The organism is Aminobacterium sp. UBA4987 (genome assembly GCF_002396985.1).
In the GTDB taxonomy this organism is placed as follows: domain Bacteria; phylum Synergistota; class Synergistia; order Synergistales; family Aminobacteriaceae; genus Aminobacterium; species Aminobacterium colombiense.
This window is the reverse complement of sequence record NZ_DGZF01000011.1, coordinates 1-115,343: the sequence shown is the minus strand read 5'-3', so window position 1 is coordinate 115,343 and position 115,343 is coordinate 1. Positions and strand designations below refer to the sequence as shown.

At 46.2% G+C, this 115,343-nt stretch carries 104 protein-coding genes, 1 pseudogene, 1 CRISPR repeat array and 1 riboswitch (1 of these 107 running past the window's edge); of the genes and pseudogenes, 71 read left to right on the top strand and 34 right to left on the bottom strand.

The window, feature by feature from the left end; all coding sequences use genetic code 11:
- On the top strand, window positions 1-189 hold the 3' portion of the coding sequence (locus B2U56_RS08435) for an ABC transporter ATP-binding protein (RefSeq protein ID WP_286953312.1). It extends 567 nt beyond the left edge of the window; only the last 189 of its 756 coding nucleotides appear in the window; its start codon lies off the left edge, out of view; the stop codon is at window positions 187-189.
- Between the two features lies 1 nt (window position 190).
- On the opposite strand, the gene B2U56_RS08430 is transcribed toward B2U56_RS08435, so the two are convergent.
- Window positions 191-802, bottom strand: a complete 612-nt coding sequence (locus tag B2U56_RS08430) for an FmdE family protein (protein ID WP_286953311.1) — start codon at window positions 800-802, stop codon at window positions 191-193.
- A 191-nt stretch (window positions 803-993) separates the two neighbouring features.
- On the opposite strand from B2U56_RS08430, the gene B2U56_RS08425 reads away from it, so the two are divergent.
- The gene (locus B2U56_RS08425; RefSeq protein WP_286953310.1) at window positions 994-2,097 is read left to right on the top strand and encodes an NCS2 family permease; all 1,104 of its coding nucleotides are present in this window, start codon (window positions 994-996) and stop codon (window positions 2,095-2,097) included.
- Between the two features lie 7 nt (window positions 2,098-2,104).
- Window positions 2,105-2,647, top strand: coding sequence for a phosphoribosyltransferase family protein (locus B2U56_RS08420; RefSeq protein WP_213700819.1), 543 nt, complete (start codon window positions 2,105-2,107; stop codon window positions 2,645-2,647).
- A 131-nt stretch (window positions 2,648-2,778) separates the two neighbouring features.
- Here B2U56_RS08420 and B2U56_RS08415 read toward each other — a convergent pair whose 3' ends face one another.
- The 4 genes from B2U56_RS08415 to B2U56_RS08400 form a co-directional block, all read right to left on the bottom strand.
- Window positions 2,779-4,908: a heavy metal translocating P-type ATPase gene (locus B2U56_RS08415; protein ID WP_286953307.1), complete on the bottom strand. Its 2,130-nt coding sequence runs from the start codon at window positions 4,906-4,908 to the stop codon at window positions 2,779-2,781.
- A 38-nt stretch (window positions 4,909-4,946) separates the two neighbouring features.
- Entirely contained in the window at window positions 4,947-6,110 is a 1,164-nt protein-coding gene (locus B2U56_RS08410; protein WP_286953305.1) for a permease, read from the bottom strand.
- Window positions 6,111-6,197: 87 nt separating this feature from the next.
- Window positions 6,198-6,440, bottom strand: a complete 243-nt coding sequence (locus tag B2U56_RS08405; RefSeq protein ID WP_286953303.1) for a thioredoxin family protein — start codon at window positions 6,438-6,440, stop codon at window positions 6,198-6,200.
- Window positions 6,400-6,789, bottom strand: a complete 390-nt coding sequence (locus B2U56_RS08400) for an ArsR/SmtB family transcription factor (protein WP_286953452.1) — start codon at window positions 6,787-6,789, stop codon at window positions 6,400-6,402. The genes B2U56_RS08405 and B2U56_RS08400 overlap by 41 nt, the downstream gene beginning before the upstream one ends.
- 215 nt (window positions 6,790-7,004) lie before the next feature.
- On the opposite strand from B2U56_RS08400, the gene B2U56_RS08395 reads away from it, so the two are divergent.
- Window positions 7,005-7,883: a PhzF family phenazine biosynthesis protein gene (locus B2U56_RS08395; protein WP_286953301.1), complete on the top strand. Its 879-nt coding sequence runs from the start codon at window positions 7,005-7,007 to the stop codon at window positions 7,881-7,883.
- A gap of 51 nt (window positions 7,884-7,934) precedes the next feature.
- On the opposite strand, the gene B2U56_RS08390 is transcribed toward B2U56_RS08395, so the two are convergent.
- Window positions 7,935-9,497 (bottom strand): ABC transporter substrate-binding protein/permease, encoded by a 1,563-nt coding sequence (locus tag B2U56_RS08390; protein WP_013047483.1) that lies wholly within the window; start codon window positions 9,495-9,497, stop codon window positions 7,935-7,937.
- Window positions 9,498-10,283, bottom strand: a complete 786-nt coding sequence (locus B2U56_RS08385; protein ID WP_013047484.1) for an amino acid ABC transporter ATP-binding protein — start codon at window positions 10,281-10,283, stop codon at window positions 9,498-9,500.
- A 206-nt stretch (window positions 10,284-10,489) separates the two neighbouring features.
- Between B2U56_RS08385 and thrC the strand changes: the two genes are divergently transcribed.
- The 3 genes from thrC (at window position 10,490) to B2U56_RS08370 (ending at window position 14,147) form a co-directional block, all read left to right on the top strand.
- Window positions 10,490-11,689, top strand: a complete 1,200-nt coding sequence (gene thrC / locus B2U56_RS08380; protein WP_013047485.1) for a threonine synthase — start codon at window positions 10,490-10,492, stop codon at window positions 11,687-11,689.
- Window positions 11,690-11,712: 23 nt separating this feature from the next.
- Window positions 11,713-12,834, top strand: coding sequence for a pyridoxal-phosphate dependent enzyme (locus tag B2U56_RS08375; RefSeq protein ID WP_213700811.1), 1,122 nt, complete (start codon window positions 11,713-11,715; stop codon window positions 12,832-12,834).
- Window positions 12,835-12,956: 122 nt separating this feature from the next.
- Entirely contained in the window at window positions 12,957-14,147 is a 1,191-nt protein-coding gene (locus B2U56_RS08370; protein ID WP_273015734.1) for a PLP-dependent aminotransferase family protein, read from the top strand.
- Between the two features lie 66 nt (window positions 14,148-14,213).
- Here B2U56_RS08370 and B2U56_RS08365 read toward each other — a convergent pair whose 3' ends face one another.
- Window positions 14,214-15,563 carry a 4Fe-4S binding protein gene (locus B2U56_RS08365; RefSeq protein WP_273312947.1) on the bottom strand — a complete coding sequence of 450 codons (1,350 nt, stop codon included), beginning with the start codon at window positions 15,561-15,563 and terminating at the stop codon, window positions 14,214-14,216.
- 476 nt (window positions 15,564-16,039) lie between these two features.
- On the opposite strand from B2U56_RS08365, the gene B2U56_RS08360 reads away from it, so the two are divergent.
- The 16 genes from B2U56_RS08360 to B2U56_RS08285 all read left to right on the top strand — a co-directional run bounded on the left by B2U56_RS08360 (window position 16,040) and on the right by B2U56_RS08285 (window position 30,430).
- Window positions 16,040-16,603, top strand: coding sequence for a nucleoside deaminase (locus tag B2U56_RS08360; RefSeq protein ID WP_273015732.1), 564 nt, complete (start codon window positions 16,040-16,042; stop codon window positions 16,601-16,603).
- Between the two features lie 18 nt (window positions 16,604-16,621).
- A complete protein-coding gene (sdaAB, locus tag B2U56_RS08355) occupies window positions 16,622-17,308 on the top strand; it encodes an L-serine ammonia-lyase, iron-sulfur-dependent subunit beta (RefSeq protein ID WP_286953297.1) in 687 nt (228 codons plus the stop codon).
- Window positions 17,305-18,174 carry an L-serine ammonia-lyase, iron-sulfur-dependent, subunit alpha gene (gene sdaAA, locus B2U56_RS08350; protein ID WP_286953295.1) on the top strand — a complete coding sequence of 290 codons (870 nt, stop codon included), beginning with the start codon at window positions 17,305-17,307 and terminating at the stop codon, window positions 18,172-18,174. Before sdaAB ends, sdaAA begins: the two co-directional genes overlap by 4 nt.
- Window positions 18,175-18,177: 3 nt before the next feature.
- The gene (locus tag B2U56_RS08345; protein WP_273015729.1) at window positions 18,178-18,357 is read left to right on the top strand and encodes a hypothetical protein; all 180 of its coding nucleotides are present in this window, start codon (window positions 18,178-18,180) and stop codon (window positions 18,355-18,357) included.
- A 50-nt stretch (window positions 18,358-18,407) separates the two neighbouring features.
- On the top strand, window positions 18,408-19,937 hold the full coding sequence (locus B2U56_RS08340) for a YbaK/EbsC family protein (RefSeq protein ID WP_286953293.1): 1,530 nt from the start codon (window positions 18,408-18,410) through the stop codon (window positions 19,935-19,937).
- A 49-nt stretch (window positions 19,938-19,986) separates the two neighbouring features.
- Window positions 19,987-20,838, top strand: a complete 852-nt coding sequence (locus B2U56_RS08335) for a peptidylprolyl isomerase (protein WP_213700256.1) — start codon at window positions 19,987-19,989, stop codon at window positions 20,836-20,838.
- A 124-nt stretch (window positions 20,839-20,962) separates the two neighbouring features.
- Window positions 20,963-21,238 carry a YhdT family protein gene (locus B2U56_RS08330; RefSeq protein ID WP_286677031.1) on the top strand — a complete coding sequence of 92 codons (276 nt, stop codon included), beginning with the start codon at window positions 20,963-20,965 and terminating at the stop codon, window positions 21,236-21,238.
- Window positions 21,238-22,713, top strand: coding sequence for a sodium/pantothenate symporter (gene panF / locus B2U56_RS08325; protein WP_286953289.1), 1,476 nt, complete (start codon window positions 21,238-21,240; stop codon window positions 22,711-22,713). Before B2U56_RS08330 ends, panF begins: the two co-directional genes overlap by 1 nt.
- Window positions 22,714-22,940: 227 nt before the next feature.
- Entirely contained in the window at window positions 22,941-23,720 is a 780-nt protein-coding gene (locus B2U56_RS08320) for an IclR family transcriptional regulator (protein ID WP_213700519.1), read from the top strand.
- Window positions 23,721-23,777: 57 nt separating this feature from the next.
- Window positions 23,778-24,602, top strand: coding sequence for a 3-methyl-2-oxobutanoate hydroxymethyltransferase (panB, locus tag B2U56_RS08315; protein ID WP_213700520.1), 825 nt, complete (start codon window positions 23,778-23,780; stop codon window positions 24,600-24,602).
- Window positions 24,603-24,623: 21 nt separating this feature from the next.
- Window positions 24,624-25,550 carry a ketopantoate reductase family protein gene (locus tag B2U56_RS08310; protein ID WP_213700521.1) on the top strand — a complete coding sequence of 309 codons (927 nt, stop codon included), beginning with the start codon at window positions 24,624-24,626 and terminating at the stop codon, window positions 25,548-25,550.
- Window positions 25,551-25,563: 13 nt separating this feature from the next.
- Window positions 25,564-26,568 carry a TRAP transporter substrate-binding protein gene (locus tag B2U56_RS08305; protein ID WP_273015239.1) on the top strand — a complete coding sequence of 335 codons (1,005 nt, stop codon included), beginning with the start codon at window positions 25,564-25,566 and terminating at the stop codon, window positions 26,566-26,568.
- An 89-nt stretch (window positions 26,569-26,657) separates the two neighbouring features.
- Window positions 26,658-27,137, top strand: coding sequence for a TRAP transporter small permease (locus tag B2U56_RS08300; protein ID WP_286953286.1), 480 nt, complete (start codon window positions 26,658-26,660; stop codon window positions 27,135-27,137).
- Complete coding sequence (locus B2U56_RS08295; protein WP_273015237.1) at window positions 27,134-28,414, top strand: TRAP transporter large permease; 1,281 nt, start codon at window positions 27,134-27,136, stop codon at window positions 28,412-28,414. Before B2U56_RS08300 ends, B2U56_RS08295 begins: the two co-directional genes overlap by 4 nt.
- Before the next feature lie 294 nt (window positions 28,415-28,708).
- Window positions 28,709-28,879, top strand: coding sequence for a hypothetical protein (locus B2U56_RS08290; RefSeq protein ID WP_286953283.1), 171 nt, complete (start codon window positions 28,709-28,711; stop codon window positions 28,877-28,879).
- Window positions 28,880-29,047: 168 nt separating this feature from the next.
- Complete coding sequence (locus B2U56_RS08285; RefSeq protein WP_286953280.1) at window positions 29,048-30,430, top strand: NAD(P)/FAD-dependent oxidoreductase; 1,383 nt, start codon at window positions 29,048-29,050, stop codon at window positions 30,428-30,430.
- Window positions 30,431-30,442: 12 nt separating this feature from the next.
- On the opposite strand, the gene B2U56_RS08280 is transcribed toward B2U56_RS08285, so the two are convergent.
- Window positions 30,443-31,012 (bottom strand): nitroreductase family protein, encoded by a 570-nt coding sequence (locus B2U56_RS08280; protein ID WP_213700918.1) that lies wholly within the window; start codon window positions 31,010-31,012, stop codon window positions 30,443-30,445.
- A 123-nt stretch (window positions 31,013-31,135) separates the two neighbouring features.
- Between B2U56_RS08280 and B2U56_RS08275 the strand changes: the two genes are divergently transcribed.
- Window positions 31,136-32,152, top strand: coding sequence for a dihydroorotate dehydrogenase-like protein (locus B2U56_RS08275; protein WP_273312670.1), 1,017 nt, complete (start codon window positions 31,136-31,138; stop codon window positions 32,150-32,152).
- A gap of 64 nt (window positions 32,153-32,216) precedes the next feature.
- Here the strand turns inward: B2U56_RS08275 and cysK are convergent, their stop codons facing one another.
- The 8 genes from cysK to B2U56_RS08235 form a co-directional block, all read right to left on the bottom strand.
- Complete coding sequence (cysK, locus tag B2U56_RS08270; protein WP_286953276.1) at window positions 32,217-33,143, bottom strand: cysteine synthase A; 927 nt, start codon at window positions 33,141-33,143, stop codon at window positions 32,217-32,219.
- Between the two features lies 1 nt (window position 33,144).
- Window positions 33,145-33,810: a serine O-acetyltransferase gene (gene cysE, locus B2U56_RS08265; protein WP_286953274.1), complete on the bottom strand. Its 666-nt coding sequence runs from the start codon at window positions 33,808-33,810 to the stop codon at window positions 33,145-33,147.
- A 333-nt stretch (window positions 33,811-34,143) separates the two neighbouring features.
- The gene (locus B2U56_RS08260) at window positions 34,144-35,277 is read right to left on the bottom strand and encodes an isocitrate/isopropylmalate dehydrogenase family protein (RefSeq protein ID WP_286953271.1); all 1,134 of its coding nucleotides are present in this window, start codon (window positions 35,275-35,277) and stop codon (window positions 34,144-34,146) included.
- Window positions 35,274-35,789 (bottom strand): 3-isopropylmalate dehydratase small subunit, encoded by a 516-nt coding sequence (locus tag B2U56_RS08255; RefSeq protein WP_286677029.1) that lies wholly within the window; start codon window positions 35,787-35,789, stop codon window positions 35,274-35,276. Before B2U56_RS08255 ends, B2U56_RS08260 begins: the two co-directional genes overlap by 4 nt.
- A gap of 2 nt (window positions 35,790-35,791) precedes the next feature.
- Window positions 35,792-37,081 (bottom strand): 3-isopropylmalate dehydratase large subunit, encoded by a 1,290-nt coding sequence (locus B2U56_RS08250; protein WP_286953268.1) that lies wholly within the window; start codon window positions 37,079-37,081, stop codon window positions 35,792-35,794.
- Window positions 37,062-38,615, bottom strand: a complete 1,554-nt coding sequence (locus B2U56_RS08245) for a 2-isopropylmalate synthase (protein ID WP_286953266.1) — start codon at window positions 38,613-38,615, stop codon at window positions 37,062-37,064. Before B2U56_RS08245 ends, B2U56_RS08250 begins: the two co-directional genes overlap by 20 nt.
- 416 nt (window positions 38,616-39,031) lie before the next feature.
- The gene (locus B2U56_RS08240; RefSeq protein ID WP_286953265.1) at window positions 39,032-40,105 is read right to left on the bottom strand and encodes a class I SAM-dependent rRNA methyltransferase; all 1,074 of its coding nucleotides are present in this window, start codon (window positions 40,103-40,105) and stop codon (window positions 39,032-39,034) included.
- A 76-nt stretch (window positions 40,106-40,181) separates the two neighbouring features.
- Complete coding sequence (locus B2U56_RS08235) at window positions 40,182-40,907, bottom strand: transglycosylase SLT domain-containing protein (protein ID WP_286953263.1); 726 nt, start codon at window positions 40,905-40,907, stop codon at window positions 40,182-40,184.
- Window positions 40,908-41,224: 317 nt separating this feature from the next.
- Here B2U56_RS08235 and rsxC point away from each other — a divergent pair, with 317 nt between their 5' ends.
- Genes rsxC through B2U56_RS08205 form a run of 6 tightly spaced genes read left to right on the top strand, consistent with a single transcriptional unit; the run spans window position 41,225 to window position 46,139 of the window.
- Window positions 41,225-42,547: an electron transport complex subunit RsxC gene (gene rsxC / locus B2U56_RS08230; RefSeq protein ID WP_286953259.1), complete on the top strand. Its 1,323-nt coding sequence runs from the start codon at window positions 41,225-41,227 to the stop codon at window positions 42,545-42,547.
- A gap of 8 nt (window positions 42,548-42,555) precedes the next feature.
- Window positions 42,556-43,491: an RnfABCDGE type electron transport complex subunit D gene (locus B2U56_RS08225; protein WP_286953255.1), complete on the top strand. Its 936-nt coding sequence runs from the start codon at window positions 42,556-42,558 to the stop codon at window positions 43,489-43,491.
- 2 nt (window positions 43,492-43,493) lie between these two features.
- Window positions 43,494-44,063: an RnfABCDGE type electron transport complex subunit G gene (locus B2U56_RS08220; RefSeq protein WP_213700369.1), complete on the top strand. Its 570-nt coding sequence runs from the start codon at window positions 43,494-43,496 to the stop codon at window positions 44,061-44,063.
- Window positions 44,063-44,695 (top strand): electron transport complex subunit RsxE, encoded by a 633-nt coding sequence (rsxE, locus tag B2U56_RS08215; RefSeq protein WP_013047522.1) that lies wholly within the window; start codon window positions 44,063-44,065, stop codon window positions 44,693-44,695. The genes B2U56_RS08220 and rsxE overlap by 1 nt, the downstream gene beginning before the upstream one ends.
- 26 nt (window positions 44,696-44,721) lie before the next feature.
- Window positions 44,722-45,300, top strand: a complete 579-nt coding sequence (locus B2U56_RS08210) for an electron transport complex protein RnfA (protein ID WP_013047523.1) — start codon at window positions 44,722-44,724, stop codon at window positions 45,298-45,300.
- A 14-nt stretch (window positions 45,301-45,314) separates the two neighbouring features.
- Complete coding sequence (locus tag B2U56_RS08205) at window positions 45,315-46,139, top strand: RnfABCDGE type electron transport complex subunit B (RefSeq protein WP_286953250.1); 825 nt, start codon at window positions 45,315-45,317, stop codon at window positions 46,137-46,139.
- Between the two features lie 27 nt (window positions 46,140-46,166).
- Here the strand turns inward: B2U56_RS08205 and B2U56_RS08200 are convergent, their stop codons facing one another.
- Genes B2U56_RS08200 through B2U56_RS08190 form a run of 3 tightly spaced genes read right to left on the bottom strand, consistent with a single transcriptional unit; the run spans window position 46,167 to window position 48,105 of the window.
- Complete coding sequence (locus tag B2U56_RS08200) at window positions 46,167-46,676, bottom strand: Gx transporter family protein (RefSeq protein WP_286953247.1); 510 nt, start codon at window positions 46,674-46,676, stop codon at window positions 46,167-46,169.
- Between the two features lie 15 nt (window positions 46,677-46,691).
- Window positions 46,692-47,075, bottom strand: a complete 384-nt coding sequence (locus B2U56_RS08195; protein WP_286953244.1) for a NusG domain II-containing protein — start codon at window positions 47,073-47,075, stop codon at window positions 46,692-46,694.
- Window positions 47,059-48,105 carry an FAD:protein FMN transferase gene (locus B2U56_RS08190; RefSeq protein WP_286953240.1) on the bottom strand — a complete coding sequence of 349 codons (1,047 nt, stop codon included), beginning with the start codon at window positions 48,103-48,105 and terminating at the stop codon, window positions 47,059-47,061. The genes B2U56_RS08195 and B2U56_RS08190 overlap by 17 nt, the downstream gene beginning before the upstream one ends.
- A 336-nt stretch (window positions 48,106-48,441) precedes the next feature.
- Between B2U56_RS08190 and B2U56_RS08185 the strand changes: the two genes are divergently transcribed.
- On the top strand, window positions 48,442-49,800 hold the full coding sequence (locus B2U56_RS08185; RefSeq protein WP_286953238.1) for an alanine/glycine:cation symporter family protein: 1,359 nt from the start codon (window positions 48,442-48,444) through the stop codon (window positions 49,798-49,800).
- Window positions 49,801-49,896: 96 nt separating this feature from the next.
- On the opposite strand, the gene B2U56_RS08180 is transcribed toward B2U56_RS08185, so the two are convergent.
- Window positions 49,897-52,716, bottom strand: a complete 2,820-nt coding sequence (locus tag B2U56_RS08180; RefSeq protein WP_286953235.1) for a UPF0182 family protein — start codon at window positions 52,714-52,716, stop codon at window positions 49,897-49,899.
- Window positions 52,717-52,813: 97 nt separating this feature from the next.
- On the opposite strand from B2U56_RS08180, the gene tsaA reads away from it, so the two are divergent.
- From tsaA to B2U56_RS08155, 5 genes are all read left to right on the top strand, one after another.
- Entirely contained in the window at window positions 52,814-53,308 is a 495-nt protein-coding gene (gene tsaA / locus B2U56_RS08175) for a tRNA (N6-threonylcarbamoyladenosine(37)-N6)-methyltransferase TrmO (protein WP_013047530.1), read from the top strand.
- A gap of 131 nt (window positions 53,309-53,439) precedes the next feature.
- Window positions 53,440-53,820 carry a RidA family protein gene (locus tag B2U56_RS08170; RefSeq protein ID WP_013047531.1) on the top strand — a complete coding sequence of 127 codons (381 nt, stop codon included), beginning with the start codon at window positions 53,440-53,442 and terminating at the stop codon, window positions 53,818-53,820.
- 70 nt (window positions 53,821-53,890) lie between these two features.
- On the top strand, window positions 53,891-55,279 hold the full coding sequence (fumC, locus tag B2U56_RS08165; RefSeq protein ID WP_286953231.1) for a class II fumarate hydratase: 1,389 nt from the start codon (window positions 53,891-53,893) through the stop codon (window positions 55,277-55,279).
- Between the two features lie 26 nt (window positions 55,280-55,305).
- Window positions 55,306-56,622: a serine dehydratase subunit alpha family protein gene (locus B2U56_RS08160; RefSeq protein ID WP_286953228.1), complete on the top strand. Its 1,317-nt coding sequence runs from the start codon at window positions 55,306-55,308 to the stop codon at window positions 56,620-56,622.
- 4 nt (window positions 56,623-56,626) lie between these two features.
- The gene (locus B2U56_RS08155; protein WP_286953225.1) at window positions 56,627-57,211 is read left to right on the top strand and encodes a DUF1847 domain-containing protein; all 585 of its coding nucleotides are present in this window, start codon (window positions 56,627-56,629) and stop codon (window positions 57,209-57,211) included.
- Between the two features lie 72 nt (window positions 57,212-57,283).
- Here the strand turns inward: B2U56_RS08155 and B2U56_RS08150 are convergent, their stop codons facing one another.
- On the bottom strand, window positions 57,284-58,465 hold the full coding sequence (locus tag B2U56_RS08150; protein ID WP_286953222.1) for a MalY/PatB family protein: 1,182 nt from the start codon (window positions 58,463-58,465) through the stop codon (window positions 57,284-57,286).
- 205 nt (window positions 58,466-58,670) lie between these two features.
- Here B2U56_RS08150 and B2U56_RS08145 point away from each other — a divergent pair, with 205 nt between their 5' ends.
- Window positions 58,671-61,247: an adenosylcobalamin-dependent ribonucleoside-diphosphate reductase gene (locus tag B2U56_RS08145; protein WP_286953220.1), complete on the top strand. Its 2,577-nt coding sequence runs from the start codon at window positions 58,671-58,673 to the stop codon at window positions 61,245-61,247.
- A gap of 55 nt (window positions 61,248-61,302) precedes the next feature.
- On the opposite strand, the gene B2U56_RS08140 is transcribed toward B2U56_RS08145, so the two are convergent.
- The 5 genes from B2U56_RS08140 to B2U56_RS08120 all read right to left on the bottom strand — a co-directional run bounded on the left by B2U56_RS08140 (window position 61,303) and on the right by B2U56_RS08120 (window position 68,978).
- Window positions 61,303-61,614, bottom strand: coding sequence for a hypothetical protein (locus B2U56_RS08140; RefSeq protein ID WP_286953218.1), 312 nt, complete (start codon window positions 61,612-61,614; stop codon window positions 61,303-61,305).
- 124 nt (window positions 61,615-61,738) lie between these two features.
- Window positions 61,739-63,554: a CRISPR direct-repeat array (repeat unit 36 nt; unit sequence GCTGTAATTGACTGATAATCACCGCTTAGGTACACT).
- 50 nt (window positions 63,555-63,604) lie between these two features.
- Entirely contained in the window at window positions 63,605-63,958 is a 354-nt protein-coding gene (gene cas2 / locus B2U56_RS08135) for a CRISPR-associated endonuclease Cas2 (protein ID WP_286953216.1), read from the bottom strand.
- A complete protein-coding gene (gene cas1, locus B2U56_RS08130; protein ID WP_286953214.1) occupies window positions 63,955-64,863 on the bottom strand; it encodes a type II CRISPR-associated endonuclease Cas1 in 909 nt (302 codons plus the stop codon). Before cas1 ends, cas2 begins: the two co-directional genes overlap by 4 nt.
- Window positions 64,856-67,897: a type II CRISPR RNA-guided endonuclease Cas9 gene (cas9, locus tag B2U56_RS08125; RefSeq protein ID WP_286953212.1), complete on the bottom strand. Its 3,042-nt coding sequence runs from the start codon at window positions 67,895-67,897 to the stop codon at window positions 64,856-64,858. The genes cas1 and cas9 overlap by 8 nt, the downstream gene beginning before the upstream one ends.
- A 304-nt stretch (window positions 67,898-68,201) precedes the next feature.
- Complete coding sequence (locus tag B2U56_RS08120; RefSeq protein ID WP_286953210.1) at window positions 68,202-68,978, bottom strand: patatin-like phospholipase family protein; 777 nt, start codon at window positions 68,976-68,978, stop codon at window positions 68,202-68,204.
- A 208-nt stretch (window positions 68,979-69,186) separates the two neighbouring features.
- Here B2U56_RS08120 and B2U56_RS08115 point away from each other — a divergent pair, with 208 nt between their 5' ends.
- From B2U56_RS08115 to metK, 7 genes are all read left to right on the top strand, one after another.
- The gene (locus tag B2U56_RS08115; protein WP_286953209.1) at window positions 69,187-70,053 is read left to right on the top strand and encodes a MurR/RpiR family transcriptional regulator; all 867 of its coding nucleotides are present in this window, start codon (window positions 69,187-69,189) and stop codon (window positions 70,051-70,053) included.
- The gene (locus B2U56_RS08110; RefSeq protein ID WP_286953207.1) at window positions 70,050-71,249 is read left to right on the top strand and encodes a pyridoxal phosphate-dependent aminotransferase; all 1,200 of its coding nucleotides are present in this window, start codon (window positions 70,050-70,052) and stop codon (window positions 71,247-71,249) included. Before B2U56_RS08115 ends, B2U56_RS08110 begins: the two co-directional genes overlap by 4 nt.
- A gap of 70 nt (window positions 71,250-71,319) precedes the next feature.
- Window positions 71,320-72,288 carry a tripartite tricarboxylate transporter substrate binding protein gene (locus B2U56_RS08105; protein WP_286953205.1) on the top strand — a complete coding sequence of 323 codons (969 nt, stop codon included), beginning with the start codon at window positions 71,320-71,322 and terminating at the stop codon, window positions 72,286-72,288.
- 121 nt (window positions 72,289-72,409) lie between these two features.
- Window positions 72,410-72,844, top strand: a complete 435-nt coding sequence (locus B2U56_RS08100) for a tripartite tricarboxylate transporter TctB family protein (RefSeq protein WP_286953204.1) — start codon at window positions 72,410-72,412, stop codon at window positions 72,842-72,844.
- A 16-nt stretch (window positions 72,845-72,860) separates the two neighbouring features.
- Window positions 72,861-74,372, top strand: coding sequence for a tripartite tricarboxylate transporter permease (locus B2U56_RS08095; protein WP_286953203.1), 1,512 nt, complete (start codon window positions 72,861-72,863; stop codon window positions 74,370-74,372).
- A gap of 18 nt (window positions 74,373-74,390) precedes the next feature.
- Window positions 74,391-75,380 (top strand): 4-hydroxy-2-oxovalerate aldolase, encoded by a 990-nt coding sequence (locus B2U56_RS08090; RefSeq protein WP_013047559.1) that lies wholly within the window; start codon window positions 74,391-74,393, stop codon window positions 75,378-75,380.
- 106 nt (window positions 75,381-75,486) lie between these two features.
- A riboswitch (SAM riboswitch) is annotated at window positions 75,487-75,593 on the top strand.
- A gap of 91 nt (window positions 75,594-75,684) precedes the next feature.
- Window positions 75,685-76,893, top strand: coding sequence for a methionine adenosyltransferase (gene metK, locus B2U56_RS08085; RefSeq protein ID WP_013047560.1), 1,209 nt, complete (start codon window positions 75,685-75,687; stop codon window positions 76,891-76,893).
- 54 nt (window positions 76,894-76,947) lie between these two features.
- Here metK and B2U56_RS08080 read toward each other — a convergent pair whose 3' ends face one another.
- Complete coding sequence (locus B2U56_RS08080) at window positions 76,948-77,997, bottom strand: PQQ-binding-like beta-propeller repeat protein (protein ID WP_286953200.1); 1,050 nt, start codon at window positions 77,995-77,997, stop codon at window positions 76,948-76,950.
- Between the two features lie 180 nt (window positions 77,998-78,177).
- On the opposite strand from B2U56_RS08080, the gene yedE reads away from it, so the two are divergent.
- The 6 genes from yedE to B2U56_RS08050 all read left to right on the top strand — a co-directional run bounded on the left by yedE (window position 78,178) and on the right by B2U56_RS08050 (window position 84,803).
- Complete coding sequence (gene yedE / locus B2U56_RS08075) at window positions 78,178-79,272, top strand: YedE family putative selenium transporter (RefSeq protein WP_013047562.1); 1,095 nt, start codon at window positions 78,178-78,180, stop codon at window positions 79,270-79,272.
- Window positions 79,273-79,284: 12 nt separating this feature from the next.
- Window positions 79,285-79,503, top strand: coding sequence for a sulfurtransferase TusA family protein (locus tag B2U56_RS08070; protein WP_013047563.1), 219 nt, complete (start codon window positions 79,285-79,287; stop codon window positions 79,501-79,503).
- Between the two features lie 154 nt (window positions 79,504-79,657).
- Complete coding sequence (locus B2U56_RS08065; protein WP_041459291.1) at window positions 79,658-80,755, top strand: NAD(P)H-dependent flavin oxidoreductase; 1,098 nt, start codon at window positions 79,658-79,660, stop codon at window positions 80,753-80,755.
- A gap of 86 nt (window positions 80,756-80,841) precedes the next feature.
- Window positions 80,842-81,120 (top strand): hypothetical protein, encoded by a 279-nt coding sequence (locus B2U56_RS08060; protein ID WP_286677082.1) that lies wholly within the window; start codon window positions 80,842-80,844, stop codon window positions 81,118-81,120.
- A 303-nt stretch (window positions 81,121-81,423) separates the two neighbouring features.
- Entirely contained in the window at window positions 81,424-83,151 is a 1,728-nt protein-coding gene (locus B2U56_RS08055) for a mechanosensitive ion channel family protein (RefSeq protein ID WP_286953198.1), read from the top strand.
- Complete coding sequence (locus tag B2U56_RS08050; protein ID WP_013047566.1) at window positions 83,148-84,803, top strand: M20/M25/M40 family metallo-hydrolase; 1,656 nt, start codon at window positions 83,148-83,150, stop codon at window positions 84,801-84,803. The genes B2U56_RS08055 and B2U56_RS08050 overlap by 4 nt, the downstream gene beginning before the upstream one ends.
- 140 nt (window positions 84,804-84,943) lie before the next feature.
- Here the strand turns inward: B2U56_RS08050 and B2U56_RS08045 are convergent, their stop codons facing one another.
- Window positions 84,944-86,032 carry a hypothetical protein gene (locus B2U56_RS08045; RefSeq protein WP_013047567.1) on the bottom strand — a complete coding sequence of 363 codons (1,089 nt, stop codon included), beginning with the start codon at window positions 86,030-86,032 and terminating at the stop codon, window positions 84,944-84,946.
- 135 nt (window positions 86,033-86,167) lie between these two features.
- Here B2U56_RS08045 and B2U56_RS08040 point away from each other — a divergent pair, with 135 nt between their 5' ends.
- From B2U56_RS08040 to B2U56_RS08020, 5 genes are all read left to right on the top strand, one after another.
- Window positions 86,168-87,349: an ABC transporter substrate-binding protein gene (locus B2U56_RS08040; RefSeq protein ID WP_013047568.1), complete on the top strand. Its 1,182-nt coding sequence runs from the start codon at window positions 86,168-86,170 to the stop codon at window positions 87,347-87,349.
- 80 nt (window positions 87,350-87,429) lie between these two features.
- Window positions 87,430-88,311, top strand: a complete 882-nt coding sequence (locus B2U56_RS08035) for a branched-chain amino acid ABC transporter permease (protein WP_041459292.1) — start codon at window positions 87,430-87,432, stop codon at window positions 88,309-88,311.
- Window positions 88,312-88,321: 10 nt separating this feature from the next.
- Complete coding sequence (locus B2U56_RS08030; protein WP_013047570.1) at window positions 88,322-89,188, top strand: branched-chain amino acid ABC transporter permease; 867 nt, start codon at window positions 88,322-88,324, stop codon at window positions 89,186-89,188.
- Entirely contained in the window at window positions 89,172-89,945 is a 774-nt protein-coding gene (locus B2U56_RS08025; protein WP_013047571.1) for an ABC transporter ATP-binding protein, read from the top strand. Before B2U56_RS08030 ends, B2U56_RS08025 begins: the two co-directional genes overlap by 17 nt.
- On the top strand, window positions 89,942-90,685 hold the full coding sequence (locus B2U56_RS08020; protein WP_013047572.1) for an ABC transporter ATP-binding protein: 744 nt from the start codon (window positions 89,942-89,944) through the stop codon (window positions 90,683-90,685). Before B2U56_RS08025 ends, B2U56_RS08020 begins: the two co-directional genes overlap by 4 nt.
- Before the next feature lie 94 nt (window positions 90,686-90,779).
- On the opposite strand, the gene B2U56_RS08015 is transcribed toward B2U56_RS08020, so the two are convergent.
- Entirely contained in the window at window positions 90,780-91,901 is a 1,122-nt protein-coding gene (locus B2U56_RS08015) for an aminotransferase class I/II-fold pyridoxal phosphate-dependent enzyme (protein ID WP_286953191.1), read from the bottom strand.
- Window positions 91,902-91,922: 21 nt separating this feature from the next.
- Entirely contained in the window at window positions 91,923-92,204 is a 282-nt protein-coding gene (locus B2U56_RS08010; RefSeq protein ID WP_013047574.1) for a MoaD family protein, read from the bottom strand.
- A 154-nt stretch (window positions 92,205-92,358) separates the two neighbouring features.
- On the opposite strand from B2U56_RS08010, the gene B2U56_RS08005 reads away from it, so the two are divergent.
- Genes B2U56_RS08005 through B2U56_RS07985 form a run of 5 tightly spaced genes read left to right on the top strand, consistent with a single transcriptional unit; the run spans window position 92,359 to window position 95,703 of the window.
- Entirely contained in the window at window positions 92,359-92,775 is a 417-nt protein-coding gene (locus B2U56_RS08005; RefSeq protein WP_213700365.1) for an RrF2 family transcriptional regulator, read from the top strand.
- A 28-nt stretch (window positions 92,776-92,803) separates the two neighbouring features.
- A complete protein-coding gene (nifS, locus tag B2U56_RS08000; RefSeq protein ID WP_273015533.1) occupies window positions 92,804-94,006 on the top strand; it encodes a cysteine desulfurase NifS in 1,203 nt (400 codons plus the stop codon).
- Entirely contained in the window at window positions 93,996-94,439 is a 444-nt protein-coding gene (nifU, locus tag B2U56_RS07995) for a Fe-S cluster assembly scaffold protein NifU (protein ID WP_013047577.1), read from the top strand. The genes nifS and nifU overlap by 11 nt, the downstream gene beginning before the upstream one ends.
- A 2-nt stretch (window positions 94,440-94,441) precedes the next feature.
- Window positions 94,442-95,128 carry a HesA/MoeB/ThiF family protein gene (locus tag B2U56_RS07990; protein ID WP_013047578.1) on the top strand — a complete coding sequence of 229 codons (687 nt, stop codon included), beginning with the start codon at window positions 94,442-94,444 and terminating at the stop codon, window positions 95,126-95,128.
- Window positions 95,125-95,703: a DNA-3-methyladenine glycosylase I gene (locus B2U56_RS07985; protein ID WP_041459293.1), complete on the top strand. Its 579-nt coding sequence runs from the start codon at window positions 95,125-95,127 to the stop codon at window positions 95,701-95,703. The genes B2U56_RS07990 and B2U56_RS07985 overlap by 4 nt, the downstream gene beginning before the upstream one ends.
- Before the next feature lie 3 nt (window positions 95,704-95,706).
- Here the strand turns inward: B2U56_RS07985 and B2U56_RS07980 are convergent, their stop codons facing one another.
- The gene (locus B2U56_RS07980; RefSeq protein WP_286953187.1) at window positions 95,707-97,527 is read right to left on the bottom strand and encodes an aldehyde ferredoxin oxidoreductase family protein; all 1,821 of its coding nucleotides are present in this window, start codon (window positions 97,525-97,527) and stop codon (window positions 95,707-95,709) included.
- A 99-nt stretch (window positions 97,528-97,626) separates the two neighbouring features.
- Between B2U56_RS07980 and B2U56_RS07975 the strand changes: the two genes are divergently transcribed.
- Window positions 97,627-98,574: a cation diffusion facilitator family transporter gene (locus tag B2U56_RS07975; protein ID WP_286677185.1), complete on the top strand. Its 948-nt coding sequence runs from the start codon at window positions 97,627-97,629 to the stop codon at window positions 98,572-98,574.
- Between the two features lie 92 nt (window positions 98,575-98,666).
- Window positions 98,667-99,641 (top strand): DnaJ C-terminal domain-containing protein, encoded by a 975-nt coding sequence (locus B2U56_RS07970; RefSeq protein ID WP_013047582.1) that lies wholly within the window; start codon window positions 98,667-98,669, stop codon window positions 99,639-99,641.
- Here B2U56_RS07970 and pbpC read toward each other — a convergent pair.
- Both pbpC and B2U56_RS07960 read right to left on the bottom strand, forming a co-directional pair.
- Window positions 99,635-101,845: a penicillin-binding protein 1C gene (gene pbpC, locus B2U56_RS07965; RefSeq protein ID WP_286953184.1), complete on the bottom strand. Its 2,211-nt coding sequence runs from the start codon at window positions 101,843-101,845 to the stop codon at window positions 99,635-99,637. The two genes, B2U56_RS07970 and pbpC, sit on opposite strands and share 7 nt — an antisense overlap.
- Window positions 101,820-107,099, bottom strand: a complete 5,280-nt coding sequence (locus B2U56_RS07960; RefSeq protein ID WP_286953182.1) for an Ig-like domain-containing alpha-2-macroglobulin family protein — start codon at window positions 107,097-107,099, stop codon at window positions 101,820-101,822. The genes pbpC and B2U56_RS07960 overlap by 26 nt, the downstream gene beginning before the upstream one ends.
- 268 nt (window positions 107,100-107,367) lie before the next feature.
- Here B2U56_RS07960 and clpB point away from each other — a divergent pair, with 268 nt between their 5' ends.
- The 9 genes and pseudogenes from clpB (at window position 107,368) to B2U56_RS07920 (ending at window position 115,133) form a co-directional block, all read left to right on the top strand.
- The gene (gene clpB, locus B2U56_RS07955) at window positions 107,368-109,992 is read left to right on the top strand and encodes an ATP-dependent chaperone ClpB (protein ID WP_286953181.1); all 2,625 of its coding nucleotides are present in this window, start codon (window positions 107,368-107,370) and stop codon (window positions 109,990-109,992) included.
- Between the two features lie 141 nt (window positions 109,993-110,133).
- The gene (locus tag B2U56_RS07950) at window positions 110,134-110,475 is read left to right on the top strand and encodes a C69 family dipeptidase (RefSeq protein ID WP_286953179.1); all 342 of its coding nucleotides are present in this window, start codon (window positions 110,134-110,136) and stop codon (window positions 110,473-110,475) included.
- Window positions 110,476-110,481: 6 nt separating this feature from the next.
- Entirely contained in the window at window positions 110,482-110,799 is a 318-nt protein-coding gene (locus B2U56_RS07945) for a C69 family dipeptidase (RefSeq protein WP_333593321.1), read from the top strand.
- Entirely contained in the window at window positions 110,789-111,676 is an 888-nt protein-coding gene (locus B2U56_RS07940) for a C69 family dipeptidase (protein ID WP_273015313.1), read from the top strand. Before B2U56_RS07945 ends, B2U56_RS07940 begins: the two co-directional genes overlap by 11 nt.
- Before the next feature lie 2 nt (window positions 111,677-111,678).
- Entirely contained in the window at window positions 111,679-112,692 is a 1,014-nt protein-coding gene (locus tag B2U56_RS07935; protein ID WP_286953177.1) for a transporter substrate-binding domain-containing protein, read from the top strand.
- Window positions 112,673-112,756: pseudogene (locus B2U56_RS09815) on the top strand (hypothetical protein); the annotation flags it as partial. The gene B2U56_RS07935 and the pseudogene B2U56_RS09815, both read left to right, overlap by 20 nt.
- A 6-nt stretch (window positions 112,757-112,762) precedes the next feature.
- Window positions 112,763-113,626, top strand: a complete 864-nt coding sequence (locus B2U56_RS07930) for a sensor histidine kinase (RefSeq protein ID WP_286953176.1) — start codon at window positions 112,763-112,765, stop codon at window positions 113,624-113,626.
- Complete coding sequence (locus B2U56_RS07925; protein ID WP_013047588.1) at window positions 113,619-114,299, top strand: response regulator; 681 nt, start codon at window positions 113,619-113,621, stop codon at window positions 114,297-114,299. Before B2U56_RS07930 ends, B2U56_RS07925 begins: the two co-directional genes overlap by 8 nt.
- A gap of 243 nt (window positions 114,300-114,542) precedes the next feature.
- Window positions 114,543-115,133, top strand: a complete 591-nt coding sequence (locus B2U56_RS07920) for a DUF6305 family protein (RefSeq protein ID WP_286953174.1) — start codon at window positions 114,543-114,545, stop codon at window positions 115,131-115,133.
- Window positions 115,134-115,343 lie beyond the last annotated feature (210 nt).

The following is a 115,343-nucleotide window of genomic DNA, read 5'->3' as shown; positions in this document are numbered from 1 at the left end:
GTTATGTCCCTTCATGACCTTACCATGGCATTGAGATATGGAGATCGTTTCGTTTTTATGAAAAAAGGAGAGATTCGTTATGTTCTAGCCAAAGACGAAATCTCTCCCCAGGTTATTGCCGATATTTATGATATTTCAGTGGATATTGAGTTTGTTCACGGTTCTCCTGTCATTATTCCTGCATGGTGATTCAGGGCCGTGGAACAACCTTTTCAAAACAGGGGGCACAATAGTATTCTCCTTTGAAACACCGGGCTTTTGTCTCCATGACACCTTCCCCGCAAAGGGCGCACGTCAGGCTTTGTGCCATAGGGGCATGAGGAGGAACTGCCTCTCTCACTGTTCCAATTTCAAAAAGCTCTTCCCCAGGCATGGTCATAATAGCATCGCATCGCTCCTGACGAAGGGCAGCGAAACGCCGACGCTCTTCTTCCGTTATGGTATGAGTGTTAACCTTGGCCTGAAGTTCCCGATAATCAGGACTTCCAGTCCCCTTCCCAGATTCTTTTTTTAATACAAGGCGAATGGACTTTCCGTCCTTTCTCCTATAAAAGGAAAAGGCCATTTTCCCGTAGGGACGAATAATAAGGTTTCCCTTTCCAAGTGTACATCCTGTAAGAAACTGGATAGCATCGATTCCGCACATATCTGTTTCACATAGAGCCACCATTTCTTCGTCAGAACTGTGCCCTACTTCAGCAAGAGCTATCTGGGCGGCACGTATGCCAATGGCTAAACCAGGACACCAATGTCCATGGAAATGAATAATTTGTTCAAGGCATTCAGAAGTTATTGACGGCATGGCCACAGCGAACCTCCTCTTCCGTGTTACAAAGTTTTAAAATCATAACACTATTATATATCAAGCAGTGAAAAGAAAAACCCTTTATAGAGTTTTAAACTTTACAAAAAAAGATTTTTAGGTAAAAATGTTTGCGTTCAGGGAAGACCTGAAAAGAAATTAAAAAAACAATTAAGGAGAATGTGACCCCAATGCTTACTAATATCCTCACTGCCTTGGCTGTTGTTGTGAATGGTATCCCTCAGGGATTGCTGGCTCTCAGTTTTGGTTTTGCTGCCTTCCCCACGGCTATCGCTTTTATTATCGGTATTGCTGGTTCTCTTGTATTTAACTCTGTTGCCACTATCTCTTTCCAAGCGGAAACGATTACTTTGGCAGGAACAATGGGACGTAACGTTCGCGAACGTCTTAGCCTCGTTTTCTGGGGCGCGGCTTTTCTTTTTATCCCCTCTGTTTTCGGATTGAATGAAGCCATTGTTGCCTTTATTGGCCCTACCATCGTAACATCTATGATGGCTGGAGTTGGAGTTATGCTTGCCTATGTGGCCATTGAACTTTTCAATTCTGAACGTTGGTCTGGAACTGCTTCTATGGTTTCGGGACTTGCTGTCTGGCTTGTAACGAAAGATCTGGCATGGACGATTATTATATCTGTTCTTGTTTCTACTGCCGTCTATAACTACCTTCGAGTCAGCAAAAAAGTTGCTATTGAGGAAACAAAAATTGACCTTTCCAGAGAGCGCTTTAACTTTGGTGACATTGAGTGGCGTTTCTGGAAAAACCCCCGTATTTTCGTAGGGGCCCTTGCTCTCGCTTGTCTTAACATCGGAGCTAATATCAGTTTTGGAAAGATAACAGGAAGCATTGCGGGGGCTGAGACAAATATCGATCATCTTGCCATTTACTCCAGTCTGGCTGACATGGGGTCTTCTCTTTTTGGCGGCGGCCCTGTAGAGGCCATTATATCTGGAACAGCTACTGCGCCTAATCCTGTTTTGTGCTCAGTGCTCATGATGGGCATTATGGCCGTGATCCTTCTTATGAAGCTTCTTCCCATTATTGGTAGATATGTCCATCGTTCATCTATTGCCGGGTTCCTGTTTATTCTTGGAACTTTTGTTACTTTCGCTACCAACATTCAGGGAGCCATTGCTTCCGCTCCGGAATTTGCCGGCCCTTACGGGTTTGGTCCCTGGGGTATGGTGATTGCGGCGACGACCCTTGTCTCTGCCCGGTGGAACCCATTCTTTGGCCTCTTGGCCGGGTTGGCGATAAAATTTTATTTTGGAGTGTGATGCAAAAATGAACGATACCTACGAACTGCATATTTCTGGATTAACCAGGAATCTAAAAAAGGTGAGAGTCGCAGATGACCTTGTTATAGCATCGTTTGTAATGCTTGGAGATACAGAACTCATTGAACGAACGGCAGAGGACCTTTATCGCAAACTCCCAGATGGCATTGATTATCTAGTCTGTCCTGAGGCAAAAGGCATTCCCCTTACCCATGCTATTGCCAGACGTTTAGGCATTAATTACGTTATTGTCCGTAAGTCTGTAAAAGGGTATATGGAAAATCCCGTGATAGAAAAGGTGCAGTCCATTACTACCCGTGAGCCGCAGATTATAGTTCTCGACGGCCTGGATGCCCAAAAGCTGGAAAACAAGAGGGTGTGTATTGTGGACGACGTGGTCTCCACGGGGGGATCCCTCAAAGCTCTTGAAAGCCTCCTTTCCCATGTCAATTGCACAGTGGTGGCTAAGGTTGCTGTTCTTCTCGAGGAAGGCGGTTACGAAAGTAAGGATCTGGTCTATCTTGCGAGGTTGCCCGTATTCAAAGAATAGTTCCTTTTTAGACAGCATAAAAGCTCAGCTTTTTCGAAAAAGCTGAGCTTTTATGCTGTTCGAACGTTTGTTCGAAACACTCTTTCCAGGAAAATAGGGTGTCGCTCAGAGATAATGCAGAGGGAGGGCACTTATGATTCCGGCTCGAACCGGATCGTACGCATAGAGTTCAAAACAGCAAGCAAGGCAACCCCTACATCGGCGAATACAGCTTCCCACATTCCTGCCATTCCAGCTATTCCAAGGACGATGAAAAAGCCTTTTGTGGCAAGGGCCAAGATTATATTCTGCCAGACGATTTTACGGGTTCGACGAGCCAGAACAAGGGCATCCGCAACCTTGGATGGATTATCGTCGAGGATGACCACGTCAGCTGTTTCTATTGCTGCTTCTGAGCCAAGGCCTCCCATAGCTATGCCGATGTCAGCAGCGGCTAAAGCAGGGGCATCGTTGAGGCCGTCGCCCACAAAGATAGTTGTTTCATTGGTAGACAGCCCTGATTTAAGCCTGGCCAGCTCCGCAACCTTATCCTGGGGCAAAAGGCTGGCGACGTATTGATCTACGCCTATCTCACGAGCTACCCACTCCGCTCCCTTTTCAGTATCGCCTGTCAGCATGATCGTAGTCGCCAATCCGCCCTTCTTGAGGGCTTTCAATGTGCTGTGCGCGTCAGGGCGGATCACATCAGAAACAATAATATAACCGAGGTAGCGACCGCCCTTTGCTATGTGAACTACGGTTCCTCGCTCCGGGTCTGAAAGGTTCTGGAAACCTTCTCCCTCTAAGAATTTTTTATTCCCAGCAAGGATCCGATGACCTTCAACAATGCCTCGTAAGCCCTTTCCGGAGATTTCTTCGAGATCTTTTGGAGGCAAAAGTTCTATTCCTCCCGCCGCCTCAGTAATTGAACGGGCGATAGGGTGATTTGAGCCTTGTTCCAGCGAGGCGGCAAGGGAAAGAATCTCTTCTTCTGAAATATCCTGCTGGGGCACAATCTTTGTTACAGAGAAAACCCCTTGTGTCAGGGTTCCTGTTTTGTCAAAAGCCACCACTTTGGCAGAATTCATAGCATCAAGGACATTTCCACCCTTTATGAGGATGCCATGGCGCGATCCAGCCCCTATTCCTCCAAAATATCCAAGAGGAATACTGATCACCAAAGCGCAGGGGCATGAAATAACGAGAAGGACCAGCGCCCGGTAAATCCAATTCATAAACGAACCATTTCCGAGAAGGAGTGGAATGGCGGCTACTGCTAAAGCTCCCATAACTACTGCAGGAGTGTAGTAGCGGGCAAAGGTTGTAATAAACCGTTCAGTTGGCGATTTCCGCGCTACAGCGAACTCGACCATTTCAAGAATTCGCGCAATAGTTGTTTCTTCAAAGGCAGATGTTACACGAATGGTGAGAGCCCCCCGTAGGTTTATGCTTCCGCCATATACCCTTTTGCCGGGTTCTGCCGTTACAGGTACCGATTCCCCGGTGAGGGGGGATTGATCAATTTGGGAAATTCCCGATTCAATAATTCCATCCAGGGGGATTTTTTCTCCCGGCCGAACCAGGATATGGTCGTTTACGGCAACATCTTCGGGTTTGACATTTCTTTCTTCTCCGTCGCTAAGGAGTCTGGCAAATTGAGGGCGAGCAGCGAGAAGGGCGCGGATAGAGCTGCGGGACCTTGATGCTGATAATTCCTGGAATAGTTCTCCAGTTCTATAAAAAAGCATAACTGCTACAGCCTCTGGAAGTTCCCCAATAAGAATCGCTGCAATAGTGGCGATAGACATTAGGAAGAATTCGTCCATCCCTTTCATGGCCTTTAGATTTTTAACTGTGTTCCAGAGCACTTCTTGTCCACTAAGAAAGTAAGCGGCGAGGAAGATGGAATATTCACCTAGGCTGTAAGGTGTTGCTGCCAGCTGTTCTCTAAAAGCAAGTCCTATGATAAAGAGGATGGCGGCAATTCCAAGGCCCTTTCCTTCTTCCTTAAATCGCTTTATTAAAAAACTCTTGCCTGAAGAGGGCTTTTCTGAAGAAGCATTTTCCACATTATTAACGAGCGTTACTGTTACCCCTGGTTCTATGCGAGTAACAATGGCCCTTATCTTTTCCTCAAGGTCACTTCCATCGTTCTCAACTCTCAATATTTTTGTATCGAAATTGAACAATACCCCACTTACTCCTGGAAGGGCGGATATGTCTGCCTCTATTTGAGAAGCGCAACTCTGACAGTTCAGTTCCTTAATTCTATAGAGCGGCATTGGTACTCACATCCTTTTTAGTCAGCTTTAGGACAATGCTAAAAGAAAGCGCCGTAAATGCCCCCTGCCGCAGTGGATAAAAAAATAACAAGGGAAACATAGGCGACTGTTTTTTTTGTTCCCATAATGCTACGGATCACCAGCATGTTAGGAAGGGAAAGGGCAGGTCCTGCCAGAAGGAGCGCAAGAGCAGGGCCTTTGCCCATACCGGCTCCCATAAGCCCTTGGAGAATGGGGACTTCTGTCAATGTGGCGAAATACATGAAAGCTCCGGCAATGGAGGCAAAAAAGTTCGAAAAGATTGAGTTCCCTCCAACAAGAACCGCAACATAGTGACTTGGGATAAGGGCTTCGTAACCTGGACGTCCCAACAAGAAGCCCGCAAGAAGAACCCCTGAAAAAAGGAGGGGTAATACTTGCAGCCCATATCCCCAGGTAGCGCTGAGCCATTCAGTTTGCTCATCACGGGAAAACCACTTCATTGTTGTCAGAAGAGTAGAACCTAGGGCAGTTCCTGCCAAGATCCACTTTGCATCATATATCGCGGCCCATGTTTCGGACTCTACCTTGGGGGTGGCCCAGTTCGCAAAAATAAGAAAGAAAACCATGCTGGCCATAGCCCATAGGGTTTTCCACAGGGGACGGACTGGTTCTTCAATAGGCAGAGAAGCAAATCCTTCTTGCCGCTTCTTTTCTTCTTCTTTAAAAATGAAAGCCATTGCAAGACCTATAAGTATGCTGAAAGAGATAGCGCCTATGGCACGGGCGAGCCCCATTTCAAAACCAAGAACTCGGGCTGTCAATATAATGGCGAGGATGTTGATGGCCGGGCCTGAATATAGAAAGGCAGACGCAGGGCCAATACCGGCTCCACGGCTGTAAATTCCCGCAAAAAGAGGAAGGACAGTGCATGAACAGACCGCAAGGATAGTGCCTGAAACAGCAGCGACAGAGTATGAAACGATCTTTTGCGCCTGGTTTCCAAGATATTTCATCACTGACTGCTGACTGACGAAAACAGAAATAGCTCCAGCGATAAAAAATGCGGGAACAAGGCAAAGCAGTACATGCTCCCTGGCATATTCATGAAGCATGGCAAAGGCTTCTATAGCGGCGCCGTGTACCCGGGGATTGTCGGCTGGTAAAAAATAAAAGAAAAGGAAAGCTGCAACGATCCATATAAATTTTTTGCGGTCACTCATAACAAAAGACTTCCTTTCACTTATAGGTGGCGGATAGTTCACATAAGGGTCTAAAATAAACCCCGACGGCTAATCGGGGGTATGTTTTTATTTTGCTTCCTCGCGAAGAAGGTCTTTCAGAACTGCTTCTGTTGGAACCCGACCGGATAAAAGAACCTTCCCGTCTACAACAAGGCCGGGAGTTCCCAGCACCCCAAAGGACATAATCTCTTTAATATCTGTTACCTTTTCAATTTCGTAATCGAGGCCTAGCTCCTGAGCCACTTTTTCTGCCATTTCAGCAAGTTTTTTACATTTTGGGCAACCTGTTCCCAATATCTGTATTTTCATCTTCCCTCTCCTTTCTCGCTGCACAATAACACTGTAAGTAATGTTCCTCATAAACTGGGTGCCCCTGGATAACCCGCTCGATACATTGAAGCATTGAAGTGAGGCAACGCATTTTCAGGGAATAGTAGATGTGCAGTCCATCCTTTCTGTCTTCGATAATATCGAGATCTCGAAGAAGTGCTATATGTTTGCTGATTGTCGTTCTGTCAAAATGAAAAAGTTCCGCTATTTCACAGGCGCACATCTCATACTTCGCGAGGGCTTCCACAATAGAAAGACGAACTGGATGGCCCAGGGCTTTGAAAATAGCTGCTTTCTCTTGTTGCAGTTTATCCTTCAATAAAATCACCTCACTATGTGGCAATAATACCACATAGTGAGGTGGGGTTGTCAATACGGAGGATTACATTAAAGAGGGGCAAGGTGGCATGGTTAAATTAGAGTTATAATAAACGTGAAATAAAAGCGCTGCGGTGGCTACGAGTTAAGGTCCTATTGCTGTTTTTCCTGGCCTATGGGGAAAAAGTATATACTGAAAAAGCAATAAAGGAGGGGAGGTTCGTCGTGAAAAAATATGAATTTTATATTGTAGATGTTTTTGCGGAAAAAAAATATTCGGGGAACCAGCTTGCTGTAGTTCTTGGAGCAGGAGATCTTTCGAAAGAGGATATGGAGAGTATTACGAGAGAGATGAACTATTCAGAAACAACCTTTATTTTGAATCATTCTCCAGTAAACGGAGGCTATCCTGCACGGATATTTACTCCAGGGGGGGAAGTCCCTTTTGCAGGCCATCCCACTTTGGGAACAGCTGCTGTTATCGCCAGGGAAATAGCGCCTGGAAACCCTGATTTTATTACTTTAAACCTCCAGGTTGGGCCGATTCCCGTGATGAGAAAGGATCATCTTTATATTATGAAGCAGAACCAGCCAGAGTTCGGCCCTGTCTATCCCCCCGAAGATCTGGCGAGGGTGTTGTCCATTGATGCAAAGGAAATAGAAACAGGTGCCCCTGTCCAATGGGTTTCCACCGGTTTGCCCACAGTTATAGTGCCTCTTAAACGAAGAGAGGTCCTGAGTCGAATCTGCATAAATCGTAATGAATACGAGGATTTCATAGAGAGAATGGGCAAAGTCGCAATTTCAATCTATTGCAAAGAACCTATCCACAGACATAACCATCTTCATGTCAGGGTTCTTACCTCGTGTTTCGGGGTGGAAGAAGATCCCGCAACGGGAAGCTCTGGAGGGTGCCTGGCTGCCTATCTTGTTCGCCATAAGGTCATGGGGGCATCTGTAATAGAGGATGTGAGGGTAGAACAGGGATACTCTCTTCAGCGTCCCTCTCTTCTTTTTCTCTCTGCATCCGACCAGGATGGCGGAAAAATTGATGTACACGTGGGCGGAAGCGTCATTTTTGTAGCAAAGGGCGAGTTGATCTAAAAAGGGCTGTCCTTTTCGTGGACAGCCCTTTTATCTGATTAACTATTTTGATCAATAGGAACCAGGTTTTTTCCCGACTAAAGAGCCGGAGTTTTTTTGTCTCTTCCCGCCTTTTACGGCAACGGCCATTTTCTTTTCAGTCCATCGCGCCAGGCGCACGAAGGGCAACCCAAGCAAAAAATAAATGATGGCAACAATAATGCCAGTGCCGAAATAGTCGTAATAGGTTGTAGCCAGCTGGCCATAGGCCTTTGTCAAATCCACCATGGTAATGACGGAGACCAGTGACGAATCTTTCAAAAGAGAGATAAAGTCATTGGTTACCGGTGGCAAGGCGACTCGCAAGGCCTGAGGCAATACCACGTGTCTCAGAGCCTGCCACCGTGTCATTCCAAGAGCCAAAGCCCCTTCCATTTGTTGGCGAGGCACAGATAGGAGCCCAGCTCTGTAGTTTTCAGCTTCATAGGCGGCGTAATTGAGCCCAAGGCCTAATATTCCGGCAAAGAACGGGCTCAGTTTTATCCCTATGTTGGGGAGACCATAAAATATAAAGAAGAGCTGAATCAGGACAGGCGTTCCCCGAATTGCCTCAATATATCCGATGGCCAGACGAGAGAGCAAAGTAGGCCCAAATATTTTAGTCATGGCCAAAAGCAGGCCGAGGAAAATAGCCAGAACCATAGATGCAATGGATACCTTCATGGTAACGATGGCTGCCTTGCCCAATATAGGCAGGAAGCTTGCGTATCGATTTAACCGTTTGGCTAAAGTAATGTCAGGTTTTTGGTGTTCCGCCCAATGGTTGAACATGGAAGCTTCGATCTTGCTTGGAGAAAAATCCTGAAACATTTCGGCCATCATGGGGCTCCACATGTTCCAGCGGTCATAGATCTCCCGAAGTTTCCCGCTGTCTCGAAGATAGACGATAGCTTCATTTATATCTGAAAGCAGTTGCTTGTCTTCTTTGCGAACAGCAATTCCATACTCCATACGTCCAACGGGAGGGCCCACAAATACTATTTCAGGGTTGAACCCTGCATAGTAGACGCCGATGGGATCGTCAAAGAGTGTTGCGTCAAGACGTCCGTTTTCGAGATCGTTAAAGGCATTGATCTCATCTTCGTAGGTTCGTATGTCCTTAATGCCGGCCTCTACGAGGGTGAAATAAGCATAGGATTGTTTTAGGGTTCCCACAACTTTTCCCTTGCAATCTTCAAGGGTTTCAATGTCTTTTGTCCCCTTCCGGACGGCAATCTGTAGAAAGGTTGCGTAGTAAGGTATGGAGAAATTTACAACCTCTTTATGTTCCGGCGTGATTTCAAGGCCATCAAGGGTGACATCGTATAAATGTCGTTCCAGGCCAGGAATAAGATTATCCCATCCGTTCTGGACAAATTCGGTTTCCATACCAAGATAATCGGCGATGGCATCTATGATCTCCACTTCGTAGCCAATGAGGCGATCCATATCGAAGGGATCGTAGAACATATAGGGTACGCCCCCCTCAGTATCTCCTCCCCATTTGAGCACAGGTTTATCGGTAGCGTAGAGAGGAGACCCACACGCCGCAAAAACAATAAACAGAGCGCAAAGGAATCGTATCAGCCTTTTCATTTATGCTACATCCTCTGAAAAGTGTCTGAGAAATGCTTTCGTTCGTTTGTTTTGAGGTGTTTCAAACAGAACATCGCCGTCAGCCATTTCAACGATCTCCCCGCCGTCCATAAAGACAATATAGTCAGAAGCGTTGCGGGCGAATCGCATTTGATGGGTTACGATGATCTGAGTCATGCCTTCATTATCAAGATCTTTCATGACCTGCAGAACTTCCCCCACTAATTCGGGGTCGAGGGCTGAAGTCGGTTCATCATAGAGCATGACTTTGGGATTCATGGCGAGGGCGCGAGCAATAGCCCCACGTTGAGTTTGTCCGCCAGATAGGGTGGCTGGATATTTGTGGGCGTGTTCGGAAAGGCCAACTTTTTCAAGCAATCTCAACGCTATTTCATGAGCTTCTTCTTCACTGGCCTTTTTAACGACCATAGGGGCCAGCATAACATTTTCGAGAACGGTCCGGTGAGGAAAAAGATTAAAACTTTGAAATACCATTCCAACTTCCTGTCTCATATGATGACAGGCTTCCAGAAAGCTTTTGTCCAGTTCCTTTTCCTTGCCGGTGCGGCTTACCGTAACGCCGGCGATAGTAATGGTTCCGGAATCGATGTACTCGAGACAATTGAGACACCGTAAGAACGTTGACTTGCCGCATCCTGACGGCCCTATGATAGAGACCAGATCCCCCTCATGAATGTCTATGGAGATTCCATTCAAAACTTCTCCATCCTCAAAGCTCTTGTACAGATTTTCAACGTGAATCAAAGGTATAGCCGCACGTGTCAACCCGTCTCAACCTCCTAACTATTTTTTTGTGTGATTTCACTCTCCCCGATTTGGTTTTGAGTCTTCATATTTTGATTACAAGCAGGCATAGTATGACAGAAAAAAAAGCAGATGCAAGATGTAAATTTAAAGGAAAAAACAAAAAATAATGTTTTTCTATACGTTATAATTTCATTATGGATATTAACAGGGAGGGATCTTTTTCGATGTTAGAAAAAAAGCTTATATGCACTGCCTGCGGATCAACGTTTTCTCTTCGAGAGAACCTTGCACGTTGCCAAAAGTGCAGGGAGCCACTTGAGATCGAGGAGTTTATTTCAAAGAATATCGATACGGAAGAACGATCGGACATCTTCAAACGGTATAAGAGCTTTTTCCCCTTTCAGTCCAGTTGCAGCGGCCTTTCCCTTGGCGAAGGAATGACCCCCCTTCTTTCAGCTCCCTCCTTTGCTGAAAAATACGGGGTGAAAGAAATATTTTTAAAGAACGAAACAGTAAACCCCACGTGGTCTTTTAAAGACCGGGGAACAGCCGCGTCCATTCACCATGCCATTGAACTTGGTTTTCGCCGAATCGGAACTGTCTCTACAGGAAATATGGCAGCTTCCGTAGCTGCTTTCGGGGCAAGAGCAGGCCTTGAAACGACAATCCTTGTGAAGGGGGATATCCCTTCTGAAAAACTCAATCCGGTTGCCATCTATAATGCCCGTCTGATCAAGGCTCTGGGCGACTATGACCGACTTTACGAAGAAAGCCTCCGCCTGGGAGAAAGATATGGCATCTACTTTATGAATTCCGACGTTCCCTTCAGGGTCGAAGGGTCTAAGACCATTGCTTTTGAAATATGTGAACAGACAGAGTTTAATGTTCCTGACTTTGTTATTATACCAACAAGTGCCGGCGGCAACATTCGAGGCATAGAAAAAGGGTTTAGAGAGTTTTACAAATCCGGGCTTATTCCTCACATACCAACGATTGTCGCGGCTCAGGCAGAAGGATGTGCACCAATAGCGAGAGCCTACGAAAAGAATTCTCTCACTATTGAGCGGTTCCCCAACCCCCACACTGTCGCCCACGCCATAGAAAACCCTTTCCCCCCAAGCGGCAACCAGGTGTTAAGAATGCTTCACAGGCAAAGGGGGGTAGCTGTGGCAGTTTCAGAAGAGAGCATTTATGAATCTCAGCTAGAACTGGCAGGGATGGGGTTGTTTGTTCAGCCAGCTTCAGCTGTTTCGCTGGCGGCCCTTAAAAAACTGCGGCAAACTGGCTCTATCTCTTCAGAACAGAGAGCGGCATGTATCCTTACAGGGAGCGGGTTGAAATACACAGCTGTTTTCGATGCCTACAATCTCAATGCCGAAGAGTGTCTTATAGATGATCTTGAGAAGCTTCTTGCAGTGAAATGAAAGGCAAAGGGGAGTAAGGGAGAATGCTGCTGTGTGAGCGGTGTCATCAACAACATGAAGAGGACAGTAAGTATTGGAGGTGCCCCTGCGGCGGGGCGCTTCTTCTCCACGTTGACGAAACCCGATTTCCTTCGCAGGAAGCTTTGCAATCCCGCCCTTCATCACTTTGGCGGTATAAAGAGGCTCTTCCTTTAAGGGATGGAACGATTCCTGTTTCTCTTGGTGAAGGTCTTACCCCCCTTGTTCCCTTGCCATGGAAATCCGGCCGGGTTTTCTTTAAGCTTGATTATCTCTGTCCCACCGGTTCCTATAAGGATCGGGGAGTTGCCTATGAGGTAACAAGGCTGAAAGAACTGGGCATCTCTTCCATTGTTGAAGATTCGTCGGGCAATGCAGGGGCAGCTATGGCTGCTTATGCCGCTCGGGCAGGCATTCATTGTCAAATTTTTGTTCCGGAATATACCTCTGCAGGCAAGTGTGTCCAGATTGAAAGTTATGGGGCAGAACTTGTACGGGTTCCGGGAAGTCGGGAAGACACCACTAGAGCTGCAGAGCAGGCGGCATCCCATACTTATTATGCCAGTCATAACTGGAGCCCCTATTTTGTTCATGGAATTAAGACCTATGCTTTTGAAATATGGGAACAACTCCAGTGCACAGCGCCTCATAAGATCATTGTTCCGGCAGGGCAGGGAAGCCTCGTTCTGGGCTGTTATCTTGCCTTCCGACATCTTCTTCAATCAAAGATCATCTCTCGCTTTCCTCAAATCATCGCTGTTCAGGCAAAGAATTGCGCCCCCCTCTATGAGGCTTTTATTCAGGGGAAAGCAGAGCCCGTCCAAATAGAGAAACGGGAAACCATAGCGGAGGGAATTAGTTCCGCCCTGCCTGTACGGGGAAGGGAAGTTCTTGCCGCTATCAGGAAAACAGGGGGGGAAATGCTGGCAGTTGATGAAGAGGAGATAAAAAGAGGTTTTTATGATTTGGCCAAGGCCGGCCTGTATGTAGAACCAACCAGTGCAGTTGTAGCGGCAGCATTGGCTAAACTGGAAGGCCAGGGGAAGCTTTTAACCAGCGAAATAACAGTGGCCTTCCTTTCGGGTTCTGGCTTGAAGGCCACTGATAAGATTTTGCACTTAAAATAAATAACAGAATGAATTTTATAAATACGCATATAATTTGATAATTTAGGAATATCCCTTCCCATAAAGCCCTCTTTCCTGATATAATCCGCCCTAAAATTCTTAACCAACAGGAGGGCTCTACTATGAACAAATACATTTTTGCAGAGCGGATGAAAAATTTTCAGGCATCGGATATCGCCGCCATTCTAAAGGTGACAGCTGATCCTGAGATTATTTCTTTCGCCGGCGGCCTTCCGGCTCCAGAACTATTTCCGATTGATGAGATGAAAGAAGTTGTTGCTCATGTTCTCGAGAAGCATGGTAGAAAAGCCTTGCAATACTCGACAACAGAAGGACATGTTCCTTTGCGGGAAAAGATTGCGAGCCGGATGAACCGGAAATACCAGACCCGTTTGGAGAGCGGCAACATAATGATTACCACGGGATCCCAACAGTCTCTTGACCTGTTGGCTAAGATGTTTATCGACGACGGAGATGTCATCTTATGCGAAAGCCCTACTTATCTCGGTGCTCTCAGTGCCTTTAACGGCTATAACCCGCGGTACGTGGACGTCGAGACAGACGAAGACGGAATGGTACCAGAGGCTCTCGAAAAGGCTCTGAAAAGAGAAAAAAGAGCCAAAGCAGTCTACGTTATTCCAGATTTTCAGAACCCTACAGGCAAAACGTGGACTTTTGAGAGAAGAAGAGCCTTTATGGAAGTTATTAACCGTTACAATATAGTGGTCTTTGAAGATAACCCCTATGGGGAGCTTCGATTTAAAGGGGTCGTACCCCCTTCTCTGAAATCTTTTGACACAAAGGGGCAGGTGGTTCTTCTTGGAACCTTCTCGAAGATCTTTTGTCCGGGAATGAGAATTGCCTGGCTTTGCGCAGAAGGAGAAATATATGAAAAGTTTTCGTACCTTAAGCAGGCTGCTGATCTTCATTCCCCTACGCTGAGTCAGTATGAGATCGACACCTATATGGAAATGTACGATCTTGACGCTCATGTAGCTCGTATCATAGATGTCTATAAGGAACGGTGCGACATTATGATAGAGGCGATGAAGGCGGAGTTGCCGCCTTCAGCTTCATACACCGTGCCGGAAGGCGGGCTTTTTACATGGGTAGTGTTGCCTGAAAATCTCAGTGCCAGAGACTTGCTCATGACCTGTATTGAAAAGAAGGTTGCCTTTGTACCGGGAGGAGCCTTCTTCCCTAACGGCGGCCATGAGAACACCTTGCGCTTGAACTATTCCAACATGCCGCCAGAGAGAATTGTACAGGGAATCAAACTACTTGGAAACGCTATAAAAGAACACCTTTGTTAAAGATAGGGGAGCCTGGCTCAGTAACGAGCCAGGCTCCCCTAATATATTGCCCTGAAGAAAACGTCGCTACTGTTTTAAAAGCTTTTTCACTGCTTCACGAATAACACTTACTTCTGTTTTGTATTCTGCGGCGAGTTCCTTTAAAGGCTTGTCCTTTGGGGCATCCATGGGCCATCCTGCCTCAGCCAGTATCTTTTCAGCTGCGAGTCCATAGGTTTCTGCAATGCTCGACAGCGTCAACGAACCTTTTATTTCTTCCGGGTTTTGAGGGGTTGTTTGGGGGGACGAAGGGATCTCGATTTTTTGTTTTTCCAAATAGGCTTCAAGGAGTGCTCGAAGTTCCTCATCATTAACCCCTTCAATGTTTTTTAGCGATACATCGCGAGGAATGCCAGCCGGAAGATTTGTAATGGCAATAACCTCCTCCTCGGTAAGTTTCACAGTTTCCGCCACCTGGTGAAGGGTCATCCACCCATAGATACCGCCTGCTGCATTCCTTACTCCTTCAGTAGTAGATGGGGCGTAGGTCGTCCATTCCCCAGATAGACGGGCCGCACCGTAAAAACCAAAGAAGAGAAGTAAACCGACTATTCCGACGGCGAGAGAGGAGAAGAACTTCTTTTTCTTTCCGAAAGAGAGAGTTTTCTCCACAGGACACGTGTCAGCACATCGTCCACAGGCAATACATTCCGCGCTGTTTTCTGTTTCTTTTGCTTCAGGGTTGAGATTCACGGGACATGACGTATGACATAAATGACAATGAATACAAGATGAATCATTTCGACGAATCTTTACCAGGCTTAATTTCTGGCCAAGGGCAAGAAGGGCTCCGAGAGGACAAAGATAACGGCACCAGAATCGCTCAATCCATAAACTCGCGGCAATTACAGCACCAAAGAGCACTATATATGCCCAGGGCTTTTCCACTACTTCTTTCCAGCCTGCGCTGAGGTGCATCCATGCTACCCACGGATCATAATTACGCCATGCGAGGGTGCCGAGTTTCCATGTAAAAAAGAGAATGAGGGCGAGAACGGCATACTTTAGATATCGTGCTGGTCGATCAACAGACTCTGGCAGCTCTCTGGGGGTTATGGCCAATTTTCGAGCCGCTTTTGCGGAAAGCTCGCCTATGGTTCCCAAGGGGCAGATCCAGCTGCAAAAAATACGCCCTACGACAACAGTCATTGCTACAACACCAGCAAACAACACAAGAGAGCTTGGTGCCAATCTTCTTAGCCATGTCCCTGTTTTTAAATAAGCATATAATCCCTCTATACCTCCAAATGGGCATAAAGCATCTACTGGCGGCATTCCTTCGGGGCCGCCTCCTAGAAGTTGATGCCGATAGCCTATCCATGATAAGAAGATGAGAAATGCAAGTTGAACGGCCAGACGGATCTTTTGCGATTTCATAGTCGTACCCCCTTCTTTTACTCCTTTGTTTAAAATTATCTTTTAGAAGAGAGGTTTTGGCTATCGGCAAAAAGACGTACTCCACGGAGGTATTTGTAACGAACGCAGAGACGAAGGGCTACGTTTTTCTAATCACCGGTACTTTCATCACTCCGTTTCTTTTTGATAATGAGAACGGCAGCGATTATACCTACGCCAATAACGAGCCAGATCATGGTTAAGGCGTTCATACATATTCACCTCCTCACCTATGCCGTTGGGAGTCCTTGCATTTTTTGAGAGAAGTTGCTTTTTGACACGCACGAGGCGCGGTTGAAAAAACTAAATCTAGTGAATAGATAAACAATTGCTATCAATTTGAAAGTAACATAAAAAACAGCTAAATTCAAGTATTAATTTTATTTAACATTGGCGATGGTTTTTTTAAATCCTGAGAAAAGAACTTCGGGATATAATGTTGTAAAGGGGGGAAGATAATGGATCAGGAAAAAGTATTTTGGAGAATGCTTGATGTCATTGAAGATTTTATTGTTCCCGAAACCCGTTTGGCGGTGGCCCATGGCCATAAAATTTTTGGCGCGGCCATTGTGCGTCGTTCTGACCTCTCCCTTGTAGTGGCAGAAACAAATCATGAAGGGTGGAGCCCCCTTTGGCATGGGGGAGTCTATACTATAAAAAAATTTTTCGAACTTGCTGACCATCCCGATCCTAAAGAATGTATCTTTCTCTCAACACATGAACCCTGTTCCATGTGCCTTTCTTCCATTGCGTGGTCAGGGTTTCCTCAGATTTATTTTCTTTTTGGGTATGAACAAACAAGAAACGCTTTTAACATTCCCTACGATATCCAAATTTTAAATGAAGTCTTTAATTGCCCCAAGCCAAGTCGTAAAAACAAATTTTTTGAAAGTTTTTCCTTACAGGAGATGGTTTCGCAACTGAGCGAGCCTGATCTTGCAAAGGCGAGGTTAGAAAAGCTGCAACGCATATATAATGAACTGTCAGATGTATACCAGGCGAGAGAGAAAAAACGATCTTGAAATGAAGGAGGAAAAAATATGGCACTTACAGATATTATAGGGCCGGTTATGATCGGTCCATCTTCCAGTCATACTGCCGGTGCGGCCCGTCTTGGCCGACTGGCTTTAGCATGCTGGGGAGGTGATCCCCTGGAAAGTGTTGAAATATTTTTGCGCGGGAGTTTCGCCCACACAAGCTATGGGCATGGAACAGATCGAGCCCTCATTGCCGGACTTCTCGATATGGCTCCAGATGATATTCGGTTGCGTGACGCCTTGCTGATCGCAAGAGAGCGAAAGTTCAATTATCGTTTTGATGCCGAAGAGATAGATGGGGCACATCCGAACTCTGCCCGAATTGTCTTTACCGGCAAAGATGGCAGAACCCTTGAGGTTATCGGAGCCTCTATTGGCGGCGGGGCAGTAGAACTTCAACAGGTTGACGGCTTTAACGTGAGTGTATCAGGAGAGCTCCCTTCTCTTATAACCTTTCATCAGGATACCCATGGTGTGGTCGCGGCAGTAACAAGGCTCTTTGCAGATATGAAGATCAATATTGCCACATTGAGTCTGTATCGAAAATCCAAGGGAGGAAAGGCTTCCCTTGTTATCGAACTCGATCTTCAGTCTCCGCCTCATAGAAGTGTCAGGGAGGCTATTGAGAAGGCGCACCCATCTATTGAACGGGTATTGCCCCTATACAATGAGGGAGGAAACATGTCATGAGATCACTTGCGGAAGTTATAGCTCTGAGCCTGAACCAAAACTGCTCATTTTGCCAAGCAGCAGTATCGAAGGAAGGGCTGGAAACAGGTCTCTCTATTGAGCATATTCGAGAAGGGATGAAGGAGCGGCTTACAGATATGGAAAAGTCTGTTTCTGACGCCCTCTCTCAAAAATGGAATGGTAAAATCGTTAAATCTGATTTTGGGAAATTGAATGACTACTCTCAAAGCCAACAATCTTTATCCAGCGAGTATATATTGCGAGCCAGCGAGATCGCTTTGGCGGTGGCAACCTATAATGCTGCGATGGGTCGTATTGTGGCGGCTCCTACAGCGGGGAGCTGCGGCATTTTGCCAGGCCTCCTTTTTGCCTATAAAGAGCTTTTCCGCCCTGAGGAAGAAGCCCTTGTCGATGCTTTGATAGTGGCTGGCTCTGTAGGGGAAGTCGTAGCTTCCAGAGCGACACTGGCAGGAGCTGAAGGAGGCTGTCAGGCTGAATGCGGCGCTGCAGCAGCCATGGGAGCCGCCGCTCTTGTGGCCCTTCGGGGGGGGACAAGTGAAGCCATAGGGCACAGCGTTGCCCTGACCTTCAAATCCATACTCGGCCTCGTTTGCGATCCTGTAGGGGGATTGGTGGAATCACCATGCATTAAGAGAAATGGGATGCTCGTTTCGCTGGCTGTCTTGGGGGCGGACATGGCTCTTGCAGGCATGGAATCAATAATTCCAGCCGATGAAGTTATTGATGCTATGGCACAGGTTGGCCGTGCCATCCCGGAATCTTTGCGGGAAACGGCTCAAGGCGGTCTTGCCATTACCCCAACGGCCCGCCGTCTTGTAGCGGAAATTTTCCACGAGAGGTGGTAGACCGTGCAGTTCTTTGCAAAGATTCTGGCGCCGATTATTGTTATTCTTTGCGGAGTTGCGCTGCTCCTAATTTCACTTCGGCGCTTTAGGGCAGGTCAGACAGGACGGGCCATGCTTGATATTGTTTGGGCTATAGCCCTATTTATACTGGCCTATATGCAATACTTTTATAAATCATCCTGATATATTGGCAACAGAAAGATGGCCAACAGACAAACGAGGAGGTCATTGGGATGAGAATGACAACTTTGCTTACCCCCACTTTAAAAAAGGAACCTGCGGGATGGCAGGATCCAGGTGCTATTCGTCTTCTTCGAGGAGGCTATGCCCTTGATCTTCACCATGGTGAGTGGAGTTTGTTTCCCTTGGGAGCATTGCTGAGGGACAATGTTGCCTGGACCTTTATCCATGCCTTTATGGACGAGGGTTTTCAGCAGCTGGAAGACCTTCTTTATAGAAAAGAAGGAATCCAATTGCTTGCACAGAGGGTGGTTCAAAGCTACCGAGATCTTCCTCTGCGGGTAATGGAGCTTCGGGGAGGACGGTTGCTTCTCAGCGGAATAGAGGCTTCTTCACCGGAAGAATGTCAAAGAAATTTGCTGTATTTCATTGAAAACCTGCTTGAGAACATGGCTCTGTCCGGTTTCAAAATAGAAGATGCAACACTGGGAAAAGAAGGGGCCTATATTGCCATCCATGCAGAAGAAGAGTTTGCCGCATCTTCAGAAGGGGTAGAATGCCCTTCCTGCGGATGGTATGGTACTACCCATGCACATGCAGGGGAAACCAAGCCTTTTCGAACAGAAGAGGAGTCTTCAGCGCAGGAAGTTTTCACCCCTGGAGCCGAGTCTATAGATGCCCTCTGCTCCTATCTCAAGGTTCCTTCGGAACAAACAATAAAGACCATGTTCTATATGGCCGAAATGAATGGCGTCTTGCAGGCGGTGACAGTTCTTATCAGAGGAGATAGACAGATAAGCGAACGGAAGCTTGTTGTATCACTGGGGGCGACGGAAGTTCGCATTGCAGAGGAAAAAGAACTTATAGAAATCATGGGGCAAAAGCCAGGGTTCCTCGGACCTATAGGCCTCCCTGACAAACTTCTTGTCATCGCAGATTCAAGTGTGGAAGGTTGCAAAGGTGTTGTAACAGGAGCAAATCGGCCGGAATATCACCTCACTGGAGTGACGTGGGGGCGTGATTTCAAAACGGAACGTGTTGCCGATATTGCTCTTCTTGAAGAAGGGATGGATTGCCCTCATTGCGGCTCAGCCTTGAGGAAGTGTCTGTGGAATGGCATAGCGGCAGTATGGGGAGAACCCGAAGACGCGCTAGAGACCCTTTATCAGGATCAGAGCGGCTCATCTCAGAAGTGCGCGTTATGGAAGGGCTGGATCCATCTTGATAGCATTATAACGGCCCTGGCGAGACAAAAAACATATCCCTTGGGATTGGCGCCTTTTGATGTGGATATTATTGTGCCATCTATAAAAGACGAAACTGCCATGGAACTGGCGACGAACCTCTATCACGAAATGGTCCACCAGGGGGTCGTTGCTCTTTTCGATGACAGAAATGAGAGGGCAGGCGCTAAATTTGCGGATTTTGAGCTTTTCGGCATTCCAGCAAAAGTTGTTGTAGGGAGAAAAGCGGCTGAGGGAATCGTGGAAGTACAGTACGGAGAAGAAGTAAAGGAAATGCAGGCATCCCATGTAACGTGTTTCCTCTCCTCTTTGCTCAATGACGATGACACGCAGCTGTGATACACTGGCTGCGTTTATTAGTGAGTTAAATGGTATGGAGGGATATGGTATGAGGAAAAATGTGAAACTTTTAATTGCCATGGCTATAATCGCAACGGTGGTCTTGAGTGGAGTTGCAGGGGCAAAAGAAGTTGAGAAGTCTGAGGTTGACAAAGTGCTGGCCCAGGTTGGAGACGTAGAAATAAAAGGGCAGGACGTAGAAGATGTAATAAAATCTCTTGACCCCCAGCAGCGCATGTACTATGAGAATGAGCAGGGACGCAAGGCCATTCTCGAAGAACTGGTCAACCTTGAGGTCTTCGTGCGATGGGCACAAGAAAATGATGTAGAGAAAGATCCAATTTTCATAGAGCGGCTTGAAAACATAAAGAGAGAGATCCTTCGTCAGGTTGCCCTTGAAAAAATGTTTGGCAATGTTTCTGTGAGCGAGAAAGAGGCCAGAGACTATTACACGGCTCATGTCACGGATTTTATGATCCCATCCCAGATAAGGGCGAGTCATATTCTTGTAGAAAATGAAGAAGAAGCGAAAAGAATAAGGGAAGAGATAAAAACAGAAAAAATTACCTTCGAAGATGCTGCCCAGAAATATTCGTCCTGCCCCTCTAAAGAGCAGAAAGGGGATCTTGGGTATTTTCAGAGCGACCAAGTCGTTCCAGAATTCAGCCAGGCTGCCGGAGCTCTTAAAAAAGGAGAAATAAGCGCGCCGGTAAAGACCCAGTATGGCTGGCATATTATCAGGCTCGAAGATAAAAAACCTGGTTCACTGCAGCCCTTTGAAGAAGTTAAAGGACAGATTGAAACCAACCTTCTTCGTGAGAAACGGGCTCAGATCTATACAGACGAAACAGAACGCCTTCGAAAACAATACGGTGTCAAGGTCTTCGAAAATAAACAATAGAACAACTCTTTGAGATAGCTTGTTAAGACAAGGCGGACAGATAATGCTGTCCGCCTTGTCTTTCCCAGAGATGACGGGGCGGCCATTTCAGAATAAATGGAAAATAGCGAAGGAGGAGATATGAGTGAAAAAAAGACGTTACAGTCAATCTAATAAAGAAGCCCTTATATCTTTCATGCTCTACGGCGTCTTTTTTGCCTGGTGGTATGTGGCGGCTTATGGATTGGGAAGCGGCGACCCGTCCTCATATACGTATGTCTGGGGTATGCCCTCATGGTTTTTCTATAGCTGCATTGTTGGATATGTTGCCATCTCTTTGCTCGTTTGGGCAGTAGTCAAAATCTTTTTTAAAGAAATCCCTCTGGATGAGCCTTCGCAAAAAGAGGGGAGCGGTTGTTAATGAACCAGAGAATATCTATGATCTTACCTCTTATCATTTATCTTGGCGGGGTTATGGCCATTGCTCTCTGGAGCCGAAAGATTGGGAAAAAGACCAGCGATACAAAAAGCTTCGTCGAGGAATATTTTCTTGGAAGCCGCTCTATGGGCGGGTTTGTTCTGGCTATGGCAATTATCACCACCTACACCAGCGCCAGCAGTTTTGTAGGAGGGCCTGGAGTTGCCTATAAAATGGGGCTTGGCTGGGTTCTTTTGGCTATGATCCAGGTCCCCACCGCTTTTTTAACCCTGGGTGTTCTCGGAAAAAGGTTTGCTATTATAGCTCGTCGCATTCAAGCTGTTACAGTTACGGAATTCTTACGGGTTCGTTATCGGAATGATCTTGTGGTCATTCTCTCTTCTATAGCTCTTCTTATATTCTTCATGGCATCAATGCTCGCTCAATTTATTGGCGGGGCGAGACTTTTTCAATCCATCACTGGCTACCCCTATCTTATAGGCCTTATTATTTTTGGCATTACGGTGATCCTCTACACAACAGTGGGGGGATTTAGAGCTGTTGTGCTTACTGACACCATACAAGGGTCCATGATGGTGGTGGCATCAATAGCGTTACTTTGGAGCGTTGTTCATGCAGGAGGGGGCATGACTGCCGTTATGACCCGTCTCTATGAAATAGATCCCGCCCTCATTACCCCTTTTGGACCTGATAATTTTATTTCTAAACCCTTTATTCTTTCTTTTTGGGTTTTAGTGGGATTTGCCATTCTGGGTCTTCCTCAAACAACGGTGAAGTGTATGGGCTACAAAGATTCCCGTTCCATGCATAATGCCATGATAATTGGGACTTTTATCGTGGGATTCCTTATGCTTTGCATGCATATGGTGGGAGCTCTTGGGCGAGCTGTTATTCCAGACATTCAGGTTGGAGATCTTGCAGTGCCCACTTTGACAATAAAACTCCTTTCCCCTTTTTGGGCAGGTGTTTTTATAGCGGGTCCCCTAGCGGCTATTATGTCAACGGTGGACTCTATGCTTATTCTCGCTTCTGCAGCCATCATTAAAGATCTTTATTTAAACTACCTTTGTAAAGATCCGGAAAAAGTAAATCCAGCTACCCTCGGGAGGGTGAGTTTTATTTCTACAGGAATTTTGGGCATCCTCGTTTTTATCGCGGCCCTTAAACCTCCTTCTCTTCTAGTCTGGATCAATCTGTTTGCCTTCGGTGGCCTTGAAGCGGTCTTTCTCTGGCCTACGATTTTAGGCCTTTATTGGAAAAGAGCCAATGCTATTGGCGCTCTCTGCTCTATCATTGCCGGGTGCGGCGCTTTCTTTTATTTCACCATCACTAAGGTTACATGGATGGGAACCCACCAAATAGTGCCAACTATCCTTGTCGGTCTTATCGCCTTTATCATCGGTGCCTATGCAGGAAAAAGACCTGACGACGAAACAATCAGGATCTTCTGGGAGTAGTCCTTAAAACCTTTTGCGATTATATAGAGAAAAGACTCTTTTTATATTGAAAAAGAGTCTTTTTTCTATATTTTTTCTTTTTATATTCCTCTTCTTTAGCTAGCTTGACAGATAATTCTGGATGCTTATAATTAAACTATATATTCCGCAATATAGAATTTAATTCCGTATCGTGGAATGTTGGAATAAATTGTTTTCTCCCCCCATCTTTAAGGAGGTAAAACATTATGACTGGCGCCAGAAAAAATTCCGGATACGTCCAATCCATAGAAAGAGCCATGTCGATTATAGAAGTTCTTGACGAACACGGAGAGTTAGGAATTTCTGAAATAAGCGATGAACTTGGTTTGGAGCCAAGTACTGTTCATCGTATCGTTTCTACCCTCAAAGGCCTTGGTTATGTGAACCAAAACCGCGAAAATCATAAATACTCCAATAGTTTCAAGCTTTTTGAAATAGGAAATAATGTGGTTAAGGCCCTTGGTCTTAAAAAGCAGGCTATGCCTTTTATGCGAGAGCTTTCTGATAAAACAAATGAAGCCGTAAATTTGGCTGTTATGGATGGCAAGTATGTTATTTACATCGATAAGATTGAAAGCCAATCGACCATACGTGTAGATCTTTCTGTAGGAAAACGCATGCCAACATATTGCACAGGCCTCGGAAAGATCATGCTCGCGTATATGCCTGAAACAAAGGTAAGGGAACTTCTTGAAGATGAACCATTCGTGCGTTTTACTAAAAACACGGTTCCCGACCTTGAAACCTTATTTCAGCATCTTGCCCGTATAAGGAAGCAGGGATATTGCATCGACAATGAAGAATATATTGAGGGGCTGTTTTGCGTAGCGGCTCCAGTATGGGGTCATTCTGGAGAGGTTTTGGCCGCTCTTAGTGTGGCGGTCCCCAAGTTTCTTTACGCAGATACAGAACGTCTTTTCGCCATTCGGGATTTGGTAATAGATGTGGCCAAACGTTTTTCGACCACCCTTGGATACAAATCCTGAAATGACAAAGGCTAAGAATTACAACCTTTATATCTCTCAAGAGGGAGGAATCTCGAAATGGCAAAGGTAACTATCCAGAAACTTAAAGAAATGAAACAGAAAGGTGAAAAAATATCAATGGTGACAGCCTATGATTATGCACAGGCTGTATTGGTGGAAAAATCCGGCATTGAAATTATTCTTGTCGGCGACTCTCTTGCCATGACCATGCTTGGAAACGAAGGAACTGTTCAGCTTACCACAGATGAAATGATCGCCCATATCAAACCGGTGGTAAAAGGCGCGCCAACGCCAATGATCGTGGGAGATATGGTCTTCGGTTCCTACAACGAGAGCATTTCTCAGGCTATCCGCAGCGCAAACCGTCTCATGAAAGAGGGCGGCTGTGATGTTATCAAGCTTGAGGGAGGGCGCCCCGAAGTGGTGTCTGCCATTGTGGAGGCAGGAATTCCTGTACAGGGGCATATAGGCCTCACTCCTCAGACAGCATCAATGCTGGGCGGGTTTAAAGTTCAGGGAAAGAGCCTTGAGGCAGCTCAGAGAATAATCGATGAGGCGAAGGCCCTTGAGGAAGCAGGAGCCTTTTCCATTGTCGTTGAATGTGTGCCTGAAGAACTGGGACGGGCCATTACTGAAGCTGTTTCCATTCCTATCATTGGGATAGGCGCAGGGCGTTATTGTGATGGCCAGGTTCTTGTTTTCCATGACATGCTGGGACTTTTTGATAAATTCCTTCCTAAGTTCGTTAAACAGTATGCTCAGATTGGAGACGAAATTGTAAAAGCGCTAAGCACATACAAGGAAGAAGTGCGACAAGGTGTCTTCCCAGAAGAAAAACACACCTTCGGAGGACTGAGCAGGGAAGATCTGAAGGATCTGTAAGAGTAAGCTGAGGTGAAAGGAATGAAAATTGCAGTTCTTGGTTCGGGAGCAATGGGATGCCTCTATGGCGGGAAGCTTGCCGAAGCAGGATATGATGTTACTCTCATTGACGTATGGAAAGACCACATTGATGCTATTAATAACCGGGGTTTGCATATAGAGGGAATTGAGGGAGAACGGACGGTTCGCTCTATTCGAGCTGTTTCTTCTGCTGAGGAGGCAGGACCGTGCGACCTTCTCATTGTTTTTGTCAAAGCAACCCTTACGGCTCAGGCCGTAGAAAGCGCCAGGGGAATAATTGGGGAGCGAACAAGTATTCTCACCCTCCAGAACGGCCTCGGCAATGTAGAAAAAATAAGTGCCGTGGTTGGAGAAGAGAAAGTTATTGCCGGTGTAACGGGACACGGATCCACATTGCTTGGACCGGGGAAAATACGCCATGCCGGACAGGGTGTCACCGTTATTGGTGAACTCAATGGCGCTGTTGACGAACGTCTTCGATGCATCGGAGCGGTGCTTGAAAAGGGCGGCTTTGATGTAAAACTTTCCCAAAATGTTATGGGACTCATTTGGGGAAAGCTTCTTGTCAATATAGGCATCAATGCGCTAACGGCTATCACCGGTCTTAAAAATGGACGGCTTGTGGATTTTTCTGAAACAGATGAACTCCTTCGTTCTGCCGTCGAAGAGGCGGTTGCTGTAGCGAAAGGAAAAGGCGTCATTCTCGAAGGAGAAGACCCAGTGGAGCACGCGAGAAATGTTGCGAGGCTGACGGCAACCAATAGGTCGTCCATGCTCCAGGATGTTTCGAACAAACGCAAAACAGAGATAGATGTCATTAACGGAGCCATTGTTCAAGAAGGCAAGCGTTTAGGTATTCCAACACCGGTCAACAAGGTTCTTTACAACTTGGTGTCGGTGAAAGAAAAAACTTATGAAGAAGTATAAAGGGGGAGTCATAATGAAGCAGTTGAAGAAAAAATCATTGATGATTGCGGGACTTTTGCTTTGCGCCCTTGTTCTTGGAACTGTGGCACAACCAGTTTGGGCTGCGAAATATACCTTTAAGCTTGGACATGCGGTAAGCGACCAGCATCCCTACCATCTTGGCGCAGTTCGTTTCAAAGAAGTTGTAGAAAAAGAAACCAACGGAGAAGTGGAAATTAATCTCTTCCCCAACAATCAGCTTGGTACAGGCGAAAGAGACCTTATCGAAGGGCTTCAGCTTGGGACTGTAGACATGGTTGTTTCTTCCACCGGTCCCATGAGCGGCTTTGAAAAGAAATTTATGATCTTTGACTTTCCTTTCCTCTTTAAGGATAAGGCACAGGCCTACTCCACTCTTGATGGAGAAATTGGACAGTACATTATGGGGCTCCTTGAGAAGCAGGGCATTAAGGGACTGGCGTGGTATGAAAATGGTTTCCGACATCTTACAAACTCAAAACGTCCTGTCAACATGCCAGCAGATGCTCAGGGCTTAAAATTGAGAACTATGGAAAATAAAGTACAGATGGCTATTTGGCGGGCAGTAAAAGCTGATCCCACACCAATGGCCTGGGGTGAAGTGTTCACTGCTCTTCAGCAGGGTACTGTAGATGGACAGGAGAACCCAATACCTATAATTTACACACAGAAGATCTACGAAGTTCAGAAGTATGTTTCTCTCACCGGGCACGTTTTCTCTCCGTCAATGATTGTAATGGGCAAAGCAAAATTCGATAAGCTGCCTAAGGAATATCAGGAGCTTTTTCTAAAGGCTGCCCAGGAATCGGCTGTTTACGAGCGAGAGCAAATTACAAAAATGGAAGAAGAGCAGGTTGAGGAGCTTAAGAAACTGGGCATGGAGATCAATACACCTGATAAAGATGCTTTCCGAGAAGCCACAAAATCTGTTTATGACGAGTTCCGTGGAGAGCTTGGAGAAGACGCAAAGCTTCTTGATCAGATTCTTGCAGAGAACTAGAACTTAAGCCATTCATATGGGAAAGGGAGAAGGGGGCCCTCTTTCTTCTCCCTTTTTGTCTGGCAGAAAGAAGGGGTTGTTTAGATCCGATGGAGAAAATACTCAATGGTGTAAACCGTATAGTGGAATACATCGTAAGCCTTCTGTTGATCGTAATGGTCATTGTTGTCTTTTTACAGGTTATATTCAGGTTTGTTCTTCACTCCTCTCTGCCGTGGTCAGAAGAAGTTTCCAGATACATTCTCATATGGATCTCTTTTCTTGGCGCCAGTATCGGCGTGAAAAGAGGGGCTCATATTGGAGTGGAAGTGGTAACAAACATATTGCCCTGTAAAATCAAAAAAGTTGTTGCATTTTTAGCGACTCTCTTTGCCACTGCCTTTTTTGCTATTATGGTGATCTATGGCCGCAGAATTCTCGGCATTGTTTCGAGCCAGTTGTCACCAGCCATGGAAATATCCATGGGAATTCCATACTCAGCGATTTTTACCAGTGGTGTGCTCATGTTCGTTTATTCTGTTGAGCAGGCCCTGGCAATTGCGACGGGAAGAAAGGGTGAAGCCAGATGACAGCAGTTCTCTTCGCCAGTCTTATCTTATTTTTTGTAATGAATGTGCCCATCGCCATTGCTATAGGTCTGGCTTCTGTTGCAGCCATTCTTTTTTCTGGGTCTATTCCGCCTATCGTAGTTGTTCAGAAGATGTTCACAGCTGCAGATTCCTTTCCTCTTATGGCTGTTCCTTTTTTCATCCTTGCCGGTTCATTGATGGAATTTGGGGGCATTTCAAGGCGGCTTGTAGAGTTTGCTAATTCCATTGTCGGGCGATTTTCAGGTGGTTTGGCTTTTGTGGCCATTACGGCAAGCATGTTCTTTGGTGCCATTTCCGGTGCCGCAGTAGCTACAGTAGCGGCAATTGGCACCATTCTGATTCCAGCTATGGTGCGGCGAGGCTATGACAAGCCTTTTGCTACGGCGGTTCAGGCTACAGCAGGAACTCTTGGGGTTATGATCCCCCCAAGTATCCCCATGATCATCTACGGCGTTCTTACGGGGGTATCTATAGGAGCACTTTTCATGGGCGGCATACTGCCAGGTATACTCGTCGGCCTTTCCCTCATGTTTGTAGCATGGCTTATCTCTCGAAAAAAAGGATATCGAGGGGATGAAAAATCTTCGCTAAATCGTATTTGGCAGACATTTAAACAGGCCATCCTCGCTCTCTTGATGCCAGTGATAATTCTTGGCGGTATTTACGGCGGGGTATTTACTCCTACAGAGGCTGCGGTAGTTGCTGTTGTGTATGGCTTTGTCGTGGGTTTTTTCATCTATCGCGAACTGAATTTGTCACAGCTTAAAGATATTCTTGTTACAACAGTAGTGGGAACATCCATGATCATGTTCATTATTGCCACATCCTCTGTCTTCAGCTGGATTCTTACCGCAGAACAGATTCCCCAGGTAGTGGCAAATGCCATTCTTTCCATATCGAAAAATCCCATTATCATTCTGGCCCTTATCAACTTGTTGCTCCTCTTTCTGGGAACCTTTATGGAAACAGTGGCAGCCATCATTATTTTGGTGCCGGTTTTGTTGCCCGTAATAACCCAGATAGGGGTCGACCCTCTCCACTTTGGGATCGTTTTAGTTGTGAACCTCGCCATAGGCATGGTTACGCCGCCCCTTGGGGTCTGTCTTTTCATCGGGTGCAGCATTGCGGATATCACTCTTGAAGATATTACCCGTGCCGTATGGCCATTTATCTTGATCATGATCGCAGATGTATTGCTTCTCACCTATTTGCCGTGGATATCAACGATTCTGCCGAGACTGACGGGACTCTATTAATATAAGGGCTCCGCAGTCATTTCGGTAGGTTGACAGATAGAAAAATCCACAATATAATGTGTTGAACTATTCAAATAATTCAGACGCAAAGGAGGGTTCCGAATGAAGCTAATGAAGAATCTCGTAGTTCAGTCTCTAGTAGCTCTACTTATAGTACTTATTATTAGCAGCGGATCCCCTCCTGGTGTGACTGGCATTTAATTGCCTCTACTCAGACACCAGAGCCGGGATCCGCTTTAAGCGGTTTCCGGCTTTTTTTATGGGTAAGGCAATTAACACAGAGAACGAGGTTCAATGAGAAAGAATAGGAAGGGAGAGGCTATCATGGTCAAAATGGGGAAAAAGGGCAAGGTACAGAGTGAAAAGAAAGCGGTAGTCTATGAAGTTGTGGATTCTATAGAAATGTTCAACTTGGAGGGGCTTCTCGAAGTTCGATGGAGAGGTCCTTTCGAAGGATACCGTTAGAAAGTTCGAATATTGTCATGAGCCCCTTGATACCGCAAGGAAGCCCTTCGTTGAGAAGGGCTCTTTTTATGGTATTATCCAAGAGTCACCTTTAGACTACTCTTCATACATTTCCCATGGGCCCATCACTTTAAAGAAAATTCTGAACAGAGAAGGGGAGAAATAACGGTGAAATACGACGTTATTATTGTGGGATCAGGTCCAGCCGGAGTCTTTGCGGCCATGGAGCTGGTGAAAAGTGACAAAAAAGTACTGATCTTAGATAAGGGAAAACTTATAAAAGAAAGAAAATGCCCTATTCTTGAAGGACTTTCCCCTGTATGCGTCAACTGCAATTCATGTAATATCGTTTCTGGTTGGGGAGGTGCAGGCACAGCTTCAGATGGAAAACTCACCCTGACAACAGGATTTGGCGGAAACCTCGAAGAATGCATAGGGGAAGATGCTCTAGAAAGCATGATCCGCTATGTAGACGATACTTTTGTAAGCTTCGGCGCTGATAAAAAGTATTATGAGCCAACGGGAGAAATTGTGAAAGATACCATACAAAAGGCAGCAAGCCGAGGAATAAAAATTATCCCGGCCAGAATTCGTCATATTGGCACCGATGCGTCCCGTATGGTTCTCAATAACATGTATGAAGAACTGAAAGAGAAATGCGACATTCTTATGAACACAGAAGTGAAGGAAGTTGTTGTCCACAGCGGAGTTGTCGAAGGAGTCGTCTTAAAGGATGGCCAGGAAATAAACTCTGAGTACGTTATTTTAGCTCCAGGCCGGGAAGGAAGCTCGTGGCTCGAAGGAATTGTGAACAAATATAATTTGCCAATTGCTTCCATGCCTGTAGATATTGGAGTGCGAGTAGAGGTTTCGGATAGTATTTGCCAGGATCTTACAAAGCATTTCTACGAAGTGAAATGTCTATACAACACCCCTACCTTTGACGACAGATGCCGCACTTTCTGTATGAACCCTTCGGGGTTTGTGGTACACGAGTATAATAAGGCCCATGATCTGGTCACGGTGAATGGGCACAGCCTAAAGAATGTAAAATCTAAAAACACGAATTTTGCCATTCTTGTGACAAAAAACTTTACCCAGCCCTTCAATGATCCCATAGGCTATGCTACTCATATAGCCAAGCTGGCAAACATGTTGGCTGGCGGCGGTATTTTACTGCAGCGTCTTGGCGATTTGCGGGATGGCCGCCGTTCCACAGAGGCTAGAATAACGAGGGGAATGGTTAAACCCACAGCCCAGGCCCAGCCAGGCGACCTGAGCCTTGTTTTACCTCACCGTTTTTTAATTGACGTGGTTGAATTTATAGAAGCCCTTAATATCATTATGCCGGGCATCAATATGAATGATACTCTCCTTTACGGTGTGGAGATAAAGCTGTATTCCCTACGGCTTGAATTAAAAGAAACTCTTGAAACACCTACCATCCGAAACCTTTATATGGCTGGAGACGGCGCAGGGGTAAGCCGTGGAATTATACAGGCGGCATCAAGCGGCGTTGTAGCCGCCCGCTCAATTCTTTATCAAGGATAGCAGTGTTTCCTGTTACCTGATATATGTAACGACGCCCTCTTTACGTTTGGGGGCCCCATACTTATGGTCGGGATCTTTATATCCTAAGGCTATGCTGTAAAGGGCTTCATAGCCTTCAGGTACGCCTATGGCTTTCAGTTCTTCTGATGTGGCTACAGAAAAAAAGAAACCAGAAAAGCCGATCCAGCATGTTCCTATATTGAGGGATTCAGCGGCTATGAGCATGTTTTCTATCGCGGCGGAACAGTCTGCAATGGGTTTTAGCAGGGGGTCGGCATTTTTCTTTCCTGAAATGACAATAATAGCAGGGGCATGATAATAAATATGATACCCTTCTTTTTCCCCCATTTTACGTACCCACTCCACAGAATATTTTTTCATGAGAGCCACCGTTTTATCGCTGATCATGTCAATTAACTCTTTGTTTTGAATAACACTAAAATGCCACGGTTGATTATTATGCCCGCTAGGAGCCCAAGTGCCGGCTTCCACAATGAGCGAAAGCTCTTCGTCGTTTATTTGTAGTGGCAAGTAACGCCTGATGCTTCGTCGATTTTTAATGGTTTCAATCACGAGATTCATTATTAAATTCACTCCCCTCTATTGCATTTCTTGAATTTTTATTATAAACCAATGATACGTATATTAGTTTTGTATGAAAGGGTAAAAATAAAAAATTGCTCGAGCGAGAAAGGGGGAGATCGCATGACTGTTGACTTTTCAGCAGTATACATGGGAGTGGAATTAAAGAACCCGGTCATCGTAGGAGCGAGCGGCATTACATCAAACCTTGAAACGATTCGTCAAGTAGAAGACGCTGGGGCGGGCGGGATGGTGATCAAGTCTCTTTTTGAAGAACAGATTGCCCTGGAAGCCCTTGCGTTGGAGCACGAGTTAACAGACGATGATGAGCGTCATGCTGAAATGATTGCGCTTCATCCCGGGATTGCCCACGGGGGGCCAGAAGAACATCTCATGTGGGTGAAAAAGGTTGTGAAGGGAGCACGAATTCCTATTTTCGCAAGCTTGAATGCGGGGCAAAAAAGCGTATGGGTCGAATGGGCTGAAAAATTGAGTCAGACAGGAGTCCAGGGTCTTGAGCTTAACCTTTACATTATGCCTGTTGATAGCCATCTCAGCGGTGAAGATATTGAGAAGAAGCAATTCGCTATGGTGGAAGAAGTTTTACGTGTGGTTTCCATTCCAGTGGCAGTAAAAATCAGCCCATACTATACAAATCCTCTTCACGTTGTTTCTACCTTCGATAAAATAGGCGTAAAGGGGCATGTCCTGTTCAATAGTTTTTTCAATCCTGACATTGACCCTGATAAGCAGATGGAAATTCGGGATATTACCATGAGCCACGAAACTGATTCCCGCCTGCCCCTTCGTTTTATGGCCCTTCTTTACGGGGCAGTTGAGGGGTCGCTCTGTGCGAATCGGGGAATCTTTTCTGGAAGAGATGTGGTAAAAATGCTTCTTGCGGGGGCAGACTGTGTGCAGGTTGTCAGCACCCTCTACAAAAATGGCATTAATTCGCTGAAAACCATGATTGAGGACATAGAACAGTGGATGGATAAAAATGGTTATGAGGTTCTTGACGAATTTAAAGGCAAGCTAAGTAAAAAAAGAGCCCATGATCCCTACGCTTGGGAACGGGCCCAATATGTGGATATTTTAATGCGCCACGAATCGCCGTTTTTGTCCCGTCCAGAAATATAACAGGGTAATTTATGACGAGAAAGAGAAAGGCGGGAGCACTTTTTTGAGCCCCCGCCTTTCTTTATCAGTTTTTAAAGGCTTCAGTGCTGAGATATTTATCCCCCCGGTCGCAGGCAATGGTAACCACCGTATCATCAGGAGTAAACTGTTTGGCTGTCTGAATGGCTGCCCATACGTTGGCTCCTGTGGAAATGCCGCAAAAAAGACCATGGGTACGAGCAAGCCAGCGGGTTGTTTCGAGGGCGGCATCATCTTCCACGGTGTTAACCTCTGTCAATATCTCTTTCTTTAGAACGGCAGGAGCAAATCCAGCGCCTATGCCCTGTATTTTATGAGGCCCGGCCTCTCCTCCGCTTAGAACAGGGCTGCCGGCAGGTTCTACCCCTACTATATGAATTGCCGGCCAGACTGCTTTGAGGATGGCTCCAGTTCCTGATATGGTGCCTCCCGATCCGATGCCCGCAACAAAAGCGGAAATGGGCCGCCCCTCCATATCTGTGAGAATTTCAGGGGCGGTAGTTACGGAATGAGCCCAGGAGTTTCCTGGATTACTGAACTGGTCAGGCATATAAGCACCGGGCGTTTCATCAAGTATATGTCGGGCCAGAGCGATAGCTCCCTTCATTCCTTCCGTAGCAGGGGAGAGATAGAGTTCCGCGCCATAGGCAGCCAAAATGGATCGACGCTCCTGGGACATGGATTCGGGCATGGTGAGAATCACTTTCAGTCCCAAAGCCTGTCCTAGCATGGCCAGGGCAATGCCAGTATTTCCAGACGTAGGCTCTACAATGACGGTGTCATCCCTGAGCAGCCCTTTTTCTTCTGCATGGCGAAGCATACCCCAGGCAGCTCTATCTTTTACAGAGCCTCCTATATTTGTCCCCTCCAGCTTGATGGCAATAGCGGCGCCTTTATCGCTGGGGCGAAAAACAAACAGAGGTGTGCGGCCGATACGTTTTCTCAAAGCAATCTGATCTGTTTTAAAGGCCATTCTACGCAGCCTCCTTTTTAAGGTAGTTTTTAAGTATCCCAAGTTCCTGTTCCAGCATTTCGATACGGTCAAGCAAAGCTCTGCTCGAAAGGGAAGTGTGTTGGTCGTGATGTTTAACACGGACATTAGCTGGAATTCCTACAACCGTTGAGCCAGCCTCCACATTTCTTACTACCACAGCTCCAGCTCCTATTTTGGCTCCTTCCCCTACTGTAATATTGCCAAGCAGCTTCGCTCCTGCTCCGATCATAACGTTATCATGCACGGTGGGGTGGCGCTTGCCACGTTCTTTCCCTGTTCCGCCCAACGTTACGCCATGGAATAGTTTTACGTTGTTTCCTACTTCCGCTGTTTCACCGATAACGATTCCCATTCCATGGTCGATGAAAAACCCCTTCCCGATTTTGGCCCCCGGATGAATCTCTATGCCTGTCAGCCACCGCATCACATGGCTCAAGAGCCGGGGTAAAAAGGGAATATGCAACGTTGTATGTAAAAAATGTATGATCCGGTGGACGAGAATAGCATGAAGGCCAGGGTAGCAAAAAATAACCTCAAGCCATCCCCATAGGCCTCCCTTAAAGGCAGGGTCGTTATCTTTCACTGCGCCGACATCGGCTTTTACCGTATTCCAAACCTCTACAAGTGAAGAAACAAATCTTTTCATTTATATGACACCTCCTGAAATTGAACTGATTTTCGTAACAGCAGCAGATACAGTCGCATTCCATAGGCATCACTTCCTTTCCTGTACAAAAAAAGCGGACTTGCCACTTTCGACAAGCCCGCTGTATATACATTCTCTACAATTATGGTATAGAACGAAGCATTTCTTTGGCTACAACGGGCATTATACCCACCGCAGCCTTTGTTGCGCTACGGGGAGACTGTTAGATCGTCCTCCCACAACAACATATATTCATAGCATTTATAACCAATAGAAATCTCCCCTTCCAAGAAGTAAACTATACGAAAGGCAATAAAATTTGTCAAGACAGGTCTAACCTAATTGCGCAAGGATGCTTTCTCCTACTAGAGAAGCAGTGCCTTCACCGCCAAACTCTATGGGCATCCTTTTAGTATCCGCACCTTTAAGAAAGACACAGACAGCTTTTTCTACGGAAGCCGCTGCCTCTTTTTCACCCAGATGATCGAGCAGAAGGGCGCCAGAAAGAATGGCAGCAATAGGATTTGCTTTTCCTGTGCCTGCAATATCAGGGGCAGAGCCGTGAATAGGCTCGAACATAGAAAGAGAATCACCAATATCCGCACCCGCGGCAACGCCAAGTCCTCCGGTTAGGCCGGCGAGGAGGTCGCTAACAATATCTCCGAACATGTTTGGAGCGAGGATGACATTGTAAAGGTCAGGCCTTCGAACAAGGTGGTAGCACATGGCATCAACATTGATGACAGAGACGCCTATGCCATGCTGTTTCGCTTCATCCTTTGCCACATCTTCCCAAAATCCGTATATCTGGGGAAGGGCATTTGATTTCGAAACAAGGGTGATAGCATCTTCTCCTCTTGATATGGCCGCTTCACAAGCATAGGCTGTAACTCTGCGAATTCCAGGCTCGGAGGCGATCCCCAGCTGGAAAGCTCCCTCTATTTTCCCTTTGAAGTCTCCTGTTAGTTTCCCATGAATGGAATAGAGCTTTCGTTTTGCGGCAAGGTCGAGATCTATATGGCCAGCCTCAGTTTTTCCGCCTATGCCAATGTAAAAATCCTCTGTATTTTCCCGAACAACGAAGGTGTCAAGGGTTTTACCGCCCTTGATCTCAATAGGCAGGGGAACTTTCGGATAGCTCTTTGCCGGCCGCAGGTTCACATACTGGTCGAAATGAAAGCGAAGAGTTAGTAAAATTCCACGCTCAAGGATGCCGGGCTTTACTCTGGGATCTCCCACGGCTCCTAAGAAGAGGGCATGGCATGAGGCCATTTCTTCTATAGCGGAGGAAGGAAGAGTTTCCCCAGTCCGAAGATAATAATCTGCGCCGAAAGGGTAATCCACCCATTCGATTGCAAAGTTCGATTTACTTCCAGCTGCTTCAAGAATCTTAGAAGCCTCTTTAATCACCTCGGGACCTATGCCGTCTCCTGCAATACGGGCAATAGAATATCTTTTAAAGCTCATTTTTTACCCCTCCCTGATTCCAGTTGCTTTCTAACGTAGGGGATAAGGCCGCCCTGTTCAATGAGTTCCTGCAAAAAGGGTGAGAAAGGAGTGACGGAAAAAACTTTTCCCTTCGTTTTGTTTTCGATGGTTCCCGCTTTGGTGTTAATTTCAATTTCGTCTCCTGTTTCAATAGAGTCCGCTGCTTCCGGGCATTCAAATATAGGAAGTCCCACATTGATGGCGTTTCGAAAGAAAATGCGGGCAAAAGAGGCGGCTATGACACAGCTGCATCCGGCTCCCTTAATGGCAAGAGGTGCGTGTTCCCGAGAAGAACCGCAACCAAAGTTCTCTTTCGCAACGATCATGTCTCCCGGGTTCACTTTTTTGCAAAAATCAGCATCTATATCCTCCATGCAATGTTTACCTAATTCTTTTTCATCGCTTGATGTAAGGTACCTGGCAGGTATGATGACATCTGTATCAATATGGTCGCCGTATGTCCAGGCTTTTCCTTTGAGAGTGCAGGTCATTTCTATTTTCCCTCCAGTCTGGTGAAAAATTCATGTGTTGCTATATCTCTTGGGTCGGTCAATTTGCCGGTTATCGCACTTGCTGCTGCCACAAGGGGACTCGCTAAAATAAGTTCGCTTTTTGAATGTCCCATTCGGCCGACGAAGTTTCGATTGCTTGTTGAAACGCACCGTTCCCCATTGGCAAGAATGCCCATATGCCCACCAAGACAGGGGCCGCAGGTTGGAGTACATACCACTGCCCCGGCATCTGCAAATATTTTGATATACCCTTTCTCCAGGGCCTGGTTATAAACTTCATAAGAAGCGGGAATCACAATACACCTCACATTGTCAGCCACTTTTTTCCCTTCCAGAAGAAGAGCGGCCATCTCGATGTCTCTGAATCTTCCATTGGTGCATGATCCGATAAAGACCTGATGGATATCGAAGGGCCGGCATGCTTTTACAGCCTTCACGTTATCTGGTGAGTGGGGTAGGGCCACAACAGGTCCCATATTGGTTACGTCGACAGTTTCTCTTCGTAAATAACTAGCCTGGGCATGGGGGTACAAAGGGGTGAAACGTCGACTTGCCCGCTTTGAAGCGTATTCAAGCATGGTCTGGTCAGGCACAAAGATACCGGCTTTCCCACCTGCTTCTACGGCCATATTGGCGATGGTAAAGCGATCATCCATGGGAAGGCAGGAAAGAGCTTCTCCTCCAAACTCAAGGGCCATGTAGCGGGCTCCTTGAACGCCGATTCGCCCCAAAAGGGCCAAAATCATATCTTTTCCCGTCACCCAGCCTGGCCTTTCCCCTACAAAATCGACTCTCAGCGTGGGAGGAACCTTTAGCCATGTTTCTCCCAAAGCCCATACAGCGGCGAGATCAGTGCTCCCCATCCCGGTGGAAAGGGCGCCAAGGGCCCCGCCGGTGCAAGTGTGGCTGTCAGCGCCGGTAACAATGTCTCCAGGGAGGATGTATCCCTGCTCCGGCAGAAAAGCGTGTTCAACGCCTACTCGGCCTACTTCCCAGTAGAGCATTTTTTGTGATTGTGCAAATTCCTTCCCCTTCTTTGCCTGTTCAGCAGAGGCAATGTCCTTGTTTGGGGTGAAGTGGTCGGGCAGCACCGCACAACGACGGGGGTCAAACACCTTCTCTGCGCCCATAGCCTTGAATGACTGTATAGCCGGTGAGGTTGTAATATCATTGGCAAAGGCGAAATCTACTCTAACCTTGCAAATTTCCCCTTCTTGAGGGGAACCCGTACTGTGAGCTGCAATAATTGTACTAACCAGCGTTCTTGTCATAGATAGACACTCCTTTTGTGACTGCTTTTTGAAAAAGATGGTTTATGCCGTCAATATAGGCTTTGATACTTGCATCGATAACGTCTGTACTGGCTCCCCGGCCATTGACCACAAGTCCTTCAAACTGAAGAGTGATCCTGGCCTCCCCAATGGCATCAGAAGCCTCAGTTACAGAGCGGATGGAGTAACGCTCGAGTTTTGGCCGAAACCCTATGATTCGCTGAATGGCCGAATAGGCGGCGTCCACAGGCCCATTCCCAGTGGCGGCGTCAGAAAACACCTGGCCGTCATCTTCCAGGGAAATGGCAGCAGATCCCCACCCTTTTCCCACGTGAACGTGAAAGTTCTTGAGAACAATACGTTTGGTTGCAGGGCCAGCGAGAATTTCATTGGTAATCATGGCTTCAATATCTTCTGATGTGATGATTTCTTTTCTGTCGCAAAGATCTTTGAAAAGGGTCATGGCCTCTGCAAGGCGATCTTCGGAAAGAGAGAAGCCCAGGTCTTCTACCTGTTTTTTGAAAGCGTGTTTTCCTGAATGTTTTCCAAGAACAAGGCGGCTTCCCGGCGCTCCGACATCTTCAGGGTTCATAATTTCATAAGTGGCCTTGTTGCAGAGAACCCCATGCTGATGGATGCCTGCTTCATGGGCAAAGGCGTTGGCCCCGACTACGGCTTTATTCGGCGGAACCGCAAATCCGGTCATTCTAGAGACAAGGGAACTTACCGCCCATAAACATTTTGTATCGAGGCCTGTCTCATATCTAAAACGGTCCTTTCTCGTGCGAAGGGCCATGACGATCTCTTCAAGAGAGGTGTTTCCCGCTCGTTCACCCAGCCCGTTTATTGTGCATTCCACCTGCCGGGCTCCGGCCTTAACAGCCGCAAGAGAGTTGGCGACAGCAAGCCCCAGGTCGTTGTGGCAATGGACCGACCATATTACATTCTGTATTCCTGTCGCTGCGATGACAGTTTTAACAAAGACTTCGAATTCCCCGGGTTCAGCATATCCTACGGTATCGGGGATATTGAGGGTGGTGGCCCCACACTCTGCCGCGGTACGGAATACTTCAGCTAAAAAGGCGGGCTCGGAGCGGCTAGCGTCTTCTGCGGAAAATTCAACCCTTTCCATAAGGCTTCTGGCATACGACACCCCTTGACGAACCTCATTCAGAACTTCCTCAGGGGTCATTCTGAGCTTATATTCCATATGGATTGGGCTTGTGGCGATAAAAGTATGGATCATAGGGCGTGCTGCATTCTTTAAAGCTTCGTGGGCTGCACCAATGTCCGCCCTTTTTGTCCGGGCGAGCCCGGCGACGATAGAGGCTGAAACCTGATTGGCTACACATTTAACAGCTTCAAAGTCTCCAGAAGAAGCGGCGGGGAATCCTGCTTCAATAACATCAACCCTCATTTTTTCAAGCTGAAGGGCTATTTGAAGTTTCTCGTCTTTATTGAGGTTGATGCCCGCTGCCTGTTCTCCGTCCCTTAGTGTTGTGTCGAAAATACGAATCTGTTCTTGTGTGTTCATTTTTACATCTCCCTTCTGTTCATTCCTTTCCTTCTCTGGGAAAAAGAATAAAAAAAGGCCGGGACCCCTTTAAAAGAGGTCCCGGCCTGAGTATGCCAGAATGCAGCTATAAGGCTGCCGGCGTTCCAGGCAGGAACCAGCAACCGAGGAGGAGGGACAGAGAGGAAACAGCGTGCATATTTTTATTCTCATAACGTTCTTTCATTTGCGTTTCCCTCCTCGTTTAGATTTGAAAATTTTTTTGGAATGGAGTCATTCTATGAAGAATGGCCGGTTCTGTCAATACTATACTGTTTATTCCTCGACTCCCTGCACAAGAAGCCCTTTCAAATAGTTTGTTTCCGGAATCTCAAGGGCAATAGGGTGGTCTTCAGGCTGGTATCCTTCCCGCACTATACGGAAAGCCTGTCTTCTATCTATGGCGCGGCATCTCTTAACACTTCGATAAGCATCTGTCTGCTGAAAGCATGGCTGCAGCAGAGATAAAGAAGCACTCCCTCAGGGCGAAGAAGGCGATAAGCGCGAAGAGCCAACTCCTTATAGCCTCGACGGGCAGATTCTATCTGGGCCTTGCCGGGCGAAAAGGGTGGGGGATCCATAATAATGATGTCGTAAAGTTTTTTCTCCCCCTCTAGTCGACGCAGCTCATCGAAGGCGTTACCATGACGAAGGTCGACATCTTTGGAGGAAAGGCCATTCATCTGTAGGTTCTCTCTATACACTGCAAGGGCTTCTTCCGATTGTTCCACAGCTGTGACAGATCGTGCTCCCCAATGAAGAGCATGAAGGCCAAAATGTCCCTGGAAGCAGAAACAGTCTAACACATCCGCTTCGGAAGAAATATTCTTAAAAAGAAAAGGAAGATTTCGCACATCAAGATAAAGGCCTGTTTTCTGTCCCGCTAGAGGGTAGACCCGCTCCTTTATTTCTCCAAAGGAAATATCGATACAGTTTTGTGGGGGAAGCTTCCCCCATAGAAGGCGAATTTCTCTGGGAATGCCCTCCTGCTCAAGATAGCGGACATCATTTCGCAAAACAACCCCCTCAAGGGGAAGAAGGGCTAGAAGAGAATCTACTACCATGCTGCGATGTTTGTACCAGCCTGCAGACAGCAATTGCACACTGGCTATAGGTCCATATATGTCTACGATCAATCCTGGTAGTCCATCAGATTCACTATGAACCAAACGAAAGGCCTCAGCTTTGCTGAGCCACCGTTTACGAAAAGCGAGGCTTTTTTCTAGGCGAAAAGCGAGAAGTCTTTGAATGTCAGGTTTTTGAGAGCCGAAAGTAAGCACCCGTGTACAAAGAGAGCCAGCACTCCAAAATCCCCACCCTTCAATTCTTCCTCGATTGTTGTGAAGAGACACAAGATCCCCTGGTTCTGCCAGGGGTGATGAAGCCAGATGCCCCTTAAAGATCCAGGGATGTTTCTTGTTCAAGCGCTCAAGGCCGGTCTTGTTTACAATAGCGCCCTTTATCTTGTTCATAGGATTTTTCACCATCTTTAATGGGGACCCACGAAGCAGGGTCCCCACATAATCTTTATTACCCGTTACTAAATTATTATAGATGATTTTTAGGGCGATATCGTTGAAGCTTCGATAAGTTTTTGGAAACCCTTCCCCAATAGACCGATGCCGAACCGCCATAGTAGCGGCCCAGGGCCTTTTCGGGAGAGCCGTAGGCTCTGAGATACCTTGAAATAAGCAGGCATCCCGCAGCAATTCCCTTGTCGGCAGTATAAAGCTCTTTTTCACTATGGATACCGTTAGCCCGCAGCAAGTTTTCGTGTATCCTCCACGTTACTTGCATAACGCCAGCGGCTCCGTAAGAACTTCTTGCGTCAGGGTTAAAGTGACTTTCCGTGTTTGCTACAGCTACTACCAGATCAAGGGGTGCTCCGTATTTAGTGGAGTACCTCATAAAGGCAGCGGCTTCTTGTGCAGCTACATCTCTCGGAATGGCCGGATTTTGTTTCTGTATAAAATGTGTCAGCATGCTCATGGTTTTTATGGAATCCTGAATGGTATGAGAAAGGGAAATAAATGGGGTTGAATGTTTAGACAGGACTTCTGAAAAATGGTTGGTCACAAATCGACCTATCTGATAAAAAGATGCGGCGGCGGGTTCTGAAACCCAATCGTGAAGCTGAATTTTTTGGGACTGTATTGTCTCCTTTCTATTGCGGGGCATAAAACGTATATAACGATTTCCTGCAGTAAAGGCTATCAGCCCGGCCATGGAGAGCAGTAAAACAGTGAGGACCATCTTTTGAATGCTTTTCCTCAATCTGTTTCCCTCCTTTCAGAGTTCGGAAAATTAAAAGCCCTTCATGTTTTGGCATGAAAGGCAATAAGAGATTATATCCATCAAGAGGAGATGTGCAAGTTTTGTAGCTCCTTGTTAATTTGCTACAAATCATGTTATTGAAAACGTTCTTTTTTTAAAATACTGCGATTAGTCTGAAAAAATGACGCAAAGCGTGTAGAATAAAGAGAAAAAAAGAACTAATTATGAAAGCATGAAGTATGTAGTATAATTTATACATAAATATTTCGCGTTGTCATTATCATTAATCTGATGTTTATAGGAGGCAAAAGGTTGCAATGAAGCTTTTAACTTTTAGAGGAGGGGCCCACCCTCCAGACAATAAACATTGGACATCCGAAAAACCTGTTGAAGACTTATTGCCCATGGGCGATCTCGTTTATCCTATGGGTCAGCATATTGGGGCGCCCTGTAAGCCTATAGTTGAAAAAGGGGAACGGGTTCTTGTCGGGCAAAAAATAGGTGAACCCCAGGGGCCGGTTTCAGCTGCCGTATATTCAAGTGTTTCTGGTACGGTAAAGAATATCGCTGAATTGCCAACTCCTCCTGGCATGGATGTCATGTCAGTCGTAATTGAAAATGATGGTCTCTATGAAGAGGCGGAGCCTCTTATGTCCCGATCATTTGAGGATCTTGCTCCTGATGAGCTTCGAGCCATTATAAAGGATGCAGGGATTGTCGGTATGGGTGGTGCATGTTTCCCCGCCCATATAAAATTGACGCCTCCCGCAGATAGGCCCATAGACCACGTTATTATAAACGGCGCAGAGTGTGAGCCCTATCTTACTTCCGACTATCGCATGATGCTTGAGGAGCCAGATAAGATAGCGGAAGGCGCCCGCATCCTTCTACAAATATTCCCCCAGGCCCATCTGCATATGGCTATTGAAGATAACAAGCCGGAGGCCATAAAAAAAATGACAGAAGCATTTAAAGGAATAGACAGGGCTTCTGTGGATGTTTTGGAGACTAAATATCCTCAAGGCGGCGAAAAACAGTTGATTTTTGCCGTTGCAGGGAGGGAAGTGCCCTCGGGCAAACTCCCTGCCGATGCCGGCTGCGTTGTAACTAATACCTATACTGTTTATGAGATTCGCAACGCTGTTGTGACCGGGCGAACGTCCCTTTCCCGGATAGTTACTGTTTCAGGAGACGCAGTTGCCACCCCCAAAAACCTGAGGGTCCGTCTGGGAACATGCTTCAGAGAGGTCATAGAGGCAGCGGGCGGTTTTGTTACGCCTCCTATCAAAGTGCTGGCTGGAGGCCCTATGATGGGAATGTCTATCAATAGTCTTGATGTGCCGGTGGTTAAGGGAACGTCGGGGATCATCGCTCTTTCAGAAAAGGCGGCTCCATTGAATGAAGAATACTCTTGCATCCGGTGCGGCCGATGTGTTGAGGCCTGTCCCATGGGACTTCTTCCCTTTAAGCTGAATGCTCTCTCTCTGAAGAGCGATTACATGGGTTTTAAGAATAATGGCGGAATGAACTGCATCGAATGTGGCTCCTGCTCCTTTATGTGCCCTTCCAAAAGGCATCTGGTGCAATCTTGCCGAGAGGCAAAGCGATCTGTCATAGCAGCCATGAAGAGAAAGGGGTAACGTGAAGGATGACTGAAAAAAAACTTGTAGTTGCATCATCTCCCCATTTTCGGGCCCATGCTACTGTGCAGACAATAATGGGCGATGTTCTTATTGCCCTTGCTCCAGCATTGGCAGCGGCATTGTATTTTTTTGGATTTAAGGCTTTTACGGTTATAGCTGTTTGTGTTCTTGCCAGTGTTGTTTCAGAAGCCGCATGGCAAAAACTAATGGGGCATCCCCAAACAATTAAAGATTTAAGCGCCGTGGTAACAGGGCTTCTTCTAGCCTTTAACCTCCCCCCCACAGTTCCTCTTTGGCTTGCCGCTTTCGGGAGCATATTTGCCATTATTGTGGTGAAGCACTTTTTTGGGGGGATTGGACAAAATATAGTTAACCCCGCCCTTGCTGCCCGTGCGATGCTTTTAGCCTCGTGGCCGGTGGCGATGACGACCTGGGCCGTCGACGGAATGACAACGGCAACACCCCTCGCTTTGTTAAAAGAGGGGACTGCTGCAATCCTTCCGACCCTTAGCGATGTTTTTATAGGCCATGTGGGGGGATGTTTAGGAGAGACCTCGGTATTGGCCCTTTTGCTTGGCGGCGCCTATCTTCTCTGGCGAAAGGTGATCAGTTGGCACATCCCTGTTATATATATTTCCACTGTCTTTGTCCTTACAGCGCTATTGGGACGGGAAGGCTGGATGACGGGAAATCCACTTTATGAGATCTTTCTTGGAGGGTTGATGGTGGGAGCCTTTTTTATGGCTACCGATTACACCACCTCTCCAATGACAAAAAAGGGGCAAGTCATATTTGCTTCGGGTTGCGGTATTCTAACAACCCTTATTAGGTTATACGGGGGATACGCAGAAGGCGTTTCATATTCGATTCTCATAATGAACCTTTTTGTTCCCCTCATTGACAGGGTAACTGTTCCACGGATTTTTGGAGAGGTGAGATAAAAGTGAAGAACATATGCAAACTAGGAGTTATTCTTTTTATAATAACAGCTTCCGCAGGGTTTCTTCTTGGAGGAATCCATGGAGTTACGGAAGAGCCCATTGCCCGCCTTCTTGAAAAGGAAAAACTTGACGCCATGAGATCCACTCTCCCTACAGCGGAAGAATTTAAGCGAATCAGCCCGATCATTTCTGCTCAAAGCATAATTCACGAAGTGAACGCTGGCTACAGCAATGGGAAAATCGTAGGCTACAACATAAAGATCTCTCCCAAAGGATATGGGGGAGTGATTGACATGATGGTGGGCGTTTCCATAGACGGCACCCTTCGAGGGATTCAGATTCTCTCTCATGCTGAAACTCCGGGATTAGGTGCGGAAGCGGGAAAACCAGCCTTCTCAAACCAGTTCGTGGATCGACAGAGCGAGGGGATAGCCTTGGTGAAGGGAAAACCTTCTAAAGACAATGAAATACAGGCGCTGACAGGAGCTACTATCACGTCAAAGGCTGTGACTGATGGTGTAAATGAGGCCTTGGCCTTTTTCCGATCCAGTCTAAAGGGGGAAGGGGCATAATGGGAATGGTTTTAGAGAGGCTCAAAAACGGAATAATAAAGAACAATCCCATCTTTGTGCAAGTTATTGGAATGTGCCCAACCCTTGCTGTAACAACGAGTGCAGAAAATGGCCTTGCAATGGGTCTTGCAGCCACGGTCGTTCTCATGGGGTCCAATATGGCTATCTCAGCTTTAAAGCGATTTATCCCTGACGAAGTGAGAATTCCGGCATTCATTATTATTATTGCTACCTTTGTGACCCTCATTCAATTTTTTATGCAAGCATTCCTTCCAGGGCTGAATAAAGCTCTAGGGATATTTATTCCACTTATAGTGGTTAACTGCATTATTTTGGGCCGGGCAGAAGCCCATGCATCAAAAAATAGTGTAGTGTCCTCTCTTTTTGATGCCATTGGCATGGGCCTTGGCTTTACATTAGCCTTGGTTGTTCTCGGTTCCATCCGCGAACTTTTAGGTTCTGGATCTCTATTTGGGGCCCAGCTCCTTCCAGCAGGGTACAGCCCAGCCCTTATTATGATTCTTGCGCCAGGTGGTTTTTTAACCCTCGGGATACTTATGGCCCTTATAAACTACATAAACACGAGAAGAAAAAAAGAGAACAAGAGAATAAGCCATTTCGCTGATGCGTAAAGTTTAGTTGTAAAGGGGAAATTCAGATGAGCTTCTTTGCCATATTTATTGATGCTTTTTTAGTTCATAATATTGTTCTTTCAAGGTTTTTAGGAATTTGTGCCTTCCTTGGCGTTTCTAACAGCGTGGCAACAGCCGTGGGAATGGGGCTCGCTGTTGTATTTGTTACGACGTTTTCCTCCCTCATGACATGGATCGTATATAATCTTATCCTTGTACCTTTGGGTATTACCTATCTCTATACATTGGCCTTTATTCTCGTTATCGCGGCTCTTGTCCAGTTTGTGGAGATGGTGGTTCGAAAAAAGTGGGAATCTCTTTACTGGGCTCTTGGCATTTACCTGCCTCTCATCACGACGAATTGCGCTGTATTGGGTGTAGCGGTTATCAATATGAATGAAGGATACACCTTGCTCCAGGCCATAGCCCATTCCCTTGGCGCCTCCCTCGGTTTTTTGCTTGCTATTGTTTTAATGTCAGGCTTGCGAGAGCGGTTTCAGGACAATACGAATATGCCCAAAGCATTGCGTGGCTTGCCCATAAGTCTTGTCACTGCAGCTTTAATGTCCATAGCATTTTTAGGCTTTAACGGATTGTTTTCCTAGGAAGGAGGCGCAGAATGATAAATTCTCTTATTTACCCCGCGCTAAGTCTTGGGGGATTAGGATTGTTTTTTGGGTTATTGCTGGGGTTTTCAGCCAGAAAGTTTGCGGTACAGGTTGATCCTAGAATTGCTCGGATCAAAGATGCTCTGCCGGGAGGAAACTGTGGAGGGTGTGGGTATGCGGGTTGTGACGCCTATGCTTCAGCTGTTGTTTCCGGGCAGGCGGCCCCTAATAAATGTACGGCAGGGGGGGCCGAAACAGCTGAGAAAATTGCAGCCATCCTCGGTGTTGATGCTGGAAGTTTTGTTCAAAAAGTTGCCTTTGTAAAATGTGCCGGTTCCAGGGCCAAAGCGAAAGAGATATCTCTTTACGAAGGGGTGCTCGATTGCAGAAAGGCCACTGTAGTGCCGGGAGGCGGGACTAAAGCGTGTAAAAACGGATGTCTGGGATTTGGAAGCTGTGTTACCGCCTGTGCTTTTGATGCAATATCAGTGGAAGACGGGGTTGCCATAGTGGACGAAAGCCTTTGTACCGGTTGCGGAGCCTGTGTAGCGGCCTGTCCCCGTGACGTGATTACTCTTATCCCCGCCGATCAAGCAATGCGGGTGCTGTGTAATTCTACCAAGAAGGGAGCAGGTGTAAAGAACATCTGCGCAGTGGGATGTATCGGATGCGGACTCTGCGCGAAGCTATGTCCTTCCCAGGCCATCACGATGAAAGATAATTTGCCTGTCATAAATCCGGACCTTTGCACGAGATGTAAAATCTGTGCCATGAAGTGCCCCGCGCGGGCCATTGTCATTGTTGAGGATGAAAAAGAAAAACAGCTGGCAGGCTAGAGTGAGATCAAAAAGTTCCGGGGAACGTTAGAGAATCCCCGGAACTTTTTTTATGCGGCTGCTGAGAAGTGAAGCCAAAAAACCTGTACCGTATCCCGTAATAACGCCTGATACAAGAAGTACGGGCAGGTAGAGGAAGACATAGAGATTTTGAATTATAAGTACGATGACAATAAGCTGTCCAATGTTGTGGCTTATAGCTCCAGCAATGCTTATATAGGGCAGCGTAACCGATTCTTTAAAGCGCCTATGAAGTTCTATCATAAAGAGGCAGCTTAAAAGCCCTCCGGTAAAGCTGCAGAGGAAAGAAATAGCATTCCCTGTGAAAAAGGCCCCTAGCCCAACGCGAAGGAGCGTCACCATAAGGGCTTCTTTCCATCCGTACAGGTCCAGGGCCATAAGGGTGATAATATTGGCCAGTCCCAGCTTGATGCCGGGAAAAACCATGGGGATCTGGGCTTCTGCCACATGGATGGTAAGAGCTAGCCCTACGAGAAGCCCTATGACGATCATGGCCTTTAACTTCGCTCTTAGCATAGAGACTCCTTCTTTCTAGTGAGATAGTGCATCAGGTCCCTCGCCAGCGGGACCGATGATGGTTATAGAGAGCTTATAGGGCAGGCAAACTGCCGTTTCCCCAGGCCTTGATAGCCAGCCTGTCTTTACACACTGCTGATGAGGACAGGTAGCTTCAAGAAAACGAATTCTTCCAGGCTCAATTCTGATGACACTCTGTTCTTCACCCCTGAGGATGACCCAGTCTTCAGAGGCGAGAATATCCTTAAGGGAGATCTCCCGCAATTTCTCGCCGTTTTGCTCTACAATTGCCACAGGTTCATTTTTGTTAAGGTGGCTTCTATAGAGCAAATTCCCGGCAGAGCTTAAAACTAGAAGAAATAGCACGGCGGTCAGAATAATTTTATTTCCCTTTTTCATAGGTATATTCCTTGTTGGTCAGTTTAAAAAAATTATCCATTCCAGCAGTGCCGTAAATCTTTTTTTCTTTCGTCACCACAAGGGCTTCCACTCCTTCAATGGAGCTCGCAAGCTTCAATCCCTCTTCTTTTCCCAGAACAAAAAGGGCAGTGGAAAGAGCATCGCCGTCGATCGATCGATCTGAAAGAATAGTAACGCTTAAAAGGCCCGATTCAGCAGGATATCCTGTGGCTGGATCAAAGATATGGTGATAACGCTTTCCATCTTTTTCAAAAAAACGTTCGTAATTACCAGATGTTACCACCGATTTATTTGAAACTCTAAGAACCCCCAGATATTGCCCCCTGGGCTCTAGCGGGTTCTGAACCCCTACGTTCCAGAGAGTGCTGTCTGGTTTGGTCCCAAGGACGAAAATATTTCCTCCTAAATCGACCAAAGCACTTTTTATACCTTTTCTTTTTAGAATAGCAACAACTTCATCTGCTGCATACCCCTTGGCGATTCCTCCCAAATCAAGATGTTGACCTGAACGGGGAAGACGAATACTCATATTTTTTCTATCTAGTTGAACCTCTTCATAGCCAATAAGCGAAACAGCGTTGGCTATCTCCTCTTCTGAAGGAAGACGTTCTTCTGGTGTTCCTATTCTCCAGAGATTAACTAATCCCCCAATAGTTGGCTCAAAGGTTCCAGAACTTTTATAGGCATAGTCAATGGCCTTTTCGACAACATAGAACGTATCTTCGTGAACAGGTACAAATGAAGAGCCAGAGGACACATTAACCTTGTAAATATCTGAGTTAGGATCGTGTGTCGACATATGAACTTCGATATCGTGAATGCGTGACAAGGCTTTTTCGAGAGCTTGGTTTGCTTCTTTGCCCCAAATCTGAAAGTGGAGAATGGTACCTAGAGCGTAGCTTGTTTGTTCCAAAGGATGAGACCTTTTAACCGACTTCACGAAAAAGATTGCAAGAAAAAATATTATGCCAAGAATGACTGCCAAAAAAACTTTTTTCAAAATCCGCACCTCTATTGTCTCTGAATTCTTGTGCTCTTTATTGTACGTGGATTGGAAGAATATGGCTACTTAATAACAAAAAAACTCTAAAAGCCCTCTGCCGCTTCTTCTATGAAGCAAGACTTTTGCAACCACTTTCCAAAAGAAACTTAACGATCAGAGTGTTGTTACTGGTTTTATTGCAAATATTAATTATTCCATTTTATATATAATTATATATAAACAAATATATTTTTATATTTAAACTTTTTCTATTTACTTTGACTTTGTTATCAAAATAACATATTCTATATTTAGAAGTTGTTTGCATTCTTTATACAATATATGCATAGGGAGGTATTTGCCGTGGAAGTAATTGACGTTATAAGAAGTGTTAATAATGTTCTGTGGGGTTACGTTCTTATTTTCCTTCTTTGCGGAACTGGTATTTATTTTACTTTTCGCCTTAATTTTGTTCAGATACGCAAGTTTGGAGTTGTCTGCAAAAATGCTTTTGGCGGTATAACCCTTTTCGGAGAAAAAGCCGGAAAAGAGGGAATGTCATCTTTTCAATCTTTGGCTACAGCTATAGCTGCACAAGTTGGAACTGGAAACCTTGCCGGAGCTGCTACGGCCATTGCTTCCGGGGGGCCGGGAGCAATATTCTGGATGTGGATCAGCGCCTTCTTTGGTATGAGCACCATTTTCTCTGAGGCCGTACTTGCTCAAACATATAAAGAGAAAGACATTGACGGTCAGATCGTTGGAGGCCCTGCCTATTATATTAGTCGAGGTTTCGGAAGCAAGGGATTAGCTGTTTTCTTCGCTATCGCAATTATTATTGCTCTTGGTTTTATAGGAAACATGGTTCAGTCAAACTCTATAAGCGATGCTTTCCAGACAGCATTTAATCTTCCCGCTCTCTATGTCGGAATTGCTCTTGCAATCTTGGCTGGGCTCATTTTCTTTGGCGGCATCAGCCGCATCGCTTCTTTTACAGAGAAGGCCGTTCCTATTATGGCTCTTATGTATCTTATCGGCGGGGGTGTTGTCCTCGCAATGAATGTTGATGCTATTCTACCGGCCATAAAGATGATTTTTTACGGAGCCTTTAATCCGAAAGCCGCTACGGGAGGAATTATCGGTGTTGGTGTAAAAGAAGCGGTTCGTTACGGTGTTGCGCGTGGGCTCTTTTCCAATGAAGCTGGTATGGGATCCACTCCTCATGCTCACGCTGTTGCTAAAGTAAAACACCCTGCACAACAGGGATTAGTTGCCATTATGGGAGTGTTTATCGATACATTCATCGTTCTTAACATAACAGCTTTTGTCATTCTTACAACAGGTGTTCTTGACGGTAAGACAACGGGAATAGCTTTAACTCAGGCTGGTTTTACTCAAGCCCTCGGAGGATTTGGAAATATCTTTGTAGCTATTTGCCTGCTTTTCTTTGCCTTCTCAACTATTATCGGTTGGTACTTTTTCGGAGAAGCGAATATCCGCTACTTATTTGGAATCAAGGGATTAACTCCTTATCGAATTCTCGTTATGATTTTCATCGTTATCGGATCAACTATGAAAGTAGATCTTGTCTGGGAGCTTGCTGATACCTTTAACGGCTTGATGGTTATCCCCAACCTTATTGCCGTCCTTGGTTTGGCTAAAGTTGTATCGAAAGCTCTCGATGACTATGACAACGATGGAATGCTGAAGAGTAGCAAGTAGAACCAATTAGATTCACTTTCCCACAGACATTCTATTTTGGACACTCCACCAAAAAACGGGACGGTTTTTAAACCGCCCCGTTCCTCATTAATTACGTTATTGAATTGCATTTCCTAATTGCTGAAGAAGGGATTCCAGCTGTTTCATCATTTCGCCGTATCTGTTCCAATTTCCTTCTTTTAGAGCCTTTTGTGCCTGTTCCCACGTATGCTGGGCCTGTTGAACCAGCTCTTTTATAGCCCCATCATAAAGAAGAGGCTTTTCCTCCCCAGCTTCTTCTTTTTCTTTTGCTGGCAGGGGAGGTTTTGTTGAAGTTTTCCCTTCTCTCTTCCCAAGAAGCTTTTCGAGGGCTTCATCAAGACGTTCCCCCCATTCCACCCTGCCTCCTGTGGAAACAATAACCCTCTTAAGTTCCGGAAGGTCGCTGTTTTCAGCTCTCAAATAGAGAGGCTGGACGTAAAGAACGGCGTCTTCAATGGGGATGACCATAATATTGCCCTTAATCACATCAGAACCTCTCTGGCTCCACAGAGAGAGCTGAGAAGATATCTCTGGATGCTGGTTCGTGAGAGCCTCAACCTGGGCAGGGCCATAAATCAGCTTTTGCTTGGGGAAGGTATAGACAAGGAGCTCTCCATATTTTTCACCGTCACATCGTCCTGCCATCCAGGCAATCATATTGTCTCGTCCCACGGGCATAAAAGGCGCAATGAGCGCGAACTCTGCCGGTTGCCCATCTCCCAGTTTCATAATCATATAGTGAGCTGCAAGAGGTTCAGTGCCGTCGCTACCTCTGTAGGTTTGCCACACGTCTTCTTTATTATAGAAGGTGTTGGGATCGAGCATATGGTATGTTTTAAGAGTTTCACTCTGGATAGAGAACATATCCTTGGGGTAACGGATATGCTCTCTTAAGTTCTTCGGCATTTCCTCAATAGAGCTAAAGAGGGAGGGAAAAATCTGTTTCCATGTTTTGATAAGAGGATCATTTTCATTGACGATGTAAAAACGCATAGTTCCGTCATAGGCGTCAACTGTGGCTTTTACGCTGTTGCGAATGTAATTAATTTTAAAATAGCCCCTTCTATCTCCCATAGATATAGAAATAGGTTCTGAGTAGGGATAGCGGTCTGTCGTGGTATAGGCATCCTGCATCCAGACAAGGCGGCCGTCATGGATCACCAGATAGGGATCAGAATCATAGATAAGGAATGGGGCTACTCGGCGAAGCCGCTGTTGCACATTCCGATAGAAAAGTATTCTGCTTTCAGGGGTGAAGACGGAGGTGAACAGAATTTTGGAATCGCCATATCTCATGGCAAAAAGCATTCGCCTGAAAAAGGATCCGATAGAAACTCCGCCGGCGCCTTCGTAGGTAGTACGGACATTGGATGTCCCCATGGGATAGTCGAACTCTTTTTCTGTGGTTTTTACAAATATATAGGAGTCAGGCTTTTCTCCAAAATAAATCTGAGGTTGGCTGAGATCCACTGGGATATGCACCCGTGGAGGCAAGTTCTCAACCCAGAGTATGGGAAGGCCGCTAGGGCTGACTTCATTTACAGGGTTCATGACAATGCCATATCCGTGGGTGAATTCCACGTGCTGGTTTACCCAAGTAGGGTTCTGCAGACTCTTAAGATCAAGTTCCCTGGCTGCTATCATGACCTGCCTGTACTCTTCATCGAAGCGATATCTATCAATATCAACGTCAATAAAGTCGTAGTATGAGCGAATTTCCTGCAGCTGTTTAAAACTTCTAAGAAGGGGGCGGGAATCCCATAAGCGGACATTCTGCATGGATTCCTTGTTTTGCTCCAGCTTATCCCATGTTGCTTCTGACTCAGGAAGAATAGAAACGTTCTTTAGCTTATCGAGTCCGTAAGCATGGAGGGTCGCTTCAATATTATATTCAATGAAAGGGCGCTCCTTGTCAAATTCATTAGGTTCTACAACATATTTCTGGATAACCTCAGGATAAATGCCGCGTAAAAGGACAGAAGCAACCACCAGCATCCCAATGGTAGCGGCAGAAAACTTCCACGTACTCCTATAAATTCCCATCACAAGAAGTACGGCAACAAGAATTGTAAGACCCGTCATAACGTTAAGGGCCAGAAGATCGGCATGCATATCTGTATAGCTGGCGCCAAAGCCTACCCCTCTTGGAGAGTACAGAAGGTTAAATCGTTCAAGCCAAAATCCGGTCCCCCAAAGAAGGGCAAGGGCTGCGACAAGTAAAGAGAGGTGTTTGAATACTGATTGGGGCACCGTTTGCCTGTTCCCCGCAAAAAGAGGAACTATCACAAAGGCGTAGAGTGCGCCTGATCCAATAAGGCTTAGAATAAGAATGCCCATTCCCCACTCCTGCATGAAAGACCAGAATGGCAAATGATAGATATAGAAGGCAACATTTTTGCCAAAAATAGGATCAGAGATCTCAAAGGGATTGCTGTGAAGAAATCGCAGAATCATATCCCAGTGTTTCTGTGTGGAGAATCCGTTCATCAAAGCTAAAATGCCGGCTCCTATAAAAACAGCGGAAGAGGTAAGTGTTTTAGGAAAATTGCCGAAAGGCGAATCTTCGGGGAGAAGCTTCAATGTATTACGCCTGGCAATACGGAAGTTTAAAAAAAGCAGCGCAAAAGAAACAACAGTTGCCACCGCAAATAAAATCCACTTTGGCACAAGCATGGTCCAAAAAACAGCTGTCTGCTCCAGGGCTTCAAACCAGAGATAATCGGTATAGAAGTGACCCAGGGAGGGAATAGCCAAAAAGACGATAACCACACATGCGGCCAGAAGCCAGATAAATTTCTTTCCTCCGGGAAAGACTGGAAATTTTACCTTGCGGCGAGGTGTTGCTTCTTCATTGTTAAACCATTCATCTTCAGAAAACGGATTATATTTAGTCATAACTCTATTCTAACGAACTTTTGACTTCCGTCAAAAAGGTTTTTTACAGAACAGATAGGATATAATAAATTAAATCAAAAGATACTGGAGGGAGTGTATGATGGTGGAGGAATTCAGACTCCAAAGTATTGGTGTCATCCGGTCGCCATTTCGTCAGAGAAAAGGAATGCCCATTCAGCCTGCGGGAGCCCGGGGCATTAGGGGCACCGTTGAAGTGCTGCCTAAATATGAGAAAGGACTGCAGGATCTCGAGGGGTTCTCTCACATCTATCTACTGTATTGGTTTCATCTTTCTGAAGGGTACGACCTTACAGTAAAACCTTTTATGGATTCGGAATATCGTGGGATATTTGCCACCAGAGCACCTAGAAGGCCCAACCAGATAGGGCTTTCTATCGTTCGCCTTGTATCGATAAAAGGAAACACCCTGTATATTGAAGATATAGATATTCTTGATGGGACACCTCTTCTCGATATAAAACCCTTTGTACCGGAATTTGATATTTTCAATAGAACTTTTCGCTCTGGCTGGCTTGAAAAACAGGCTGTAAAGGCAGAAGAAGTTAAATCAGACGAGCGTTTTAGCGGTTAGCACAAGGTTTTTATAGACAGGAAAGCTAAATTTTTCACTTTTGATCAAGACATTGAACATATCTTCTGTATTTTTTATAATTAGGGGGCCATAGCGTGGAATTTGCATATGGAAAGGATGGTAAAAAAATAATGAAAAAGATCATTGCGTCACCGGATGCGCCCAAAGCAGTTGGTCCATACTCACAAGCTGTCATGGTTGGTGGCTTTCTTTTTGCCTCAGGACAGCTTCCCGTTGATCCAGCAACCGGCAAGATGGTAGAAGGAGACATCCAGACACAGTTTCATCAGCTCATGAAAAATGTTACAGCGGTATTGAAAGAAGCGGGACTTACCTTTGACGACGTGGTAAAAACAACCATTTTCCTGACTGATATGGGTAACTTTGCCGCCGTCAATGCGGTCTATGCTGAATATTTTAAAGGCGATAAGCCAGCCCGTTCTTGTGTCCAAGTAGCTGCTTTACCTCTTGGCGGAGAAGTGGAAATGGAACTTATTGCCTGTCAGAAGTAGAGAGAAAAGAAAGATGTGATGTAATGGGGGCATCTTTTTTGATGGCCCCATTTTTTATGGAGGAAAAGGTATGGATTTTAGAATTGAACGGGATTCTCTGGGAGAAGTAAAGGTCCCCCAAGAGAAACTCTGGGGGGCCCAAACTCAGAGAAGCCTTGAAAACTTCAGAATAGGCACAGAAAAAATGCCTCATGATGTAATTCGCGCCTTTTTTATTTTGAAGCGTGCAGCAGCAGAAGTAAACAGAGTGCTTGGACAAATTGACGAAAAATGTGCCCAGGCCATTATAAAAGCTGCCGATGAAGCACTTTCTGGTACCCTTGATGAACATTTCCCTTTGGTGGTCTGGCAAACAGGAAGCGGCACACAATCAAATATGAATGTGAATGAAGTGTTAGCCCATCGCGCCAGTGAACTGAGCGGTAAAGATTTTGCTGTTCACCCTAACGACCATGTAAACAGATCTCAAAGTTCCAATGATACCTTCCCTACAGCTATGCATATTGCTGCAGTTCTTGCGTTGGAAGAACACGTTTTGCCGGCATTGAATACCCTCCGAAATACTCTTCAGGGCAAAGCCGAAGCCTTTAAACATATTGTGAAAATTGGGCGAACCCACTTGCAGGATGCCACTCCCCTTACCTTGGGGCAGGAGATGAGCGGCTGGGTACGAATGCTAGAGCGATGTGACGAAATGATTCGAAGCGGGGCAGAAAAGCTAAAGGATCTTGCCCTCGGAGGAACAGCTGTAGGAACGGGCCTTAATAGCCATCCAGATTTTGCCCACCTTGTTGCTAAAGAAATAAGCCGGCTCACGGAAAAAACATTTCGAACGGCCCCTAACAAGTTTCATTCCCTGACCAGCAAAGACGAATTTGTTTTTGCTCACGGGGCCCTTAAGGCGCTGGCAGTCGACATGATGAAAATAGCAAATGATGTTCGCTGGCTTGCATCTGGCCCTCGCTGTGGGCTAGGTGAGATTGCCATCCCCGCAAATGAACCTGGCAGTTCAATTATGCCAGGTAAAGTGAATCCTACCCAATGTGAGGCTGTGACCATGGTGGCCGTCCAGGTTATGGGAAATGACACTGCTGTTGGCATAGCTGCCAGCCAGGGTAATTTCGAACTGAACGTCTTTATGCCTGTTCTTATTTACAATTTTCTCCAGTCATGCCGATTGCTGGCTGATGCCATGATTTCTTTTGAAGAACACTGTGTGCGAGGAATAGAGCCTCAACTAAAAAGAATTAAATGGAATGTAGAAAACTCACTTATGCTCGTAACGGCATTGACCCCTCATTTAGGTTACGATAAGGCTGCAGAAATAGCTAAAAAGGCTTATGTAGAAGAAATGTCTCTCAAAGAAGCAGCTCTCGCTTTGGGATATCTGTCAGAAAAAGATTTTGAAGATTGGATTCAACCAGAAGAAATGGTTAAGCCAAAAAATAAACAAAAATAGATACTCAAATTAAAGGAGGAAGTAAAATGTTTACAGTTAAGGAGTTTTTACGCTCTGAAGTAAAACCAGCGCTAGGGTGTACCGAGCCCGGAGCGGTGGCACTGGCTGTCGCCCGGGCGCGTGAAGAGGCTGGCTGCGAGTGTTTAAGAGATGTAGAGGTAACGGTTAGCAGCAGCATCTACAAAAACGGAATAGCAGTGGGTATTCCAGGAACAAATGGACTGAAGGGCAATGTTATTGCAGCGGCCCTGGCAGCCATTTGCGGCAATGCAGAGTATGGACTTGAAGTATTGCGAGATTGTTCAGATGAAGCAGTATTGAAAGCGAAGGAGCTCGTAGAGCAAGGCAAAGTGAAGGTTGTAGCCGACATGAACAAGAATGGTGTTTATGTCAGAGCAGTTGTAACCACAGAAAATCACCAATCAGAGTGCGTTATCAAGGGAAGCCACACGAATATTGTTAACGTAGCCCTCGATGGCAAATCTCAATATACACTTCAGGGAAATTCCCAGAACACACAGAAAAGTGAAGAAAAAAGCATTCCCGATCAAATCAAAGCCATGACCTATGGCGAACTCGTGCGCCTTATTGAAGATTTAGACGAAGAAGACGTGGATTACGTTATGGAAGGCGTACGCATGAATATGGAGATTGCCGGACTAGGGCTTGACCCAACAAGAAAACTAGGGCTCGGAGTAGGAAAAACCATGATGAAACTTGCTGGAGATGGCACAGACCTCCGTACCCTTGGAGATAAAGTAAAAGCTATTTCTGCAGCAGCTGCGGATGCCAGAATGTCGGGGGCCTCTTTTCCCGTTATGAGCAGCGCAGGCAGCGGTAACCATGGCATAACAGCCATCCTTCCCGTTTCTATTGTGGCAGACTATTATCAGAAGAGCAGAGAAGAAACAGCTAGGGCCATCGCCCTGAGCCACCTGACCACAAGCTTTATAAAAAGCCGCATGGGGCGACTCAGCCCAGTATGCGGATGCAGTGTGGCTGCGGGAGCTGGATCGGCTTCCGGCATAACCTTCCTTCTCTCCGGAGATCTTTGGAAAGCAGAGAAAGCCGCTGAAATCCTTGTCAGCAACCTTGTGGGCATGGTCTGCGACGGCGCCAAAGACACTTGCGCCCTTAAGGTGGGCACAGGAGCCTATGAGGCCTACTGTGCTGCCATGATCGTGCTTGAAGGGAACGAACTTGACGGCCCCCAAGGAGTAGTGGGCGAAACCATCGAAAAGACAGTTGAAAACGCAGCGGCGATAAATGTCGAAGGAATGACCGATGTCGATAGAATCATCATAGAGTTCGTTTCAAAGCGATATGCTAACGAGGAAGCATAGAATAATGCAGTGTCATAAGTGCAAAGAGCATCCCTGTAGAGAGGGAAACCCCTGTATTACTACAGACAGCCTTCCTTTATATGATGACCCCCTTGACAGGCGGCTCGTGACGGTTTCAGCTGAAGTAGAAGCTCTCTTTTATGGAGAGGCCTGTCGGGTAGATGAAACTCTGGAGTTTGCCCGTCGTTTAGGGTTTAAAAAGTTGGGGGTTGCCTTTTGTGTGGGTTTTTCAGAAGAAGCTGCACTCCTTGGAGATCTCATTGGCAAAGAGTTTGAAGTCCACACTGTCTGCTGTAAAGTTGGCGGAATGACAAAAGCAAGTCTTGATATGCCCCAACGCCCATGGCTGGGGAGTGTTTCATGTAACCCGGCAGAGCAGGCCAGAATATTGAACGAGGCAGGGTGTGAGTTCAATATTGTTCTTGGACTTTGTGTAGGGCACGACTCTATCTTTTATCGCCATTCCGAGGTACCGGTGACGACCCTTGTTGTGAAAGATAGAAAGCTTGGGCACAATCCTGTAGCTGCATTGTATTGCCCTTACATTCGCAAGAACCTAGGCAAACCGCTTAAAGAAAGAACAGAATAAGAAAAGCAGAAAAACAAGAAGAGCGGAGCTGTTCCTCAAAAGGAAGCTCCGCTCTTTAACTCATATGTCGTGTTATTTTTCTATGCAGGCCAAGGCTCTGGCGATGCGGTCCAGTCCTTCCTTTATGAGGGCCCGGGGCGTTGCTATATTGATGCGCATAAAGCCCTCTCCGCCTTTTCCAAACCATGCGCCATTATTCATGGCTACCCGCGCCTTATTGATCAGCAGATCGAAAAGGGCATCATTTGAAAGGCCAAGGCCTCGGCAATCAAGGAAGGGGACATAGGTAGCCTCTGGCCGAACCAGCTTTATGGAAGGAATATTTTCCTTCAAATAGTCTTCAATAAAATTTACGTTGCCTTCAAGATATTCGATAAGCTCCTCTAGCCACGGCTCTCCTTTGCGGTACGCTGTTTCCAGGGCAAAAGTTCCAAAGATATTCCCACCGTCGATGTGAAGAAAATCTAGAACAGCGGTGTAATTATCACGAATCCTCTTGTTGGGAATGATAATGGCTGATGTTGATAGCCCCGCAATATTGAAGGTCTTGCTGGGCGCGATACAGGTAATGGTTCTTGCGGCAAGTTCTGGTGAGAGAGACGCTATGGGAACATGGCGAAATCCGTTAAAAATAATGTCTGAATGGATCTCGTCCGAAACAATAAAGAGGTCGTGACGTTCGCAGATTTCGCCTAATCTTTTGAGTTCTTCCTCTGTCCATACCCGCCCAACAGGATTGTGAGGATTACAGAGAAAGAGCATCTTTACCGAAGAATCTATCTTTTTCTCAAGATCGTCAAAATCCATTTCAAACCGGCCGTCACGAAATACCAGAGGGTTTTCTACAATTCGGCGCCCCCGTCCATTTACAGCGCTGTAAAAAGGAGGGTATACGGGGGGCTGAACCAGAATGCCGTCTCCAGGCTGGGTAAAGGCAAGAACAGACATAGAAAGGGCCGGCACAACGCCAGGAGCGTGACGGATCCAGTCAGCTTCTACCTTCCAGCCATGTCTTTTGCCAACCCACTGGACTATTGAATCGAAATAACTATCCGTTCTGCCGGTATAGCCGAAAATACCGTGGTCCACCCGCTCTTTCAGCACCTCTATCACTTCTGGAGGGGCTGTAAAATCCATATCAGCCACCCACATGGCAAGGAGGTCATCACGGCCAAACTTATCTTTTAAAAAATCCCATTTCTCACACGAGGTATGATGCCGATCGATAATTGCATCGAAATTATATTTCCCCACTGCTTTCACCTCCGCAGAATCTGTTGCTTTTTTTGATATAGCATTAATGATATCATGTTACACCCTGGGAGGAATAACGCTCCAGAATATGATTGAGCCTTCAGTCTCATGCCAAAAACCTATGGCGTGGTAAATTTATAAATAGTGTTTTGATTTTCAACAAACCCTATATATAGGGCAATAAAAAGAAGAGAGGTCGAGAGTAATGAAAAAAGAATTCAACCAGCGCTTTAACCACGAGATCGACCTGGATATTCTTGAGCACCCTGCGGAGCCCCGCTTGTCAGAAAATGCCACATGGCTTCTTGCTCAGCGTTATTTTATCCACCGTTACGACGAAGAAGAAGGGGGAGTACGACAAGAGCGTTCCTTTGAAGAATTTGCGCGCCGGGTGGCTCGTATTATAGCGAGTGCAGAAACCCTCTACCTCGATAAAAACGATGCAAAATCCCTTTTATGGCTTCAAACCCTTGAGAAGAATATTTTTAACGATATTCTCAACAGGCGGTTTCTTTTTAACTCTCCGTGCCTTTTTGGGGCCGGAGCGGGTATGACTACTGATCCCAAGCTGTCGACCCTTGTCTATAAGTCTCCAGATCACATGACCTTTGAAGAATACGAAACCCTGCTGGCCTCGAAAACAAAAAATCAGCAGCTTTTCGCATGTTTTGTTATTGATATTCCTGATAGCATCGAAGGCATTTTCGACTCCGTAAAAGATGCTAGCATTATTAGTAAATTCGGTGGTGGTGTTGGTGGAAATTTCGGATGGCTGAGAGAAAAAGGGGCGGGTATAAACGGGGGGACCGGGGGACAGGCCAGTGGCCCCATCTCCTTTATGGAAACCTGGAATACCATGGGGTCAGTGGTGGTACAGGGGGGGAAGCGCCGTGCCGCTCTCATGGGGATGCTCTTTGATAATCATCCGGATATTATGGATTTTATAGATGCGAAAATAGAAGAAAACAAACTTTCATATTTTAATATCTCAGTCTGTGTTTCAGATGCCCTGCTTAAGGCTGTTGAGGAAGAGGGTGATTTTCCACTAATATCGCGTATTAACGGCTCAGTGGCAAAAACTGTGAAAGCGAAAGACCTTTGGAACAAGCTTTCTGAAAGCGCCTGGAAACGGGGTGACCCCGGTGTATTCTTCATCGACCGTGCCAATGCAGACAACCTTCTCAAGCTTGATCCGGAGTGGCGCATAGAATCCACCAATCCCTGCGGGGAGCAGCCGCTGCCGAATTACACGAGCTGCAACCTGGGCTCTATTAATGTAGAAGCCTTCGTTACTTCTAAAGGCGGCCTTCCTGCTTTTGACACAGACGGCTTTGTGGATCAGGTCTACCGCTCAATTTATTACCTTGACCTCGTGATCGACGCCTGCTCATATCCCCTGCCTCGCATCGAAGAGCGAACGAAAAGGATTCGCCCTGTGGGGTTGGGTGTCATGGGGCTGGCAGATGCCGCCATTTTGTTGGGAATGCGCTACGGCGGAGAACGTTTTGACGAATACTGCACCTCTCTTGGTGAAAGCATGGCGGCAGCCGCTTTGTGCGCCACAGAAGAAATAGTTTCGGTTATAGGAAAAGCTCCCTTTGATGAAAGCCACCTGGTGAAAGACCTCTTCCATAAATTCAGAGATGAAACAGGCCAGAAAGAGCTCTTTACTGCCGAATGGCTTAAAAGTGCAGCCATTGAAGACATAATTCTCCTTGTCGCTCTTATGAGGGGAAGCGACACGGTTCCCTACACGTTAATAAATGCCATAGAAAGCATTGTGAACAATGAGAGTCTGGGAAGTGAGGAAGAACGTCTCGCAAAAGTAAAAGATGTTCTGAAAGCCCTGGAATCAGGTCAGATAAGAAATAGCCGCCGGCTCAGCATTGCCCCCACAGGCTCAATTTCAATGCTTATGGATACAAGCTCGGGAATTGAACCCAACTTTGCCTGGACATGGACCCGGCGTATTATTAAAAAGGATGGGGAAGGGCATGAGCTGCGAGAATTCTGCCACAAGCTGCTCAGCGAAGAGCTGCACCAGGAACTGAAGCAGACAGGTTGTATCTCTGACCCAACCTATGTCACTGCCTATGACATATCCACAGATGAACATGTTGCCGTTACAGGCATTTTTTCACGCTATATCGACAGCGGCATCAGCAAAACAGTGAACTTGCCCTATTCCGCAGATGTTGAAGATGTGCAAAAAGTGTATGAAATGTGTTACAAGCTGGGAACCAAGGGAATCACCATCTACCGTGACGGATCCAGATCTGCCCAGCCCATAGAGGTGAAGAAAAAAGAAGAGGGAGTTCCCCACACAAGCAAGGTTAAACGGCGCCCGGGTCTTGTGGTGTTCGGAAAAACGATCAAGCAAAAAACGCCGTGGGGAAGCATGTACGTAACCCTCAACTTTGATGGCACTGAACCTTTTGAGGTCTTTGCCTCCATCGGAAAGAGCGGCTCTGAGCTCAACGCCATGACAGAAGCCCTTTCAAGAGCTATCTCTATCGGATTGCGAAGTGGCGGCAAGCTCGAAGACTTCATTGCAACACTGAAGGGCCTATCAGGAAAAGAGTACTGGGTATTCGACTACGACGACACCCACGTTGCCCGCTCTATTCCAGACGCTATTGCCATGCTGCTAGAAAAACTTATAGAAAAAGAAGAGAGGCCAACAGAAAAACATGACCTGCGCTGCCCTGAATGCGGCAGCCCCATGGAAATGATCTCAGGGTGTGCCTACTGCTTCAGCTGCGGCTACTCGCCGTGTAAGTAGGGGGATGAAGTTAAGCGGGAATCAATTGGATAGTTATGATTCCCGCTTTGTCATTTTACTTTTTCTCTAAATCTCTATACATTTTTAATAAACGGGCATCAATATCACTTTCTCCGCTTACTATTATTTCTTCAGCCAGCTCTGGCGCGTCATTAAAAATTATAGTATCTTTATCAACATAGGCCTTAAAAATAGTACCGGGATTAATCGAGATGTTATCTCCCCTGAAAAGTCCAGAAAGCACGGAAACAAAGAGAAAACCCACTATAGCGGCCCCTTCGCTCCCGGTGGCAGTTTGTGAAAGGGTCGCCCGAAGGGGAACCTGAACCCCATTAAAAGCTTCAACAAAGTCAATTTTAAAGTCCAACTTTCCTGGAGTTCCAAATAAGCCACTTTTTTTGATACAATCACTGTTCCATACGCAGAGGCGGCGTCCTCAATTAATACTGTTCCCTCTTTTGACCTTATTGGTTTCTGTTTTTTGCAAACCTGCTGTAATTGACTGATAATCACCGCTTAGGTACACTCGCCAGACTCAATAGACACAGGGTTGTCTGGCTGTAATTGACTGATAATCACCGCTTAGGTACACTATATTTTAAATCTCCCACAGCGCTGTTGCAGCTGTAATTGACTGATAATCACCGCTTAGGTACACTATGAAAAAATTAGAGGGCAATCCGGGCAATGCTGTAATTGACTGATAATCACCGCTTAGGTACACTCAGCGTATACGCCAACGTGGAGCAAGTGACGCTGTAATTGACTGATAATCACCGCTTAGGTACACTGTTTATCAGCCACCAAGTGGTCTTTTTTAAGCTGTAATTGACTGATAATCACCGCTTAGGTACACTTAAAAAACCTAACTCCACGGACTATGTTTCGCTGTAATTGACTGATAATCACCGCTTAGGTACACTTCGCAACGTGTGTGCCATCCTTGAGTTTATGCTGTAATTGACTGATAATCACCGCTTAGGTACACTTTTTTTAGATTTGCTCCCTATTCCATAAAAGCTGTAATTGACTGATAATCACCGCTTAGGTACACTCCACCCAGAAGCTTTCTCGAATGCACTTCCGCTGTAATTGACTGATAATCACCGCTTAGGTACACTTATAGCCGTTCTCTCCGAAGGTTAAATCAAGCTGTAATTGACTGATAATCACCGCTTAGGTACACTGCTGACCAGAGTCTTACACATCTTCTTTGCGCTGTAATTGACTGATAATCACCGCTTAGGTACACTGCTTCTTCTTCATCGGCTTTCGCTCGTAGCGCTGTAATTGACTGATAATCACCGCTTAGGTACACTGTAATCCATGCCATCTCTCTGTACAGGTGCGCTGTAATTGACTGATAATCACCGCTTAGGTACACTGTACCGTGGATCGAGCCTCGCTCTTTCATCGCTGTAATTGACTGATAATCACCGCTTAGGTACACTCAGGGAAGGTGAGCTGGCGAGGGAGACAAAGCTGTAATTGACTGATAATCACCGCTTAGGTACACTGGGCTTTTGCCTATCCATTTGAACAACTTAGCTGTAATTGACTGATAATCACCGCTTAGGTACACTAAGATAATTCATTTCCCCACCCCCCTATAAGCTGTAATTGACTGATAATCACCGCTTAGGTACACTGCCCGTCGTAGCGGTCCTCGCCGAGGTAATGCTGTAATTGACTGATAATCACCGCTTAGGTACACTAATAAAACGGTGGCTACGTGGCGAAAGAAAGCTGTAATTGACTGATAATCACCGCTTAGGTACACTGCCGCATACCCCGAGCCGCGCCGCTGAAACGCTGTAATTGACTGATAATCACCGCTTAGGTACACTCGGGCAGGCTTGCGGCCACTTTTATTTATAGCTGTAATTGACTGATAATCACCGCTTAGGTACACTTTGCGCCACAAGGCTTTGATAGAGTTTATGCTGTAATTGACTGATAATCACCGCTTAGGTACACTCTGTTGAAGCTCTTGGCGTCGTTGCCGCTGCTGTAATTGACTGATAATCACCGCTTAGGTACACTTACACCGCGAAAGCAAGTATAGATACTGATGCTGTAATTGACTGATAATCACCGCTTAGGTACACTAAAGGTATCGTCCTTAAAGGTGCCGTCTGCGCTGTAATTGACTGATAATCACCGCTTAGGTACACTATCGCCACGCATGGAGTAGATCGTCAACTTGCTGTAATTGACTGATAATCACCGCTTAGGTACACTATCAATTTACCGGTGGGAAAAGGAATCTCGGCTGTAATTGACTGATAATCACCGCTTAGGTACACTGTGAGCCAGCTAACCCTTGTTCGAATGGGGGTTAGCTGGCTTTTGTTCTTTTAAAAAAGCATTATTTGTTTGGGTTTTCCTTCTGGAGAGGTGCGTTTTTTCCCGTTAAAAACTTCCATTCGTCCGAATTGATGATCTGTAAGATAAATAAGTCTTACTTGCCCGTTTGGTGGTAAAACTTTTTTTATCCTGGCGCGGTAAGTTGAGGCGGAATCATGACTGGAACAAAACCGAGCATAAACAGAAAATTGGAGCATCATAAATCCTTCATTAAGGAGTTTTTTGCGGAAGGTAGTATATGCTTTTCTATTTTCTCCGGTATCAACAGGTAGATCAAACATTGCGATAACCCACATGCTTCTATACGGCGAAAGTTTCGCCACCTCCTGTTTTTTTCTCGTCATTTTCTTTCTGAAATAACGTTGGGGAAAGCAATAGAGCCTTTGCCGGTAAGGAAAATTTGGGCTAGGTTTGATGTAATGCGAGAGACAATATCAAAAAGAGTTCTTGTCTCTTGGTTGTAAATGAAAGGTTTTGTTAAGGTTTGGAGAAGCCTTTTTTTATGTGCGCTGTTCAGCGATAATTCAATTTCGTTTTTATGTACTAACTGTGCAATTTCTTCGTCTACAATAGGTCTGAATGGCTCCATGATATCATCAGCAAGGCAAAAAGAGTTATAGCGGTTATGGTGGTGTAGGCCTAATGAGGGATGAAGTCCCGATGCACATATAGCTCTTGCAACAGTTGCACGAAGGACAGCATAACCGTAGTTAAGATAATTGTTTGGTGGGGGCTCATCCTTTCCTCTGTTAAAGTGTGGATTGTTAAACAGATTAGCCCAATAAATTTTAGCTGCTTGTCCTTCTTTGTTTTCAGGATCTCCTGATCGCACCTTATTAGAGAGATAGGAAAGTCCGAAATCATCCCCACGTAATTTTTTAAGTAGATTTGCCTGGTTTCGTATTTTAGCCTGTATAATGTTTTTCCAAAGTTGTTTCTTTAAAGGTAAAGAGGCTTCAGCTTGTGCTTTAAGGCGTTCTGTTTGTATTGAATGACCTTGTATTGGCAAAAATATTCCATTTGGAAGACGATTCCTTCCACAAATAATAAGAGATACTCCTCTTTCCGCCAAAGACGAGAGGAGTTGATGGCTATAGATTGTGTCTGGAGAAGACACAACTAAGGCTGTAATATCTTCTACAGGTACAGAAGCAGGAGGAGATTTGTCTTTAAATTGAATAATAAGCTGATGATTTTGTATGTGTAAATAACCGGAAGCTTCGCTAATATCTATTAGATGATTACTCATGAATAAACCCTGTTGGCGAAATATGAATTTTTTTAATGTTAGCGTCGTAGAGAGATGGAAATGACCGAAATCGAATGCGTTCTTTTTTCCTTTCCTTATTGGGTCTTGCGTCGTTGTGGAGTCTCATTTCGATGTCTCCTTTTGATATCGATTGAATTACACATATAACATCCTTTTTATTCCAAGTAACTTTCACCATATCTCCCTTGAATAGAACCATGGCGAGAGGATTTCCATTTTCATCATGAGATGGATAAAGAGATTGTTGTGAATTACGTTTTTTTAGTTTTGCCAAAGATTGCATCATCTCGAGGTTAGTTACAACTTTTCCTTGGAATGTTTCTTTCCCTCTATGGCTTTTAGATAAATATAGTTCAAGATGATGGTTGTTTGATGTTAAAACATTTCGCTTGTTTTGTTTTCGCCCAATAGTTTTAGGTTTATCATTTTGGAACACTCTTACTTTATGAATAGGTGTTTGTGTGCCATTTTTAGAAAAAAGCAAAGGATGGTTTTCTTTGACCGCAAAAGCATTGCTTGGTTCTTTGTAGGAAGATTCTCGTAATTTTTCTTTTACGGCTTTTTTCACTACAGGATCCACTATTTTTTCTACTTCGTTTATTGAAAGAGTTTCTATAGGCTTACGGATTACAGCTTTTACCGGTTCCCCATGTGTGTCGGATTCTATGAAACCATACATTTTCTCTTTATGTAGAGGCCCATTAATCTTGTGAGAGACCCTGTGAGAAACAATAATTTTATCAATGGACTTCTTTACTGTATTAAAAAAATCGTTACAAGGTTTCGGAAAACTATCTGAATCGAAGCTTCCCGAACGAAAGCTCCTTTTAGAAGCCATGGAAAGATCTTTTATGGTGGAAGAAGTTGTGAGTCCTATCGTGATTGCGTCTATTACATGATGTCTGTGATCGTTTCTATTTTTTATTCCATCACCCAATATATTGTTAAGTCCCCACGCATTTCGAAGAAAAGCGGTGATTCTTCCTGATCTTATTGGTTGTACATGCAATTTGCTATCTGAATAATAAAGTTGGCTTAAATAGCGAGTCGCAAAACGGGTTATATATCTTGTGTCATTTAACTGTTGACTTGCGAACTCATCCCAAGCAGAGTTGTCTCCACCATTAAATACATCTTTTAATTTAAAACGTCTTAGCTTCTCAAAGTTACCAAATTTTTCTACCCGCTGAATAATTTCTTGCCAGTTTTCGGGATCATGACCATAAATTTCCCAAGGCGTGCTATTCTCTTTGATATTTCTATTCTCATCTACAAAACAAAGAGTTTTATTGTTGAAAGAATTATCGAGACAACGACTAAAAGGGATAATGTGTTCCACATCGAAGAGTGGATGAGCACCAAAAAGGTCACAAAAGCTGATGCTTTTGCCAGTGTATGGGCAAATACCTTTACATTCATCATAAAGCAATGCTTTTTCTATATCTCGACGTAAAGGGTACTGAATTTCAATTTCTTGAGTTATTTTGTGAGCTATTTTTTCTCTTTGTTTTCTTCTTTGTTCTTGTTTATTAAAAATTTCTTGTCGCTGTGCGATGTTTCGTTTAAGATCTCTTGCGAGTTCTATGCGAATGATTTCTGGTTTTCCATGTTTTTTAATTAAGTCATTTACAACTTTTCGTATTTCAGAGAGAGAACGTTGAACAATAGGATTCCTGACATTTTCAGCAGGTAAAAGCTTATCAACACCAATCTGAGAAGGCTTTTCTCCGTAGATTTTGATGATAGATGTTTGTAAAGAGAGCCCTTCTTCGAGAAGGGGAATTAGTTTAGATAAGGCTTTTCTAGAAAATGCAGAGTATCCACTTTCTAATTCTAGCTTGGCAAATTTTTCTGCTTTTTCTAAGGGAAGTTGCCATTTTTCTTGCATCCTTTTGATAAGGGCTTCTTCATTCGTATAACTCCACCAGTCTTCAAAAACTTGGGATTTGTCTTCGGGGGTTAAGGCTTCCCATTTATCGCCAAAAATTTTTATAAATTTAGGTATTGTGGAGACCCCAAGAAAATCTTTTCTAGATCCATTTTCCATGTTAAAAGAACTGCTTTTGGGCAATTTGAGAACTTTACGAGCATCATTAAACTTTAAGTTTTTTTGAAGGAGTTTTTCTATAAGCTTAGAGCGCTCTTCTTGAGCCAGTTTCCGTGTTTGCCCTTCATATTGTATTTGTGTGTCATTTATCATTTGTAACATGCGAAAATACTGTGCTGCAGGAAAGGCCATAGGTGCTCTTTTTCGGTGTGGCTCAAGCTGGCAATTCCCAATGAGATGATTAACGAGTTTAAGCGGACGTTGATAGAAAATAATTTTTTTAATACTTTCTTTAAGTTCTGGCGTCAGAATCTCAGGATAATACACGCTTTGGCGACACCAAATTTTTTCATACTCATCTTCTATCCATTGTCTTAGAATATATTGCCCCCGCCTGCGTTGCTCATGAGAATTTAAATTTGCTAAAAATTCCCCATAAGTTAAAGCGTGCATTTCTTCCATAGCTTTTCTTGTTTGAGAAAAACTGACTTTCATAACGCTTTTTTCTTTGGCTTCACCTTGGGAAATACTTTTGCGATTTGAAAGAAAACCTCGACGTTGTGCCAGGTGATAGAGGGCCCTCCCAAAGAGATGAAGTTCTATCGATTCATACAGTGCTTTTTTGCGTAGGATATAAGGGTCTTCTTTCATTAAAATAGCAAGAGGGCTTTCTAAGTCGTGAAGTTCGCCAAGAGGAAGGAGATTGTTTTTTTGTAATGTTAATAAGAGGTGCCGCATACGCCCAGTTTTTCTTTGTGTTTGTCTTCTCATGCTTCTTGCAAGGCGTCTTTCTTGGTTAAGAGGAGTTTCTTTTCCCTTGTTATCTCTTGTAATTCCCTCCGGAAAAATACGAACACCACAATTCTTTATAGAGAGAAGCTGTTCTCCTCTAACTTCCAAGAGAGCCCAGCCGATAGAATTTGTTCCTACATCTAAACCTAAAATGGTTTCTGATTGTTTAGACAAGGTTCTCCCTCCTTCATAAATTGACAAAAGTTGACTTATAGCGTTTAATTAAACAAGTGTATCTAAGCGGGGATTGTCAGACTGTTTACAGTAAGGACTTTCGTCCGTAAGGCTCCGTTTATTTCATTTTGGAAATAAACGACCTCACGCCCTCCCTGTGGGGGCGTTTTTTATTTAATATTAATATACACTAATAATATTGTATGTTCAAATTTAGAAATATTTTTTTAAATAAGCAAAAATAAACAGGGGATTTCCTTTTGCAATTTATGCAGTGGCAGTTTTTATCCAAAAATAAGGACTTCTAACCCACAATTTTATTTTCCCCCAACATTCTTTTTGCTTCCATATACCCTATTTCGATTATATTCTCAGCTTTGCTTATATCGAAAGTGTTGAAAGGGGAAAGGTCTGGCCTGATAAGAATATCGCTTTCCTCTGTCTGAAGTTTTGTAGCGGTTTCCAGCGCGATGTGGAAGGATTTGAATAGCACTTCTATAATATTCTCTGGTTTTTTTTGCTTTAATTTGCCAAAGAGATCAACGCTGATGATGAAGTTAGCTCCCATATCCTTAAGGGGTGTTATGGGGACATTTTCCACAAGTTCGCCGTCGACGAGGAGTCGATTGTCTATCTCCACAGGAATAAAAATACCTGGGATGCACGAGCTTGCCATTACGGCAGCCGCCACATTTCCACTTTTAAGCACCACTTTTTCACCGCTTGTAATATCCGTTGCTATCATCGCGAGGGGGATACAGGCTTCGTCAAAGGAAACATCTCCGAGATTGTCTGTTATGAGTTTGCCGAGTTTTTTATTTGAGAGCAGCCCGAATTGCGATAGAGAGATTCTTGAAATGTCCAGCCAGTTCAACCCTTTCAGAAGAATTGCCATTTCTTCCCAGTTTTTGCCAAAGGCGTAAAAGGCAGAGATGATTGCTCCAATGCTTGTTCCAGCGATATAGCTGATGGGGATGTTAAACTCTTCGATTGCTTTTAATACCCCGATATGAGCAGCGCCAAGAACAGCGCCTCCCCCAAGGGCTAGTCCTATTTTTTTCTTTCTCCTGAATATTCTCATGTTTTTTCTCCATGTTGTTGGTCTTTTTCACATATAAGTATACCTTAGTGAACCCTAGAAAATGATTGCGTTAGTAACCCTCTTAATGAAAGCAAAAGTCAACATAAAAAATGATCCTAATGGTCAGCCTTTTCAAAAAGATAAAAATTTATTTTTATATTCCAATAGAAATATGGTAATATATTTTCAAAGAGAGGTGGGAGGGAACATGAAACGTATTAAAATGGCCTATCCCAAAAGTAAGGGAACTCAAGAAAAGTTGATTCGATTTATCCTTGATTATCCAGATGTTGCTGCTTTTCTCGCAATTGGCGATCTCGCAGAAAAAATAGGCATAAGCACATCCTCTATTTCCCGTGCGTCAGTGGATATGGGATATTCTGGATTTCCTGAGATGCAAAAGGAGATCCAGCAACATTTGCGGCGGAGAATACTCCCTACTGAACGTATGGAAAGAGCTGTCACCAAAGACGGTAATTTCACATTTCGCGATTCCGTGCGCAACGATATTGAAAATGTTAAAAAAACTCTCTCAAGAATTCCCGACACTTTGTTTAACGATGCCGTAACTTTGCTATCGAAGGCAAATGAGGTATTTGTTGTTGGCTTGGGGACTCAGTACCCTTCAGCAATGTATTTTAGCGGTGTTATGAAACAGATTCGAGATCGTGTGACGTTGATTTCTCATGAAACAACGGAGTATTTTGACTGTTTTTCCAGAATATCCTCAAAGGACGTTCTCCTTCCTATATGTTTGCCACGTTACAGTCGTTTTACAGTTCATGCGGCACAAGAAGCTGAAAAAACCGGTTGCAAAATCATAGCGATAACAGATAGCGAGATTTCTCCTACGGGAATATTGGCGGATATTGTATTGCAAGTTGAATATGAAAGCATGAGTTTTTTCAACTCGAATGTCGCGGTTATGGCTGTTCTTAATGCTCTTGCAACATCTGTTGCTATGGAAGATTGGGAGCACGCGCGTGAGCGGGTGGGGAAATTCAGCGAAATAGCATTGAATTGGAACGCATTCTATCAAGAAAACTCTGGAGAAAGTATGGGGGAAAGATTATGAGAATAAGTGACAGAATTGCCCGTATGAAACCTTCAGCTACATCTTTAATGGCAGCAAAAGCCCGTGAAAAAAGAAGCCATGGATTTAAGGTAATTTCTTTTACAACCGGAGAACCCGATTACGATTCACCGTCAGAAGCAGTGATAGCTGCGCGGAAGGCTATGGATGAAGGACAAACACATTATCCTCCGACAAGTGGAATAGCCTCTCTTCGCGAAGCAGTAGGGGAGTATTATCGCGATCATATGGGGCTGATCTATGATCCATCGCGTGAAATTGTTGTAGGAACCGGTGCTAAGCAGTTAATTTATGAAGCGCTGGGTGCTCTTGTCAACCCAGGTGATGAAGTAATAGTTTTTCCGCCGGCATGGGTGAGCTATGTAGAGCAAATCAGGCTTTTTGAAGGTGTCCCGGTGGAAGTGGAAACGTCAGATACGAATTTCATTCCAGATATTGAGAGGACAGAAAAGGCTATAACCCCCAGGACGGTGGCAATGATCATAAATTCCCCTAACAATCCAACAGGGGCTATCTACCCAGAAGAGTGTTTGAGAGGGTTGGCTGAACTAGCTTGTAAAAAGGGCATCATGATTATTAATGATGAGATCTATGAACGGCTTGTCTTTGATCAAGAAGAATGCCCCCAGATATTGAAGGTTTGCCCTGAAGCAAGAAATTGGGTGCTGAATGTCAATGGCGTTAGCAAAGCCTTTGCAATGACGGGATGGAGGATAGGCTATGCCCTTGGTCCTGGAAAGCTCATAAAAGCGATCTCAGACTTTCAGGGTCATCTTACTTCGGGAACGAGCACCATTTCCCAATGGGCCTCTGTAGGGGCGCTGGTTAAGTCGCAAGAATACTGCGAAACCATGCGTAAAGGTTTTTTTGAACGAAGAAATCTTATTGTAGATTTGCTATCACAGATTGAATACATCAATTTTGTGAAACCTCAGGGAGCCTTTTATGTTTTTGTAGATATTTCTTCATGTCTGAAAAGAGAGAATGGTATTTATTTAGAAAATGACGTTGCTTTTTGTGAAGGACTTCTAGAACGTAAAAATGTAGCTATGGTACCGGGAACCGCATTTTTGTCTCCTGGTTTTGTACGTATTTCTTATTCCTGTTCAAAAGAAGATATTTGTGAGGGGGTGAAGCGTTTCATCGAATATTTGGAAGAAATCCATGCAGTGAATTAATATGCGCAGAATGAACGTCTCCAGTATGTATCCTGGTCAAGAAGTTGCTTTCAAAAGGAGAGTGGTCTTTATGAAGAAGATTCTTGTTGTCGTTGTTCTGATATTCCTGGTCGTTTTTTCTGGAACGGCCTTTGCTGCATATCCCACGAAACCAGTCAACATGATAGTTGCATATGCGGCTGGCGGAAGTACGGATATTCTTGCACGGATTACAGCCAAGTATCTTGAGGCTGAACTCAAGCAGCCTTTTGTAGTCGTCAATAAACCAGGTGCTGGTGGAAGTGTAGGATTTACTTCCATTGCAAAAGCTAATCCTGATGGCTACACAATAGGGCTGATCAATCTTAGCGGAGTTATCGTAAATCCTATTGTTCAACCTGATGTAGTGCGTTATAGAATTACCGATTTTGTTGGCATTGCTAATGTTGTAACTGACCCCGGCATCTTCTGCGTGAGACCAGATAGCTCGATTAAGACGTTAGAAGATCTTGTAAAAGAAGCAAAAGCTAACCCGGGAAAGTTGTCCATTTCCCACGAAGGTTTTGGCGCAGGGGACCATCTTGGTGTTGCAGAGTTCATGAAACAGGCTGGCGTAGATCTCAATCCTGTTCTTTACGAGGGGGATGCTCCTGCCAAAGCTGCTCTTCTCGGTGGCCATATCGATGTTATTGCTGTGAATGTTTCAGAAGTGGCTGAAATGGTAAAGGGTGGACAGCTACATGCATTAGCTGTACAGGATACGAAGCGTTCTGCAGAATTGCCAGATGTTCCTACCTTCTCAGAACTTGGATACCCTACCGTAATGCAAGGAACAGCGTCGCGGGGTTTCGCTGCACCCAAAGACATTCCTGCAGAAGCACTTGATATTCTGGTAGAAGCAATGAAAAAAATAGTGGCTACGCCAGAATATCAGAGCGAACTTAAAAACTTAAATATGCCTATCGATTTTATTCCTGGGGAAGAGTTTACGACGCTGTTGATAGAGCAAGATAAGCTCTGGTCCGATCTTTGGAAAACATCCCCTTGGATTAAAAAGTAGGAATAAATTCATGTTTATTCCATGATGTCAGAATAGAATCTCAAGAAACACACCGAGGGAGTAGTTCCTCCGGGGTCAACTCCCTCGGTTTCTATCTCTGGTAAGAAGGGAGAGTCAGGGATTGAAAAAAGCTGATTTTGGAGTCTCTTTCTTGATGTTTTTTGTTGGAATTGCAGCCTTGGTAAGAGCTTGGAGTTATCCTGCTCAAACAAAAATGATGCCTATTATTTATAGTGTGGCACTAATAATCCTATCTTTTCTTCTGGGAGTACGATCGATCAGAAAAGAAAAATCTTCTGAAGAAAATGTTGTACAGACAGAAGAACCGCTTTCAAGAGTCTTTTTTGTGGGGGGTATTATCTTTGCTTATATAGCATCTATCGAAATACTCGGGTTCTATTCCTCGACAATCCTTTTTTTGTTCTTGTTCATGTTTTTAATGCGTGCCGCGTCATGGCTTGTCACGACTCTCGTTTCAGTAGGGACTACAGTGGTTATCTATTTCTTTTTCGAAACCCTGCTCAACATTCCTATACCTAAAGGAATCTTTTTTTAAGGAAGGTTGAATGACGATGATGGAATATTTTATCCCAGCTTTGGGACACGTTTTTGAACCGGCATCTATTTTTATTCTTTTTGTGGGAACGATTGCGGGTCTTATTATAGGAGCTCTTCCTGGTCTTTCATCAACAATGGGAGTTGCTCTGGCCATCCCGCTAACCTTTGGCATGGATCCAAAAGTGGGATTGATGCTTCTTGGAGCAGTCTATTGCAGCTCAGTTTATGGTGGTTCTTTGACAGCTATACTTATTCGTACGCCTGGAACAGATGCATCCATAGCGACTACCTTTGACGGTTTCCCATTGACGCAGCAGGGGCTAGCGGGGAAGGCTATCGGTATTTCAACAACGGCTTCTTTAGTTGGCGGTATTATTAGCGCTATGGCTCTTCTTTGTATTGCTCCTTTTCTTGCAAAAATGGCTTTGAAATTCGGACCGTCGGAATATTTTCTTGTAGGCTTATTTGGTTTGTCAGTGATCATTAGTATCTCCACAGGGGGTTACCTGAAAGGACTTTTAATAGGGTTTTTTGGCTTGCTAATTGCAACCACAGGAATGGATAATTTTACTGGTTTCCCCCGTTTTATTTTCAACAACGATTCTTTGCTCGATGGAATACCTATTCTACCGGCCCTTATAGGCCTTTTCTCCCTTTCTCAGGCAATAAAGATATCTGTAAATGATAGGACTTCTATAATTGTTAACCCAGAGAGTCTGAAATTTTCGGACCGTATCATTCCAGAAAAAGAAGATATCAGACGTACGTGGAAGACCATGTTGCGATCTTCTGTCATTGGTGTGATAGTGGGAATAATGCCTGGAGCAGGAACAAGCATAGCAGCATTTCTTAGCTATAACGAAGCTAAAAGAGCTTCTAAAAACCCGGAGTCTTTTGGAAAAGGAAACATCGAAGGTGTAGCGGCCCCAGAAGCCGCTAACAATGCTGTAACAGGAGGATCTCTTGTCCCTGCCCTCACATTGGGTATCCCAGGTAACGCGGTAACGGCTGTTTTTATAGGGGGTCTCACTATCCAGGGTTTGATACCGGGCCCAAACCTTTTCACAAAATATGGAGAAATAACGTACACTCTTCTGGTCTCTCTATTTGTCGCAAATATAATGTTTGCGGTAATAGGATTTGCATTTGCCAAGCAGTTTGTGAAAATAGTCAAAACTCCTACTAAAGTATTGGCACCTATAATTTGTGTTTTGAGCGTTATAGGATCATATTCGATAAGAAATAATTTCCTTGATGTCTGGCTGCTTTTTGGATTCGGAGTCCTTGGTTATTTTATGGAAAGGTTTAACTTTTCACCTACCCCCATAGTTCTGGCCCTTATTCTTGGCCCTATGGTGGAAGCTGAGTTTAGGCGTACCCTTACCCTTTTTCATGGGAGCCTTGTCCCTGTTCTTTTTAGACCGATCAGTTTTTTCATTATAGTGTTAATAATCATTTCTGTTGTTTTCCCGTTGCTGAGAGACTTCAGAAAAGGAAGACAATTGACGAACGACTGGAGCGACTGATAAGGAGTGATGGCGTATATGGTGGAACTGCTTGACTGTACTCTACGGGATGGCGGCAACGTAGTAGGTGCAGGCTTCCCAAAAGAGCTTACTGAAAAAATAATGAAAGGTCTCATTGATAGCAATATAAAAGTTATAGAATACGGGCATCCTAGTGGATTAGGAGGGAACAAAGCCGGTGTAAAAAATGCGCCTTTGTCTGATGAGGAGTATCTGGAGATTGGCTCTCCTTATTTTTCACAGGCAGAGGTAGGAATGTTTTGCCAACCGAAACATGCCACTATAAGTGAGATTAAACTAGCTGCTCAGAAAGGGTTGGGATTTCTTCGCGTAGGTATAAATGCTGGGGATTCTGCAAAAGCTAAGGATTTAATTAAAGAAATAAGAGGGTGTGGAATAAAAGTACGTACAAGCCTTATGAAAGGCTACATTCTCCCTCCAGATGAACTGGCTGAGGAAGCACGTTCTCTTGAAAGATATGGTGCTCAGGCTGTAACTATAATGGATTCTGCCGGCTATATGCTTCCTGATGAAGTTAAAAAGTATGTTGAGGCTATGATAAAGAAAGTTTCAATTCCCATTGGATTTCATGGCCATAATAATCTGGGACTTGCGGTAGCAAATGGACTTGCGGCATTACAGGCCGGTGCTACTTCTATTGATTGTGGAGTAATGGGGATGGCCCGCAGCGTAGGGAATATTCCGACAGAGGTTTTTATTGCTGCCCTGCTTCGTTCTGGAGAGAGTGTGGAATATGATCTCTTTTCGCTTTTGTCCTTTATAGATAAAGACCTTGCGCAAGATCTCCAACATTGCTATCACAATCCTAATCCACCGGAGCAATTGATACTTGGTCTTTCTGGATGTCACTCAAGTTTTCTTCCCTTGTTTAAGGGAGTAGCAGAAGCGAGTTCCGTTGATCTTTATAAGCTTATAATAAATGTTTCTGCTCAGAATATGAAAGCTCCTACCAAGGAGCTTATTGAAGAATTTGCAAAGAGGTTATAAGTTAAGATGGCTTGGCCGTCTACAACAGATTTTGATCCGCCAGTTGACACTTTTTGAATTTCCTCTATAATTCTAAAGCTGGTGTTTTGAAACTTTACAAATGTATCTCTTATCCTGAGAGGTGGAGGGACTGGCCCGATGAAGCCCGGCAACCTGCCAATAGCAGCAAGGCATGGTGCCAATACCTGCAGCCTTATGGCTGGATGATAAGAGAGGAATGTGTGACTTTTTGCGTGTGAAAAGAGCCCTTCCTCTTGGAAAGGGTTCTTTTTTTATCTATATCTGTTGAATTGGAGGTTGCTAAATGGCAGACAGAAAGTTTTTGATTACGTCTGAGTCCGTAACAGAAGGACACCCTGACAAAATTGCAGACCAGATCTCTGATGGAGTTCTCGATGCGATTCTGGCAGATGACCCCATGGGGCGAGTGGCGTGTGAAACTCTTGTGACCACAGGCATGGTTATGGTGGCGGGAGAGATTAGTACATCCACATACGTGGATATTCCCAAATTGGCGAGAGATATTGTAAAAGAGATAGGGTACACCAGAGCGAAATATGGTTTCGACGGTGATACGTGTGCGGTTCTTACAGCCATAGATGAACAGTCTTCTGATATTGCCCAGGGTGTTGATACGGCCCTTGAAGTTCGATCCCATACAGAAATGGGAGAGGCTGAAGTGGCTAAGGTCGGTGCGGGTGACCAAGGCATGATGATTGGGTATGCTTGTACCGAAACTGAGGAATATTTGCCTATGCCTATCGCATTGGCCCACCGGTTGGCACGGCGTTTGGCCCTGGTTCGTAAAAATGGGACCATTCCCTATCTTCGCCCCGATGGAAAGACCCAGGTGTCTCTTGAGTATGTAGACGGTCAGGCAATTAGGGCAGAAAACCTTGTTGTGTCTGCTCAGCATCATCCAGGAGCGACAGAAGCTCAGATTCGTGGTGATATCATAGAGCACGTTATAAAGCCCGTGGTGCCAGAACACCTTTTGAGGCCTGATACGACAATTCTTGTCAACCCTACGGGACGGTTTGTCAAGGGAGGCCCTATGGCTGACACAGGGCTCACCGGCCGAAAGATTATTGTTGATACATACGGTGGCTGGGTGTCTCACGGCGGGGGTGCTTTTTCAGGCAAAGACCCCACTAAAGTAGACCGCTCCGGTGCATATATGACCCGTTACGCGGCTAAGAATATAGTCGCTGCAGGGTTAGCCGAAAAATGTATGATCCAGATCGCCTATGCTATTGGAGTGGCCGAACCTGTTTCTCTTATGGTGGATACCTTTGGAACCGGCAAGATTTCAGACGAGGCCCTTACAGATCTTATTGAACGGCATTTCGATTTCAGGCCTGCTGCTATCATTCGAGACCTCGATTTGAGGAAACCACAGTATCGCCGTCTCGCTGCCTATGGGCACATGGGGCGTATTGACCTTGACCCCCTTCCTCAATGGGAGAGAACGGACCGTGCGGATGCCTTGGCAAGAGACGCTAAAAGGCTGTAAATAACAAGATAAAGAAAAAGGGCCGGCTTTGTACCGGCCCTTAATTTTTTGTTTTTATTCTGTGGAAAAAGCGTAAACTTTCCCATCCATGCTGCCAAAGAACACTCTGCCGTCTCCCAGTGCTGGAGATGCCAGGATCTCTCTGTTTGTCTGATATTCCCAGATCATATTTCCGTCTATTGCAGAGATGGCCGCTACTTTGCCGGTAGCTGTTCCTATATAGACAATGTTATTGAAGGCTATAGGGGTCGCTTGCATGGCTCCTTCGGTTTCATAGGTCCAGAGCATCTGGCCGGTAATAGCGTCCACAGCGTGGAGAATTCCTTTCTGTGTGCCAAAGAACAGCCGGCCATCTTCTGGAGTTGCGGAAGTGGTAATAGCCGACTTGGCGTTATATTTCCATTGGGGGATAATGCCTTTTATCTTTACACAGGAGAGCAATCCGTCCCAGCTTCCAAAATAGATGAATCCCTTCCATGTGGTTGTAGCCGTATCGATGGGACCGCCAGAACCGCCACCCCACTGTCTATTGCCCGTTTTGGGATCCAGGGCGTGAAAACGGCCTATATGATCTCCTACAAAGATCAGCCCCTCATGATAGAGAGGGGTAGAGCGAAGCTCCCGCCCAGTGTCGAAAGTCCAGAGAACCACTCCTGTTTCTGGGTCAAAAGCATAGATTCTGCCGTCTGCGCTGCCAGCAAAAAGACGTTCTGCTCCATATATGGGAGAGCCCCATATAGCGCCGGGAGCCAGGTCCAGGCCGAGAAGAGTTTGCCAGAGCAAATTGCCTGAAGATCTTTCAATGGCAAAGACACGTCCATCTGTTCCCCCTACAAAAATAGTTTTTTCATTCATAGCGGCGGCGCCATTAATGGAAGTTCCAGCATCATACTGCCATATCAGTTCGCCTGTTTCGGCATTAAGAGCGTAGACTGCTCCCCCCTGATCTCCTATATATACAACACCTTTATCATAGGTTGGAGTTCCGGTAAGGGGCATCCCTGCTTCAAATTGCCAAAGCGGCTCTTTCTCTGCTGCTAGACCTGGAAGGGTGAAGACAAGCAGAAAAAATATGGCAAGCATAAGTATGTGGTTTTTTCTCATTACTCAGCACTCCTTTCTAAAATTTTGTCAATATGTCCTTTTCTATTCTATCTCAGTCAACGAGAAAAGAAACATGGTATTTTAGCCAATCTTTATTTTGTTGTTGCATGAAGGTCAAAACAATGGTAATAATTATTATTACTAAGTATAATAGGCTTATTCTATTTAAGTGAGGTGTTTGTGTTGAAAGGTTTTAATTCCCTTCTCATGTCACGTCTGGGCCCCATTATTACAGGTGGAGTGGTAGGTCTTCTGGCTGCTCTACTCGTTCGGTGGGGGAATCCGGGAAACATGGGAATCTGCGTCGCTTGTTTCACCAGAGATATTGCCGGAGCTCTCGGTTTGCACAGGGCTGCGGTTGTTCAATATCTTCGCCCTGAAATAGCTGGTTTTATTCTTGGTTCGTTTGTTTCTGCTCTTGTGTATCGTGAGTATGTTCCCCGAAGTGGTTCAGCTCCTGTCATTCGATTCTTTTTAGGAATGTTCGCCATGATCGGGGCCCTTGTCTTCCTTGGTTGCCCCTGGCGTGCCTATCTTCGTCTTGCCGGCGGAGACTGGAATGCTATTGCAGGTATTGCGGGATTGGTTGCGGGTATAGGCATTGGAATTGTTTTTCTGTGGAAGGGATTCAGCCTGGGACGTTCTTATGAAGCTCCCAAGGGGACTGGTTACTTTATGCCAGTAGCTGCTATTGCGCTGCTTGTTCTTGTGATCATGGCTCCTGCCTTTGGCAAAGATGGGACTGGTCCCATCTTTTTCTCAGAGAGCGGTCCTGGCTCCGCTCACGCTCCCATAATCATTTCCCTCATCGTTGGCCTGCTTGTGGGCTGGATGGCTCAGAGAAGCCGTTTTTGCACCGTAGGAGCTATCCGTGACCTTGTCATGGTGCGGGATTCTCACCTTTTCAATGGCGTTTTAGCCTTTATTGTTATAGCTTTTGCAACGAATATTGTTATTGGCAAGTTTCATCCTGGCTTTGAAGGTCAGCCTATAGCCCATACCAATACTCTCTGGAATTTCATGGGGATGGTGCTTTCAGGATTGGCCTTTACTTTAGCTGGCGGTTGTCCTGGCCGTCAGTTGATTATGAGCGGCGAAGGTGACGGCGATGCGGCAGTCTTTGTGTTTGGCATGCTTGTGGGAGCGGCTGTGAGCCATAATTTCAGTTTGGCGAGTTCTGGAGCAGGCCCAGCTGCCTTTGGCCCTTCAGCAACAATAGTGGGTCTGGTTTTTTGTTTGGCCGTTGGCTTGATCATGAGGCAGCGTCTTAATTAGGAGGCATGGATAATGAGTGAGTCAATTATTGTGGATGCACGAGGCCTTTCTTGTCCTCAACCTGTGCTGGAAACCCGAAAAGCCCTTAAAGATCTTTCTGGAGGGCAAGTTGAAATTCTTGTTGATACAGTAACATCTCGAGAAAATGTTGCCCGTTTCGCACGGAGCCAAAAATGGGATGTGGCAATTGAGCAGTATGAGGGTGGATATAAGGTTGTTTTAACAAAATAGCGAAACTGTTGTGTCGAATATGAAGGCTGTCAGAAGAATTTTCTTCTTTTGGCAGCCTTTTTGATTTATTTTCTTGAAGGTTATCTCCTTTTTGAGATAGAATAAACAAGCTTGTTTTAAAATGAGACAAGATCAATGTATATAAAGAGGAGAGATGTTGTTGAGCCGTTCCATTCCAGTTTTAAAAATAGGGAAATATCAACCGCGTTATCCCCTGATCCAGGGGGGTATGGGCGTTGGCATATCCGGTCCTAATCTGGCTGGAAATGTGGCGCTACATGGAGGGGTCGGCACCATAGCCAGTGTAGGGCTGGCCTGTAATCAGCCTTACTACACGGGGCGCAACTATTTTGAGGCGAATCAGAGAGCCGTACGAGAAGGTTTGATCAAGGCTCGTGAGATTGCCGGCGAAAAAGGAGTTCTCGCTGTAAACTGTATGGTTGCCCTGACCGATTATGAACTTCACGTGCGCTCAGCCTGTGAGGGCGGGGTGAATATCATTATTTCCGGAGCCGGATTGCCTATCAAGCTTCCCGACTATACGAAAGATTTTCCAGAAGTGGCTCTTGTTCCTATCGTAAGTTCTGCGAAAGCAGCCAGCCTCATCGCCCGGCGATGGGAAAGGCTCTACAATCGCTTGCCTGATGGGTTTGTGGTTGAAACACCGCTGTATGCCGGCGGCCATCTTGGCGTAACAAAGATGGAGCAGGTTGAAAATGAAGAGTTCTCTCTTGAGAAAGTTGTACCAGAGGTTGTTGAGTATGTGGAGAAAGAGCTAAAAACCCCGACCCCAGTTATTGCAGCGGGAGGAATATGGACTCGCGAAGATATTGAGCATGCTTTTGACCTTGGAGCCAGTGGCGTGCAGATGGGAACCCGTTTTGCCTGCACCTATGAGGGAGACGCATCAGATCGTTTCAAGCAGGCCTATATTGATGCAACAGAAGAAGATGTGGTGATCATCCAGAGCCCGGCCGGCCTTCCAGGTCGTGCCCTGCGGTCTCCCTTTATAGATAAGTATTTGCGTGAAGGCACCGTTGGAAACAAGCCCTGCATTGCAAACTGCCTGACCCATTGCCGATATCGAACTGAGCGGAAGACTTTCTGTATCGCACAGGCCCTTATCGATGCTTTTTTCGGTAATTGGGAAGAAGGGTTATTCTTCTGCGGTACAAATGTAACGAGAATTACCAAAAAAGAATACGTAGCGGATATTATTGCAGAACTATTTGGTCCGCAAGAGAATAAGTAAAATTTCTTTTTCTCTGTAAAAAGACTATGAGATAATAATGAGCGGGCTGAAAAGCCCGCCTTTTATTATCCGGGAGTGATGAGAAGATGAAAAAGACATGGCCCGCAAGGTTGCCAAGGGCGTGGATTTTGTTGCTTTTAATGTCTATATTCATGGCTTTGCCCACTGCAGGCTGTGGTGCGGTGTTGCCCTTGCCAGGCTCAGTGCCTTTGAGCAGCAGCGGTGAGGGAGTTGCTCAGGAGGAGTCTTTTTTCACTCCAGAAAAGATAAAGCAGCGTATTGTTGAAATAGAGAAAACCATAGAAACTCTTCAGTCTTCCCAGCCTCTGCTTACTTCTGAGCAGGTGGGGCTAACAGAAGGGTAAATAAACAGTCGACTGAAAGGGCTTGAATCCCTTATCGCTCTCTATCAGCGGTATCTTTCTGTTGCTGAACGGGCAAAAAAAACGCAGAGTGATTTTGAGAAGCAGAAGGCGGAAAGTCAAAAGGATATAGCCGCCCTTGTTCCAGACAATCCCCCCTACTCTCTGAGCTTCTACGAAAACTACCGAGGTCGTCTTGAGACTCTATCTCAGGAAATAGATACAGGGACCTACGCCATCCGCCTGTCTGAGAGTGCCATTGTTTCCCTTAAAGAAAAAATTCGCCAGAATGAACAGCATTTAGCCATGCTGAAAGAGGAACAAACTCCCTCAAAATTCTCAGAATGGGTTCAACAGGAAGTGGAACTAGAAACCGAGAAGAACCGTCTTTCCCTTGCCTTTCGTGAAAAGAATGTGGAAGAAAGCCGTCTTCGTTTCGATATGCTCGAAATGGAACGGAAAAATGTAACCGAAGGGATGAAGTGGATTGCCCAGCATTTGCAATATGATGAAGCAGACCTTAAGCGTCAGGTGTCCTTGATCAAGGAGAGAGAAAGGCAGCTTCAGGAACAGGCAGAGACCCTTCGCCAAGAATCAGAGAAGGCGAGGGAGGAGTTTATGAATGCCCAGGCAAGGGCCGAGTCGGCATCGGATGCTGAGAATCTTTCATTATATCGTGCCCAGCAAAGCGAAAAAGAAACGTGGTACGTCTATTATCAGGCTGCCATGGACCAGGCGGAACAGGCACAGGTATGGGCGGAAGAGACGCGGGAAATTTGGGAAACACGCTATTCCCTCCTCGAAAAAAAATTACTTACGGCAGAGCTGATAAAAAGACGTACTGAAACAGAGATGCGAAAAAAGGATCTCGACAACGTCCTGCTAGGGTTGCAGAAGATGCAGGTCTCATTGCAATCAAGGCTGCTGACCCTCGATAGCTCTATGGCATCGGAAAGCGAGTCCTCTCCTCTATATCGCGTACTGCGGCAGGAGAGCGAAGGGTTGAAAAAACAGATAGAACTCAATGGGCAATATATGACGAGCCTGCTGAGCATCTCTATGCTTAACACCCGATTGCTTGAAGAGCTTGAATCACTGTTATCGTCAGTAACCATTACTGAAAAGGTTTCGGTGGCCAGCCTTGAGCGGCTGCGAGCCTTTTTAAATTTTCAGCTCTGGTCGGGTGACGGGTTCTCTGTTTCTGTTAAGAAGTTGATTTTAGCCGTTATTATCGTACTCCTTGGATTTATAGCCAGCAGAAAAGCGACAAAGGGCGTCAAGCAGTATCTCTTCCGTCGCTTTGAAATGGATCCTACAGCAGCCATGGCTATACAGAAGGGTCTTTTTGCTATCCTTGTATTCATATGTATTCTTGCGGCTCTCGATATGGTCAACATCCCATTGACGGCCTTTGCCTTCTTGGGTGGTGCCCTTGCTCTCGGTGTTGGTATCGGGGCTCAGAATATATTTAGCAACCTCATAAGCGGTCTCATCCTGTTTTTCAGTAAACCCTTCAGAGTTCACGATATTGTTGAGATCGAAGACATTGTGGGAACAGTTGAGGAGATAGAATCCCGTTCCACCCGAATTCGCACATTTGATAATGTGGACGTTCTTGTACCCAACCGATATTTTCTCGAGAATCGTATTGTGAACTGGACGCGCACCGATCAGGTCATTCGCGGCAAAGTGAAAGTGGGGGTGGCCTACGGCTCGCCAGCCAGGGAGGTGGAGCGGCTACTCCTCGTAGCGGCTTCCTCCCACAAAGATATTCTTACTATGCCTGAACCCTACGTTATTTTCAATGATTTTGGTTCAAGCTCCCTTGATTTCGATCTTTACTTTTGGGTGGATATGAGAAAAGCATCTCGTTTTGTAGCTCAGAGTGATCTTCGGTATAAGATTATAGAGCTTTTTGAAGAACGTAATATAACAATAGCCTTTCCCCAGCTGGATATTCACTTTGATAAAGATGTTTCTCATAATATGGCCATTGTCAACCACCCACAAGGCAAGGAGGCGTCAAGGGAATGACCCATCCCCCCTCTCCAGAGAGACTTTTCTCTTTGTGTATTGACCTGGCTTCTATACCAAGCGTAACGGGGCTTCCCGGAAGGGAAAATGAGGCAGCTTACTCTATATATCGGTGGCTGGGCGACCTGCCCTATTTTCATGAGCGGCCAGAGAATATTTTTTTAATTCCCGTACAGAACGATGGGCTCAAACGACATTGTATAGCTGCCCTTGTGGAGGCCGATCCTCCATGCAAGGAGACAATTATTATCACTGGACATTTTGATGTGGTGGATGCGAAGGGATATGGTTCACTGGAATCCCTGGCCTTTCAGCCCCAAAACTATACAGAGCGGTTGAAGAAAGAGGCACTTCCCAAAGATGCTCGCGCAGACCTCGAAAGCGGACAGTACCTTTTTGGCCGGGGCATGGCCGATATGAAATATGGCCTGGCCCTGGAAATGGCTTGTATGGAGAAATTCTCGGAGAGCCCTGAAAAAATGCAGGCGAACCTGCTTTTTCTGGCTGTTTGCGATGAAGAGGGGATGTCTGCCGGAATGCGAAGCGCAGTACCCTGGCTCAGGGGGCTTCAAAAAAAGAAAAACCTGGAATATCTTGTCTGCATCAATACGGAACCCTCAGTGGGGGAGTCAGCGGAGAGGGGTTACCTTTATTTAGGAACCATCGGAAAAATAATGCCCCTTTTCTTCTGTGTTGGAAGAGAAGCCCATGTGGGGGAATATTTTAAGGGCATCAGCGCGCCTCTAATAGCGTCGTGCCTTATGACGCTTGTTGAGGGAGATGCTGAAAGCGCGGACAGGTGGAAAGACAGAGTTTTTCCTCCAATGGCGTGTTTAAAACTAGCCGATCTCAGAGAACAGTATGCCGTTACTTTACCGGAGATGGCGGTGGTCTTCTTTAATAGTCTGGTAGTGCAGAAAACACCCGGTCAAGTTCTCGAGTATATGAATAAGAGAGCAGAAGAGGCCTTATCGAGGGCTCTTGCCCTTAGGGAGGGCGAGAGGCAAAAACTGTCTTTCAGTTTCGATCAAGAAGAAAAAGAGCAAGGTGTAGTTCTGACCATTCAAGAGCTTATTCAAGATGTGGCCGGGCAAAAGGGTTGTTTGCCTCAGGATGTGCTGGGACCGATCCTTTCAGGAATCCATTCTGGAAAAACCATACATGATCGTGGAATAGAAGCAGTTCGCCTTCTTTTGCGGGAATCGAACAGACGAGGTCCCCTTATCATTACGGGTTTTCTCCCGCCGTGGTATCCTCCCCGGTGCAACAGGGATGCAAGCCGGGGAGATAGGGTCATACGCATGGTAGCCCAGGAAATTGTGGAGGAGAGCGCAGATTTAACCGAAGAACCCCTGGAGATAAAAGAGGTCTTTGAAGGGATAATGGACCTCAGCTACATGGGGTTTCAGGGAGAAGAACATGATATGGAGGCCGTTGCCGCAAATATGCCTCTATGGGGAGCGGATTATCATTTCCCCGCAGAAGATTTGCTTTCTCTGGATGTGCCCGTGATGAATCTTGGGCCTATTGGAAAAGATGTCCATCAGTATACAGAACGAATTAATCTCTCTTATGCTCTTCACGTGCTTCCACCCCTTTTTGTGAAGGCTATAGAGAGAATTCCAAAGGTCTACAGGTCTCTTTTATATTGAGGCCGCTCTTCTTTACTTTAGCTTTTGAAAAACCGCATTATGTACATGATTCCCAGCACAAGGGCCAGGAGAAGATGTAGAAAGAGTCAGGGTGGGCATCGCCCGATCCATTTCTTCCATGTCATGGCATGTTCCTCACTTTAGGGAACGAGATTATTGCGCAGGTGAACCAGAAAATCCTGTACGTTGGTAACGATAGGTGTTACGGACAGGCTTCCCCTGTCGCGGAGTTTGTTCACTGCAAATTCTGAAACGTCAATGGAGTAGAAGTATACAGGCCGGATGCGCCCTTCCCTATTGACATAACAGGGAGTGATATTTCCAGTGGCAATAGTGTGGAGCTGAGTAGCCAGGGCTATGACGGTGGTAGCTTTTTTTGTACAGGCTCTCATGGCATCCTGAGCGTCGTAGACATTGCCAATAACGGTTGGCAGCGGGCCGTCGTCACGGATAGATCCGGCAAGGATTACCGGGATGCCTTTTTTTATGGCTGAATACATAACGCCGTCATTAATATTTTCCTCTTCTATGAATTTTTCAATGGAACCGTATTGCAAAACAGTGTTTATAAGATCAAGATGGTGATAATGGCCGAGGGGACGCTGTTCCTGGGTATAGATATCTTGTCCCAAGGCCGTTCTCTTCATGCTTCCTTCCAGATCGTGGGTTGCCATGGCGTTTCCGGAGAGTAGCGCATGGGCATATCCGTGTTCGATAAGTTCAGATAGAGCCTTTTTGGAGTCGTGATCGAATATCACAGCTGGGCCAAGGACCCAGATAATATAACCGTGGTCACGCTCGTATCGCATGAGTTCGTAAAGGTTGTCGTAATCCCGGGAATAGGCCGTTTCACGGGAACGCCCGGTGCGGAAAGAAAAGACGTCGCCGCTTTCTTCGGGCATGGCAAAGGGGGTTGCATGGAGGTAAATTCCGTAACGGCCATCTTCTGAGCGGCCTACGATGACTTTGTCCCCTACATGAAGATTACGAAACTCGACAGCTTCGATTATTCCCTCGTTTCGCACGACAGGAACACAGTCCATGCGACTTTCCCTTACAAGGGACCATTGGCTGTTGACTTTAAAATATTCAGGATAAATAGATAAGGCATGATAACCTGGTGGTGCTACTCCTTCCGCTTCAACTTTGCATATTCCCGCATCAGGAGCTGAAACAAAAGGCTCTTTATCGAAGTTTGGTTCGACATATATTGGCAACTGAAAAGCCATTTCATATTCCTCCTCAAGATGATTATGTAAAATAAGCAAAATTGCTACAATTTCTGATTGCATCACTTAATGCTTTGTCTGTACAATGAACATACTGATTATAACCTATATCATAAATCATTTAGGAGGTGGTAGGTGGTGAAAAGAGGCAATATATGGCGTAAGGGGCTTATAGGTTTTTTATTCGTGGCTCTTTTAATTGGAGTTGTGGGTGTTACCCCTATATCAGCGCAAGAAAAACCTATAAAAATTGGGTACCTGGCGGCATTGACCGGCGACTGGGCAGCCTATGGCCAGACCGAAGAAAAATCCGCAAAGCTGGCTGTTGATGAGATCAATGCTAAAGGCGGGGTGCTGGGAAGAAAGATAGAACTCGTAGTGTACGATTTTAGAACCCGGGCAGAAGATGCTGTGAACGCAGTGCGGCGTATGATTGAAGAAGATAAGGTTGTCGCTCTTGTCGGTGCGAACGGCAGCGGAATAAATATTGCTACGGCTCCGCTGGTCAACAGATATGGCGTGGCTCAGATCGGAACTGTTTCTACCAACCCCCTGGTGACTGTAGATGAAAAAGGTAATGTTCGTCCCTTTTCCTTCAGAATATGTTTCACTGATCCCTACCAAGGCAAGCTCATTGCGTATTTTGCAGCGAAAGAACTTGGAAGAATGAACGCGGCGATTCTTTACGACGTAGGAAACGATTATTCCCATGGCCTTCGGGAGTTCTTCATGGCGAGCTACGGTGGATATGGAGGAACCGTGGTGGCAGACCTCGGCTTTAGAGGAGGTCAGGATGTGGACTTCAGGGCTCAGCTTACGGAAATTCGCGACAAAAAAGCAGATGTGCTGATCCTCCCCAATATGGGAAAGGAAATGGCCCTTATTATGAAACAGGCACGTGAACTTGGCATGAACGAAATTGTTTTTGTTGGCGGTGACGGATACGGCGAATTTATGTGGGAGATCGCAGGGGACGCAATGGAAAATTCCTACTGGATCAACCACGTAGCACCGGAAGACCCAGCCATGCAGCTTTTCTTCAAAGCATACAAAGAGAAATGGAATGATGAATGTAAGGAGTTTGTAAACGGTGTACTTGGCTATGATTCCGTCTACTGGCTTGTGGACGCTATCGCCCGCGCAGGCAGCGACGATCCCAAGGCTATCCGTGACGCTCTTGCCGCTACATCTAATCTTGCCCTTCACCATGCTACTATTACTATAGATCCAGCAAACAATACGCCGAAGGATAAAGATGGCGTTGTATTGGTGGCCAAAGAAGGCAGAGGGCAATTCTACAAGAAGATTAAACCTTAAAAAACAAAACACAGGTCAGGCAATACGAGGCGGAGGGGTTGTTTCCGCCTCGTATTCTCAGGAAAGAGGTGAGATCATAGGTGGCCACTTTTTTGCAGCAAGTGATTAACGGACTTTCCCTTGGTTCTGTGTATGCCCTCATTGCCGTTGGTTACTCTCTTGTTTATTCCGTATTGCTTTTTTCAAATTTTGCCCACGGCGGGTTTCTTGTGATCGGAGGGTACATTTGTTATGGGGCCTTGAAATCTATGGGGGTCAATATCTGGCTGGCTGGCATGCTTTCTCTTGCGGGAGCTGGCATAGCAGCGGCTTTGACGGAGAGGATAGCCTATAAGCCCATCCGTGAGCGGACCAATGTAACCCTTTATTTGCTCATTGCTTCTATGGGCATGAGTATTGTAATTGAAAATATTTTTGTTATCGTAGCCGGCGGGCGTTTCAGAGCCCTCCCCCCGGTGATACCCACCTACCCAGTTCAATTGTTCGGTCTTGCTACCACGAGTGCTTTCGATCTCCTTTCCTTTCTCATAGCCCTTATTGCTCTTGGATGTCTTCAGTTATTTCTTTCCAGAACGAAGTGGGGGCTTGCTATTCGGGCGGCAGCCTGCGATCTGCGTACGGCTGGCCTTATGGGTGTAAATGTTAACCTTCTTATTTCTATTGTCTTTTTTACCGCCGGAGCCTTGGCGGCTATTGGGGGAATATTTCTTTCAGTTCGGTATACTCTCTATCCCCAGCTAGGGGCCATTACCATCAAAGCCTTTGTCGCCGCAGTTATTGGAGGGTTAGGGTCTCTTCCCGGCGCAGTCGTGGGGAGCCTGATTCTTGGTTTGGCGGAAATGCTGGCTGCTGGTTTTATTTCGAGCCAAATGAGGGATCTAGTGGTTTTCTCATTGCTTGTCATCACTTTGCTTATCAAGCCCTCAGGTCTTTTTGGCAAGCAAATGAGCGAAAAGATATAGGTGTTTCCCCATGTCTGGATATACTGAGGGAATCATAACGCTTTTGTGCATTAACGCTATTGCTGCTATGGGAGTTTCTCTTCTCACTGGTTTTACTGGCATTTTTTCCCTGGGGCATGCGGCCTACATGGCTCTTGGCGCCTATACCTCTGCCATTCTGACAGTGCATTATGGGGTACACTGGCTGCCGGCTATACTCCTTGGCGGCGGAGTAGCGGTTATAGTGGCTTATGGTATAGGAATTCCGACCCTTCGGCTTATGGGCGACTATTTTGCCATTGCTTCCATAGGTTTGGGAGAAGCGATTCGTCTTATCCTCGAAAACTGGCAGTCGCTAACTCGTGGAGCCCGGGGGTATCCCGGCATTGAACCCTATACGACATTGCCGGTAGCCCTGACTTTTTTTGTCATCATGGCCCTCTGCATGTTCAATCTGATCAATAGCCGGTATGGACGAGCCTTTAAAGCCTGTCGCGATGACTATGTGGCGGCCTCATTGCTTGGTTTCCATACAGCCAGGCTGCGGGTGCTCAGCCTGATGATCTCCGCTTTTTATTGTGGAGTGGCCGGAGCTCTTCTTGCCGGTTTTCTTTCTTTTATACAACCCATTATGTTCGATATGCTGAAGTCCACAGAGTTAACGGCCGTGGTGGTTTTTGGAGGCCTTGGATCTATGGCCGGGACCATGGTAGGAACTCTCGTAATAACTCTGGTTACCGAGCTTTTCAGGCCTATTTCGCAATATCGAATGCTTATTTACGGGGCCGTTCTCGTAATCATTATGGTGATTCGCCCCGAGGGTATTATGGGTGGACTCAATGGCGGGGGGCTACTGAACAAGATTTTCAGGAGGAAAGATAATGGCGGCACTGCTTGAGCTGAACGGAGTGGATAAATTCTTTGGCGGAGTCCATGCTGTTCAGAGTATGAGTTTTGCTTTGAACGAAAAAGAGATTGTTGGTCTCATCGGCCCAAACGGCGCGGGGAAAACAACAATTTTCAATGTGGTAACGGGTGTCTATGATCCTGATGGGGGCCGGATACTTTTCGATGGGGAAGATATTACCCCTCTCAAGACCTACGAAGTGATTCGAAAAGGGATCGCGCGGACTTTTCAGAATTTGCGGCTCTTCCCCCGTTCTTCAGTTCTTGAGAACGTTATGACAGCAGCACAACAGCATGAAGCCTATTCTTTTGTAGAGGCTGTGACTCATTTTGGCAAGTGGAGGATGAAAGAAACATCCATACGGGATCGAAGTATGGAATTGCTCAACCGAGTAGGCCTTGCGGATCGGGCCCTTCAACCTGCAGGGACCCTGCCCTATGGGTATCAGCGCCGTCTTGAGATAGCACGGGCCCTGGCCCTTGATCCCCGTTTGTTGCTTCTTGACGAACCGGCAGCAGGAATGAATCCTGAAGAAGTTATGGCGTTGAACGAGCTTATAAAGTCTATTCATATGGAATTCCAGCTAGCCATTCTCGTGATAGAACATCATATGGACCTGGTGATGGAAATTTGCCCCCGGATCATCTGCATGAACTTCGGGGCGAAGATCGCGGAGGGGTCCCCTGAGGAGATACAGGCCAATTCTGAAGTATTAAAAGCCTATCTGGGAGAGGAGGACGAAGAATGAGCGATGTAGAAAATATCCTCCTGGACGTGCAGAACCTTCAAGTAAGCTATGGTGCCATTCGCGCTCTTCGCGGCATTTCACTTCAGGTTAAAGAAGGCGAAATAGTCTGTGTCATTGGGGCTAATGGCGCGGGAAAATCAACGTTGATGAACGCACTTATGAGCGAAGTTCGCAGGGAAAAAGGGCTCATTAATTTTTCGGGAGCGCCTTTGGCCCAGCGAAGTTATGATGTGGTGAAACAGGGCATATCCCTCGTCCCGGAGGGGCGGCGGGTATTCGCCCCTCTCACCGTCTACGAAAATTTGATGATGGGGGCTTTTCCCCGTAAGGAGCCGGAAAAGGTGAAACAGGACCTTCAGTGGGTCTTCTCCCTCTTCCCTCGCCTTGAAGAGCGGCGTGACCAATATGCCGGAACTCTCTCAGGGGGTGAACAGCAGATGCTGGCCATCGGACGGGCCCTTATGTCCCGCCCCCGCCTTTTGCTTTTAGATGAGCCTTCTCTGGGCCTTGCCCCTATTATCATTAGGGATATTTTTAAGGAGCTCCGCCGGATAAACTCTGAGGGAGTTACCATTTTACTGGTTGAGCAAAATGCCCGACAGGCTCTGTTGCTTTCCCACCGAGGCTATGTGCTGCAGACAGGAAGCATTATTATGGCAGGAACATCAGAAGATTTGCTGAATAGCGCAGATATCAGGAATGCCTATTTAGGAGCGGGACGAAAAAAGGGCCTTCTGTAGTTTGCTATGAATTTGCAGGAAGGCTTTATTTATAAGATTCAGGAGCCAATCTTTGTAGAGAGGAGAGGCTCCTGATTTTTTTACTGAAAGCAGATTACCCTTTGCGATTGTTCAGAAAGACTTCAAACTGTTTGAGGGCTTCTGAAAAGGTGGCTCGCCCGAACCCCACCCTAAAACGATTTTCCTTTGATCCGAATAGAGTGCCGGGTATTATTAATACTCCGTATTGATCTATAGCCTCCTGACAAAAGGCCTCTATAGGGTTGTTCCCTTTCAGGGCGGGGAAGGCTATAGACCCTCCCTTGGGAGGAACCCAGTGGAGAAGGTCATCATGTTTGTGGAAAAGGGTTTCAATTTCTTCAAGGTTGCTTGCTATAAGAGCCCTGTTCCGCTGCAGGATTTTTTCTTTTGCCCGAAGGCTCATGAGAGAAAGAATTTCAGAAGGAGAACTTCCGCAAATAGTGGTGTAGTCTTTCAACTGGGCTGTAATATTGAGGATCTCACGGTCCTGAGCTGCTAGCCATCCCATTCGCAGCCCTGGAAGGCCAAAAGCCTTGGAAAGTCCGCCTAGTGTAACAGCTTTTTCATAAACAGTGCATGCAGAAGGAAGACGGGACATTTCGTCAAACTCAAGGAATCGATACATTTCATCAGAGAAAAGATAGAGATCGTGGCGAGATGCTATATCCACTATTTTAAGAAAATCTTTTTTCTCTGGCAGATACCCCGTTGGATTGTGGGGAAAATTCACGACGATCATTTTTGTTGCGGGTCTGATCATCCCTTCTAGTTCATCAAGGTCTAGGGTCCACTCCCCATTTTTTTCCTTTACAGACCAATAGGAGACTTCGCAGCCCATCCCTTCCGGGATGGAATAAAGGGACTGATAGGCTGGAGAGATGGCTATAACATGATCTCCAGGTTCGAGTATTCCGTTGAAAGCCAAAAATATTCCTTCTTCTGGAACGGCAAGCAGCACATCTTCCTTCGAGAGACCAGTATAGAGAGCGGCTATTTCTTCTCTCAGTAGAGGGTGTCCCAAGGATTCCGTGTATCCGAGCCGGAGGTTTTTCCAGAGGGAAAGACTTTCAGTATCGGCCATTTGCAATAGTTCGGAGAGAGAAAAGCTCTCGCAATCCGATGGGCAAAGTAGAAACTCGGTTTTAAATTCGTAGCGGGCGAAATAGCGTTCAATTTTAAAAGCTGGCAGTTTCATGGTGTCTTCCTCCTCATTCTTTTAACCGCCCCCTACCGGTGGAAAAATATTGACCACGTCTTCGTCACAAAGAGGTGTATCAAGACCGTTAAGATGGGCTATATGTTTGCCATTGACCATAATAATAGTACCTGCCATAAGACGGTGGGGAACTTCGTTGCTTGACCAGATCCATTTATCAAAGGGTTCTCCGAAACGGTTAGAAAAGTCCTCCAAGAGCTGCCTGATGGTGGCAGGAGCTTTCATGTCAAATTCTTTTTCTCCAGTAGCATAAATAAGAAAGGCATGGACACGGAGCTTCATGGGCAGTCCTCCTCCTTTTTAATTGTCTGCTTCAGCCTTATTATCTTTTTTCGCCTGAAAGAATGCAAATAGCAGCTGTTTTATTCTTGACAAATCCAGTAGGGTATAGTATGAATACTTATAATGCAAGCTTATAAAAAGAAGGTGAAACGTAATGAAACTGTCTACAAAGACACGATATGGGCTCAGGGCGTTGCTAGAGCTTGCCCGTCAGTATGATGGCCGTACACCGCTGAGCATAACAGATATTGCATCGAAAGAAAACATTTCAGAGCGTTATCTCGAACAGCTTTTTTTGAAGCTGCGGAGAGATGGGCTTATTGAGAGTGTTCGTGGTCCTCAAGGAGGATACCTCCTCAGCAGGGCTCCCATGGAAATTACTGTTGCTGAGGTTGTGGAGGTTCTGGAGGGAAACATTCAGATAGCTGATTGTCTCGAAGGACCGGAGTGCATGAGAGAGAGTGCGTGCCCGGCCAGGAAGCTCTGGCTGAGGCTGCGCGACAGTATTGATAATGTATTGGTCTCAACAACGCTGAAAGATCTTATAGAAGATCATGATCTTCAGAAATAGTTTGAGAGAAAGGCAGGCTATTAATATGATGCGACAGGTCTATATGGATCATGCGGCTACTACTCCAGTGGCTTCCGAAGTTCTCAAAGAGATGATGCCCTATTTCACTGAGTCTTTTGGGAACCCTTCATCTCTTTATACGCTGGGACAGCAGAACAAAGAGGTTGTGAGAGCTGCCCGCGAAAAGGTTGCCGAGGTGCTGAACGCATCGCCCGATGAGATATATTTTACGAGCGGCGGTACAGAATCGGATAATTGGGCTTTGAAAGGAGTGGCTTTTACCTATCGAAATAAAGGGAATCACATTATCACAACAAAAATAGAACATCACGCGGTGCTTCATTCAGCAGAGTATCTTGCTGGCCTTGGCTATGATATTACCTACCTCGGCGTAGATGAAGAGGGTCGTGTCTCTGTAGATGATGTAAGAAAGGCCATCACAGAGAAGACGGTTCTTGTTTCGGTGATGTTTGCAAACAACGAGATAGGGACCATTCAGCCCATTGCCGAGATCGGAAGGCTATGCCGGGAAAAGGGCGTGCTCTTTCACACAGACGCTGTTCAGGCGGTAGCTCACATACCTATTGATGTGAAAGCCATGGATATTGACCTGCTCTCTCTTTCAGCCCATAAATTTTACGGCCCCAAGGGAACGGGCGTCATGTATATTCGGAAAGGCGTAAAGCTCGATAACTTTATCCATGGAGGCGGCCAGGAAAAAGGCCGCAGGGCCACAACTGAGAATGTGGCAGGCATTGTGGGCCTGGGCATCGCCATAGAGCGGGCAGCAGGGAAGATAAGCTCGGAAAAAAGTCGTCTTACCGCTTTGAGGGATGGTTTAATAGAAGAAATCATGGCTCGGATCCCTTATGCAAAACTCAATGGTGCAGCGGGGGATGGCAGGCTGCCCAATAATGTGAATGTAAGCCTAATAGGGGTAGAAGGTGAGACACTTCTCATGGATCTTGACATGTTCGGCATAGCGGCGTCTACAGGAAGCGCCTGTTCTTCCGGTTCCCTCGATCCATCCCATGTGCTTATGGCAATAGGGCTGACCCACGAACAGGCTCACGGTTCCCTTCGTCTCACCCTTGGGGAATCCACCACAGAAGAAGATGTGGCCTATGTTGTTGAAAAACTTGCAGGAATAGTAGAGCGGCGTAGAAACATGTCGCCTTTATGGGAAGATTTTCTGAAGGCAGAGGAAAGGAGCGAGAAGAATGCTCTATAGTGAAATAGTAATGGATCACTTTCAGAATCCCCGCAATGTGGGAGAGATAAAGGATGCAGACGGCGTTGGGGAAGCGGGAAACCCAAGATGCGGCGATATTATGAAGATATATATCAAGGTTGAGAATGACCATATTGTGGATATTAAGTTTAAGACCTTCGGCTGCGCGTCAGCCATCGCTTCTTCAAGTATGGCCACAGAGCTTGTAATGGGAAAGACTATAGAGGAAGCATGGAATATAACGAACAGCGCTGTGGCGAAAGCTCTTGATGGACTTCCACCGATAAAAATGCATTGCTCTGTACTGGCAGAGGAGGCCATTCATGGGGCAATAAACGACTATCGCCGGCGTCAGGGCCTTGAACCCTGGGAAGACAAAAGCCATGATGAACTGGTGGACGAGCACTCCCACCACTTCCATCATCAGGGATAACAATGATTCCCCGCCGTTATGACCGGAACATAGCAAGTTTAGGAATGGAGGGACAGGAACGCCTCTTTCGATGCCACGTTCTTGTAGCTGGTTGCGGAGGACTCGGCGGGGTGGTTGTTGAAATTCTGGCCCGGGCAGGGGTAGGAACGCTCACCCTTGTAGATGGGGATGTGTTTTCAGAGAGTAATTTAAATCGTCAGCTCTTGGCAAAGGAAGACAATTTTGGGCGATTAAAGGCTGAAGCGGCTGAGGCGAGAGTAAAAGAGATCAATGGCCATGTCAACGTGTGGGCGGTTCCTCACATGTTGACTGAGGATAATTGTCAGTCACTTCTGGCAGGAGTGGATTTGGCAATTGATGCCCTTGATAGCAATTTGGCAAGGGCTGTTCTCTATAAAGGGTGCAAGGAGGCGAAAGTTCCTGTCATCCATGGTGCTCTTGGGGGGATGATTGGGCAGGTGGGACGATATAGACCATGGGAAAAAACTCATTTTGATGTTTTTGAAGGGAGTCTCCCTGACGCGGGCATTGAGGTTGCGGCGGGAACTCCAAGTTTCACCCCTTATGTTATCGGTGCCCTTGAAGCGGCAGAGGCCATTAAATATCTGGCGGAGGTGGAAGAGATACGGTGGGGAACTCTTACGCTTGTAGATCTTGCCATCATGTCTATGGAGACTTTGGAACTATGATAGCCAATGAGGAAATGAAGCGCTGTCCCTGGGCGGAAACCCATCCATTGCTCACTGCGTATCACGATGAAGAATGGGGTGTTCCTCAATACGACGAAGAGCGCCTTTTCGAACTGTTGATTCTAGAATCGGCCCAGGCGGGATTGAGCTGGCTCACTGTTCTTAAGAAGAGAGAAGGCTATCGAGATGCCTTTGCCCAGTTCGATGTTGAAAAAGTGGCGGCCTTTGATCAGCAAAAAATAGAGGGGCTCTGTCAGAGCCCCCACATCATACAAAACAGGCGAAAGATCGCGGCGGCGGTGAACAATGCGCGCCAATTCATTGCCATTGCTGAAAAGCATGGTTCTTTTTCGCGCTTTTTATGGAGTTTTGTAGATAACAAACCCATAACCAATCACTGGAAAAATCCGTCAGACGTACCGGCTTCCACCCCTCTTTCTGCCCGCTTGAGCGGGGAGCTGAAAAAAAGAGGATTTACCTTCGTCGGCCCCATCATCTGCTATTCCTATATGCAGGCAGTGGGGATGGTCAATGACCATCTCATCCATTGCTTTTGTCATGGAAAATCTTTTTAATGTCTATAATGCGAATTCTTCAATCCCCAGTTTTTTCAATTGCTCATAGGTAGGAATGCCCTTTTCGTCCCAGCCTCTGGCTGCATAGTAGCATTCAAGTTGTTTCTGAAGGTCGGGAAGTGTGTCCGCGGCTCCTCCTGTTCCGCGCGGTTCGTGAAGAATCCGTTCTGGTAAAGTATCGTCATCCTTTGTGAAGCCGCACCGGGAGTTGAAAAGCCGCTTCAGTGTAAAGATGCGCTTACCTGTCTCTTCTAGCTCTTTTCTGGTCATCTCCCAGCCTGTAACGCCGTGAATCCATGTAAGGAGATCATCAATGGAGACACAGGCAAGGATTGGAAATTTGCATATTTTTAGAGAGTCGAGAACGCCCATAAAGTTCTGGAAAGGAACGTTCAGTTCTCCTTTCCCGTCATCGATGGCCCTGTCGAGGACCTCTGTAATTCCAAAATCCTTATAAGTAGCGTTTCGTTCACAGGCGTATGTGTAGCCTGAAAGATGGCAGGCTCCGCGGCTTGATGTGGCATATCCGGCAGCCAGGCTTTTGTAGCAGCGAGGATCGTGGGCAGGAAGGTCAAGGCCTTTTACGTGAATTGCATATCGCTCAGCCCCATGTCCTATTATTTCAGCTGCCTTGCGGGTTCCTAGGCTGAGAATAGCGCCGAAGCCTTCTCTTTTTCCCATGGCTTCCACTATTCGGATCATGGCCTTTCCGTCTCCCCAATTAAGGGGAAATCCGATTTCTTTCTCTGTAACGATGCCCCGATCAAAAAGCTCCATGGCAAAGGCTACTGCTGCCCCTGTCGAGATGGTGTCGAGGCCGTAGCGGTTACAGATATCGGCAGCCCGGGCTATATCTTTCAGATCGTTGACAAGACAGTTGCTTCCCAACATGCCGATGGTTTCGTACTCAGGCCCTGCCCCAGCAATATTATCGAAGGCAACTTCTCTCCCGCAACGGATGGGACACGCAACGCAGCCGTAATTTTCTGTGAGGATTGTGTCGGCCATGGCTTCACCCGTAATAGACAAGACATCTGGTTTCCATGAGCCTTGCTGCCAGTTTTTAATGGGCAAATCCCCGTATTCTTCGGCCAAGGATACTCCGCCGGCAGTTCCAAAACGGGTCATACCTGCCAATTTCTGAGAAAATAAAAGGTGTTTTTCTTTTGAGAGGGCCCGCACTTTTTCTTCGTCGAACAGGCCTGGTCTAAAAGTCCCCCCAGCGACAATGGCTTTTAGATTTTTACTTCCCATGACTGCGCCAAGGCCGCATCGACCAGCAGCTCGAGCATGGGGTCCGTCGTGCATTATTCCTGCTATGAGGGCCATTTTTTCTCCTGCCGGGCCTATGCATGAAACACCGCAAGCTCCTCCAAACTCCTCTTTAAGCATCTGTTCGGTTTCAAAGGAATCTTTTCCCCATAAAAGAGATGCGTCGCGAAGAGAAACTTCTCCGTTGCGAATGACTATATAGACAGGCTTTTCAGCTTTCCCCTCCACAATAAGGCCGTAAAAGCCCCCTCGCAAAAGATGAAATCCAAAAGTTCCGCCAGCGTCTGATTCGCCGTGGGCCCCTGTCAGGGGAGATTTTGAAACGATCTGATGTCGGCCGCTGGTGGGTATTCCAGTGCCCTGAAAGGGTCCATTCATAAAAATAAGCGGGTTTTCCGCCCCTAAAGGGTCAATTTCCGGACGGGAATATTTGAAGTAAAAATAGGTGCCGAGGCCTGAACCTCCTATGAAACGGCGAGCTACCCCCTCTTCCACTGAGAACGTATCTATTGTCCCAGTGGAAAGATCGATATGGACCATTTGCATTTTCATAACCAATCTCCCCCTTTATTGCCTTTTTTACTCTTTTCATTATATACTGCAAATATTTCTTGAGCATTTATTATTACAACAAAAAGGAGCCCTGCTTTGATGGAATTCAACCGAGGGGAACGTGCCCTATTAGTGACATCCGTAGGTTTTTGGATTAATCTGGTTCTTACCATTGTAAAATATGCGGCAGGATTCACCGCTCATAGCGGAGCCATGATTGCTGACGCCACCCATTCTCTCTCTGATCTTGTTACCGATGTAGTGGTGTTTTTCGGTTTTAAAGTGGTCAACAAGCCCGCAGATAAAGATCATCGGTATGGCCATGGAAAGGTGGAAACTCTTTTAGCTTCTTTATGCGGAGTGGTCTTATTTGTGGCAGGCACTGGGATTTTGCTTGAAGCCGCTCATAAAATTATTATGATCTTGAGAGGAGAGGCTCTTCCCCGGCCTGGAATGCTTGCCTTGGGGGCTGCCTTTTTGTCCATTGTGGTAAAAGAACTTCTATACCGATATACAGCCCACTGGGCCAAAAATATAAACAGCCCGGCTCTTTTGGCCAAGGCTTGGGACCATCGTTCCGATGCTTTTTCGTCCATAGGCGTTCTTTTTGGCATCGCAGGGGCCCGTTTTTTAGGAGGCGGAGGCCGCATCCTCGATCCCATTGCGGCAGCTGCTGTAAGTTTTTTTATCATTCGAGTCTCGCTGCCGATAATGCTTGAGAGCTTGAATGAACTTCTTGAGGGAGCTCTCGATAGAGAAACGGAAGAGCGGATCATAGCCCTTATAAGGGAGTCGAAGGAGATTCGCGAAGTCCACCATTTGCGAACTCGTCGGGTCGGTCCCTATATTGCCATGGAAACCCATGTTCTCGTCGATAGGTCTATGAGCCTGGTGGAAGCCCATTATATAGCCTCAGTGGTGGAAGACAGGCTTCATCAGGAGTTTGGGCCGGAAACCCTCATCTCCCTTCATGTTGAACCTCTTCCGGAAAGAGGGAAAGATCACGTTGATGACCACGTGTCGGAACATCCGAACCACCCCCATTAAATAAGAAATCTGAGGCCCGGGTACATAGGTTGCCCGGGCTTTTCCTTTGTCGTATAATAATTGGTTAGCAAAGGTCAGGGAAGGGTGATGGCATGCCTGTAACATATAAAGATTACTACGCTGTTCTCGGGATTGATCGCAACGCCACCCAGGATGATGTTCGCAAGGCCTATCGTAATTTAGCGAAAAAGTACCATCCTGATGTAAACAAATCGCCGGGAAGTGAAGAGCGGTACAAAGAGATCAACGAAGCCTATGAAGTGCTTAAGGATTCTGATAAACGTCAGAGGTACGATACTTTAGGCAATCAGTGGAGAGAGGGCCAAACCTTTACTCCTCCGCCAGAATGGGGACAGGGTGGCACTTTCCGCATGGATTTTGGTGAAGGAGGGGGCTCTGACTTCAGTGAATTCTTCAAGACCATTTTTGGAGGTTTTGGAGGTGTCCAGGGCGGGGCTGAGGACTTTTTCTTCAGAGGTGCGCCTCGGCGCCGCAAGGGGGAAGATATTGAAGTTCAGATGGAGCTGACTCTCTCAGATGTGATTTGCCGTGATTCCAAGACTATTTCGCTAGAACGGTATGAGATTGGGGCTGATGGCCGGCGGATTCCTCGAACTCAGACTCTTACTATCAACTTCCCCCAGGGTATTACCGACGGCAGCCGGATACGCCTTCCCGGAAAAGGGGGCCAGGGAATGGGCGAGGGGCCAAATGGAGATCTCTATATCACGATAAAGCTGAGAAAGGATCCACACTTTCAAGTGGATCAATATGATTTGACCACTGTCATGCGCGTTTCACCCTGGGAAGCGGCATTAGGAACCTCCCTTTCGGTGAAAACTCTTCAGGGAGTGGTGAGTATGAAGCTTCCGGCAGGAACACAGAGCGGGCAGCGTCTTCGCTTGAGGGGGAAAGGACTGCCGCGAAGGAAAGGAGCTCAGCCTGGAAACTTATATGTGATCGTAGAGATCGCTGTTCCTAAAAGCTTGTCACAAAAGGAGCGGGAGCTCTTTGAAGAGTTGGCGAAAGTTTCATCCTTTAACCCTCGCGGCATGAAAGATCAATGAAGTTCAAGGAGAGGGGCAGACTGAGGTTTGGGAGAAGAAAGAGAAAGAACTTCAATAGATATGGAATCGCTTCGCCCCTGCTCATCCATTACAGAAATACTATGACGCCCCGGAGAGAGCTTCCAGAAGAGCTCTTTCGGGGCTTTGCTTTGCCCGAAAAACTCATTATCCAAATACCAGAAAAGAATATCCTTGCTTCCTTCACATCGGAGGGCTATCTTTTGTCCCCTTCCTTCGGGGGTGAGAAAGAATTGAGATTGGGGCAGAGGCGATGTGATAGTTAGTTTCTGCGGTTCTTGAGTAAGGGGTATATCTGGCTGTCCTTTGCCTTTTTGGTGAATGGAGCAGCGGTCGTTTCTTGAAATGCCTGGAATGTACCAGTCCATTCTGTGGGCGGGGCAATTTTTTGTGGGAGGAAGGCCTGAAAGGGCGCAGACCTCTCGTTGGGCAAGAGCGGCAGGGGGCATGTACCACTTACATTTTCCTTTTGTGGCGGCCTGGATCATTTCTATGGCGGCGGAAGACGCGATTTTTAACCCCGTAAGAAGAGGATGGGGGAAACCCGCGGGGTCTCCAAACCAGACAACTACCGTATGTTCAGGGGTATAGGCTGCGGTCCAGGCATCCCTCAATCCGTAGGATGTTCCCGTTTTAAAGGCTATGGACATATTCTGGTTGGCCATTCCCTCCCGATGTAGAGGAAGTAAACGGCCTGGATCCCTTAATATATCTGCAATAAGAAAGCAGCTCGCCTCGTCAAAAATCCGTTTTTCGTAGGGAGCATCATTTTCCTTTATCATTTGAAGGGGACGTTGAATGCCTAAATTGGCCAGGGTTTCGTAGGCCAGGGCCATTTGGGTTACAGTGGTTTCGCACCCTCCGAGAATCAGGGAATCCCCATAATGGGACGGTTCGTGAGTGAGGGATGCAATGCCGGCAGCTCGTAGTGTTTGAAGAAGAGTTTCTGTTCCTACGGTGCGAAGAACTCTCACAGCCGGAACGTTCAGTGAAAGGGCGAGGGCCTTTCTTGCTGAAACGGGACCCCGGTAGGTGAGGTCAAAGTTTCGGGGAGCGAGGCCGCCGAAGGAAAGAGGCGAGTCCACAAGAAGGGAGGAAGGGGTAAGAAGACCTCTGCTGAAAGCTTCGAGATAGACAAAGGGTTTAAGGGCTGAACCTGGTGAACGCAGAGCCTGACAGCAGTCAATCCAGCTCCCCCATTGTTTTGTTCCCAGCCGCCCATTCCCTACATAGGCCAGGATAGCGCCAGTGGGATTATGAACGACCATGGCGGCTCCAGTAATAGAAGGGGGGAGGTCGCTAAGGGTTCTCTGAATAACATGCTCTGCCTGCTTCTGAAGTTGCATGTCCAGGGTTGTTGTAATGACAAGAGCTTCAGATTGAGAGAGCACCTGGTGGGCAAAATGGAAGGCCAAGGCTGGCATGGAATAGGTTTGGCTTGGAAGTGGGGTCCCAGCCCTTTTCGCGGCGAAACTGTTTGATATGAGTTTTTGATCCGCAATAGCGGCCAATATCTGGTTTCGGAGTGTCATGGCTCTCTTGGGGTTCCTGTCCGGCCTGAATAGGGAGGGGCCTCGGAGCATGCCGATGAGGAGGGCCGCTTCTTCTACGTTAAGGGTGGCGGCCGGCTTGCCAAACCAGATTCGGCTCGCTGCTTCTACCCCTCGAATGTTGCTTCCAAAAGGCGCTCTATTGAGATAGATTTCAAGAATTTCTTTTTTTGAAATAAGTCTTTCCAGTTTCATGGCCTGAAGGAACTCAGCTATTTTCATGGGGATGGTTCGCGGCCTTGAAATAGAGAGGCGGATGACCTGGCTTGTGATAGTAGAGGCACCGGAAACGACTTTCTTGGCTCGGATGTTTTGCAATCCTGCCCGGGCAATGGCAAAAAAATCTACGCCATGGTGAGACCAGAATTTGCGGTCTTCAATAGCTACGGCGATATGGGGGAGCCAAGCGCCCATTTGTTCGTAAGGTATGGGAATGCACCATTCTGAAGAGGAAGAAAGGCTCACGAAAAAAGGACGCAGCTTTTCATCGAGAAGGATAGGTGAAGTTGGCCATTCTCTGACCTTTTCAATATGTAATGGTATGAGAAGAGGGCTGACCCAGAGGAGAAAAAGGAGAGCTCCGCCCAGGACCAGCCCTTTACGCCATTTTTTATTCAATGGAGAGCGTGCCTCCATGGCTCAGGCTCCTTATGCCCGGATTATACATGTCTTCCACTGACACTGGCGGAAGGGCAAAGGTGCCGCGGGTTACAGCTCTTGTTGTGTATCGATATATAAGGGGGCCTTTAAGGTTTGTAATGAAAAGGATAAGGCGGTCGTCCCTTTTTTCTGCCCTGATCTCGCCCCCGTCAGCGGGCATATAGTAGATTTCTCCTGTGGATTCTATTTCCAACCCGCCGGGAAGAAGATCTGAGAGCACAAGGGTTGTCGTTGGGGCCAAGGGAGTGACATAAAGCTCCACAGAAAGCTTCTGCCCGAGGGAGGCGCTGCTGTTTACAACCCGCCGTACTTCAATTCCCTTATTGTAAGCTTCTACCGCTGCCTCTGGCACTCCCGAAAGGGACAGGCCGTAATAAAGGGGTCCTTCCCCTTTAAGGCGAAGGATCAGGTCGTGAGAAACAGCGTCTAAAGGAAGGGCGATCTCTTCTTTCTCTGAGATTTTTGCAAGGGGCGATCCCTCAGAAAGAAACACTTCAGCAGTAAAAGGCTTCTTTTGAAGAGGCAAAGTGCTTTCCATATATCGTCCCAGTGCGAGAAGGACTAAGGCGTTTTCCTGAGTTGTTTCCCACGTTTCTTTATAAAGCTGTTCAGTAAGTTCGGATGCAAGGGCTATTGTTTCTGGCGCCAGAGGGTCGAGAGCGTTCCACATTAGCAGCAGCAGGGCTTTGTTTCTCCAGTACAGTTCGTAGGTAGGGCCCCCCACCCCTTCTTCTGTTGAAAAAAGTACTTGGCCGAGCTCTTTTAATGGGGCGGTGTTTTTCTGATAAAGAGAGTAGGCTCCGGCCAGAAAGATCCGCCCTGAATCAGTCATTGCCTGTCTGTGCCCTTTCAGGTGCTCCATCCAGCCCAAGGGAGGTTCCCCGTTCAATGTAAGAACATAAGAGGCATAGGCTCTGACTGCTAGTTTTTCAGGCCCTTCTTCATCGCTAAGAGAAAGAATCTGGCGCAGATAGGACAAAGCCCCTTCCAGCAGACCTTCTGGAAGAGGAATATTCTTTTTGGCTGTTTCTACAAGAAAATGGGAGGCGTAGATGCTGCCCCATAAGTGGGGAATGCCCTCACCGCTCCACGAAACGAAACTGCCGTCAAAAAGCTGAAGGTTTCCAAGGCGGCGAAAAATGGATTCTAGCTGCTTCTCCACCTCTTTTTCAGAGGAGAGAAGAGGATCAATGTGTTTTGCCAGATTAGGCATCACAAGCAGTGGCCAGCCCCTCGATACGGTTTGTTCAAGACAGCTGTAGGGGTAATAATGCACGAAATTGAAAGCGCCGGTGAGGTTAGCCGTGGGAAGGGCCGATAGAATCAGCGTTCCCTTTTGTGTTCCAGAGAACCATCCACCGGAAACTGGAAGAGTATGGTCTCCTTCTTCTGTGATAACGCCGCTTTGAGTTGTGGTTATTTTGGGATAGGGCGGACGGATTGTTATCTCTTTAGAAAGGGTGAAGCTTTTCTCTCCCCACTGAGCTTCAATGTCAAGGCTTCCTGTTCCGGCTTTTGCCCCTGCGGTTACGGGCATTGCCGTGCTAATTCTGCCCTTTGCCGGGACAGAAAGGGTGACCACTTTATTGTCATCTATGGTCATGCCCTGGACCTCCTTGACCCGAAGGGTCACTTTTTGTTCAACATCCCCCTGGGAGAAAAGGGTGACAGGCATTATAAAATGATCCCCAGGGGCAACAGCCCGCGGAAGGGAAGGTTCTACAACTATGTCACGCTGAATGACCACTGATTGCGCAAAAGATCCAAAAGCAGAACCTGCCACAGCTACAGCCATGAGGCGCCCTTTACCGCTGAATTCGGGGATGTCAAGGTCTATGACCGCCTTGCCTTCATGGTTTGTCCCTGCCTCCCCTTCAAAAAGAGAGAGGATGGTAAAGGATCGTCCTGTAAGGAGGGGTGAGAGCAGGCCGCCCATTGCAGCGTCATACATAGCTTCAGCGCTGTCTCCTCCCGAGGGATGAAGAAGAGGAGTTTTCCGGGATTCAAGGGGCATAAGCTGGTCGTACATGTCGTTTGTGAAAGCTGACAGCTCTCTTTTGCCCAAAAAGAATGTATCCGGGGCAGGAGTTTCATATCCGGTTAGCCCTAAAATGCCCTCATCAACTAAAGCCAGTGCAACGTACCCCTCCACAGGTCTTTGCTTGAAATCTTTGAGCCAGACCGTTACGGGAAGACGGGAGCCAGGTTCTATTTCCTGTGGGCTTTCTATTGAAACGGATAAGTGAGATTCTGGTTTATCGACGAAAAGGGGGATTGTTCCTAAAGCGCGGTGCGCCCCCCATGCATCGTAATCTTTATCTGAAACAGAACGAATGACCCAAGCAGTGCAATAGGCGTTGGGAACCATATCTTCCGTAATCTTAACCTTGAGAGAGGTTTCTCCGGATTTCATTTCTTCTATTTTTCGAATAAGCTGTCTATCTGTATCCACTGTAAAGAGAAGCAGTCCCTGGAAAGGGGATTGGATGTTGACAGTGGCAGTTTCCCCAGGGACATATTTTTCTTTATCGGTGGAGATGATAACCCTGTCGATAAGGGGAGAGCCCCCTTCCCCGGATCCAAAAGAGTACCAGACTTGCAGCCTTGTTGACGCTGAACTGCCCGTTTCCTGATCTTCAAATTGCAGAAGGTACTCTCCAGGCTCCTGGGGAGTGAAGGTAAAAAGGCCGATTCCCTGGGAAAGAGCGACTTCTTTGACTTCAGGTGTGCCAATTTCTTCCTGTTCTTCCATGCGGGTCTGGTCAGCATACCGTTTCAAGGTGTAATGTTTCATGATCTTTGACACAGACACGGTGAGGGAGTGAAGAGGAGCCGGGGTTCCGTCAGGGATCACTGCTGCCACTCTGATTTCATAAGGTTTTTGTGGGAGCGGGGCGTCTTTGCTTTTCTCTATGCCAATCATGTAGGGGGCGGGATAGCAGGGTATGGAAACTGTTTGGGGGACCCACCGTCCACCCTCTTCCCTCACCCTGATGGTAAAAAGAAAGTTTAAGACTGACGGAGCCATGAGTTCTCCCCTCGCTTTATAAGAGAGAGATCCCTTGCCTGTTTCATCGAGATTGCCTTGTCCAATGAATTCATTGACAGGTTCCGATTTTTTTTCCGGATCTCCAAAAATGTAGGCTTTCCATTTGGGGTGAGCAAAGGAAGAAGAAACAGCCCTTACCTCTCCTTCCCAGGGGAGATCAGAGGCAGGGGCTCCGAAAAGGTAGCGGGAAGAAAATGAAAGCAGTAATTCCTCTTCTGGCTTGAGGGCCTTGACACTTTCTTCAATGAGGACCTCAAGGCGTGGAGGGGCAAACTCTTCAACATAGAAGGTCATGGTTCCAAGGGGGGTTTTTTCATTTCCTGGCATAAGAAGGGACAGTTGATAGGCTCCTGTCATAATGTTTTCAGGGATTTCCCATGAGTAGAGGAGCGTTCCTTCTTGAGAAAGTTTCGCTGTGGAACGGGAGAGTTCTTTCCCATGGCTGGAAGTGATGGTAAGAAGGAGAGGGAAAGAAGATGGTGCCTGGTGTGCTCCATTTCTCACAATCGCCTTGAATTGGGCGGTTTCTCCCGGTCTGAAAATATTGCGGGGAGCGAAACAGAAAGCTTCGTATCCCTTTCGAAGATAGGGGCGGCCAGAAATGTCAAAACCGTTGTCAGCGACGACGTTTCTATCCAAAGGCAGAAAAGATATATCCCCGTCTTTCTCTACGGTAATAAGGAAGGGGCGGAGTTCATCGTTCCATGGCGCTGTGCGGTGAAGCATAAAAATGCCGTCACGTCCTGTTTTTCCTTCTGCTATGAGTTGGTTGCTTCGGGAATAGACGCGCACTTCAGCTTTCACCAAAGCTTCGAGTTTCCGAATAGAGTTGGCCCAGACCATGATCCCCTCAGAATAGGTTCTTGCCATAATTCCTATATCGGTGAGGGCCACCACTTGCTGGGCCTCCTGCCATGTGTTTGGAGCGGTGTTTCTTGCAGTGAGCAGAAAAACCCCCTTCTCGTCCTTTGCCAGTTCTCGAAGGTCTATGGCCCGCCTTTCAGCAATATTGGGGGTGCCCTGGATTTTTGCTTTTTTCTGAGCCGTAAGGTTTGAAAGTTCCCGTGGGACAGAATTAATGCCTGTCATCACCGCATAGGGTATGTTATTTTCGTAAAGACGCCACAGGCTCATTTCCACTTCATCTATATTGACTGTTTCAAGAGGGATTCGAGAGTCTTCCGCGGGGGCGAGGAACATTCCTCCCGTGGGAAAGGCAATAGAAGGTTCAACATCTGAAAAAACAAACGCTTTTTTGAATTCTTCGCCTAACTGACTTCCAGTTCGGGTGGAGAGTTCCTTTTTCAAGGTGAGGACATAGCGCTGGCGGGGTTGAAAGGGACCATCAATTGTAAATCCGTTGTATTCAGGGTTTACTGTAAAGGGGATCTTTGGCTCAAGAGATATGAAATTGCTGGCTTTTGCCATATCTATCGGCGAGGATGTCTGGATCATAATAGATCCGCGGTTCGGTCCCTGAAGATAATTCCATGATCCACGAACGGCCAAAGCAGAGGATAGCAGTATTTTTTGCTCAATGGGCCTTTCGAGACCGAGGGGGCCTGCTTCGCTGGTCAGCCCACTGGCAATGGAAAGAAGAAGCTCATTTCCGTCAAAGGGTCGGGTTGTAAGAGTAATTGAGGTGGAGGGTTGTTCCCCTGAAACAGCATAGGGTACCATTTTCCCATAGGAGTCTTTGAGGGTTGCGAATCCGCGAATTCGAATGGGAGAAACAGGAGCGGAAAAAAGAAGTTCTAGGGTAGCGAGGCCATCCTCTGTAAGATCAATTTGACGGCACTCAACAAAAGTCAAAGGCGGGGTCTGGAAGCGGAAAGAGTGGCGGCCCGCCAATAGCCGTCCTTTTTCATCACGCAGGTCTTCTTTCATTTCTACAGTATATTGAGTGGCGGAAGAAAGAGGTTTGATGAGTTTCAGTGTGAAGGTTTGAGGATCGTTCCATGTTCCTTCAGCCGGAATGGCAGGGTATATGGATAAGGGCCATGTTTCAGAAGGCGTGACGGGGGCCGAAAAAACAACAGTTATAAGGGGCGCTCTTTCTTCTATTGATCCTTGCGGCTTGAAATCTGTGACTACAAAGTCTTCTGCGGCCCAAAGGTGTCCCGAAACCAAAAAGAGAACGAGGATGACAAAAGTCAGAAGAGGAATATTTTTCTTCTTCATGGTTTTCCCTCCATTAAAAAAGTCTTTTCATACCATACATATTATATCTTCTTCTTTTGTTCTCACCATAAGAGTTTTCTTATAAAATAGAAGTAATTAGAAGATAAAAAGAGAAATTAAGATTAAAATGATAGAAATAGAGAATAAAGCACTTTCAGCAACATTAAGCCCTCTTGAATGACCAATGCTGACCTTTATAATACTTAATGGTTAGTAAAGGTCAAACACGCCAGGATCGAAGGACGGTTTCACGGGGAGGTATATGATAATGGATATTTCAAAATTTACAAAAAAATCACAAGAAGCACTGTCTTCAGCTCAAGACATGGCCCTTCGCTGGGGACACCAAGAAGTAGATGGTGAACATTTGCTTCTGGCCCTTCTCGAGCAGTCTGAAGGGCTGATTCCCCGTATACTTCAGAAAATGAACGTGCCTGTTGATGCCTTGAAAAAGGATGTGGAGCGGGAACTAGAAAAACGTCCGCGAGTTTCCGGGCCGGGATTGGAGCCGGGGAAGATCTATATTTCTCGCCGTGTTTCTCAAATTCTTGTACAGGCGCAGGAACGGGCAGAGCGATTGAAAGATGAATATGTTTCTGTGGAGCACATTTTTTCATGCTTTTTAGAAGAGGGTTCCGCTACAGCAGCGGGTCGGATTATTGCCGGATACAACATAACCATAGAGTCTTTTCTTGAAACATTGACCGCGGTTCGGGGATCTCAGCGGGTAAGCAGCGAAAATCCGGAAGAAACCTACGAGGCCCTTGATAAATACGGTCGAGACCTGGTAAAAATGGCACGCCTTGGAAAGCTGGATCCTGTGATAGGCAGGGATGAGGAAGTGCGGAGGGTTATTCGGATACTAAGCCGAAAAACGAAGAACAATCCTGTGCTGATAGGCGATCCGGGCGTGGGTAAAACAGCCATTGTTGAAGGGCTTGCCCAGCGGATTGTTCGGGGGGACGTTCCGGAAGGGCTAAAGGATCGAAGCATTTTTGCCCTCGATATGGGGTCTCTTGTGGCCGGAGCTAAATATAGAGGGGAGTTTGAAGAACGCCTTAAGGCTGTTTTGAATGAAATAAAGACCAGCGAGGGGCGGATTATTCTTTTTATTGATGAACTGCATACCATAGTAGGAGCAGGCGCGGCGGAAGGGGCTATTGATGCGGGGAACATGCTGAAGCCCATGCTGGCCAGGGGAGAGCTTCACTGTATTGGCGCTACAACTATCGATGAATATCGGAAACGTATCGAAAAGGACGCGGCTCTGGCCCGGCGTTTCCAGCCGGTTTTGGTAGAACAGCCTGATGTGGAAGATACCATTTCTATTTTGAGGGGTTTGAAAGAACGACTGGAGGTCCATCACGGCGTGCGTATTCGGGACAATGCCCTTGTGGGGGCGGCGGTACTTTCAAACCGTTATATAACTGATCGCTTTTTGCCTGATAAAGCCATTGATCTTGTTGATGAGGCCTGCGCCATGATCCGGACGGAGATCGATTCTTTGCCCGCTGAACTCGACGCGGCATCCCGAAAGGTGATGCAGCTTGAGATAGAGGAGGCGGCGCTCAAAAAAGAAAAAGACGCGGCCAGTCTTGAACGCCTGAGTGTTCTCCAGAAGGAACTTCAGGAGGCCCGGGAAGAAGCAGATGCCCTTCGTGCTCAGTATGAGAGCGAAAAAGAAGTCATCTCTAAAGTTCGCAAGATGCGCGAAGAAATTGACGCTGTAAAAAGAGAGATAGAAAAGGCTGAGCGGGAATATGATTTGAATAAGGCGGCGGAATTAAAACACGGGCGCCTTCCAGAATTACAGCAGCAGTTGAAAAAAGAAGAGGGGGCTCTTGCCGCTGGACAAGAAGGGGGCCAGCTTTTGCGGGAAGAAGTTACTGAAGATGAGATTGCCGAGATCGTTAGCCGCTGGACAGGCATTCCTGTGACTCGCCTTATGGAGGGGGAGCGGGAGAAACTTTTGAAGCTCGACGAGATTCTCCATCAGCGGGTTATTGGACAAGACGAGGCTGTTGAACTTGTGGCTGATGCGGTGATACGGGCACGGTCAGGCATCAAGGATCCCCGCAGGCCTGTAGGGTCCTTTATTTTTCTTGGTCCCACAGGGGTGGGAAAGACTGAGCTGGCTAAGACCCTTGCCGAGGCGTTGTTCGATAGTGAAGATAATATGATCCGTATCGATATGTCGGAATACATGGAAAAATTCTCTGTATCAAGGCTTATCGGAGCCCCCCCTGGCTATGTTGGATATGAGGAAGGTGGTCAGCTTACTGAGGCGGTGCGGCGTCGCCCCTATTCTGTGATTCTTTTTGATGAGATAGAGAAAGCTCACCACGATGTTTTCAATGTTTTGCTTCAAATCCTTGACGATGGCAGGGTTACAGACAGTCAGGGCCATGTGGTGGATTTTAAGAATACAGTAATCATCATGACGAGTAATATAGGGGCTCCCCTTCTTCTTGAGGGGATCACTGGAGACGGGCAGATCAAAGAAGATGCTCGCGAGGCTGTGATGAAAGAGCTGCGCCAGGCCTTTCGGCCGGAATTTCTGAACAGGGTTGATGATGTGGTTCTATTCAAGCCACTCCAGAGGCATGAGATACGCCAGATTGTCAAGCTGTTAGCACAAGAGCTTCAGAAGCGTTTGAAAGATCATAGGATTGATCTTGAATTGTCAGAAGAAGCGGTAGACTATATTGCCGATGCAGGGTACGATCCAGTTTTTGGAGCCCGCCCCTTGAAGCGTTTCATCGTAAAGCAGCTGGAAACCAGAATGGCCCGATCTCTTGTGGCTGGAGAGGTTCGGGAAGGGAGCAAGGTATATGTCACAGTGAAAGACAAGGCCCTTGCATTTCAAACGAATCCTCCCCGTCCTGACTGTTAAAGCAGAGAGTTGGCAACCTTCGTTATATTAATTGGGTATACATAAACGGGCCGGGATTTTCCAGGCCCGTTTGTATCGTATAATGGAACCTCTATAGTCTAGGGAAAATTGCTTTTAACTCTTTTCAAAGGGGCTGACAACGTGAATCGGAGAAAAAAATGCCTTGGGCTTGCGTGGGCGGTGCCTTTCTGTTGCTTATTAGTACTCGTTTCCACTCCTTCCTGGGCTTGTACAGCTGTTCTTGTGGGGAGATCCGCGAGCGCGGATGGATCTGTGATCAATTCTCATACTGCTGATAATTGGTATGATGCAAATCTAAGGGTGGTAAAAGGACAAAAATACTCTCCGGGAACGATGATGGATGTTTACATCAACCTTTTAGGAGAAGACGCGAACCCGCCTCGGGTGATCGGCCAAATTCCTCAGGCTGAAGAAACCTACACATATTTCCACATAGGCTATTCCTGCTTCAACGAGCATTAGCTCTCCATCGGTGAGAGTACTGTTGGGCAGAAAGACGAATTAAGCGCTTTCCTTCCTGATGCGAAAGGGATTCTTACCATTGAGCAGTTGGAAATTATAGCTCTTCAACGAACAAAAACTGCTCGCGAAGCCATTAAACTTATGGGGGAGCTTGCTGAAACCTATGGATTTCTTCCTTCCTGTGTTGGTCAGGGCGAGGCTCTTACCATTGCCGATCCCAATGAGGCCTGGATTTTTGAGATTCGCAGTGTTGGTTTCATGTGGAAACCGGGAAGCGGCATCCCGGGGGCTGTCTGGGCAGCTCAGCTATTTTATGGCTTCTAAGAATTATCAGGATGTAGCTATACAGCATGGCTGGTACAAGCCAGGCTCCAGACGCCCTTTTAACTGGAGGGAAGCCTACTCCCCCCGTTCTGGGTATTGGTCTATGTATAGCGACTGGATTCGGCAAAGGCTCCATTATCTTTTTAAAACACTGGATCCTTCCAAGGAATGGGATCCGAACGCAGATGTTTCTTTTTATCCCTTTTCTATTAAGCCAAAGAAAAAAATATCCGTTCAAGATGTGATGACCATGCAACGTTCTACCCTTGAAGGAACGCCTTTCAACATGGAGGATAATCCAGCCTGGCTTGTTCCCGATGTTAATGGCAAACTTGTAAAAAGCGAGTTGGCAACTCCCTTCCCAGACAACTCTATGCGTGACCTCTTGAATATTCCATATCACCGGCCTATTTCGGCTAAAACATCCTATAGTTTTGTTTCACAATCCAGAAGCTGGCTTCCTGCCCCTGTAGGCGGAATATTGTGGTTTTCTATGGGACATCCCCATATGGGAGTTTATGTGCCGGTTTATGCTGGAACCACCATTATCCCGAAAGAATGGCAAAATTTCAAGATAGGCCGTTTTGACCAATCTTCTGCCAGATGGGTATTCTATTTGGCTGCTGATCTGGTGAATCGGCGTTATCAATTAGCTTTTCGAGATATGGAGCAGGTTCGCGTTCCCTTTGAAAGGGAATTGTTTGAGAAACAGGCAGAGATTGAAAAAAAGGCAGTGAAATTGTGGAGCTCTTCTCCAGAGTTGGGTACCGCTTATTTGAATGAGATTTCTAACAATGGGATGAAAGATGCCATGGAAAAATGGTGGGATCTCTGTACCCTTCTCATCTCCAAATATATGTGGGGCAGGGTCTGGTGAGAATGAGAAAAAGGTTTCGGATAGCAGCTTTTCTTTTTACCGCTTTTCTGATTGTTTTTATCTCTCTTTCTCCGAGCCGGGGGGCTGGCGCGGGAGGCCGAGTTATTTATGCGGTAGGGGACCGGGCACAGGATCCCTTTGAATTTATTAGCGAAACACAAGTACCGACGGGGTTCCTTGTTGAGCTTTTACAATCTATCGCCAGACAGAAAGAGCTTTCTTTAAACTTCAGAATGGTACGTTGGCAAGAAGTTCCAGCGCTTCTTTATTCTTCCCATGTGGATCTGTTGCTAGGAGTGGCAGATGCTCGTGGCAATGATGCCATATTGCCTCGTTTAGCGCCTGTGGTAAATATTCCACCGTCTTCTTCACAAACAGACCAGCGTGGAGTTGGGTTGCCTAATGTTTCTGGAAAAGAAATAGGACAATATTATTTCTCCCTTCCAGTGCTTAAAGTTCCCTATTCCATTTTTACACGAAAAGGCTTGGGCGGCAGCCGCTTGAGTGACGTTTCTGGTAAAGCCATTGTTGTAGAGCAGGGCAGCGCTGAAGAAGAATATCTCCGCTTGAGCGGCCTGGCTTCAGAGATCGTATTGGCAAGCCATCCGGTGGAGATCGTTCATCTTCTTTCATCGGGGCAATATGACTTTGCCCTCATGAACCTTTATCAGGGATTGGCTATCTGTAAAAAAATTTCTATTGCAAATGTGGTCGCCACGTCTTTGAACCTTTTTAGCAAAGATTGGGGATACACTGTTGCCCATGGGGATATATCTTTGGCGGGGATATTACGAGAAGGCCTTGCTGATTCCCGCCGCAATGGTACTTACGACAGGCTCTATCGCAAGTGGTTTGATGAATACAGGCAGGATGGGAGAATCGATAAAGGACTGATAATAAAAGTAGTAGGCGGCTTTGCCATTGCTATAATCCTTATTCTCTTATGGAACTTGTCCCTTAAAAGACAGGTGACCAGGATTGTAAGAGAGAGAGAGGCTGATAGACTTTATTCGTGATGGTATTTTAGCTATAGATAATCGCGGTCGTATCACCCTTATTAACCGTTCTGCGCGCAAGCTTCTGAATATGACTTCTGATGTAGAAGGGCAGGATGTAGACAGCCTTGTGCCTGAAATCAACCTCACAGGGGTTCTAACGTCTGGGGAAACAGCCTATGACCTCGAACAGAACGTTGGGGGAACCCCCCTGGTAATAAACAAAATTCCTGTGGTGTTAAATAATCAAGTGGCTGGGGCCATTGCCAGTTTTCGTGACATGTCTGAAATTCATGCGATGGCAGAAGAGATGACAGGCGTTCGTATGTACGTGGATTCCTTACGGGTCCAGAACCATGAGTTTGTAAATAAACTCCAGGCCATCTCCGGTCTTATACAGCTGGGCAAATATGAGCGGGCTTTGACTTTTATCGCTCAGGAACAAGCTCCGGGACAAATAACGGCTTCTTTGATTGCAGAAAGAATTAAGAACCCCGCGGTAGGGGGTATCCTTTTGGGGAAATTAGGGCGATGCCGAGAGTTGGGTATAGAGTGCGAGATTACTCCCGATAGTTATTGCGGCGAGCTTGCAGCAATCAGCGACCAGGCACTTGTCATTATCATCGGGAACCTCATGGAAAATGCCATAGAAGCTGTACTCAATCTTCGTGACCGGAAAGGTAAAATATCTTTTTCTATTTTTGACGAGTCGAATCAGATAATGCTATGTGTTTGGGATAACGGGGGAAAACTTTCTAAAGAAAAGGCAAGTAAAATTTTTGAGAAAGGGTTTTCCACCAAAGCCCGTCCCCGTACTTCTGGATATGGACTTTACAACATCAGGAGAATGGTGGATGCGCTGGGGGGAGACATCTCTTTAGATTTCAGTTTTGATGAATTTACTGAGTTTATTGTTACCCTTCCCAATAGAGAAGGAGGAGATTTTTTTGAATAAGATAGAGGTTCTCGTAGTTGAGGATGATCCTATGGTGGCGGAGATACACCAAAATTTTATTAATAGCTTAGAAGATTTTCGCGTTGTTGCAGTGGCTGGAGATGGCGCAAAAGCTCTTGAGCTGTTAGATGTGTTGCCGATTCGCCTTTTAATCCTTGATATCTTTCTTCCAGGTCTTGACGGTTTGAATACTCTGCGTAAAATACGAGAACTGCAAAAGAATGTTGACGTAATTATCGTTTCAGCATCCAGAGATGTAAGCACTGTAAACGAAGCTATTCAGGCTGGAGCATTCGATTATATTGTAAAGCCCTTTGTATATGAACGGTTGAAAGCCTCTTTGGAATCTTTCAGACAAATGGAAGTTAAGCTTAAAAGAGGGCCACGAGACGTGGATCAAGCAGATATAGACAGCCTTTTTCAGGTTAAAAGCTATAAAAATTACCAATCATCACTTCCTAAAGGTTTGAATCCGGAAATGCTGAAAAAGGTGGAGAGCCTTTTGCGGCGAACCAGCGATTCCCTTTCTGCTGTGGAAGTGGCGGAATCCCTTAATGTTTCGCGAATAACCGCAAGGCGGTATTTGGAATATTTTGTAGCTTCTGGGAAAGCTATAATGAAAAGGGAATATCAGGATGTAGGACGTCCTATTAACAAATATAAACTCATTTAAACATAGCTACAGATTAATTTAGACGTTATAGGGGGGCTTAAAGCCCCCCTATTGTTTTGTTCATTTAGTTCAAATCTATAAAGCCAGACGTAGACTATATTGAGGATCTTTTTTTATTCTTTAATTTTAAACAAAACATTACACTCGTGAACGAAAAAAACTAAAATCTTGTTGTCCTGCCCTCTTCAAGCTACCATTTCATGCGAAAAATTGAACTTATTTATCTATTGAGGAGGGAAACATATGAAACTTAAGACAATGAACCCAAAAAGCTTCTTGCTTTTTGGAGTGGTATTCCTTTCTGCCGCTCTTTTTTTTGCAGGCGCAGCAAGTGCTGCTGAAATGCCTGCTGTGGAAGCACCTGTTATTGTAACTACCTGTGGACAGAGTCCGGGCGCCGTCATGGTAAAAATGTCTCTTATGCAATCTCAAATAACCCCTGTGGAAAGCAACAATACTATGAGCGCCAGCGATCTCGCCGGGAAAGGGTATAAGACCCTCATCGTTACCACTGGAACCAGCGGAAAGGGAATGGGGGCGGCGGGCACAGACGTCAACAAAGAAATAGCCCGCTGCAAAGAACTCATAGAAGCCGCCAAAGCTGAGGGCATAGTTGTCATCACAGCCCACGTGGAAGGAATGGCCCGGCGGACAGACAGCGCTGACCAGGCTTCCATAGATGAAATAATGCCTCTTGGCGACGCCATACTCATCGTGGCCGGCAGCAACCCGGACGGTTACTTCACGAAGCTCGCGCAGGACAATGACAAGCCTCTTATTGAAGCAAAGGACGCTCTTTCCATTGGATCAAGCCTGAAGGAATTGAATAAGTAGCATCATAGCCCCCGATGGAATCGGGGGCTAGTTTCCTCTACAACGAGAGATCAAGAAAGGAAATGACCACATGTTTGCACACTCTGGAATTATTTTACTTATAATTGCCGTGGCCTTCTTTCTCCCGAAGGCCATGAAGCTGAGCACGGAGCTTTCCATGTTCGTTGCCGCCCTTGCGGGAGCGGCCGCCCACTCTGTAATGCTCCGCGT

What these genes read in the sequence shown, in the direction of transcription:
- B2U56_RS08430 (WP_286953311.1), bottom strand. Translation starts at nt 802, where the DNA reads ATGCCGTCAATAACTTCTGAATGCCTTGAACAAATTATTCATTTCCAT.
- B2U56_RS08425 (WP_286953310.1), top strand. Translation starts at nt 994, where the DNA reads ATGCTTACTAATATCCTCACTGCCTTGGCTGTTGTTGTGAATGGTATC.
- B2U56_RS08420 (WP_213700819.1), top strand. Translation starts at nt 2,105, where the DNA reads ATGAACGATACCTACGAACTGCATATTTCTGGATTAACCAGGAATCTA.
- B2U56_RS08415 (WP_286953307.1), bottom strand. Translation starts at nt 4,908, where the DNA reads ATGCCGCTCTATAGAATTAAGGAACTGAACTGTCAGAGTTGCGCTTCT.
- B2U56_RS08410 (WP_286953305.1), bottom strand. Translation starts at nt 6,110, where the DNA reads ATGAGTGACCGCAAAAAATTTATATGGATCGTTGCAGCTTTCCTTTTC.
- B2U56_RS08405 (WP_286953303.1), bottom strand. Translation starts at nt 6,440, where the DNA reads ATGAAAATACAGATATTGGGAACAGGTTGCCCAAAATGTAAAAAACTT.
- B2U56_RS08390 (WP_013047483.1), bottom strand. Translation starts at nt 9,497, where the DNA reads ATGAAAAGGCTGATACGATTCCTTTGCGCTCTGTTTATTGTTTTTGCG.
- thrC (WP_013047485.1), top strand. Translation starts at nt 10,490, where the DNA reads ATGTTAGAAAAAAAGCTTATATGCACTGCCTGCGGATCAACGTTTTCT.
- B2U56_RS08375 (WP_213700811.1), top strand. Translation starts at nt 11,713, where the DNA reads ATGCTGCTGTGTGAGCGGTGTCATCAACAACATGAAGAGGACAGTAAG.
- B2U56_RS08370 (WP_273015734.1), top strand. Translation starts at nt 12,957, where the DNA reads ATGAACAAATACATTTTTGCAGAGCGGATGAAAAATTTTCAGGCATCG.
- B2U56_RS08365 (WP_273312947.1), bottom strand. Translation starts at nt 15,563, where the DNA reads ATGAAATCGCAAAAGATCCGTCTGGCCGTTCAACTTGCATTTCTCATC.
- B2U56_RS08360 (WP_273015732.1), top strand. Translation starts at nt 16,040, where the DNA reads ATGGATCAGGAAAAAGTATTTTGGAGAATGCTTGATGTCATTGAAGAT.
- sdaAB (WP_286953297.1), top strand. Translation starts at nt 16,622, where the DNA reads ATGGCACTTACAGATATTATAGGGCCGGTTATGATCGGTCCATCTTCC.
- sdaAA (WP_286953295.1), top strand. Translation starts at nt 17,305, where the DNA reads ATGAGATCACTTGCGGAAGTTATAGCTCTGAGCCTGAACCAAAACTGC.
- B2U56_RS08340 (WP_286953293.1), top strand. Translation starts at nt 18,408, where the DNA reads ATGAGAATGACAACTTTGCTTACCCCCACTTTAAAAAAGGAACCTGCG.
- B2U56_RS08335 (WP_213700256.1), top strand. Translation starts at nt 19,987, where the DNA reads ATGAGGAAAAATGTGAAACTTTTAATTGCCATGGCTATAATCGCAACG.
- panF (WP_286953289.1), top strand. Translation starts at nt 21,238, where the DNA reads ATGAACCAGAGAATATCTATGATCTTACCTCTTATCATTTATCTTGGC.
- B2U56_RS08320 (WP_213700519.1), top strand. Translation starts at nt 22,941, where the DNA reads ATGACTGGCGCCAGAAAAAATTCCGGATACGTCCAATCCATAGAAAGA.
- panB (WP_213700520.1), top strand. Translation starts at nt 23,778, where the DNA reads ATGGCAAAGGTAACTATCCAGAAACTTAAAGAAATGAAACAGAAAGGT.
- B2U56_RS08310 (WP_213700521.1), top strand. Translation starts at nt 24,624, where the DNA reads ATGAAAATTGCAGTTCTTGGTTCGGGAGCAATGGGATGCCTCTATGGC.
- B2U56_RS08305 (WP_273015239.1), top strand. Translation starts at nt 25,564, where the DNA reads ATGAAGCAGTTGAAGAAAAAATCATTGATGATTGCGGGACTTTTGCTT.
- B2U56_RS08300 (WP_286953286.1), top strand. Translation starts at nt 26,658, where the DNA reads ATGGAGAAAATACTCAATGGTGTAAACCGTATAGTGGAATACATCGTA.
- B2U56_RS08295 (WP_273015237.1), top strand. Translation starts at nt 27,134, where the DNA reads ATGACAGCAGTTCTCTTCGCCAGTCTTATCTTATTTTTTGTAATGAAT.
- B2U56_RS08290 (WP_286953283.1), top strand. Translation starts at nt 28,709, where the DNA reads ATGAGAAAGAATAGGAAGGGAGAGGCTATCATGGTCAAAATGGGGAAA.
- B2U56_RS08280 (WP_213700918.1), bottom strand. Translation starts at nt 31,012, where the DNA reads ATGAATCTCGTGATTGAAACCATTAAAAATCGACGAAGCATCAGGCGT.
- B2U56_RS08275 (WP_273312670.1), top strand. Translation starts at nt 31,136, where the DNA reads ATGACTGTTGACTTTTCAGCAGTATACATGGGAGTGGAATTAAAGAAC.
- cysK (WP_286953276.1), bottom strand. Translation starts at nt 33,143, where the DNA reads ATGGCCTTTAAAACAGATCAGATTGCTTTGAGAAAACGTATCGGCCGC.
- cysE (WP_286953274.1), bottom strand. Translation starts at nt 33,810, where the DNA reads ATGAAAAGATTTGTTTCTTCACTTGTAGAGGTTTGGAATACGGTAAAA.
- B2U56_RS08260 (WP_286953271.1), bottom strand. Translation starts at nt 35,277, where the DNA reads ATGAGCTTTAAAAGATATTCTATTGCCCGTATTGCAGGAGACGGCATA.
- B2U56_RS08255 (WP_286677029.1), bottom strand. Translation starts at nt 35,789, where the DNA reads ATGACCTGCACTCTCAAAGGAAAAGCCTGGACATACGGCGACCATATT.
- B2U56_RS08250 (WP_286953268.1), bottom strand. Translation starts at nt 37,081, where the DNA reads ATGACAAGAACGCTGGTTAGTACAATTATTGCAGCTCACAGTACGGGT.
- B2U56_RS08245 (WP_286953266.1), bottom strand. Translation starts at nt 38,615, where the DNA reads ATGAACACACAAGAACAGATTCGTATTTTCGACACAACACTAAGGGAC.
- B2U56_RS08240 (WP_286953265.1), bottom strand. Translation starts at nt 40,105, where the DNA reads ATGAACAAGATAAAGGGCGCTATTGTAAACAAGACCGGCCTTGAGCGC.
- rsxC (WP_286953259.1), top strand. Translation starts at nt 41,225, where the DNA reads ATGAAGCTTTTAACTTTTAGAGGAGGGGCCCACCCTCCAGACAATAAA.
- B2U56_RS08225 (WP_286953255.1), top strand. Translation starts at nt 42,556, where the DNA reads ATGACTGAAAAAAAACTTGTAGTTGCATCATCTCCCCATTTTCGGGCC.
- rsxE (WP_013047522.1), top strand. Translation starts at nt 44,063, where the DNA reads ATGGGAATGGTTTTAGAGAGGCTCAAAAACGGAATAATAAAGAACAAT.
- B2U56_RS08210 (WP_013047523.1), top strand. Translation starts at nt 44,722, where the DNA reads ATGAGCTTCTTTGCCATATTTATTGATGCTTTTTTAGTTCATAATATT.
- B2U56_RS08205 (WP_286953250.1), top strand. Translation starts at nt 45,315, where the DNA reads ATGATAAATTCTCTTATTTACCCCGCGCTAAGTCTTGGGGGATTAGGA.
- B2U56_RS08200 (WP_286953247.1), bottom strand. Translation starts at nt 46,676, where the DNA reads ATGCTAAGAGCGAAGTTAAAGGCCATGATCGTCATAGGGCTTCTCGTA.
- B2U56_RS08195 (WP_286953244.1), bottom strand. Translation starts at nt 47,075, where the DNA reads ATGAAAAAGGGAAATAAAATTATTCTGACCGCCGTGCTATTTCTTCTA.
- B2U56_RS08180 (WP_286953235.1), bottom strand. Translation starts at nt 52,716, where the DNA reads ATGACTAAATATAATCCGTTTTCTGAAGATGAATGGTTTAACAATGAA.
- tsaA (WP_013047530.1), top strand. Translation starts at nt 52,814, where the DNA reads ATGATGGTGGAGGAATTCAGACTCCAAAGTATTGGTGTCATCCGGTCG.
- B2U56_RS08170 (WP_013047531.1), top strand. Translation starts at nt 53,440, where the DNA reads ATGAAAAAGATCATTGCGTCACCGGATGCGCCCAAAGCAGTTGGTCCA.
- fumC (WP_286953231.1), top strand. Translation starts at nt 53,891, where the DNA reads ATGGATTTTAGAATTGAACGGGATTCTCTGGGAGAAGTAAAGGTCCCC.
- B2U56_RS08160 (WP_286953228.1), top strand. Translation starts at nt 55,306, where the DNA reads ATGTTTACAGTTAAGGAGTTTTTACGCTCTGAAGTAAAACCAGCGCTA.
- B2U56_RS08155 (WP_286953225.1), top strand. Translation starts at nt 56,627, where the DNA reads ATGCAGTGTCATAAGTGCAAAGAGCATCCCTGTAGAGAGGGAAACCCC.
- B2U56_RS08145 (WP_286953220.1), top strand. Translation starts at nt 58,671, where the DNA reads ATGAAAAAAGAATTCAACCAGCGCTTTAACCACGAGATCGACCTGGAT.
- cas2 (WP_286953216.1), bottom strand. Translation starts at nt 63,958, where the DNA reads ATGACGAGAAAAAAACAGGAGGTGGCGAAACTTTCGCCGTATAGAAGC.
- cas1 (WP_286953214.1), bottom strand. Translation starts at nt 64,863, where the DNA reads ATGAGTAATCATCTAATAGATATTAGCGAAGCTTCCGGTTATTTACAC.
- B2U56_RS08120 (WP_286953210.1), bottom strand. Translation starts at nt 68,978, where the DNA reads ATGAGAATATTCAGGAGAAAGAAAAAAATAGGACTAGCCCTTGGGGGA.
- B2U56_RS08115 (WP_286953209.1), top strand. Translation starts at nt 69,187, where the DNA reads ATGAAACGTATTAAAATGGCCTATCCCAAAAGTAAGGGAACTCAAGAA.
- B2U56_RS08110 (WP_286953207.1), top strand. Translation starts at nt 70,050, where the DNA reads ATGAGAATAAGTGACAGAATTGCCCGTATGAAACCTTCAGCTACATCT.
- B2U56_RS08105 (WP_286953205.1), top strand. Translation starts at nt 71,320, where the DNA reads ATGAAGAAGATTCTTGTTGTCGTTGTTCTGATATTCCTGGTCGTTTTT.
- B2U56_RS08095 (WP_286953203.1), top strand. Translation starts at nt 72,861, where the DNA reads ATGATGGAATATTTTATCCCAGCTTTGGGACACGTTTTTGAACCGGCA.
- B2U56_RS08090 (WP_013047559.1), top strand. Translation starts at nt 74,391, where the DNA reads ATGGTGGAACTGCTTGACTGTACTCTACGGGATGGCGGCAACGTAGTA.
- metK (WP_013047560.1), top strand. Translation starts at nt 75,685, where the DNA reads ATGGCAGACAGAAAGTTTTTGATTACGTCTGAGTCCGTAACAGAAGGA.
- B2U56_RS08080 (WP_286953200.1), bottom strand. Translation starts at nt 77,997, where the DNA reads ATGAGAAAAAACCACATACTTATGCTTGCCATATTTTTTCTGCTTGTC.
- B2U56_RS08070 (WP_013047563.1), top strand. Translation starts at nt 79,285, where the DNA reads ATGAGTGAGTCAATTATTGTGGATGCACGAGGCCTTTCTTGTCCTCAA.
- B2U56_RS08065 (WP_041459291.1), top strand. Translation starts at nt 79,658, where the DNA reads ATGTTGTTGAGCCGTTCCATTCCAGTTTTAAAAATAGGGAAATATCAA.
- B2U56_RS08060 (WP_286677082.1), top strand. Translation starts at nt 80,842, where the DNA reads ATGAAAAAGACATGGCCCGCAAGGTTGCCAAGGGCGTGGATTTTGTTG.
- B2U56_RS08055 (WP_286953198.1), top strand. Translation starts at nt 81,424, where the DNA reads ATGCTGAAAGAGGAACAAACTCCCTCAAAATTCTCAGAATGGGTTCAA.
- B2U56_RS08050 (WP_013047566.1), top strand. Translation starts at nt 83,148, where the DNA reads ATGACCCATCCCCCCTCTCCAGAGAGACTTTTCTCTTTGTGTATTGAC.
- B2U56_RS08045 (WP_013047567.1), bottom strand. Translation starts at nt 86,032, where the DNA reads ATGGCTTTTCAGTTGCCAATATATGTCGAACCAAACTTCGATAAAGAG.
- B2U56_RS08030 (WP_013047570.1), top strand. Translation starts at nt 88,322, where the DNA reads ATGTCTGGATATACTGAGGGAATCATAACGCTTTTGTGCATTAACGCT.
- B2U56_RS08025 (WP_013047571.1), top strand. Translation starts at nt 89,172, where the DNA reads ATGGCGGCACTGCTTGAGCTGAACGGAGTGGATAAATTCTTTGGCGGA.
- B2U56_RS08020 (WP_013047572.1), top strand. Translation starts at nt 89,942, where the DNA reads ATGAGCGATGTAGAAAATATCCTCCTGGACGTGCAGAACCTTCAAGTA.
- B2U56_RS08015 (WP_286953191.1), bottom strand. Translation starts at nt 91,901, where the DNA reads ATGAAACTGCCAGCTTTTAAAATTGAACGCTATTTCGCCCGCTACGAA.
- B2U56_RS08010 (WP_013047574.1), bottom strand. Translation starts at nt 92,204, where the DNA reads ATGAAGCTCCGTGTCCATGCCTTTCTTATTTATGCTACTGGAGAAAAA.
- B2U56_RS08005 (WP_213700365.1), top strand. Translation starts at nt 92,359, where the DNA reads ATGAAACTGTCTACAAAGACACGATATGGGCTCAGGGCGTTGCTAGAG.
- nifS (WP_273015533.1), top strand. Translation starts at nt 92,804, where the DNA reads ATGCGACAGGTCTATATGGATCATGCGGCTACTACTCCAGTGGCTTCC.
- nifU (WP_013047577.1), top strand. Translation starts at nt 93,996, where the DNA reads ATGCTCTATAGTGAAATAGTAATGGATCACTTTCAGAATCCCCGCAAT.
- B2U56_RS07990 (WP_013047578.1), top strand. Translation starts at nt 94,442, where the DNA reads ATGATTCCCCGCCGTTATGACCGGAACATAGCAAGTTTAGGAATGGAG.
- B2U56_RS07985 (WP_041459293.1), top strand. Translation starts at nt 95,125, where the DNA reads ATGATAGCCAATGAGGAAATGAAGCGCTGTCCCTGGGCGGAAACCCAT.
- B2U56_RS07980 (WP_286953187.1), bottom strand. Translation starts at nt 97,527, where the DNA reads ATGAAAATGCAAATGGTCCATATCGATCTTTCCACTGGGACAATAGAT.
- B2U56_RS07975 (WP_286677185.1), top strand. Translation starts at nt 97,627, where the DNA reads ATGGAATTCAACCGAGGGGAACGTGCCCTATTAGTGACATCCGTAGGT.
- B2U56_RS07970 (WP_013047582.1), top strand. Translation starts at nt 98,667, where the DNA reads ATGCCTGTAACATATAAAGATTACTACGCTGTTCTCGGGATTGATCGC.
- pbpC (WP_286953184.1), bottom strand. Translation starts at nt 101,845, where the DNA reads ATGGAGGCACGCTCTCCATTGAATAAAAAATGGCGTAAAGGGCTGGTC.
- B2U56_RS07960 (WP_286953182.1), bottom strand. Translation starts at nt 107,099, where the DNA reads ATGAAGAAGAAAAATATTCCTCTTCTGACTTTTGTCATCCTCGTTCTC.
- clpB (WP_286953181.1), top strand. Translation starts at nt 107,368, where the DNA reads ATGGATATTTCAAAATTTACAAAAAAATCACAAGAAGCACTGTCTTCA.
- B2U56_RS07940 (WP_273015313.1), top strand. Translation starts at nt 110,789, where the DNA reads ATGGCTTCTAAGAATTATCAGGATGTAGCTATACAGCATGGCTGGTAC.
- B2U56_RS07935 (WP_286953177.1), top strand. Translation starts at nt 111,679, where the DNA reads ATGAGAAAAAGGTTTCGGATAGCAGCTTTTCTTTTTACCGCTTTTCTG.
- B2U56_RS07930 (WP_286953176.1), top strand. Translation starts at nt 112,763, where the DNA reads ATGACTTCTGATGTAGAAGGGCAGGATGTAGACAGCCTTGTGCCTGAA.
- B2U56_RS07920 (WP_286953174.1), top strand. Translation starts at nt 114,543, where the DNA reads ATGAAACTTAAGACAATGAACCCAAAAAGCTTCTTGCTTTTTGGAGTG.